Raw genomic sequence first — 115,343 nt, forward strand, 5'->3', positions numbered from 1 at the left:
CGGAAGTTCAGACCGGTGGCGCGCACGGCGATATCCAGCTCGTCCACGGCCGGCACAGCTGGATCGCGTACTTCCCAACGCAGGTTGCGCAACTGACCCGGCAGGTCAAAGCCCAGGCTGATTCGAGTGTCCTTGCCGTCTACTGCCTGGGCCTTTTGCGTCAGAACCCGCAGACGCGGCACATAACGTTGACCGTCAGCCGTGATTGCCATCTCGGTTTCGCCATCGGCATGCAACAGCGCAGGGATCACGCTGAGCAAAGGCGCGTTGAGTGCCAGGTCCAGCAGGCGGATGCGGCAGCTTGCAGACTCATTGGCCAAGGTCCGGCCAAAGCCCCAGAAGGCCGCATCGGCAATGGCGTTCACATCCGATGCGGGTTCGGCACCGTACCAATGACCGGCCGCACCACGGCTGAGCAGCCAGCAAGTCGGGGCCATTGCCAACGACTCGCAAGCCTGAACCAGCGCGGCCGCCTGCATGCAGCGGGCACCTTGTGCGTCCAGACCCTGTGCCGCGTCAAGCCCGGCCAAGTGCACAACATGTTCAGGGGCCTGAGCCAGCGCAAGCAATTGCTGCGCCACGGCCCGGGCATCGCCCGGCACCAGCAGGTTCACCACCTGGCCTTGCTCACGCAAGGCCGCCAGCAGTTGTTCAACGCCCCCATGCTGCTGTTCCGCCAGCAGCGCCCAATGCTGCACAGCCACTTCAGGTACAACCTTGCCCGTGGCTTCGCCTTTGCCGGCGAGCAACAGATAGCTGCCGCAGGCATTGCCCGGCAACGCCTCAAGGGTGTGGCTCAGGGTCAGGCCGTGACGTTGCAGTTCAACTTGCCAGAATGACGGACGCTGCTGTCGCGACAACGCCTGCTCAGGACCTTCCAGCCACCAGTCACTGCGGGCACCGAACACAAAGTCAGCACAGCGCGTCGGGTGCTGCGCCAGCACCACCACTTCGCCATGGGGGTTGAGATGGCTTGCAGCCTGGCGCAGCGCCTCGCCCACGGCATCCAGAGGCGCCAGATCGCTGGGCACCAGCACCCAGTCAAAGTTGCTGGCATCACTGAGTTGAGCAAAGTCAATCAGGTTCAGCGCCGGGCAATCTGCCCGCAGCATCTGCGCCAGCTCAGGCTCTTGCACGCAGTAGCTATAGTCGACGCGATCAAAATCGATCCCGGCGTACAGTGACTCGGCAAACGACGGCCCGCCCAGGCCCAGCTCCAGCACCCGCAGACGCTGCCCGTCAGGCAACGCTGCCAGGCGTTGCGCGAGGGTATCGCGCACACCGGCCAACAAACGTTGTTGGCCAGCCGAACCCAGTACCTGTCGCAGCAGCATGGCACCACTGGTTTCGCGGGGCAGCAACTGCTCAAGGGTCTGTTGCCCGTCAAGCAATGCCCGCAAATGGCGACCGATGCGGCCCACCGAATGAATCAGTTGAAAATGCTCCGGATAGCTCTGGAACAGTTCCTGCCAAATAGCCTGGCTGGCAGGACGCTCACCGCTGTCGACGATGCTCACACCGCCGCCGGCATCGCGGCTCAGGCTGCCGTCTTCCAGGCCCTGACGCAGCAAGGTGCTCAGATAGTGGCTGGAAACGCCATCCTGTTGCGACCACAGGCTGATTTGCTCAGCGCTGAGTTGACCACCCGCCTGTTCGATCAGGTCCTGCACGAAACTGGCGCACAATACATCCAGCAATGGCTCGACTTCGTTCAGGTAGCGCAGCTGCGCTGGCTCATCACCCAGGGTCTGAAAATGCGTCAGTAACGGCGAGCTGTCGATGGCGACCCGCTGCACCGGCGTGACCTGGCCAGGAGCAGCCATGCCCACGTGGGCCATGTGCTTGATATCACCGTTGCGGTCACGCTGCAGACGCACACCGCGAAAGCGCGCGTCCTTTATCGACAACACGGCAGCGCCAGTGGCGTCGAACAGGGTGAAATCCACCAGTAACGAATGCTCAGTGCGTTTGAGCTGGCGCACCTCGGCCAGGCACGGCACGCCGCCCGCCTTGCTGTAGGCAATACGCCCCAGCTTCACTGGAATAAACGCCAACCCCTTGTTCGTGCCGGGCTGGCCCACCAGCAATTCGGTAATCAGCTGGAACGCGCCATCCAGCAATGCCGGGTGCACGAACAGGTCGTCCATTTCAGGACGGATAACCTCAGGCACGCTCAATTGCGCGAGGATGCGGGCCGGCTCGACCCACACTGCCGCGACGGTTTGATAAGCCGGGCCGTAGTTCAGGCCCACGGCACAGGTCAGCGCCAAATGCTGTGCACCGGTAAAGTCCGCCGGGCGTGACGGCAAGGCCGGTGCACGCCCGTCCAGCATCACGCCTCGGGCTTCACCGGGAAGACGCGCCACCACGTGCTGTACCCATTCTTCGTGCTGGGCATGGCCGCGGGAAGCAATGTGCAAGGTGCCATCAGCCGGTTCGATATTGATGCGGATTTTTTTGCTGGCGTCATGGCTGAGTAGCAGCGGGTTATGAATTTCCAGCTCTTCGATGTCGACGAACTCGCCCGGCTGGTGCTGCAAGGCCGCCGCCAGCGCCAACTCGCTAAAGCCTGCACCAGGAAACAATACGGCTTCACCGACCTTGTGATCGCCCAGGCTAGGGAACAACTGGGTATCGAGGCGGTTTTCCCACGTCAGCGCACGATCAGGCAGCAAGTGACCCAACAAAGGGTGCACACGCTTGCGTTGCAGTACCCCGAGCGACTCGGCGCTGACCGGCAGGTAGAAGTGTTCGCGCTGCCAGCTGTAGTTCGGCAGATTCACGTGGCGCCCGGTCACCGGGAAATGCGTTTGCCACTGCGGTTGCGCACCGGCAATCAGCAGTTTGGCAACGCTGCGTTCCAGCAGGAAAACGCTGTGATCCTTGCGCAACAATGTGCCAATCACCTGGCCTGAGCGCTCGGCGCCCGTCAGTGCATCAGCCACATAGGAGCGCAAAATCGGGTGCGGGCCCACCTCGACAAACAGGTTGAAGCCCTGCGCCACCAGTGCATCCATCGCGCCTTGGAACAACACCGGCATACGAATGTTCTGCCACCAGTAGTGGCTGTCCAGACTCTTACCGTCCAGCTCGCCGCCAATCACGGTGGAATAGAATGGAAGAGTGGTACTGCGCGGGCGAATGTGCGCCAGATCAGCAATCACTTGCTGCTCTATAGGGTTCATGCTCGGGGAGTGGAACGCGTAATCCAGATCCAGCAGGCGGATAAACACCTGACGCTCGCTCAGCACTTGCTCAAGCTGAGTCAAGGCTTCCAGCGGACCGGCCACCGTGGCGCCACGGCTGCTGTTTTCGCCCGCGATCACCAGTTGCTGGTCCAGCCCAAGTTCCACCAGCACTGCCGCAGTCGCTTCGGCGCACAGGCCGACAGCGGCCATACGGCCAGTACCACGGGTCAGCCCTTGCAGACGACTGCGATGGAAAATGACTTGAGTAGCGTCTTCCAGGCTCAGGGCACCACTGGCCCATGCGGCCGCTACTTCACCGACGCTGTGACCGATCACGGCGCACGGATGAAAACCTTGCGCCGCCAGCACGCGGGTGACTGCCACTTGCAAGGCAAACAGCGCAGGTTGAGCGATCTCGGTACGCACATAACGGTCGTCGCCGTTTTCACCCAGCAGCTCGGCCCGCAACGAATAACCGGCCAATGGCTGGAACAGTGCATCGACTTCGGCCACGGCCTGTTCAAACACAGGGTCGCCGAGCATCCCCCGGCCCATGCCTTGCCATTGCGAACCGTTACCCGAATAGATAAAGACCGGGCCCTCGGCGTTGTCCAGGGCCTGACCTGCCTCGACCACTGAGCTCAATTCGCTCAGGCTCGGATCCTGGGCGTAGTCGGCCAGAGCTTGCGCAGCCTGGGCACAATCGGAGCCAATCAACAGCAGGCGATGGGTGTGAGCATCACGGCGAAACAGGGTTTGATAGGCGACGTCGTAAAAATCGGCCTCAGGCCTGGACGCCAGATAATCAGCGTAATCCTGAGCCGTAGCACGCAAGCCTTCGGCGTCTTTGGCGCTCAGCATCAACGGCAGGCGGCGCACTGGCGTTGACTCGCGGGAGGCTGCGACAGGCTCGGCACTTTGCAAAATAACGTGAGCGTTGGCGCCGCCAAATCCGAAAGAGTTGATACCGACAGTCAGTTGCCCTGCAGCCTTGAGTGGCTGATTGGCGGTGACTACCTGCAGGTTCAGGTCGGCAAACGGAATCGTCGGGTTGAGTGCGTCGCCGCCGATGGTCGCGGGCACCATCCGCTCATTCAGGCAGTTGAGGGCCTTCATCAATCCCGCCACACCCGATGCTGCCTCCAGGTGCCCAAGATTGCTTTTAACAGACCCTATCGGCAGCGGGTTACCGGCGCCACGGGCCTGGCCCAGTGATTCGCCGATGGCCCGACTCTCAATGGGGTCACCGACTGCGGTTCCCGTGCCATGGGCTTCAAGGTAATCCAGCTGCGAAGGGTCGATGCCGGCCTTGGCGTAAACGCCTTTAAGCAACGCTGCCTGAGCATCGGCGCTGGGCAGCGTCAGACTCGACTTGCGGCCATCGGTATTCACAGCGCTGGCGCATGTGCAGGCTGATACCGCCGGTCACGGCCTGGTCGATATCACCACTGAGAATTGCCTGACACGCCTGGTGGAAGGCAACCAGTGAAGAAGAACATGCGGTGTCGATGGCCATGCTCGGGCCACGCAGGTCATAAAAGAAGGACAGACGATTGGCGGCAATACTCATGGTATTACCAGTGGCCGTTGCCGCGTCGATGGACGCCATGTCATCGACCACACGGTAAGCCTGCTCGACGCTGGCAATACCCAGGTAAACGCCACAATTGCTGCCCCGCAGGCTAGACGGTTTAACCCCTGCGTTTTCGAAGGTTTCCCAGCACATTTCGAGCAACATTCGCTGTTGCGGATCCATCATCATGGCTTCGCGTGGCGAAATGCTGAAAAAGCCCGCATCAAAAGCAGTGATATCGCCCAGAGAGCCCGAGGCGAAGGTATACGTGGAGGCCGGACTGGCTTTGTCAGGATGTAAAAACTCGGCATGTTCCCAGCGGGAAGCATCGACCTGGGTCACCAGATCGCGCCCCTCTATCAGGTTCTGCCAGAAACTGCTGGCCGTGGAACCGGGGAAACGGAAAGAATTACCAACAATTGCTACCTGCCTACGTTTTGTCAAAACCATTCCTTAAAAATACTCATGACCACCATCCCATCCTATCGATGGCTGCATGCCGAGCATGTTCATTGCCGGCAAGTTGTGGAGCGTCGCCTGGAGGTTGTCGATATATTCGCGACTGACTTGCTGCACACACGGGACGAATAAAATCTATTGTCGTACTACTTTTGGGATTATTCCTAGATACATTTTGAATAATACTCGATCCGTGGCATCAGGGAAAACGTCTTGAGCACTGCGCGATGACTTCCCGCCCAGTGACACGCAGCAGGCAGACGAAAGCCCCGGCGGCACTGGACAAGCCGGTGAAGCGTCGAACTCCCTGACTTTCCCGCGCCCATAAAAAACCCCGCAGACTTGAATCTGCAGGGTTTTGAAGGTGCAGGTCGAAGCCGCAATCGAACCGGCACCGGCGATTTTCGATCCACAGATATTATCTTGAAAATCAGCCAGTTATTGAAGAAATCCAGCCCATGAATGGAGCAGATTTACGAGCCGCTACGTCAGACTGATCGCTGCGGCCAGTCCAGAGGCAGGTGTTTGTGGACAGTCGGGGGGGCTTTTGATTGCCGGGGGGATTCACATGCCGGCCATGGCACTGCTGCCATCATTTTGCTCGAGTTTTTCACCGGGCTTGATTTCAGTAAACATGCCAACTCCTTTGAACACCGGTAAGTAAGTCACTTTAAAAAGTAGCATATAGCCATACTGCAAACTTATTTAGCTCAAGACGTTTTGACTTGCCTGCCATTGTAGCGAATGACAGGGATCAGGCATCTCCCGCCTCAACAATGGGGCGTTTTTTCGTAAGCTCGGGTTGTGATGAGTTCAGTGATCACCACAACCACTCAACTTGATCATCCGGGCGCATGGTGCCTCCAACTATTATTCAATACTGGTTTTCCAGTATGACCGCCCTCCCATTCACATCACCAAGGACGACCCATGCCCGCGATTATCCGCCTTGCTGTACCGGAAGATGCACAATGCCTGCCCGCCATTGAAATCTGCGCAGCTCAAGCATTTCGCATGATTGACGAGTTGAGCTGGCTGGCTGATTCGCCCCCGATGTCCATCGAGCGCCATAACCAACTCATAGCGCTATCGACATGCTGGGTTGCACTTGATGCAGAAAGTCGACCGCAAGGATTTCTCAGTGCTGAGCGCCACGGCAATGATCTTCACATCCATGAATTATCAGTGATGCAATCGATGCAAGGACAAGGCACAGGGCGGCATCTGATTGAGGCCGCGAAGGATTATGCACGGTCAAACCGACTGGGTTTCGTGACGCTCACGACGTTCACAAACGTGCCATGGAATGCACCATTTTACGCCCGCACAGGCTTTCGGACTAAAGCTGCCACAGATCTGGACCCGAGGCTGGCGGCGATATTGCGCGAGGAGTACAGGTACGGATTCGCCCCGCACAGCCGCTGCGCCATGGTCTGGCCAGTGACTTGAATACAACCCTTTGAGGCTTCCTGGAGGCGCGGGCAATGTGAACGGCACAGTTTGTTACTGGTAAATCAGCAAGTTATTGCCAATCAAATGCCGCAAAAGCTTTAGCTTGATGCGCCTGAACCCCGAGCCTGTAATGCAGTGATACGGCGATTATGGCGTTGGCGCCCAAAGAACTTGGACAACATCATGCTCCTACCGCAAATCTTGTAACAGTTGCCCAACAACGAGGGCTTCGACAGCGCCTTCACTGGTGCCAGTGCAAAAAACAGCGCAACAAGCCGATGAATCACCTTTGCAGGTACGGTACACAGCAATGACGCTACCAGGGCCGCAACCTGTATGTCCGCTGAGGGTAAAGCCCCCTTCGATCGAACCCAGCATCAACCCCAGGCCGTATCCCGGCGTCATCCATGGACGTCCCGGAATCGGGCCACCCAATGCTTTTGCTATCTGCATGTCCTGGAGCAAGCCCGAAGGGAGCAAATGCCCCGCGAGAAGCCGGTCGAGGAATAGTGCTGCTTGCGAAACAGAGCCGATCAGCAAGCCATGATAAACCCAGCCGGGGTCATAACTTGATGTGCTCCCAAGGCAGGAATCGGGTAAATCTGCCCGGGTTCTAGCGAAGCGAACGTTCGAGAGGCCCAGCGGCTTCAGTGTGTATCGACTCACTGCCTCTTCGAGCGACAGATCAGTCACCTGTTCAATAAGCCTGCCGATGAGCAGGTAGCCAACATTCGAGTAACGCCAACCGGCTCCGGGGCTATATCGAAGCCGGGCACCATCAAGGCGCTGCATCATCTCGTCGACTGTCCAGGCGGCCTCACCGTTGGCGACGGCGGCGTGATAATCCGCAAGCTCGGCATAATCGGCGAGCCCTGCTTCATGTCGAAGCAGTTGGCGCAACGTGAAAGGCTGATCAAGAATCGAAGCGTCCAGTGCGACCCGGCCATCACGCACCAATGACAAGGCGGTAGCGGCCAGGACGGTCTTCGTAAAGCTCCACCAGGGCACCGCCGGCTCTGATCGACCGGACATTGATTGCTGACCATTTGATACACGTGAGCTCAGCATTGACTTCCCTGAATTGTTGAGCAGATTGACAGCCCGACAAGATATCCCATTCACCTCCACGCGGGAGGGTGAAAAGTCAGGCTCCGGCTTTTGCAATGTTCTGAGTGACTGGATTGTTTGGGCCAACCCGACATGGACATCCATCAGGTGATTCAGCGATGACTCCCACGCCCCTCTTGCACCATTTGCCAGCAGACTGAAGACAGTAGACGTCACAGATACAGAGGCGCCAGCGGCGCGTGCCCCAAGACCAGATCGGCGCCCTTGTCGCCAATCACCACGGTCGTGGCATTGGTATTGCCGCAGATCAGATTGGGCATGACCGACGCATCGATTACCCGTAAACCCTGTACCCCGCGCACACGCAGATCAGGCGTGCAGACGGCCATCGGGTCATCGGCATGCCCCATACGGCAGGTGCCCACAGGGTGATAGGCAGTGGTGAGCAAAGGCTCCATCCAGTCCAGCCATTGTTTGTCGGTCTGCACCTGCGGGCCGGGTCGGACCTCAGTGTCGATCAATCCGGCCAGCGCCGGCTGTTTCGCCATGTCCCGTAACCAGCGCAATGACCAGATCAGCGCACGACGGTCACGCGCGTCGTGCAGATAGTTCATGGTGATCGCCGGGTGTTGATCCATGTCGCGGCTTTTGAGTCGTACATGGCCGCGTGAGAACGGCCGCCCCTGAAAGGGCCCCAGCGTCATGCCCTCGAAACGGTCCGGTTGCGCGGCCTTGTCGCTGTCGCCATCGCTCTGGCCGGTCATCGGCAGGCCGAATACCTGAATATCGTTATACGCCAGATCGGGATCGCTCTTGAGGTAGCAGCCGAATTCCGCGGGCGGGCTCGTCATCGGCCCGGTGCGGCTCGCCAGGTAACGCAGTACCGAGCCCGCCAGACCCACGCCACGGAACCGGCTGTTCATCCCGCACACGCCCGGTTTTAACCTCCAGCACAACGGCGCACTCACGTGGTCCTGCAGGTTTTCGCCCACCCCGGGCAAGTCCACCACAACCGGGATACCCAGAGCCTGTAACTGCGAAGCCGGCCCGACGCCCGAGACCATCAGCAACTGAGGCGACTGTACGGCCCCGGCGCACAGCAATATTTCGCGCCGGGCCTTGGCGAGGTGGCGGCTGCCATCAGGCAGGCTGTATTCCACGCCGGTTGCGCAGAGCCCTTCAAAAACAATCCGCTGCACCATCGCCCGCATCACCAGCTTGAAATTGGGTCGGCGCAGGGCCGGCTCGATCGCATTGCTGGCAATCGAGGAGCGCCGACCATCACGGAAATTGACCTGAAAGACTCCCGCACCCTTGGCCTGACCATCATTGAAATCGTCGACCCGTTCCAGGCCCGCCTGTACGGCGGCGTCAACCATCGCGTGCGTCAACGGGTGCACTGCCGGCAGGTCGCTCGCCGAAAGCGGACCGCCCCGGCCATGCCAGGCATTATGAATGCGCTGCTGATCTTCGGTTCGCACAAAGTGCGGCAACAGCTCCGGCCAACTCCAGCCCGTGGCGCCCGCCGCGACCCAATCGGCGTAATCTTGCTGGTGCCCGCGGATATAGATCATGCCGTTGATCGAGGACGAGCCGCCGACGAGCTTGCCCCTGGGCATCTTCATGCGGCGGCCGCCGGCATACTTTTCCGGCTCGGTCTTGTGCATCCAGGAAAATCTGGGGCTGTACGTCATTGCTCCCCAACCTGCGGGCATTCGGACTAAAAAATGCTTGTGACTGCCGCCGGCCTCCAGCACCAGCACCCGGTAGCGGCCGTCTTCGCTGAGACGCGCCGCCAAGGTGCCGCCCGCCGAGCCGGAGCCCACCACGATAAAGTCAAAGGCGTCCGTCAACATTGATCTCCTTGTCATACGTTTAAAAAGCACCCCTGCACTTCGCCGGATCGGCTCCTGCATGAACCCGGAGCCCGGGCCTTTCAATCCTTTCACAACCACCCCTGTCGGTACTTACCTCTTTCGGACTAACCGGGCTCAAGGGCACAGCGTGGGCCACCCTCCAGCGCGTAATGTTGTTCACGGAATATTGCCAACCCTCTGCGAAGGCTGAATAAAAGGCTTTACGCAGCTTGCCGCAAGAAACCGCAGCCGGTGTTCGAGGCCCTGGCTTCGCGGTACTCGACATGGTTAGTCCGGCCGGCGAACTGGATCAGGCCACGCTCACGATGCTTCTGACCGGCGCCATCAGTCCGGGGCGTATTGCCCAAGCGCCTTGCCTGGGAGCCGGTGCTGCGTGGTAATGGCATTGCTTATCTCCAGGCAAAAAAAAGCCTGCACTCGGCAGGCTTGATGTTTATAGACAACACTGGGGGGGCAAGATCACATAAGCAGCACCTACACCCGCACAACGGCCCTTAACTGAGCAGTTTGAACGTCAGCGACTTTAGTGGGATGACACCTTTATGCTGTCGCCCGCCATGAGCAATCTTAATGGCATACCTGAATGAACCAGGTTCATGAGTTATGCTATGAACTCGGTAGACCCCCGGCTCAAGCTTGGAGTACTGGTCGTTGAACACTTTTGTCCTGTCTATACGAACGATCTCTACCCGCCTAACGCAATCAAGCGGGCGTCCGGCAATTTCGCTGGCAGAGATAAAAATACTCCCGGAACCACTGGAGTTAGTATTTTCAAATACGGTTCTCTCGCCAAAATCATTGTTATAGCTTTCTCCGCCGCTCAAATTCTTGACAAGCCCCAACCACTTTTGGCCAACCAAATCTGGCGAATAACGGTTTGAACTTTCAATTCCGCCTTTTGCCAAATAATCAAACAGTGAATTATCCTGCGCCAACTTAACGATTTTTGCAGCACACTCCTGCTCGCTATTCACAAGAAAACCGTTTTCACCGTTTTGAATAATTTCTTTAGGCCCATAATTGGCGTCAAACGAAATAACAGGTGTCCCAACAGACATCGACTCTAGCAAACTGAGTCCAAAGCCCTCTGACAACGAACTTGACAGCGACGCACGAGCCCGCCTGAAAACGGTGTCAGGGTTCCGCGTGTACCCCTTCATGAAAACACTACCTGAAAGGCCCAGTTCCAGAATCAACGCTTTTAGTTCACCCTCTAACGAACCGCGCCCCCAAATCTCCAGCACCAGTTCCGGATCACTCTCGACGGCAAGTTTGAAAGACCGGATAACACGACCAATACTCTTTACTGCGTCAAGTCTTGCAACCACCACAAACAGCTTCGGCTTTCTTTTGACAACAAAATCGTCTTTAAATATAGTTGTAGAATTTGGTATTACCGATATTTTCTGACTGTCCCCAAACTGCCGCCCTATGTCTACTTTCTGGCTCTCCGTCAACAGCACCAGGGAGTCACAGACCTTGGCATTATCAATGATCAGCTGACTTCTAGGGATGCTCCGATCAACTTGTCGTGCAGCCGCGGCAAGTTGCAATTTTCCAGGCACCTACAGCGTCATTGGACGAAAAGTGACCGAAAAATCATGTACGGAGAGCTTTTTCGACCGGTTCTCCGTGTTAAACGCGAACCTCACCCATACCCATGAGCTGTTTTCGAACCCTCCACAGGTTTGCCAGGGCGAACAGCGTGGTCAACTGAGCCGTGTTTTTCATCAGCCCACGAAAACGTACTTTCACGTAACCAAACTGCCGCTTGATCACGCGAAACGGATGCTCGACCTTGGCCCGTGTCTGAGCCTTGCAGAACTCGATCTTGCGCTTGGCTTTGTACAGTACGCTGCGCTGGTTCAGCTTGGAATAGGTGCTGCGACGCGCTGCAATCTGCCAGATCACCCCCCGATTTTCATGCTCTTCGCGCCTTTCGACACCGGTGTAACCGGCATCTGCATACACGGCGTTTTCTTCGCCATGCAGCAGTTCAGCCACCTGCGTGACATCGGCCACATTGGCAGCGGTGCCATGGACGTGATGCACCAGGCCGGACTCGACATCGGCACCGATGTGCGCCTTCATCCCGAAGAAATACTGACCGCCTTTCTTGGTCTGGTGCATCTCGGGATCACGCTTGCCTTCTTTATTTTTGGTCGAGCTGGGGGCATGAATAATGGTGGCATCGACTATGGTGCCTTGGCGCAGCGACAGGCCTTTTTCCTGCAGATAACCATTGATGACCGCAAGGATTGCCGGTGCGAGCTGATGCTTCTCCAGCAAGTGCCGGAAGTTCATGATCGTGGTGTCTTCGGGGATTGGCGCGCTCAGCGTCAGGCGTGCGAACTGGCGCATGGGCGTGATTTCGTAGAGCGCTTCTTCCATGGCCGGGTCGCTCAGGGAGAACCAGTTCTGCAACAGATGGATGCGCAGCATGGTTTCCAGAGGATAGGGTTTTCTACCGCCGCCGGCCTTGGGGTAGAACGGTTCGATCAGCTCCAGCAGGCCTGCCCAGGGCACCACCTGATCCATTTCGGCGAGGAAGCGCTCTCGGCGGGTTTGCTTGCGCTTGCCGGCGTACTCAAAGTCGGAAAAGCTCATCTGGCTCATGGGCGGCTCGGATCAGGTGTTGCGGGGATTCTCGCATAACTGAAGGCTTGTTCGGAGATTCCCTAGGTTTAACAGAGCTGCCATACACATAAGGATCGGAAAAGTGATTGCCATGCAGCGTCAGGACCTTTGAGGCCTTTTTAGACTTAATATTTGTTACCACATCACTGGCTGTGGAGGCATCTGCAATAACTACTGTATGAGAGCCATTCTCAGAAAGTTCTTCGAGCCAGTGTGTACAAGCGTCTTCTCTTGCCTTGAATGTGTATGTCAGGGCAGGCGAAATATTCAATTGAAATGAAACCGAATTTCCGGCTTTGTCCAGTAGTTCACGAGCAAAGATTACCCCTGCACTATTGAAAAACTCAACGGACTGGAGTTCCGTCGCCCCAATGAACCTGGACCGGCGCACTGGAACTGAAAGCGCAGGCGTAACGGAGAGCTTGCTCAGCGGCGGTTTTTTCTTAAGCTTTGCGAGAGACTCAGACAAAGCGCCGTAATAGAAAAACATATTAAATACAAGAACGTCCGGGTCAAGCCTGCCATCTCGTCTCAGCACTTCGACTGAGTTGGCTAACCCCGAATCATAATCAATTGACACAACATATGAATTCAGCCCACTTCTTCCAAGCACCCCAGCTCTATTGAGCGCTGCTCGCGTCACGCCGCCAGCCGTAGCAGACAATCTATTAAGAACCGATATCACTTGAGTGCCAGTAAGATCCGACCCTTTCCTTCCCAGCAATGCACCAAACATCTGCCCGCGCCCCCCCTGATCCATAGGTAATCAATCATTATGCCATCACTCCAGCCTAGGGCACAGCCACCAAAGCTTAATCCCCTCGCCAGGCGTTGATGAGGTTGTCTGCGACTACCCAAAAAATGTCGCCAAAAATAATTTTGAGCAACAACTAATATGGGCAGTCAACCCTGAGACCACTCACTCAACTGCCCCCCATTACCACCACGTGCTTGATGCTCATCTATGCGACCCAAGACCAGTCGACCAACGAAGCTGTGGATCTCAAGAAGATCCTTAACGGCAATTCAAGGCAAGAGTCAGGTCATTTTCCGCTGGCGCCCCCAGATGACCGCCACCTCTTGCGGGGCCTAAGCACTACTAATTCCTCTTTTCCTGCAAATTTTGGCCTACGCCCCGCTCTGCGACTCAAGCTCAATGAAAACGGGCTGAGGGACATGCTGCGGGGCGGCGCCAAAGATAGGCCGGCGAAGGGTAAGTATCAGGATAAAAGCTTGAATTCGACAGAATATCTTGGAACAACACCCTTATATACATTAGCCCCCTGAGCAAACTTCAGCAGTACACGCCCATCGTCTTCAAATTGAAGATGATGAATATTATATACACCCGGCTCAATCAGGCACGCCGCACCGCCTACCTTTTTCGATCGATCAACCCTGACGACCAGAAGCCTCCGGTAAATCGACAACTCCTCCTTGGTATACGACGTAAGTATAATATTTCCACCGACACTTGAAGCGGCATTACGAATACTGACAGAACCACTTGCCGTTTTCGCCCTCCATTCAGGCGCGGTCAACTTATGTATTAAACTGACCCACTTATCCGCCACCTTTGAAGGACTATGTTCATCAGCCGTTTCCACCCCAGCTGAAGACATCGACGCATGATTGACATCGTCTGCAGCCAGGCCAAGAATTTTTTTAGCCATTTCCTGCTCATCGCCTACCAAATAACCATTCACGCCATTTTTAATTAACTCTACCGGGCCATAATTCGAAGACAGCGATATGACGGGACATCCAAATGCCATTGATTCAAGGATACTTAGGCCAAACCCTTCCGAAACCGAAGCGGATAGCGAAGCCCTGGCCTGAACAAAAACTTCAGACACCGGATTTGCATAACCTCGCAGGACGACCTGCTCACTCATGCCACTAGCGTCGATGAGAGCCTGGATATGCCCTCCCCTGCTTCCATGCCCCCATATATCCAGGCAAAGACTGTTATTTTTGGCCAACGCAATCTTGAATGCCCTGATAACCAATTCAATATTTTTAACGGATTCCAAGCGCGAAACAACGACAAATGTGTTGCCAGAGCGCGTCAACGGCGGCGGAGTATCCTTACTCACCGAGTTAGGTATCACTGCCAGATTATTTAGACTTGGGAACTGATTGACCAAATCCACCCTCTGGGCATCAGTTAAAACAACTAATGCGTCACAAAACCTGGCATTACTAATAATTTTCCCACTTAGACCTGTGACTTCACTGCCGAACACAAAGGGCCTGGCAAAATGATTGCCATGTAACGTCAGGACTGTTCTGGCATTGACTGCCGTTACCTTGGACACCGCATCAGATCGACTCGAGGCATCTGCTATAAAAATAGTGAACTCCCCGTAGCTCGATACCTCGTCAAGCCAATAGATATAAGCGTCATCCCTTGTCAAAAAATTGACTAGTTCTCTGCCCGGAATATCTAGCTGAATACTTACCACTTCACCGGTCGCATCCACTATTTCCCGTGCAAACACCCAGCCTTCCGAGTTCAAATACTCATTTGAGCGAAGTCCCGAAATCCCTACATACCTGGAACGCCTTGAAAACTCAGCCCCTTCCGGGTCAGCAAAATAGTCTGAAAGAGCCCCAGCCCCCACACCAGCCCTGGAGAGTTTTGCAAAGTAAATGAAAAAATTTAAAATTCCGACCGTACTACCCAGTCGCTCATCACTGCGCAGCGCTTTGATCGAATCAAGCAAGAGGGGATCATACTCTACCGTGGCTATTATCGAGCGAAAGCCGCGCTCAGCAAGTGATTTTGCCCTGGCCAAGGAAACTCGGGTTACTCCCCCCGACTGTGATGAAAGCTTATTTAAAACAGATATTATTTGAATATTATTTGGACGATCGAACAATAAACCGGACACTTAAGATCTTCCCTGAATGGTGTGATTTAGCATGCATTATGGCTAGATTGGGATCATAGGGGCAATAGCAGGCCGCCCATCATCCTTTTAACTCCTTGCTTTGTGGGGTTAAGCCTGTGGGTACCTGCTGAAGCTGACCACCCCAAAGGCGCAGAGCCGATTCGCCAACCCCGACTAATCGACCTGCTTCGATGAAGCTGTAGTTTTGCTTTAGTACGAGCTCCTCAACCTCGCGTTAAATTTCAGCTATAAAGACACGACGTAAATTGGTCATCTGACACCTCGATAGGGCGAGTATTGTCGTCTAAATGAGCGGCCGGAATCATCAGGCCACTATCCTTAAGCGTCTTCGTCAGACAAATTCAGGCAATAAAAAACCCGACACATGGGTCGGGCCCTTAAGGTAATCAATAGCGATTGGGTCAGGATATAGACGTATTCAAATCAAGGTAGTCATGACCTGACCAAGTCATCTGAATTAACCGAGCACCTTTGAATCCTTTGGACTCGCTGAGGTATCCAGCCTGCTTACACAAAGCCACGAGATAAAGGCACTCAGGCTCCTCCAGGGACTTACCGCTACCGCTAGCGGTCCACTTTTCCGCAAGATGATTAAACTCAATACCCTTATGATCAGCGTAAGCCTGCACCAGGGCCAAAAGATGCTTCACATGTTTCAAATTTCTTCTCATTCCAACTCCACTTACTTTTCCATCCGCAAAAATGCGGAAGCGCAGCATAACAGCACGGTATTAGCATGCACATAAAGTAAAAAATACAGCTTTCAGTTGGACCAAGATAAGTTCATAGCGCATAAATAACACGCATCAGCTAATTTACGAGGCAGTCAAGCGGTATCAATAAAAATTTCTTAGGCGTCAAATATCTCAGTGGCATGGATAACTGGACTACCCCAGTCTGGACACCTGACTTATCTATAGTGAATGGATATGCGCTCCCGCATGACTGGAAAAAGGGATTTTCCGCTTGGGATGATGTGAATCCATCGACCTCCACTTTGTTAAAAGCAACCCTACAAACTCCAACGGTTACCTCAAACCGCTCGCCAGACTACCTTTAACAGCCTTCAAGCCACCCTTGAAATCTAACGGCTGACGGCTAGTTTTTTCCTCAGCATCACCGTCCCACCCATACGTTTATCAACGATGCTCACCATGGAGAGGTTCAATTATGATTGCCCCTAAAAAAATCCCCACCCGCTCAAAAAAGGCTGGCGCGCACTTTGGGCCTGTTTGCCAATGTGTACCGGCACATAACCGGTGGAGCCCGGAAACCCAAAAGCAATTGGGATACCTGTCGAAGATGGGATTTAAAGCCGAGTTCGTAGAGGTGGTGCCAAAAGGCTTCATCATCGAGCCGAACGGCCGTCGTATCACGGGTCAACACGTCGAGGAGTTATGGCAAAACTACCAACAAAGTGAAGAGCATAAAAAAGGTCGGGCTTACATGGCGCCAGACCCTTGGTACATTGCCTCCCCCGCGGCAGTGAGCAACGTCAAAGTGTTTGTTAATGATATTTTCAATGCTGGATGGAAAGATTTTATCCAGGCGGCGCTAAACGAATGGAACAACCCCGACCTGGAGTCTTGTATCAATATTCAGTTTGTCGATACTCCCGATGAAGCCAACTGTCAGGCAAATATGTACTGGACAGAGGACGGCCAATTGGGATGGGCCGAATGGCCATGGGGCTACCAGGTCGGCGTGTCGGTCGATATTAATTACTTCTATTACGAGCAGTTCGGAGCTGAAATTTATTACAACACCATCGTTCATGAAATGGGGCACGCCATGGGCCTGACGCACTCAGGAGGCGAGGATAGCAGCTTCCCTGTTGGTTTCCCTGACCTGTTAGTGCCCGGTACCAGCCCCGAGCCGAACCCCAATGACGTGATGTACACCTCCGGCCACGAGTGGAAAGGCTTTTCTGCTGATGAAAGAAAGGCGATCAAGCATTTGTGGCCAGCCTCCGGTAAACGTTGACGAGTTTGAGGGGCATATCCAAACGTGTGATATGCCCCTCATGTCCACCCCTGACTTGCTGCCGCCTAAAATCTGTTACTTAGCTGTTTGGGCTTGCGGGCCAATATTAGCCTAGGGCTGCGTATTACCAACTACCGCAAGCGGACGCTTGTAGCCTTTGCCGTCGATGCCAGACATACGCCGCCAGCCAATCACTAACAGCCTTATTCATATTCCAGGTTGAACGTGGCAATGCCACTGAACGGCCCACGCTCAATAGTCTTGTTGGCAATTGCATCGGGTTCACCCTGCACATAGGCCTGAACCGTCACAGTGTTATTCCCGTTAACCAACCGGACGCCCTGGCCGGGCTTATTCAGCGGCAACTTCTGACCGGCCGGGGTTTCCATGCCGATGGCAATGCCTTTGGCCTGGCTGGCAGCGTCGATCGCCAGCAATCCGCTCAGATGCGGGTTTTCAGTACCCCTGAAGGTCACCTTGACCGTTCTGCCCAGACTCACATCGCACTTCGCCAGGCGTATATCAACTGGCTGGCCGTGGGTGCGCTGGTTGGTATACAGGTACTTGTCTATCACCGTGCCGAAGTCCAGTGCCACGCTCTCGCCCCCTGGCGCAATGACGCAGGGTTCTGCCACCAGGACGCCGTGTAACCGAACATTGTCAGCCTGCGCCGGCGGGTTTAGCAGCAACACTAGCGCCAGGACATATACATGCCTGGTGCGCCGGCTCATTGGTACACCGCCCGCAGGGTCGCAGTGGCCTCAAACGGCCCTTCTATCAGCGTTGCTCCTGCCCGTTTGATCGGCACGGCCGACAGAACCGGCGGGCTGGCCAGCCTGATGGGGATCGGCTTGTTCAATTCAAAGGGCACGCCGTTTTGCTGGATCTGGATCGCCAGGTCGGTCACGTTGCTGCTCACTGCCGCGGCATCGTAATCCGCGGGGGTACCCATGATTTCCAGGGTCATGTCCCGGGCACTCACACTGGGATCACATTTGATCTGGTAATTCATCACTTGCAGATAGTTAACGCCATCCACTTTTTTCACACCCACCCGGTTACCAAAATCAACATCCACCTGGCCGTCGTTATTGATGGTGCATGGTGGCGGCTCAATCAGAGTACCGGAGAATTTCATATTGTCCGCCGCCATGCCCGGCGCACTCAATGCGCTAATAGCGAGTAACAACAGCATGCCTGCATAAAGCTTCATCACGTCGCACCTGTTCACCGGTACTCCACCTTCATGACTGCCCCCGCTGAGAAAACACCACCACTCAGAGTGGCGCCTGGACGCTTGACCGGTACCGCTTCAATTTGCGGCCAGTCCGGGTAGGTGAAGCCCTTAGAGCTGTTGATCGGCAGGGCTGTCCCGTTACTTGATATCGCAATGCCGAAGTCGGTGATGTTGGTCGTCAATACGTCGTGGTTAAACGCCGCGCCCGTGCCTTCTATGCGGATATTCATCGCACTGGGTGCATCAGGCGGGCACTTCACCGTGTACGGCACCGGCATTTTTTTATAGTTACCGTCTACCAGCGTGGTCAGCACGTCATTGCCGAAGTTGACTTCCATAAGCATGTTGCTGTTGATCTCGCACGGCGCTGCCGTGAGGGTGACCGTGACGTTGATGGTGCTGGATGAGGCCGCCAGAGCCGGGTGAGCTGTCGCCCCCAATGCGAACAGAGCGGCGTACAGGGCAACGTAGAGGACACGCCAGGTATACGGGCATGATTTTTCACTGGCCATAGCGCTCCCGTTACTCATATCGCATGCTCAGTCGGGCTATACCGGCCCTCGCTTGCGCGACCCGGGTGGCGTCCATGCTTTGCGGCTGAACAGCCTGGTTTGCCATGCCCATCTCCAGTGTCCGGGAACTGTCTGTCAACGCACCATACCCACGCAACACGCCGGTACTGCCTTTAGTTTGCTGTTGCATGTCTGGCTCCTTCATCGGGTCATGACACCGTTACGCCGGTTAAAATTCTTTCTTGGCGGGCTCGGCCTTGCATTCAGTTCCGCTACAGGTGAACTGCAGTTGCGGGCGACCGCCGTAGTCATTGACGTAGGTGAGCACCGGGTTCAGGCCCAGCACGGAAACCCCCAGGTTCAGAATCTCTTTTCCCTGTGGCGCCACCATCACCGGCTCAAACCCCACGGCGCCGGCGGGGCCGGGTTTGCTGCCGGCGTCGACTATCGTCACGTAATACGGGGTCGGGTTATTCACCTGGTATTTTTCGCCCTGCTTGCTCAACGTCAGTTGTTCCTGCCAGGGCACCATCCCGATGGTTGCGCCCAGCGCCTTGGGCCGATAAAACAGCTTGATGCGCGTCTGCAGTGCCAGCTGCAGGGTGTTGGGCTTTTCGCTCTTGGGCGGGATTTCACGCAGGTTGAAATAGAACAGCGTCTCGCGGTCCTGCACTAACTGATGGGCGGCCGGTAAGGCCTGAATCTTGACCTGGCTTTGAGCCCCCGGCTCCAGACGCTGCAGCGGAGGGAGTACGGTCAATGGGCTGGTTATCTTGTTGCCTTGTGCATCTTCCACCCAACCTTGCGCCAGGTAAGGCAGGGTTTTGTTATCGTTGCTGATACTGAGGCTGATGGACTTTTCGCCACCGTTAAACACCGCCCGGGTACGGTCCAGCGCCACGGCCGCCTGCACCTGTTGCAGGCCCAGCAGGCCTAACAACAAGCCTCCAGTCACGCGAAAAAAAGAATTACTACACATGTTCATCTTTTATTACTCACTGTTTGTATCTCTGTAAAAACGTCAAAGGCAGGCCACTAAAGAGAAGGTTGCAATGGCCTGCCACAGGGCAACCGGTGTAATTATTGCAAGCAGTCAACCCGCTGCTTTCTCTGGCGAATCGCCAGCGGGTATCCGGGTGCACGGCAACACCAGTTCTGCCATGCTGCCCTCGGCAATCTGCGCAGGCATCTGCAGCGCACACCGCGCCTGGCCATTCCAGTGCACACTCATTTGCTCGCCAGGGTTGATGCCGCTGAGGTAGGCGTTGCCATCGTCACTGACGATGCCCACCTCCTGCTCCTTGTGGTTTTTCACCGTGGCCCCAAAGGGAGCGCTTGAACCATCGCCCAGCTGGATCACCACCATCGCTTTCTCACCGGACACCACCTCGAACCGTCGATAGCCAATAGCCCCTTCGGTCAAGGTGGCTTGCGTCACCGAGCGTCCTACTTCGGCGTTTTCCGGCAACTTGTTAACGTCAATGCTGAGCTGGTTGCGGTGATAACTGTTGACGTCGGTGACCACTGCTTTACCAAACCTGTTGGTACGGATGGCTGAGCCGTAGCCCGAGATCGGGATGTCCGCGACGCCGTCGGTATCGACCAGGATTCGAGTGCCGCCAACCATGTTCGAGCGGTGCAGCGCAGCGCCTTTCAAGGTGGCCGTTGCCCCGCCTTGCAGCGACATACCCACCGAGGCATAACCCCCCTCCTGGTAGCTGGTGTTGGCATTGACCCGCGCCAGGGTTCCGTCATGGGTGTAGAAACCACTGGCGGTGGTGCCGTTACTGTTTCTGCCGCCATTGAGCTGATAGCTGTCGCCATTTGCCAAACGGTCGTAATAGCCCACCTGATGACTGTTGGCATCGCGGTCATAGCTGCCGCTGTAGCTGACGGAACTGCTGCCGCCACCCAGTGGCATTGAGAACGAAACATACATGCCGTCATCATTGGCACCGCTGTACTTGTTGCGGTACGCCGTCATCGACAGGCTTATGCCCCTGAACTGACCGAAGCTGAGGCTCTTGGACAAGGTAAAGGTGTACCGGTCGTTGGCCTGGGTATCCCAATAAGTCTGATGGTCGTAGTTGAGGTAGGTACTCAACCCGCTGTCGCTGAAGTTCTGCCTGAAACTGACGTTGTAGAGCTCTTTGCTATTTTCATTACGGGTGCCGAAGTTACGGGCATCCAGATAATCGCTCATGGACATATAGTCTTTCTCCGAGAAGCGATACCCGGCAAAGGTCACCTGGCTGTCGTACTTGTCGAAGTTTTTCGAATAGCGCAGCCGGTAAGAAGCACCGCTCAGCGTGTCTTGCTCCGTTTGAGGCAGTCGGGCCCGCGATTGGGTAATGTCAAACGACAATGCCCCAAAGGCCATCAGGTCCCGCCCTACCCCCAGAGCCAAGGCTTTGTAATCACCGCCTTCGACACCGCCGCCGTAAATCGACCAGCCGTTGCTCACGCCCCAGGAAGCCTCACCGGTGATAAACATGGGCCCATCGGTACTGTGGCTGAAGTCCGAGGGGCGACCGCTGCTGACCTTGTAACGCACCGCCCCTGGCCGGGTCAGGTAGGGAACGCTGGCAGTATCGACGGTAAATGTCTGCACGCTGCCATCTTGCTCTTCTACCCGTACATCCAGTTGCCCGGAAACGGCATCGTTAATGTCTTGAATACGGAACGGCCCCGAGGCGACCTGGGTTTCATACAGCACCCGGCCCTGCTGGGTGATCACCACTTTGGCGTTGGTTCGTGCCACGCCTGCCACTTCGGGGGCATAACCACGCAGGTTAGGCGGCAGCATGCTGTCATCGGTGATCAGGCTGACGCCGGTAAAGCGAAAGCTGTCAAAGATGTCGGAATACAGGAAGTTTTCACCCAGGGAAAACTGCGCCCCAAGGGTCGGAATAGCCTTGTAGGCGTAGTAACGGCTCCAGTCCCAGCTATTGCCCGGGCCCTGACCATTGCTCCGATGATCCAGCCGCGTTTGCCAGTCGGCACGCAGCCGCCAGGCGCCCATGTTAGCCCCCACGGTGCCGTTACCGCTCAGGTTGTAAGAGGTACCACCGCCCTGCTCCTGGCGCTGGCTTTGGCCATTCATGTAATAGTCAACGAACAGCCCGGGTATGCCTTCGTCCCAACGCGACGGCGGATCCCAAGTGTCTACGGCATATTCGAGATAAGCCTGCGGTATGTTTACCATCAGGCTGGAAGTGCCCAATTCAGCACGGGCTGTTGCACCCGGCAGACTGTCCAGCGACAGGCATTGCCCCTGGTGCCACCACGTGAGTTTTTTGTTGATGTCCGGTTTTAAACCAAACTGCTCCACCAGCGTCGGACTGAGACAGGCCGCACTCTCATTTGCATCCTGTTCTGAGGGATAAAAAAACACAGACTGTTCAGGCAGTTCCTGCCTGTTGATACGTACGAGCATCGTGTAATCGCCCGGCATGATATAAGCGCCACGGGAAAACTGGCCCAAGTCCATATTTTCGCGATCTTTAACATCCAGAACGTCAATATTGAATTGCACTTCCTGTGCGCTGGCTTGATACCCGACGCAACTGAATGCACAGGTTATGGAAATGCCCAATATGCGCGGACGAAAAGGTGCAAGTGCCCAGTTCGGTGCACTCACGATTGAGGAGCCCATATCATTTATATTCACACCAAAAAGTACGCCAGCCACTGACGAGACATGACGCTCACTCAACCACCACCCACGAAAAAGCACAGGACTTGATTAAACGTCTCAGTTCGTGCTTTTTTGTTGATTACCGAGTCAATGCCGAGAGCCGCTCAAATACCGCGACTTGCGCCAAGCCCTGTAGTTGGTAAAGCTCATTATTCAGATCAAAGATGCATGTGGGATGCGCCCACATGCATAGCCAAACCGGGCCCGGGAGCCGGTTAGTTATAGGACAGCATGAAGTTGGCCACACTGCTGAACTCACCCGGAATGATGGTCGTAGCATCACCACCGTTACCTTTGAGGTAGGCACTGAAGGTCAGAGTGGCGTTGGAGGCCCCGATACTTACCAACTGACCAGCAGTGGCTGTACCCAAGGTGATCGCAGTACCGTTACCATCGGTCAACGCAATACCCGCACCACGAGCGTCACCGGTAATACCGAGCAAACCACCTTGGCCTGCTGCACCGTTAAAGGTTGTTTTGACCGTGGCTGCAGTATCCAGACTGCATTTTTCCAGGCGAATTTCAAAAGGCTTCGGGGCTGAGTTGCCACCATCAACCAGTACCACGTTAGAGACCGAACCCAGCTCGACCGTCTGATCAACAGAGTTCGGATCAATAGAGCAAGGCGCATCAATAATAGAACCGGTAAACCGGACTACGCCATTACCTTCGTCTGCAGCCTGTACCGTTGTGATAGTACCGAGTACCAGCGCGGCTGCCAGAGCGATTTTATTAAGTTTCATATTAAGGATTCCTTTATGACAATTATAAGTTTGCGACCAAGCCTCTAGCTACAATCCTTTAATAGAGACAGTGCCCCATCAAAGTGGCGCACAATGGCATGCGGTCAAAGCCCCCGATATATCGATATCGTTGAACTTCGACCAGTATAAGAGTCAGGCCCATCAAGGTAACTGAGACGCTTCTTGAGGCAGACCGGGAAATTTCTCGATCGGTATCGGCGCTTTTTATATAACCCTTTTAAACCAGGGTATCGCGAGGCGAAACAACAACCTGCTTTGATAAACTCATTCGCGCAAATTATAAAACACACCAGAGCCGGAGGCGGCTTGCAGAGCCCCAGAAGTGAAGCCTCACGGACTTTCGCCCTGCACCGTTTATTGAGCGCCCCGGCATGCCCGATAGACAAAGCGGGGACTGTTACAGGCGCAGTCTTAATGCCTCTACCCTTGCGCGCAGCCTGCACCGGGAAAAGATAGCGTCCCGGCACAAATCAGCTAGCGTCTACTGGACAGTTTCTTTTGTTGCGCTGACTCGTGCTGATGCATTCAAGGTGCCTGCGCGCCAGCCAGAAATATCTTGCTTGCAGGCAAGAATGCTCTCGCCGATCAGCAGCACAAAGCTTGGTGACCATCGGGGCGGCTCCTGCAATAATCCCCCATGTAACAAAATGTAATATTTTATATACCCGGAAAATTCGAAAATGCTCAGCCAAGTCTTGTTCAGACTGAGCGGGTTGAGCGGTTGCTGTAGCCAGCCATAGTTGTCCTCCCGATGCATGCCCACAGGTGAGTCAAGATTCATGAGTAAGACAGTATTGATCGTCGATGATCATCCGGTTATTTGCATGGCCATCCGTAACGCTCTCGATGAGATCGGGTTCGAGACCGTTGGCGAGACGGCCGATGGGGTCGATGCCTTGCAAATGATCGATTCCCTTAAGCCAGACCTGGTAATTCTGGATATAAGTCTTGAAAAAATGGACGGGCTTACGGTGTTACAACGAATCGCCCGGGAAAAACTCGATACCCGGGTGCTCGTATTCACCTCACAGATGAAAGAGGCTTATGCCACTCGCTGCTTTCAAGCCGGAGCGAGCGGATTTGTGAGCAAACACGAACCTATTAGCCAACTGATCAAGGCGATCAATACCATCGCCGATGGCTATGTGTTATTTCCAAGGGATGCCATGCCGATCTACTCTGGCGGTGCTCAAACAGTTGCCGCGGGCGACCTGGGCAATCTTACGGATCGCGAGATGCAGATCCTGAAGTTGCTGGCCGAGGGCTACTCCAACCGTGACATCGCAGCCAAACTCAACCTTAGTAGCAAGACGGTCAGCGGCCACAAGGTCAACCTTCTGATGAAACTCAGCGTGACCTCAGTGGTCGAGTTGGCGAACATTGCCAAACAGCACAACCTTATTTGACCTTGACGTGAAATCGACAATATCCCGACTCGGCGCCTTCGTTCTACTCACTATTTTGTCCTGTATGCCGGTCAGGTCCGAAACGGGCGATCTACAGCCCACCGCGCGACAACAACTGGATAACATTAAAGTCCAGCCCGACGATGTTGAGCGGGCCTGGCTCGATCAAAAGCAAGCGCTGATAGTCGGCGTGACCAGTGATTCCTTGCCGCCGTACCGCATCTTTAGTGAACACAATAGCTTTGAAGGACTTACCGCGGATTACCTGGCTGCTTTGCAGAGCGAACTGGCGATCGAGATCAAGGTGCGCCCGTTCACCACGGCCAATGCCGCCTTTGACGCCCTGCGTCAGGGGCAGATAGATCTGGTGGCCACCGCCACCTCGCAGGAGGCCAGCCATTTTGGCGTGCAACTTACGCCACCTTACGGGCAGTCAGAGCTGGCCCTCTTCGCAGACGGGGGGGATCTTCACGAATACAGCATCAGTGACCCCAAATTGCGCATCGCTGTGGCCAACAGCGCTGCGCTCTCGATGTACAGGCGCAACGGCGGCCAGGGGGCTTTCATCATGTATGCCACCCCCCTTGCAGCGATGGCATCGGTACTGACCGGTGATAATGACGTCTACCTCGGTGACACGCTCTCGACCTACTACCTGTCCAGCCAGCTATTCAGTGTGCAGTTTGAAATCAACCAGAGCACGCGCCTGCCCAAGGTGGATCTTTCTTTTGCCCTTGCAGCCAACAATCCGGTACTGGCTGGCCTCCTGAACCGCGGGCTGGGAAGTATCACGCATCGCCAGATGAACAATGCCCAGTATTTCTGGGGCGACTTTGAGAGTGGTGATCTAAGTGATTTTCGCCTGCACCTCAGCAACGCGGAACGCACCTGGATCAGCAATGCCGGGGTAGTCAACATTGCGATCAGTGAAGATCTTGCCCCTTACGCTTTTTTCAACAGCAATGGTCGCTTGAATGGCATTGCTTCAGATTTATTGGGCATCATTCGGCGAAAGACCGATATTCACCTCAAGATTATCCGTGTCAGCTCGTTGAGCGAAGTCAACGCTTTGCTGAACACTGGCAAGGCAAGTCTTGGCATCTTGACAGAGCCCAGTGAGTCTTCACTGTCATATCTGCATACCCGAACTCTGGCTGTCGCGCCCTACCTGTTTGTGATGCGCCGCAATGATCAAGCTCAGCTGGAAGCACAAAGCACTGCACCCGTAGCAGTTGCAAAAGGCTATCTGCAAAATGCGCTGATTGCCCGGCAATATCCCCATGTACGGATAGTCAATACCGAAACCATGGGCGAGGCGTTCAATCTTGTCCGTGACGGTAAAGCTGATTTTGTCCTGGCACCTGCCAACGTAGCGCGCTACTACCTCTCCTACAAATACGAATCAAGCCTGAAAATCGGCGGCATCCTCAATGTTGAGGATGCAAAAATCGTGTTCGCCGCCCCTGGAAACCATCCGGAACTGATCTCGATCATCAACAAGGCCATGATTGAAATCCCTCCGCGCAAGAACCTGCAGATCATCGGACTCTGGCGCGCCAATTCAGCTACCGATGAAAAGTACTGGGAAGGAATCGCCTCTAGTATCTGGAGATCTTTCGAGGTATTGGGCGCCCTGCTGGTGGTAGCCGGCCTGCTGATTGTGGTTCAACGCCGTCGCATTCTGAGAAAACGTCACGACCTTGAGCAGCGACAATTACTGCTGGACGAACTGCAGGTCGCCAAGGAGTCCGCGGAAAAGGCCAGCCGAAGCAAATCAGTCTTCCTGGCCACCATGAGCCACGAAATCCGCACCCCCCTCAACGCTATCATCGGCATGCTGGAACTGGTGCTCACTCGCAAGGACAACGCCGAACTCAACACGCAGTCCGTACACATAGCCTACGAGTCAGCGAATCACCTGTTAGCCCTGATCGGCAGCATTCTGGACATATCGCGCATCGAATCAGGAAAGCTTAGCCTGTCGCCTGAACCCACCCGCATTAAGGAACTACTGGAATCGACAAGCAATGTATTTTCCGGCCTGGCCCGGCAGAAACGCTTGTACTTGCGCCTGGACATCGCCCCGCTGGCCACGGAGCTGGTTTGGGTGGACGCGCTGAAGGTCAAACAAATCATCTCCAACCTCCTGAGCAATGCGATCAAGTTCACCGAACAGGGTGGCATCGAAATTCGTTGCCAGGTCAGCCCCGCGAGCAAAACCTCTCTACAGGTTGTTATAAGCGTGAGCGACACCGGGGTTGGCATCCCGGCGGCGCAAATTGATCAGATATTCAACCCCTTCTTTATTACCCGGGATGCGATCAACGATCCCAATGCTGGCGCTGGCCTGGGCCTGGCAATCTGTAAAGAGCTAAGCAACTTTATGGGGGGGCATCTGGAGGTAGAAAGCGATACGAAGTTCGGCACTCAGATGACATTCAGCATAGTGCTTGAGTGCGTCAGTGCCGAGACCCATGTCACTTCCCCGGTGTCCGGGTCGACTGCGGACAAAAGCCTCGATGTAGCCTTGACCCTATTGATTGTCGAGGACCACCTGCCGAGCCAGTACCTGTTGTACCAGCAACTCTCCTACCTGGGTCATCGTGTGGTAACCGCCAGCAATGGCCTTGAAGGCCTGGCGATGTGGCAAGAAAATGAAATCGACATTGTGCTCACCGATGCCAACATGCCGCAGATGAGCGGTATCGAAATGACCCAAAGCATCCGCCGGCTGGAGCAATCCCGGGGCGTTCGCCCGTGCATCATCATTGGACTGACCGCCGATGCCCAACGCGAAGCGCTTGAGCGCTGCCTGGCCAGCGGTATGGATCATGCGCTGACCAAGCCAATCACCCTGGCCGACCTGAACCGCTGGATCCCCAAGCTCGACACAGACGAGCAACAACTCAAAAATTTGCCGTCGTCGACGAGCACTATCCACGCGGCCTTGGCCGAACAGGTGATCGAAAGCAACAACAGCGAACTCGAAGCCTTGCAACGTGCATTGGACAAGGAAGACCTGAAGGAAATGGAACGCGTTGCGCACAAGCTCAAAGGCACCGCGTACATGCTCAACCACTCAGGACTACTGGAACAATGCATTGAGGTCGAAGAACTGTGCGCTGATGGAATGATGTCCATTAATACACTTGAAGCTGTGACGACCCTGATGCAGTCACTGGAGGCAATCAACCAGGCACTGCGACCGAGCTGATGTTCCGGGCTGGCGCCGAGAGTTATCTGCGCGCAGTTCCAGAAAAATCTCGGCAAAAATACAGATTCGTCTTTCGTGTCGCTAGGGTGAGGTCGCTTAGGCTCAGAGGCATACCCATTCAGGCTGCCCCACCATGCAAAAAACCTCATTGCACGCGCTCGTTGCGAGCCACACCTACCAACCAAAGCAAGCTCTGCAAAACCGGCCGGACAGTTCAAGCGCTCCGAAAAAACCAGCCCGACTGCCCAGTGCCGGGGAGGTAAAACGTGGTCTTCTACGCAGAGAGTTCAATGCGTACCTACAACCCAAATTCGATTTGCACACTGGTCAGGTCGACTCGGTGGAAGTCCTGGCACGCTGGCATCACCCTCTGTATGGCGTACTCAATCCAGCAACCTTCATTGCACTGATGGCCCGTGAAAAATGGCTCGATACACTGCTATTCGAATTGTTGGAGCAGAGCCTGGCCTTTCAGCTAAAGCTACTGGAACAAGGCAGATTCATAGGCATGGCATTCAACCTGTCTCTTGATCAATTGATGAGTGATGCACTCATCGAACGCCTGGAGACCCGCTTGCGCCAGCACGCGCTGCCACTCTCGTCCCTCACCTTCGAAATCACCGAGGACGGGGCCGGCGAAGCTTGCGCTACCAGCGTTAAACAACTGATTCGCCTGCATCATTTAGGTGTACGGCTGTCAATTGATGACTTCGGAACGGGCTATTCGTCACTCTTGCGCCTTTGCCAGGTACCGTTCAGTGAAATCAAACTGGCTGAAGAATTCACCCGATTTATCGATGGTCCCGGCCGGTACATTGCAGCCATTCGCCACACTGTAGCGCTGGCCGCCGAAATGGGCATGCATCTGGTAGTGGAGGGTATTGAAACCGCAGCTCAGCACGATCAGCTGTATGGGATGGGAGTCCAGTTTGGTCAGGGGTTTTTGTGTGCTAAACCGATGCCGATCGCTGTATTCGAAAACTGGATACAAAACCCATACCCATGCTCCCGGTCAACCGCAAGAACCTGATTCAGGACAGCCCTGACTTTCGGGCAGGAGTCAGCAGGCACAGCGAAATTCTGCTGTGACAAGGCGCTATGTTGGTGAGCAGAATTTGGCGAATGATCTACTCGTGAAAGAGTGGCGCTTTCGCGCCTGGTTCTGCAGTGCCAGAACCCGGTTTTTTCAGACAGCCTCTGCAATGCTGATGTTTGAAGCACGATCGGTAGCTCCCTATGTCAATCAAGAAATACCTTGCCCTGTCTAAAGAATTGTCTCGGATCCTTGTGCTCACCTGACTCGTATAATTGGCAGCCGCCCCTTGCCGCTACGGAGCGACATGCAAGGTGAGCCGGACGTGATATCTCGACAACATATTGAGCGCGGTTTGATCAGCGCAGCGCAAACTGCTATTTGAAATTTGAACAACATTCCACTCGAAATTCGATAGGGCACCGAGAACTATTAAACAGGTACGCAACACTGATTATCGATTGCTTAAAAACCAAGGAAGCTCATGTATCTACCAATCCTGAATGCCGTATTAATCATGCTGCTGCTCGCCCCTCTACAGTCAACGGCAGCTATCATTCGGGTGTCTGAAACAGGGCCTGGGTGTGGAAAACCAATGAGAGCAGGTTTATGTACCGGAACCATCTTATCCATCGACATCATGAGTGGTGAGATCAGGGATATTAATAGTAACAATCCCGTGCCGGGTTATCAGTTCTTCAGACTTTCGCGCCCCTACGCTTTTTTTGAATGCAACACGGCTGGCACATCAGGTTGCCCTCGTCTTAATTTCATATGCCGTACTGAAGCAGAGGCAAGAGCCACACTTCAAAGCCTGGTGGGTGCTTCCATAAATCGGGTCAGTGCACCTGTGACAACTCGTGAGTCTCTCGACTTCCGTTGTTTGAAGCCCGGAAGCTATGGTTGGTTCCAGCTCTCATACGATATTGCGACGACCCCTCCCATCCCACCGCCAGTCACATGCTCAGCAACTGCGACCAGCATATATTTAAGGGGTACAACCACTGAAGTTAATGCAGGCGGGGCTTATACTTATATCGAGTGCAGCGAAAACACTACCGTCAGCCTGCAGATCCCCAATCAGGGAGAAGTAGATTTGACAGGCGCGGGTACAGTTGTACTGGGTATCGCCGACGGCGGTTCTTCTGCAACACTCGATGTTCGAGGTTCCAGCCCGGTATGGATAAAGGCTTCTTACAAGGGGCGTAAACCGCCTGGAACATATAGTGGATCGACAATACTTCAACTTAATGTTCTTTGATTCATTTAGTGAATTGGCGGACAAGTTCTTTCTGAGGGTTTTGCACAACGCGACACATAGCCTGCAGGTCGCCATTAATGCCATTAAGTATTTCCATCGAATGCAGTAAATACAGTGCCCGGCCGCCTGCAGGTCTTAGACGTGGTATTCGCAGGGTGGAAAAATGGCGATGTCGGCCTTTGGAAATCTCCAGGCAATAAAAACCCCGCTCGAGGCGGGGTTCAATCAAAGGGTCAGCGCTGGATCTACTGCCGTGCCTGCGAACGATTGCCCACAGGTTCAAGGGTCAGGAAACAGCTTCCAGCGCAGCTTTTTGCGCCTTGGCAATGGAGCGGCTGCGTAGCCAGTTGAAGCAAATAGCGAGAATCAGGGCGAAGCCGACATAGCCCAACAGTGGGTAGACAGTGCCTACCAGCTTGCTGAAGCCACCCAGGCTCAAGGCCAGGCCTATGCATACCGTGACTGCGCTAATCAACTTGAAGCGGCTGGTTTCAGGCTTGGCGAAGCGGGCGCTGAATGCAAAGAACATCCCCACCGCTGTGCTGTAGACCATGCAAACCAGTGCCACCGACATCACCACCGAAAGGATCGGCGAGATACGCCCTGCCAGTGCCAGGGAAGGCATTTCGATGCCTTCCAGCTGGTTGATGTTGGCAAACAGGCCGATGTTCAACAGCAGGATCAACGCACCCAGACCGAGACCACCGAGTACGCCACCCAGTGCGGCAGCCTTGGGTTGCTTGGTCATGCCACCAATGACAGCCAGCATCGGGAAGCCTACGGCGATGTTGAAAGACGCGTACAGCAAGGCGCCCACAAACCAATTGCCAGAAACTGTTTCGTTGTTCTCACGGGCAACCGCGTCGAGGGTCTCGATCGGGGCGTTGTAACTGAAGATCGAGTAAGTGGTGATGATAAGCACCATCGCCAACAGGAAAGGCATTACCGCGCTGATCAGGTCGATGATGCGCTTCACGTTCATGCACAACGTGGCGATCACCAATACCGTCATCAATACGCCACCGAACAAGGGCGGCAGATCGTACTGCTGGGCAAAGATCGAACCGCTGCCGGCCAGCATCACTACACCGACGCCGTACAGGAAGAAGGACAGCACCACATCGACGACCAGGCCGATGCGCGCACCGAACAGAATGTAGAGAACCTCCTTGTGCGAGCTCGCCTGCATCTTCGAGCTCATTCGAGCGATCTGCATGCCGAGGAAGGCAAACATCAGGCCGCTGACCAGAGTGCCGACAATACCTATAAGCCCATAGCCGGTGAAAAACTGGAGTACCTCCTGCCCGGAGGCAAAACCACCACCAATCACGACGGACATGTAAGCAAGGGCAATCTGGATCGATTGTTTATTCATTAAACTATTTCTCATTCTTAGACTTATTAGATGCATGGGAATAGAGATGCAGTGCCGGCCTCTTCTTTCCATGGAACGACTCGCTCTGGGCAGCAGCGCAAATCAGTGCGATTTGTTGTGCTGCCCGGGTGTACGGACGCCGCCCGCAGTATAAGAACTGTCAGGCAGCTTTTTTCACCATATAAGCCGATATATCCAGTGATAAACCTCGGTAAAAATCCGTTTGGCACTACTAATCTCTCAAACATGGCGATAATGACCGCACAACCACCTGAAACATTCAGAAACAAGTAGTGATTTATAAATCAAGGACTTAGCGCACGACCACAGAATGCGCGGCCAGAGACTTGGCGCCCGCAGGCGAAAGGGCCGGTCAGGCACCGCGTGTACCTGTTCTGGATCAGACCTTGAATACCGTTGTCGCAGGCGGGGTTAAGCATGCGATCGCTGCGGCTGCGCGAGTGCAACCCAGTAATGCCGACAAGCCCGGATCCGCTCCCCGCAGAGACGACTCGCCCATGCCGAGTGAGCGACTGGCTTGGGTGAAGCTGTAATTTTGCTTGAGTACGAGGTCAGCGGCAGAGGGCTGAAGATATCCAGGTGCTCTGGGCAGCGTTTCATGATTGGCCAGGGATGGAGGCTTTGGGTCGACTGGCCCTCCGGGACAGGCTGCCACCCAGTTATCGTGAGACACTCTCTATTTGCTCAACACAGGAGAAGGCAGCGTGCTGAACATTGGAATTCTGGGTGTTGGCGAACTGACGGAGAAGATCGTTATTGGTTTGCGCCGAAGCGGGTTTTCCGGGAGGGTTTTGCTTTCACCGCGCAATAATGATCGTGCCCGAGAGCTATGCAGGCTCTGGGCCTGTGAGATTGCGCAGAACAACCAGGGTGTGGTCGATGACAGCGACCTGTTATTTCTGGGCGTGCGACCCGATGCTGTTGAGCAACTTGCCAATGAGGTACGACTCAAGCCCGAACAGACGCTGGTTTCACTCGTAGCGGGTATGAGTATCAGCGAGCTGGAACAAAGCTTTCCCAAAGCTCGGCACGTACGGGCGATGCTGTCCTATGCCGCTCAGATCAACCAATCAACTGTTGTCTTGACCCCAGGCGGCCAGCCTCATGAGAGCTTGCTCGGCGCCCTTGGATCATTGGTCGTGATCGACCAGGAGGACGCATTTGAGCTCGCCACCGTTGCGGCGTGCATGAACGGCTGGTTTTATTTCTTCCTCGGTGATCTTCAGGAGTGGTTTACCGGGAAGGGCCTCTCCCATGAACAGGCAGCACAGTTGGTGATGGGCAATATGCAGGATTGTCTGTCCAGTGCACGGCACCAACCTGACGTCAGCCTGGAAGTTCTGGGCGGTAGTATCGCAACACCTGGTACCTACACTTACGCCGGGTTAGAAAAGCTTCGAAAGAATGGGGCAATGCTGGCTTGGAGGGAGGCATGTGATGAGGTGTTCGCGCGCCTGAAAAAGGACGCTTAGCATCAGCGTTCGCTGATGCCTGCTCATGGCCGATAGTGTTGAAAAAGTTGCACCGCTCAAACTGCCCGGAAATCGACCGGTGACAACTCCGTTTCTGCACGGGGCTACGAGAAATCTGAGGCTGAGAGCCTCAGCCAAAAGTAAGGACTTCAATCTCGGATTGCATACGCCTCTGCCGTGGAACCCAAGGCCGACTTTACAACAGGATCGGCCGAAAGCAGCCTGACCGGACTACAAGACAGGTCGACACCACCCTCCCCTTGTAACAGGACTCCTACTTGTCCAAACATTATGGTTATCCAGGATGACAGCATCGGGGATGACTAAAAGTTATCACTCAATCAGCAAGTGTCATTAGGCAGCAGCCTTTGGAAAAAATACAGTAACGCCCACGCGGTTTCTGAAGAACCGCCTGCAACAATCGGGCAAAGTTCGGTTACTTGGATGGCAAAGTTCGGGTTACTTGGATAGCGCTGCCACCCGAGACCAAATTCACCAGCAGAAAGTTGACGATCAGGCGGTCCGACCCACAACCCTAAGATTTTTTCAGTGGGGGGGTTAAAGGTGGTCGCACGAAGGCAGACAAGGCCGGCGATCGTTCGGAATGTTTCTACAAGGGCACCTGTCGCTTTGCGCGTAAAGGCAGGTGCAGTGGCACTCTCATGCTCTGTGCAACACCTTAAAAACAATAACCAATAGGTGCACCATGACTGCTGAAACCCTCTCGACCGCGCAATCGCGGGTCGAATTGCTGGACGATGTCCTATACCGCAAAGTGAACTGGCGGATCATACCGCTGTTTATTATTTGTTTCCTGTTTGCTTACCTGGATCGCGTCAATATCAGCTTCGCCAAATTACAGATGCAAAGTGATTTGGGATTCAGCGACACCGTTTATGGTCTTGGCGCGAGCCTGTTTTTTGTCGGCTACTTTCTGTTTGAAGTACCGAGCAATATTCTGCTTCACAAGATCGGTGCCCGGGTCTGGATTGCGAGGATCATGGTGAGTTGGGGCATTGCCTCGGCGTGCATGATGTTTGTGAGCGACGAGTTCTGGTTCTATACCCTGCGTTTTCTTATTGGTGTAATGGAAGCAGGGTTTGTGCCGGGCGTACTGTACTACTTTACCCAGTGGTATCCAGGTAATCGCCGGGGTCGGGTCAATGCCTATTTCAAGAGCTCGATCTGCCTGTGCGGAATCGTCGGAGGCCCCTTGGCGGGCTTCATTCTGGGGCATTTCGACGGGATGTATGGCATGGCAGGGTGGAAGTGGCTGTTCCTGCTTGAAGGTTTGCCTTCGATAGTACTGGGCGTTGTGGTGCTGTGGCTGTTGAGTGACAAGATCGAAGATGCGTCGTGGCTAACGGCAGACGAAAAGCGCGTGCTGCTTGCGCGTATGGCGAGCGAGCCCAAACCTGATTCCTCCAGCCGCTTTTCGGATATCTGGAAGCACCCGGTCACCTACGTGATGTCGGCCATTTACCTTTGCCTGGTCATGGCCTTGACCGGCTTATTGTTCTGGATGCCGCAATTGATCAAAAGCGCCGGGGTGGCGGATACCTTCGATATTGGCTTGTTGACTATGATCCCGTATCTGATCGCGGCGGTAGGAAACCTGCTGATTGGCAGCAGCTCGGACAAACGTGGCGAACGTCGCTGGCATATGGCCGGTTGCGCGTCATTGACTGCTGGGGGTTATTTACTCTGCGCTTGGTTTCCTGGTCAGCTGTTGCCCCTGATGGCTGGGATGAGCATGATTCTCACCGGGATCATTGCCTGGATGCCGATTTTCTGGACCATTCCACCGCGTTTTCTCACCGGGCTGGCGGCCGCAGCCGGGATCGCCTTGATCAACTCATTGGGCCAATTGGGCGGAATTATCGCCCCCTTCATGGTAGGGCGGATCAAAGACCTGACGGGTAGTGCAACGCCTGCCCTGTACATGCTCAGTGCCGTCTGTGTACTGGCCACTGTACTGGTGATCTGGGGGATCCCTGCCCGCTACTACCAAGTTAAGCAATGAGCCGTTCAATTGGGTTGGACCTGGAACCCCGCCTGCTGATTTGAGTCTCCAGTTTTCGGACCATGCACACAGAAGCCTTGTGCACTATTCCTGTGCCCCAGGCCGCAAACACAGGAAGGAACTAACCGGCCTCGGACTGACTCAGCACAGTGCCGGTTAGACCTTTTACGTAATTGCATGGACTTGACTCCCAGCTGCTTCTGAAAGGCCGCTGTAAATACATTTGCGGGCCAGCTATTGGCCGCTTGCTGACTACCATAACGCCGCCGGCGCCGGTGGTGGCTTGCACTCCTCCACTACCATTTGAGCCTATGGCGTCGAGCAGGACTGACAGCCGCAGGTCAGCAGTAACAAGGCGATCACGCAGGCGTGCCTGTTGGGTTTGTTCATCGGTCAGGGCTCGGTCAACTTCTTCAGCCCTCACTCGTACTGCGCAGTTTCGTGATATCAGGCCAAAGGCTGCGTCGGGAGTTGCAGATATTTCGGAGGCGAGCGCGCTTCTTGGGAACTCAAAAGAAGGGATTACGGAACGGGTTTACCGGCGTATCGGAGCAGTCGCCAAGCCCGCAAAGTGAAATAGTTATGCAACACTTCACTTTCCTGCGGCCAATAAAAAACCCCGCAGACCAAGATCTGCGAGGCTTTCAAATGTGGAGGCCGAAGCCGGAATCGAACCGGCGTGGGCGGATTTGCAATCCGCTGCATAACCATTTTGCTATTCGGCCAATTGTGCGTGACGCTTCATGAGAAACATCAAATACAAAGGTTGCTGCTGCGATTTTATCGCTACAAGCATTTGATTCTTCAGCGATTCAGGTTGTTGCCCCGAGCTGATGGCGCGCATTATGTACTAGAAGATCGAAGCTGGCAACCCCCTGAATTCTAATAATTTTTAGTTAATTGACCAGCCCTCGCCATGGCTCGCCCGACGCCTGCGCTCATATCACTACGTTACGGATAAAGCGCACAACCACGTCGCCTTCGTTTCTGTAGGAGTGCGGTTTGTTGCTGGCGTACATGTAGAACTCTCCAGCGCTGAAACATAATGCCTGTTCGCTTATGACCAGGGTCAAACACCCTTCGAATACGTACAACTGTTCACTCCAACCCTCGGCATCGGCTTGGGACTGGTATTCCTCGCCCGGTTCCAGCGTCCATTCCCACAGCTCTACTTCTCTTGAAGCTACAGCCTTGGCTAATAACACGGCCTTGCTTCCCGGGGCGGTACCTGTCCAGGCCACTTCATTGATGCGGCTCGGGTCGGCAGAGCCCGGCGCCTGGATCAAGTCGCTGAAAGCAACATTGAGCGCTTCGGCGACCCGGTCCAGGGTGCTGAGGCTGACGTTCTTTTCGCCCGCCTCTATAGCTACCAGCATCCGCCGACTTACTCCCGACAGCTCGGCCAGTGCACTTTGGCTGAGGTGTGCGACCAGCCTCAGGCGCCGGACGTTCTGGCTGACGTGTTGTAACACCGACGCACGTTGTGAATTTTCTTTGGGCACTATATTGCTCACCTTGTGGGACTGCGCAGTATACTGCTCAGCTTTGACGCATTGTGCGTCTCTCTTCCGGCAGCGTGCAAGGCTATGACAACGTTGAAACCTTCAAAATTGATGTCTTTGACCTCCCGTTTCAGCAAGGCCGAATGTGTGCTGGTGCTGATTACCATGGTTTGGGGCGTCACTTTTCTATTAGTGCAGCATGCACTGACGTCCAGCGGACCGATGTTTTTTGTGGGGCTGCGCTTTGCTGCCGCAGCGCTGATTGTTTCTCTGTTTTCAATTCGCAGTCTGCGCGGCATTACCCTGTTTGAACTCAAGGCCGGGGTGTTTATCGGGGTGTCTATCATGCTCGGTTATGGCTTGCAGACCATTGGCCTGCAGACTATTCCCAGTAGTCAGTCGGCTTTTATTACAGCGTTGTATGTACCTTTCGTACCGCTGCTGCAGTGGTTGGTGCTGGGACGCCGACCCGGGCTGATGCCAAGTCTGGGTATTGTCCTGGCGTTCACCGGGCTGATGCTGCTGTCAGGCCCGAGCGGTGCGTCCCTTGACTTCAGCCCTGGCGAGATCGCGACACTGATCAGCGCCATCGCCATAGCGGCAGAAATAATCCTGATCAGCGCCTATGCTGGCAAAGTCGATGTTCGACGGGTCACGGTGGTGCAACTCAGTACTGCGTCGATTCTGGCTTTCCTGATGACTATTCCTACCGGTGAGACCGCTCCCGATTTCTCATGGCTTTTGTTAGCCAGCGCCATAGGCTTGGGCGCTGCAAGTGCGGTAATTCAGGTAGCAATGAACTGGGCCCAGAAGAGCGTTTCCCCCACCCGCGCCACGCTCATTTATGCAGGTGAACCGGTGTGGGCCGGCATCGCCGGACGTCTGGCCGGGGAGCGTTTGCCGGGTATCGCCTTGTTGGGTGCGGTATTGATTGTTGCAGCGGTGATCGTCAGTGAGTTAAAAACAAAGGGTAAAGCGCCCGACCCGTTGGAAGACAAGCAAGGCAATGAAGCATGCGACTGAAGCGCACGCGCTGATACTGAAAGCAAAGACTCACACTCTGGAGTGTTCATACAGGGAAGATGCCGCGCCGCGCCACTTGCGTTTGCACACATTTTGTAGGATTCATCTACAGCTTCTTTGTTGGTGATATACAAGTCGCCACGTATGATCGCTCACAAACTCCTGCAGATTAGAAGCCTATGTCCCTGATAGTTCTACTGCTTCTGCCATTTATCGGCAGCTGTCTGGCGGCTGTTTTGCCGCACAACGCACGTAACAGTGCATCACTGCTGGCCGGTCTGATTGCTCTGATCGGTACCATTCAAGTAGCCCTGCTCTATCCGCAAATTGCCCATGGCGGGGTGATTCGCGAAGAGTTCATGTGGCTGCCCAGTCTCGGCCTGAATTTTGTGCTGCGGCTGGACGGTTTCGCCTGGCTGTTCTCGATTCTGGTGCTGGGCATCGGCACGCTGGTGTCGCTGTACGCCCGTTATTACATGTCACCCGAAGACCCGGTGCCGCGCTTCTTTGCTTTTTTCCTGGCGTTCATGGGCGCCATGCTCGGCCTGGTGGTGTCCGGCAACCTGATCCAGATGGTGTTTTTCTGGGAGCTCACCAGCCTCTTCTCTTTCTTGCTGATTGGATATTGGCACCACCGCTCAGATGCCCGACGCGGCGCCTATATGGCGCTGATGGTTACCGGTGCGGGCGGATTGTGCTTGCTGGCGGGGGTCATGCTGCTTGGCCATGTCGTCGGCAGCTACGATCTGGATGCAGTGCTGGTCGCCGGCGACAAGATTCGCGCCCACAGCCTGTATCCCGTTCTGCTCCCGCTTATCCTGATCGGCGCCCTGAGTAAAAGTGCGCAATTCCCGTTTCACTTCTGGCTGCCCCACGCGATGGCAGCACCCACTCCGGTTTCGGCTTATCTGCACTCGGCAACCATGGTCAAGGCCGGGGTGTTCCTGCTCGCCCGGCTCTGGCCCTCGCTGTCGGGCAGTGAAGAGTGGTTCTGGATTGTCAGCGGCGCCGGGGCCTGCACCCTGGTGCTGGGCGCCTACTGCGCGATGTTTCAAAACGACCTTAAAGGCTTGCTGGCCTATTCAACCATCAGCCACCTTGGCCTGATTACCCTGCTGCTGGGCCTCAACAGCCCACTGGCGGCGGTCGCTGCGGTGTTCCACATTCTCAACCATGCGACCTTCAAGGCGTCGCTGTTCATGGCGGCAGGCATCATCGACCACGAAAGTGGTACTCGGGATATTCGCAAGCTCAGCGGCCTGTTCAGACTCATGCCCTATACCGCGACCCTGGCCATGGTGGCCAGCGCCTCGATGGCAGGTGTACCACTGCTTAACGGGTTTCTGTCCAAAGAGATGTTCTTCGCCGAAACCGTGTTCATCAACTCCACGGCCTGGGTTGAGATTGCCCTGCCCGTAATCGCAACCATCGCCGGTACATTCAGCGTGGCCTATGCCCTGCGCTTTACCGTTGATGTGTTTTTCGGTCCGCCTCCCACCGACCTGCCCCTGACTCCCCACGAGCCGCCACGCTGGATGCGGGCCCCGGTGGAGCTGCTGGTGTTCACCTGTCTGATGGTCGGGATCTTCCCGGCACAAACCGTCGGCCCGTTGCTGGCGGCTGCCGCGCAACCGGTGGTGGGCGGCGAACTGCCTGAATACAGCCTGGCGATCTGGCACGGCCTGAATGCACCGATGATCATGAGCTTGATCGCAATGTCCTGCGGCATCCTGCTGTATGTGGTGCTGCGTAAACAGCTCAAACTCGGCCGTTATCCGCTGCCGCCGCTAATCACGTATTTCAATGGCAAGCGTTTCTTCGAGCGCTGCCTGGTGGTGATCATGCGCTGGGCGCGCCGCATTGAGCGACGCATCAGCACTCAGCGCCTGCAAACCCAGCTGTTCGTGTTGATTCTGGCTGCCGTGATCGCGGGCCTGATTCCGATGCTCTACAGCGGCCTGAGCTGGGGCGACCGGCCGAAAATACCGGGGTCGACTGTATTCGTGACCCTCTGGCTGCTGGCAATAGCCTGCGCCCTGGGCGCCGCCTGGCAAGCCAAATACCACCGTCTGGCAGCCCTGACCATGGTCAGCGTGTGCGGCCTGATGACCTGTGTGACCTTTGTCTGGTTCTCCGCACCTGACCTGGCGCTGACCCAGCTGGTTGTCGAAGTGGTCACCACGGTCCTTATCCTGCTCGGGTTGCGCTGGTTGCCGCGGCGGATAGAAGAAGTCTCGCCACTACCGGGGACATTGCGCAAAGCGCAGATCCGCCGTTTGCGTGACTTGCTGCTATCGGCCGCAGTCGGCGGCGGTATGGCCGTGCTGTCCTACGCCATGCTCACCCGCCAGACCCCGAACGACACGTCGTCTTTCTACCTGAGCCGGGCTTTGCCGGATGGCGGTGGAAGCAATGTGGTGAATGTGATGCTGGTGGATTTCCGGGGCTTCGACACCCTGGGTGAAATCACCGTGCTGGCAGCCGTGGCACTCACTGTTTTTGCCCTGCTGCGTCGCTTCCGCCCGCCCAAAGAGAGCATGCAGCTGCCTTCCCAGCAGCGTCTGCTGGCCAAGGACGTAATGACCGATCTGGTCAACCCGCGCAGTGCCAGCGACACCGCCCTGGGCTTCATGATGGTGCCCGCGGTGCTGGTGCGCCTGCTGTTGCCGATTGCCTTCGTGGTGTCGATGTATCTGTTCATGCGCGGCCACAATCAGCCGGGCGGCGGCTTTGTTGCCGGCCTGGTGATGTCCGTGGCGTTCATCTTGCAATACATGGTGGCTGGCACCCAGTGGGTCGAGGCGCAAATGAGCCTGCGGCCGCTGCGCTGGATGGGCACCGGCCTGTTGTGCGCCACCCTCACCGGGCTCGGCGCAATTCCTCTGGGCTATCCGTTCCTGACCACCCACACGGCACACTTCAGCTTGCCGCTGCTGGGTGACATCCATATCGCCAGCGCCCTGTTCTTTGATATCGGCGTTTATGCCGTCGTGGTCGGCGCCACGCTGCTGATCCTCACGGCACTGGCTCACCAGTCGGTCCGGGCCCATCGCCCGAGCAATCAGCCTGCCTCTCAACCCGCCACTCAACCCAGGACGGGAGCTGCCTGATGGAAGAAGTCATCGCTATCGCAATCGGCGTACTCGCCGCGTCCGGAACCTGGCTGGTGCTGCGCCCGCGGACCTTCCAGGTGGTCATGGGCCTGTGCCTGCTGTCGTACGGGGTCAACCTGTTCATTTTCAGCATGGGCAGCCTGTTTATCGGCAAGGAGCCGGTGATCAAGGACGGTGTGCCCCAGGACCTGCTCAACTACACAGACCCGTTGCCCCAGGCCCTGGTACTCACCGCAATCGTCATCAGCTTTGCCATGACCGCCCTGTTTCTGGTGGTCTTGCTGGCCTCCCGGGGCCTGACCGGTACCGACCACGTCGATGGCCGGGAGCCTAAAGAATGAATTTGATGCCGCATCTGATCGTCGCGCCCATTCTGTTACCGCTGCTCACCGCAGCCTGCATGCTGTTGCTGGGAGAAAAACGCCGCCCGCTCAAAGCCCGGATCAACCTGATCTCGACTTTTATGGGCCTGGGCATCTCCGTGCTGTTGTTGTTATGGACCCAGCAGCAACCGCTGCCGTCAGCGATTGGCGTGTACCTGCCCAGCAACTGGCAAGTACCGTTCGGGATCGCCCTGGTGGTTGATCGCCTGTCGGCGCTGATGCTGGTGTTGACCGGCATCATCGCCAGCTGCGCGCTGCTGTTCGCCATGGCCCGCTGGGACCGCGCCGGGGCCAGCTTTCACGCACTGTTCCAGATCCAGCTGATGGGCCTGTACGGTGCCTTCCTGACCGCCGACATCTTCAACCTGTTCGTGTTTTTCGAAGTATTGCTGGCCGCCTCCTACGGACTGATGCTCCACGGCTCCGGCAAGGCCCGGGTGTCTGCGGGCCTGCACTACATCTCGATCAACCTGCTGGCGTCATCCCTGTTCCTGATCGGTGCGGCATTGATTTATGGCGTCACCGGCACCCTGAACATGGCCGATCTGGCGCTGAAAATCCCGCTGGTGCCCGAGGCAGACCGCGGCTTGCTGCATGCCGGCGCCGCCATTCTGGCCATCGCCTTTCTGGCCAAGGCCGGCATGTGGCCGCTGAACTTCTGGCTGGTTCCGGCCTACTCGGCAGCCAGTGCCCCGGTCGCCGCCCTGTTCGCGATCATGACCAAAGTCGGCATTTACACGGTTCTGCGCTTGTGGACCCTGCTGTTTTCCGGTCAGGCCGGAGCGTCGGCCTACTTTGCCGGTGACTGGCTGATATACGGCGGCATGGCGACCATCGTCTGTGCTGCCATTGCCATACTGGCCGCCCAACGCCTTGAGCGGATGGCCAGCCTGAGCATTCTGGTGTCGGCGGGCATCCTGCTGTCGGCCGTGGGTTTCGCCCAACCCAACCTGACCGCTGCCGCGCTGTTCTATCTGGTCAGCTCCTCCCTTGCCTTGTGCGCCTTGTTCCTGCTGGCCGAGCTGATCGAACGCTCGCGCTCCTCCAACGAGATGCTGCTTGAGGACGATGCCGGGCAACTGCCCGCCCTGATGGAGTCGTTGAATCCGCCGCGGGGCACCAATCTGGATGACGAGCAAAAAGCCGTGGTCGGCCAAATCATTCCCTGGACCATGGCCTTCCTGGGCCTGAGCTTTATCGCCTGTGCCCTGTTGATTATCGGCATGCCGCCGCTGTCCGGGTTCATCGGCAAGCTCGGCCTGCTCAATGCCCTGCTTAACCCGGCGGGCCTGGGCAACACCGCTGACGCTCCAGTCTCGACCGCTGCCTGGGGCCTGTTTGCGCTGCTGATTTTCTCGGGTCTGGCCTCTTTGATTGCCTTCGCGCGCATGGGTATCCAGCGCTTCTGGACACCCATCGAGCGCCCGTCGCCGCTGCTGCGTCGCTTCGAATACCTGCCCATCGTGTTGTTGATCGGACTCTGTGTGGTCCTGACGTTCAAGGCCGAGCCCGTATTGCGTTATACCCATGATGCCGCTGACACCCTGAACAATCCCGAGCGCTATGTGATGGCCGTTATCGGCACCCGCCCGGTACCCGGCCCCGAAGCCAAAGCGGCGCTACAGGAGGTACAACCATGAAGCGCCTGTTTCCGGCTCCCTGGCTGTCACTTGCGCTGTGGCTGCTGTGGCTGGTGCTCAACCTGTCATTGAGCGCCGGCAATCTGCTGCTTGGTGCTGCGCTGGGCTTTCTGGCCCCGTTGATGTTCGCGCCCCTGCGGCCGCTGCCCATCCATATTCGCCGGCCCGGCGTGGTCATCAAGCTGTTCTTTGTGGTGGGCCGCGATGTGGTGGCATCCAATATCGCAGTCGCCCGGGGCGTGCTCATGGCCGGCAAGAAACCGCCCCGCTCACGCTTCATCAAGATCCCCCTGGATCTGCGCGATGCCAACGGCCTGGCCGCCTTGTCGATGATTACCACCGTGGTGCCCGGCACTATCTGGTCGGAGCTGGCGCTGGACCGCAGCGTACTGCTGCTGCATGTGTTCGACCTGGATGACGAAGCGCAGTTTATCCGGCATTTCAAAGACACCTACGAACGCCCCCTGATGGAGATCTTTGAATGAGTGCCCTGCTCTCCAATGCCATCCTCACCAGCCTGTTCCTGTTCAGCCTGGCGATGGTCCTGACCGTGATCCGGCTGTTCAAGGGGCCGTCGGCCCAGGACCGGGTTCTGGCGCTGGACTACCTGTATATCCTCGCCATGCTGGTGATGCTGGTACTGGGTATCCGTTATGCCAGTGACACCTACTTTGAGGGCGCACTGCTGATTGCCCTGTTCGGCTTTGTCGGCTCTTTTGCACTGGCCAAATTCCTGCTGCGTGGCGAGGTGATCGAATGAATTCAGTCAGCGAGTTATCGCTCTGGATCGAAATACCGGTGGCAGTGCTGCTGGTTCTGAGCAGCCTGTTTGCCTTGTGCGGTGCTATCGGGCTGCTGCGCCTGAAAGACTTTTTCCAGCGCATGCACCCGCCGGCACTGGCCTCGACCCTGGGTGCGTGGTGCGTGGCACTGGCGTCGATCCTGTACTTCTCGGCACTCAAATCGACACCAGTGCTGCACGCCTGGCTGATCCCGATTTTGCTGGCGATTACCGTACCGGTGACCACCTTGCTGCTGGCGCGCACCTCGCTGTTCCGCAAGCGCATAGCGGGCGAAGATGTACCGCCCGAAGTCAGCAGCGGCGGACGCAGCGAAGGCGGAAACTAACCCGGGCCTGGGGGAGCGAGCTTGTCTCGCGATGTTTTGGGCGTCGCGAAGAAGAGCTCGCGAGCAAGCTCGCTCCTACAGGTGAGCTCGCTTCTGCTTACATCCAGCCCAGCCAGCTCCAGTAGGTTGCGCCAAACAGCAGCATCAGCAAATAACCCACCGCCGTGACGATCAGCCCGACCTTGGCGAATTGTTTGGCGGTGAAGGTTTGCGTGCCCAGGCACACCATGTTTTGCGGAGCGTTGATCGGCAGGATAAACCCGTAGCTGACCACAAAGCCCAAAAGCATGGTCATGCCCAACCGGTTGAATTCACCCGGCAAGGTTTGCAGCACTGCAATCAGAATCGGCAGCAAGGCCGAGGTCAACGCAGTCGCACTGGCAAACCCCAGGTGAATCAAAATCAGGAACGCCCCCAGAATCGCAAAGATCCCCAGCGGTCCCACTTGATCCAGCCCGGTGTGGTTCACCACCTGCGCCCCCAGCCATTGCCCGGCCTGGGTGGTGAGCAAGGCGGTACCAAGACTGATCCCGACCCCGAATACAATCACCGTGCCCCAGGGGATTCGCGACTGCACGTCTTTCCAGGTCATCACTCCAAAACGCGGCAACAGCAAAAACACCAACCCGGCGTAGGTGGTCGAGGTGGTGTCGAAACTGTGCAGCTTGCCTTCGGTGGCCCAAGCCAGCAGCAAGGCCACAGAGACCGCCATCAGACGTTTCTGTGGCCCGGTCATCGGCCCCAGTTCGGCCAGGGACTTTTCGACCGCTTCTTTGCCGCCGGGAATGCTGTCGCTTTCGGGAGGCAGCAACTTGAGCACCACAAACAGCAACACCCCCGACATGATGATGGCCCAGGGCGCCCCGGCAATCAGCCAGTCGAGCCAGTTCACCCGCGCGCCCAGCATCTTGTCCATAAAACCCACGGTCAGCAGGTTCTGCGCTGCTGCGGTTTGAATCCCGACGTTCCAGATACTGGTGCCCTGGGCCACCACAATCATGATTCCTGCTGCGATATTCGAGCGCTTGTCCACGCCAAACGCCAAGATCACCCCCATCATGATCGGCACCACACAAGCGCTGCGGGCCGTGGCGCTGGGTACCACCAGGCTGAGCAGGATGGTGACCGCAATCGCCCCCAGCAGGATGCGTCGGGTGCTGGTACCGATACGTGACAGGGTGACCAGGGCAATACGCCGGTCCAGCCCGGTATGGGTCATGGCCGCCGCGATAAACAGCGCACCGGCCACCAGCGCCAGCGCGGCATTGGAGAAACCGGTCAGGGCCATGGTGATGCCGGCAGAAGTGCCGTAAAGCTGCGACGGGTCTTGCAGGGTGGGCGCCATGCCAATCAGAAACGCCATCAGCGACGTGATCATGATGGCGCTGGCTTCATAGGACACCGCCTCGGTGATCCACACCACCACGGCAAACGCCAGAATCGCCAGCATGCGGTGGCCGGCAACCGGTAGATCGGCAGGCAATGGCAGCAGCAAAATACCTATCATCACCAGGACCGCAATCACCAGGCCTATGGGCAGTTTTGCTTTCGCCGTTACAGGCTCCGGGGTGGTTGCAGGGGCATTCATGGCCAGTTCCTTATGCTTGAAGTCCTGTGCAGCATAGGCCCGTGGCGCAAGGGAGGTGTTGATGCTTGTCAGCTGTATCTATATGCAGGATGCAGGAGCGAGCTTTTGGGTCGTAACGACCAAGAGCTCGCTCCTACGGGGTTTGGGGGTGCGGGGTATTACTGCGCCAGTGCGCGCAATCTGGCCAGTTCTTCGGCAGCCATCGGGATCCCTTCGCCCACCGATTTGGCGCGCTCGATAAAGCGCCGGTCACCCGGCATACGCTCAAGACCCACGGCATGCATCTGGCGCACCAGTTCTGCGCTGCGCTGGGCGAAGCTGTTACCGCCGGACTTGGTCGGGTCGATGACGATCAACAGTTGTCCGGTCCAGGGGGTTTGCGCACCGGGGTGTTGCTTCCAGTCGAACTCGAACGAGAAGTTGCCACCGGTCAACGCTGCCGCCAGCAGTTCGACCATCATCGACAGCGCCGAACCTTTATGCCCGCCGAAGGGCAGCAAGGCACCTCCGTCCAGAATCTCTTTCGGGTTTTGCGTCGGCTCGCCATGCTTGTCCACCCCCATGCCGGCCGGCAGGCTGTGGTCCTTGCGCGCGGCAATTTGTACATCGCCGTGGGCAATGGCACTGGTGGCCAGGTCAAAGACGATCGGGTGGCCGCCGGCACAGGGGGCGGCGAAGGCAATGGGGTTGGTACCGAACAGCGGCTTTTGCGCACCATGGGGCACCACGCAGGTCATGCTGTTGACCACGCTCAATGCCACCAGGCCTTCTTCGGCAAACGGCTCGACATCGGGCCAGAGCGCCGCAAAGTGATGGGAGTTGCGGATCGCCAGCACTGCAATCCCGGCACTGCGGGCCTTTTCCACCAACAATTCACGCGCCGCTGCCAACGCCGGCTGGGCAAAGCCGTTGGCCGCATCGACGCGGATAAAGCCCGAGGCCACGTCTTCAACCTGCGGCACGGCCTGGCCGTCGACCCAGTTACTTGCCAGGGAAGCCAGGTAACCCGGGATACGGAACACCCCGTGGCTGTAGGAACCATCGCGCTGAGCCCGGGCGCAGTTGTCTGCCAATACCTGCGCCACGGCCCGGGAGGTGCCGTGACGCTCAAAGATCTGTTGCAGCAAGGCGGTCAGTTCACTGAGGTTCAGCGACTCCATAGCCTGGGACGAGGTAACGGGCTGGGACATTCTGGCGCTCCAATCTAGTTATTTTTATGCTCGGCCAACTATCCTGCGATGACAGTTATCTGTCAATTCTTGACTTAATGACAGAAAACATTCACTTTCTGCAACGCGCTGAAACAACAACAGGAAAGCAGCCGTGAGCCAGTCGATTAAACAACGCCTAGAAAGCAGTCTGTCAACCGCCGCCCCTTCGGGCCGGGCGATTGCCAGTTATATGCTGGCCAATCTTTACGAGCTGCCGTTTCAGACCGCTGCCGACATTGCCGCCAGGCTGGGTGTCAGCGAGTCCAGTGTCGGGCGCTTTTGCCGCGCGCTGGGCTACAGCCATTTCAAAGACCTGAAGAACGATCTCAAGGACGACCTGGGCGACGGCCCGTGGCTGGTGGGTGATCGTCTGCAGGAATTCCGCCAGCAATCGAGCCAGGGGCCCCAAGGGTTACCGCGCAGCTTTGAGCTGGAAGTCGGCGCCCTGGTCAAGGTTTACGAATACAGCCTCACCCCGCAATGGCAAGCCGTAAGCCAGCGCCTGGCCACCCGGCGCAAGGTGTTCGTGGCCGGGTTCCAGACCGAACGCGGGATCGCCGCGTCCATGGTGCATTTGCTGCAATACCTGCGCGATGGCGTGCAACTGGTGGACGGCGCCGCCGGGCATTACGCCGACGTGCTGCTGTGCCCACCCGAGGACTGCGCCCTGGTGGTATTCGAGGCCCGGCGCTATTCGCGCCACGCCCAACTGTTATGCCGCAAGGCGCGCGAGGCTGGCATTGCCGTCACCCTGGTGACCGACACTTTTTGCGACTGGGCCGAGCAGAACGCCGACGAAGTGTTTCGTGTACCGACCGAATTCAATCTGTTCTGGGAATCCACCGCAGCCATGCTGTCGCTGGTGCACCTGCTGATCAACGAAGTGTGCAAACAACTGGGGCCGGACGTGGAGAAGCGTCTTGAGGCTACCGCGGCCTTACACAATGAGTTCGTGGGCTACACATCCTCACCCGGATCAAAACAATAAAACGAGGTGCTAGATGAAACACGTCATTCGCTTTGCCAGTGCATGTGCAATGGTTGTCGCCTTCGCGTCCAACGCCCAGGCCGACAAACTGACAATCGCCACGGAAGGCGCCTACCCTCCGTTTAACTACGTTGACTCCGACAACAAGCTGCACGGCTTTGACGTCGATATCACCGAAGAAGTGTGCAAGCGCATGGGCGCCGAGTGCACCATCGTGGCCCAGGACTGGGACGGGATCATCGCCGGCCTGATGGCGAAGAAATACGACGCCATTGTCGCGTCCATGATCGTCAACGAAGAGCGCAAAAAGAAGATCGCGTTCACCAATCACTACTACCGCACTCCGCTGTCCATTGCCGTGCCCAAGGACTCTGACATCACCGATGCCCAGTCCGACTTCGCCGGTAAAACCGTAGGTGCCCAGAGCGCCGCCACCCAAAGCATCTATGCCGAAGAGCACTACAAAAAGGCTGATCTGAAGCTGTATCCAACCCTGGATGAAGCCAACAGCGAGCTGGAAAACGAACGGGTCGATGTGGTGATTGCCGACAAATTCCCGCTGCTGGAGTGGGTCAATAAAACCGGCAAGGACTGCTGCAAAATCATTGGTGACGTCAACGGCACCATGGCCGATGCCTCGATTGCGGTACGCAAGGAAGACAACGCCCTGCGTGAGCGCTTCAACAAGGCGCTGGACGAGATCGTTGCCGACGGCACCTATAAAAAGATCTCCAGCAAGTACTTCGACTTCGACATTTACTGAGTCGCCCGCCCTCGGTTGAGGGCCTCCCTGCCAATGACCCGGCCCTGCGCACCTGGCGTGCGCGGCGGCTGAATTTCGGCCCTTTTTTTGCCCGGGGATTCGAGCATGCTCGATCAACTCTCACTTCTTTCCTTCGCCAGTGGCGGCTGGGGCTCGGCGCTGCTTGCCGGCTCGCTGGTCACCATTGCCCTGGCCCTGAGCTGCCTGCCCATCGGTTTACCGCTGGGCCTGATCGTGGCCGTGGCGGCCCGTTCCAAAAATCGCTGGATGCGGGCCTGGGCAACAACCTTCTCTACGGTATTCCGTGGCCTGCCGGAACTGCTGACGCTGCTGATCATTTATTACGGCTGCCAGATCGCCGCGCAAAAGATCCTCGCCCTGATGGGCTACGACGCACAGTTCACGATCAATACCTTCGTCGCGGCGATGATTGCGTTCAGCCTGGTATTTGCCGCGTTTTCCAGCGAGATCTGGCTAGGGGCATTCAAGACCATTCCCAAGGGCCAATTCGAAGCGGCCTCGGCGCTGGGCCTGTCGAAGTTCACCACCTTTCGCAAAGTGGTGCTGCCACAACTGGCGCGCATCGCCCTGCCCGGCCTGTCGAACAACTGGCTGTCGCTGCTTAAGGACACGTCCCTGGTGTCGACCATCGCCCTGGTGGACCTGATGCGCCAGACCAACCTGGCGGTCAGCGTCACCAAGGACCCGATGCTGTTTTACACCGTGGCCTGCTTCATCTACCTGTTTTTCTCGGCGATTTCCGGGCGTCTGTTTGCCTTTCTTGAGCGCCACTTCAACCGCCATATACGGAGCGTGCAGCCATGAGCCTGGCGGAACTGCAAAACATGTTTCTCAGCCCCGAGCTGCTGGAACGCTACGGCCCGCGCTTTATCGACGGGCTGCTGGTGACCACCAAGCTTGTGGCGATTTCCTTCACCCTGGGCGCGGTGCTCGGCCTGCTGATTGCCCTGGGCCGCTTGTCCGGCAACCGCTTCCTGCGCAGTTTTACCGGCGCCTATGTGTACTTCTTTCGCGGTTCACCGCTGCTGGCACAGCTGTTCCTGCTGTATTACGGCCTGGGATCGTTCAAGGGTTTCTGGCAAGACGTCGGCCTGTGGTGGTTTTTCCGCGATGCCTGGTTCTGCACCCTGCTGGCCTTCACCCTGAACACAGCGGCCTATCAGGCCGAGATTCTGCGCGGCAGCATTCTGTCGGTAGCCCAGGGCCAGCGTGAAGCCAGCAAGGCATTGAACCTGTCGCGCTGGACCACCTTTCGCAAAATCATCCTGCCGCAATCGCTGCTGGTGGCCATCGGCCCGCTGGGCAATGAATTGATCCTGATGATCAAGGCCAGTGCCATCGCCTCGCTGGTCACCATTTACGACTTGATGGGGGTCACCAAGATGGTGTTCTCCCGCAGTTTCGACTTCCAGGTCTATCTCTGGGCCGCCGTGCTGTACCTGGTGATCGTGGAAATCGTGCGCCGCAGCCTGAAATTCATCGAAGGCCGTCTCGGACGGCATTTGCAGTAAACCCATTTTTCGGGCTGCAAATACGGCCCTCGTCTCAAGGATTTGTTTATGCATTGCGACACTATCGTTCTGGGGGCCGGCATCGTCGGCGTCAGTACCGCGTTGCAACTCCAGGCACGCGGGCGCAGCGTGGTGCTGCTCGACCGCGCCCAACCGGGTAGCGGCACCAGTCATGGCAACGCCGGGCTGATCGAGCGCGCCAGTGTTATCCCTTACTCGTTCCCGCGGGAAATCACCCGCCTGCTGCGCTATGGCCTCAATCAGCAATCGGACGTGCGCTACAGCCTCAGACACCTGCCCAAAGCCGGGCCGTGGCTGATGAAATACTGGCAGCAGTCGGGCAGCAAGGGGCTGGCCCATGCCACCCGGGCCATGCTGCCGCTGATTGAACAATGTGTCAGCGAACATGATCTGCTGGCCGAGCCGGCGGGCATGGGTCATCTGATCCAGGACAGCGGCTGGATCGAGGTTTACCGCACCGCGGACGACTTCGCCAAGGCCCAGCGTGATGCCGCCGATTTGAGCGAGTTCAAGCTCAACTATCGGGTACTGGACCAGCAACAGGTGCACGCGCTGGAACCCGGCCTGCATACCGATGTGATCGGTGGCATTCACTGGCTCGACCCCAAGACCGTCAGCGATCCGGGCGGCCTGACCCGGGGCTATGCCGAACTCTTTATCAAGCGCGGCGGCACCTTTGTGACCGGCGATGCCACCAGCCTGCGGCAAACGGCCGGGCAATGGCAGGTTGAGAGCCACAAAGGCCTGATCATCGGCAATGAAGTGGTGATTGCACTCGGACCGCAAGCCCGGGAAATTTTCCAGCCGTTGGGCTACCGGATTCCCCTGGCGATCAAGCGCGGCTACCACATGCATTACGCCGCCAAGGACGGTCATACCATGCAGCATCCGATTCTCGACTCGGTGGGCGGTTATGTCCTGGCCCCCATGGTGGGTGGTATTCGCCTGACCACAGGGATCGAATTTGCAGACAGTGATGACCCGATCAACGAAATCCAGCTACGCCGTTGCGAAGAGCGTGCCCAACGCCTGTATCCGCTGGGTCAGCGGGTGGACGCCGAACCCTGGCTCGGCCGCCGCCCCTGCCTGCCGGACATGTGCCCGGTGATTGGTCCCGGCAGCCGGCATAAAGGTTTGTGGTTCAACTTTGGCCATGCCCACCACGGCCTGACACTGGGCCCGGTCAGCGGCCGCCTGCTGGCAGAGATGATGACCGGCCAGACCCCGTTCACCGACCCGACGCCCTACAGCGCCGAGCGCTTTAACTGATCACTGGAGAGGCACCATGCACGCTCAACCTGCTTACGTTCATAATCCTGTGTCGCCAGTCACTGACACCCGCAAGGTGGTGGTGGATATCGCCGGTCTGAACAAGTACTACAGCGCCTTTCATGTACTCAAAGGCATCGACCTTAAAGTGCACGAAGGCGAGCGGATCGTACTGTGCGGGCCATCGGGTTCGGGCAAGTCGACCCTGATCCGCTGCATCAACCGTCTGGAGATCGCCGAGCAAGGGCGGATTCTGGTGAACAGCACCGACCTGTCCCAGGCCACGCGCGAAGCCGCCCAGGTGCGCAGCGAAATCGGCATGGTGTTCCAGCACTTCAACCTGTTCCCGCACATGAGTGTGCTGGACAACTGCATTCTGGCGCCGATGTCGGTGCGCGGCCTGTCGCGCAAGAAGGCGGTTGAACTGGCGCAGCACTTTCTGGAGAAGGTGGGCATTGCCATTCAGGCCAACAAATACCCGAGCCAGCTGTCGGGCGGCCAGCAGCAGCGCGTGGCGATTGCCCGGGCACTGTGCATGGAGCCGAAAATCATGTTGTTTGATGAACCGACTTCGGCGCTGGACCCGGAAATGGTCAGCGAAGTGCTGGATGTGATGGTCAAACTGGCGGGCAGCGGCATGACCATGCTCTGTGTCACCCACGAAATGGGCTTTGCCCGCCAGGTGGCCGAGCGGGTGCTGTTTCTGGATGGCGGCATGATCATCGAAGATTCACCGCCCGAAGACTTCTTCAACGCCCCGAAAAGCCCGCGGGCCAAAGCCTTTCTTGCACAGATAGTGCACTGACAGACAATTGCCTGTTCTTCTGTGGGAGCGAGCCCTGTGCGTTGCAACGCTCGCGAGCAAGCCAGCTGACAGCACATAAAGTGGGCCCGCTCCCGCTGTAGGAGCGAGCTTGCCTCGCGATACCGACGACCCGCTCATTCAGATGCACCGCAGCGATGTCATCGCGAGGCAAGCTCGCTCCTACCCTACAGCTGTGCGGCCAGACGCGAGCCCTGTGCGTTGCAACGCTCGCGAGCAAGCCAGCTGACAGCACATAAAGTGAACCCGCTCCTACCCTACAGCTGTGCGGCCAGACGCGAGCCCTGGTTGATGGCGCGCTTGGCATCCAGCTCGGCCGCGACGTCGGCACCACCAATCAAATGCACGTTCTGCCCGGCGGCAATCAGGCCGTCCTGCAGCTCGCGTAACGGGTCCTGACCGGCGCAGATGACGATGTTGTCCACCGGCAGCACTTGGGGCTCGCCTTCGCCAATCCGGATATGCAAACCGTCGTTGTCGATGCTCAGGTATTCAACGCTGTTGAGCATTTGCACCTGTTTGTTCTTCAGACCGGTGCGATGAATCCAGCCGGTGGTCTTGCCCAGACCATCGCCCACTTTGCTCGCCTTGCGTTGCAGCAGGAACACCTGACGCGCCGGGGCATGCACCTCGGGCTTGATCCCCGCAACGCCGCCCCGGGCCTCCAGCCGGGTATCGATGCCCCACTCTTTCCAGAACGCTTCGCGATCCAGACTGGTGGCAACCCCTTGTTGCACCAGGAACTCGGACACGTCAAAACCAATGCCACCGGCACCGATCACGGCAACCCTGGCGCCCACCGGCTTGCGCTGAAGAATCACATCCAGGTAGCTCAGTACCTTGGGGTTGTCGATGCCCGGTATGGCCGGGGTGCGCGGAGCAATCCCGGTAGCCAGTATGATTTCGTCAAAACCGCCTGCCAGTAATTGCGCTACGTCGACACGGGTGTTCAGGCAAACCTCAACCCCGGTGGTTTGCAGCTTGCGACCGAAGTAGCGCAGGGTTTCGAAGAATTCTTCCTTGCCCGGTACACGCTTGGCCACGTTGAACTGGCCACCAATCTCGCTGGCCGAATCGAACAGTGTCACTTGATGCCCGCGCTCGGCAGCCACGGTCGCTGCCGAAAGCCCCGCAGGCCCGGCACCGACCACGGCGATTTTCTTCACCGCAATGGTTGGCAGGTAGTTGAGCTCGGTTTCGTGACAGGCTCGGGGGTTGACCAGGCAGCTGGTGAGCTTGCCGCCAAAGGTGTGGTCCAGGCACGCCTGGTTGCAGCCGATGCAGGTGTTGATTTCATCGCTGCGGCCAGCAGCAGCCTTGTTGACGAACTCGGGGTCGGCGAGGAACGGTCGCGCCATGGACACGATGTCGGCGTCGCCGTCAGCCAGAATCTGTTCGGCAATTTCCGGCGTGTTGATGCGGTTGGTGGTAATCAGCGGCACGTTGACCGAGCCACGCAATTTGGCGGTCACTTTGCTGAAGGCACCACGGGGCACTTTGGTGGCAATGGTCGGAATGCGCGCTTCGTGCCAGCCAATTCCGGTGTTGATCAGGGTCGCACCGGCCTGTTCGACGGCCTTGGCCAGTTGCACGATCTCGGACCAGACACTGCCTTCAGCAACCAGATCGAGCATCGACAGGCGATAGATAATGATGAAGTTCGGCCCCACCGCTTCGCGCACCCGGCGCACGATTTCCACCGCCAAACGCATGCGGTTTTCATAGCAACCGCCCCAGCGGTCGGTGCGATGGTTGGTGTGCGCGGCGAGGAACTGGTTGATGAAGTAGCCTTCGGAACCCATGATTTCAACGCCGTCATAGTTGGCGCTTTGAGCCAGCCTGGCGCAGGTCACGAAGTCGCTGATCTGCTTCTCGATGCCTTGTTCATCCAGTTCTTTGGGGGTGAACGGGTTGATCGGCGCCTTGATTGCGCTCGGAGCCACCTGACGGGGGCTGTAGGCATAACGCCCGGCATGGAGGATCTGCAGGCAGATCTTGCCGCCCGCATCGTGCACCGCCCGGGTCACCACCAAATGCTTTTCTGCCTCTTCGGCGGTACTCAGCTTGGCCGCGCCACTGTACACGCCGCCTTCGTCGTTGGGGGCAATGCCGCCCGTGACCATCAAGCCGACCCCGCCTTTGGCACGCTCGGCAAAATAGGCCGCCATGCGCTCAAAGCCACCGGGTTTTTCTTCAAGACCAGTGTGCATGGAGCCCATCAGGCTGCGGTTGCGCAAGGTGGTAAACCCCAGATCCAGCGGGGCCATCAAATGCGGGTAGTGAGAGGCAGTCATCGGCGAGCTCCACAACAGGATAAATCACGGAACGCGGGATGCTCTGTGGCTCCCGTCGTTTATGCCAGCCACAGTAAAGATACCTGCGGGGTCACTCAATGACTCAAAGTGACAAATTGCTAACCTAAATGCGCAGCCCCCCTTGGCAAGCCGGGACCAGCACCCTACCCTAGTTGCCGAATCCCGCCCAAGGCTGTTGCTCTATTTCCAATGCGTAAATTATTTGCCTGCACCTTAATCGTCACCCTCATCGCCGCTACCGCCGGCTACTGGTTCTGGGCCCAGCAACGCGAGGTGGGCCACTACCTCTCGGACCTGCGCATCGAGCTGACCCTCAACGACGGCGTCAACCACGACCGTGGCAATCTGCTGGGTATCGAGCCGGACCTGTCACCCCGGGACTACCAAAGCCTGGATCTGGTGCGCCTCAAGCTTGCGGCGTATCTGGACAAAGCCCGGGATGCCGGACTGCTCAACGACAAGACCATCGTCGTGCTGCCGGAACACATCGGCACCTGGCTGGTGTTTCGCGGCGAAAAGAATGAGCTGTATCAGGCGGCCAATCTTGCGCAGGCCATGGACTGGCTGGTACGGAGCAACCCGCTGGCCTTCGCGAGTGCCTGGCTTCGCGCCGAGGGCGACAGCCGGGCCAACGATGCTCATCTGCGAATGAAAGCCAGGAGCATGGCCCGCGATTACCAGACCCTGTTTGGCGGGCTGGCCAAAGAATACGGGGTGACCCTGGTGGCCGGCAGCATCGCCTTGCCCGAGCCACGCATCGAGAACGGCAAACTGCTGCCCGGCTCAGGCCCGCTATACAACAGCAGCATTGTGTTTGGCCGGGACGGTATGCCTCTGGGTACGCCGCAACGCCAGTTACTCCCCACTTACGAAGAACAAAGCTATATCCAGCCAAGCCCTGAACACCAATTGAACGTGATCGACACACCGGCCGGTCGCCTGGGCATTCTGGTCGGCAGCGACAGCTGGTATCCCGAGAACTACCGCACATTGAACGAGCAAGGGGCGCAACTGATCGCTGTCCCCGCGTTCATGATTGGTAAAAACACCTGGGATCAACCCTGGGGCGGCTTTAAAAGTGTCACGAGCCCCAGTGAAATCAGCCTCAAGCCCGGAGAAGTCAGCGAAGGCGAAGCCTGGCACCGGCTGACGCTGATCAGCAGCGTCCCCAGCAGTACAGCCGAAGCCGGCATCACGGTGTTCTCCCGTGGCAAATTCTGGGACAAGCACAGCGTCGGCTGGGGGTTTGTCAGCCGTAACGGGCAAACCAGCCCGGACCAGCCCGGCAGCGGTGCCCGCTTGCTGAACCTGTGGCTGTAAACCTGTGAAACCGCTGCCGATGCGTCTGGGGGATCTTTCAGTCGGGTTTGTTGAATGCCTGGCCGACGCGGTGCGCAGTTATGGCCACGACCCTCTGCCTTTACTCGCTCAATACGGACTCGATCCGGCCCGCCTCGGGCAACCGCTGGCGCGACTGTCGATCCCGCGCTACATGCGCCTGGGGCACGCCGCGATTGCCTTGACCGGCGACCCGGCCCTGGGTTTGCGCATGGGTCAGATGAGCAGGCTGCCCCAGACCGGTCTGGCCGGTGTAACCGCAGCCCAGGCACCCACGGTACGGGAAGCGGCACGCACGCTGATTCGCTTTGAAGCCCTGTATGCCTCCAACTATCGCGGCCAGTCGAGCCTGCACGAAGACGCTCAGGGCGCCTGGCTGCGCTTTTATTCCATCAGCCCGTATAACGCCTACAACCGGTTTGTGGTGGACTCGATCATTGCTGGCTGGCTGCAGCAGCTGTCATCTGTTGCGGCCCGGCCTTTGCTGGGTGAGCACATCGATATCGAGTTCAGCGAGCCGGAGTATGCCGAGCGCTACGCCATCCTGAGCCATACCTCGGTGAGCTTTCGGGCCGAGACCAACCAGCTGCGGCTGAACCACGCCAGTCTGGATCTGCGTAACCCGCAGCACTGCCCCACGACCTGGGCATTCTTGCTGCAACTGTGCGAGCGCGAACTGGAGCAATTGACCCGAACCCGCAGCCTGCGCGAGCGGATTACGCAAATGCTGGGGCCTTTGCTCAATGGCGGGCGCGAACCCGACCTGGAGGAAGTGGCGGTACGTCTCAAGCTGCCAACCTGGACCTTACGCCGCAAGCTGGCAGAAGAAGGCACGCAGTTCCGGGCGATTCTCAACGATACGCGGCGTGACCTCGCCATGACCTATATCCGCGATACGGAACTGGCCTTTGGCGAGATTGCCTACTTGTTGGGGTTTGCCTCGGCAGAGGCCTTTCAGAGGGCGTTCAAGCGCTGGAACGCGCAGACTCCGGGAGAGTTCCGTCGTCGCCAGCGCAACACTGCATGAGGCGGTTCAGAGCCTAAAGCTCGGTTGCGTCGTCCGCAGGTTCCAGCGGGTCCAGCTCAAAAGCCTGATACTCAAGCAACTCTTCCTGATAGTCGTCCATTGCCACATCCCTTTTCGTTCTATTGGTTCAAGTCATGCCTGAGGGGCGCTGAAAGTGAGTTTAAAGCGCTCCCATGAAGGAAAAATGACACCTTGCGAGCACTCGACTTCACTGACTTTTTAAACGTAGCAGAGTTCATGGAAATTACTGCACGCTTATTGTGCCGGCAGCGCCTCTGGCACAACGGGTAGAGGGGTGATCGCCGGTTCCGGCGCAGGCACTGCGGGTGCGGCGGCTTTTTCAGGCGCCGAAGGTGTGGCCGGCGGTGTGGCTGGCGGTTCGACCGGCGCCGGAGCAGGCACGACTTCTGCCGGCAGCACCGGGGCGCTCTCCACTGGCGGTTGCAAGCTGGCAGGCTCGGCAGCCGCAGGCACCTCGACTGGCGCAGCCGGCTTGGGGGCCGCCTCGACCTTGGCCGGGACAACTTCAGGTACACCCAGATCGGTCTTGGGCTTTTCCGGAATATGCGCAGCCTTTTTCACTTCCTTGGGCAGGAACACTTCCACCAGCGCGAAAAAGCGATCATAGAACTGGGGCGAAGACACGGTTTCGCTGGCCACTTTCACCATCGAGTCATCGGAGGAGCCAATCGGCATCGACACCGAACCCAGCACCCCCACCCCGAGGCTGGCCGAGTTGTTGACCTTCTTCAGTGCGTAACGATCCTGCAGGGCGTTGGCAAACATGGTGGCGTGATGCTCCGAGCCGCCGTCGTCTGCGCAGACCACGTTAAAGCTGATCTCCAGATGGCTCTCGCCGGTTTGCTGGAAGCTCTTGTGGCCACTGATCATTTTTGCATCGTTACTGGTGATGATGTAGCCCTGGCTGAGCAAGGCGCGTCGTGCAGCTTCGCACGAGGCTTTATCGGTCACCGGATAATTACGCGAAAACGTTCCCGAATCATCGAAGTTCTCATGCTCGTAGATGGCTGTTTTCTTCGACGAGCAACCTGCGAGTCCGGCCAGCAAAAGGACGGCAACCAAAGCGCGCAAGGGGAATGACTTAAGCATTAAAGATCCTGAAGAGAACGGTGACGGGGCGTATTGTGCATCAGTTGGCATTTTTTGCGCGCAGTTTGATTCGATCACATTTGCGCAGCAAGGCTGAAACCGCCCAAACCTGTAGTCGCTGCCAAAGGCTGCGCCCAGAGCCGCAGGGCCTTCCCTTGTCATTCAGACATGCAAGGGGTCGCTTCACCGCCCTTCGCAGCCTTCGGCAGCGACTGCGGAGCACGCAAGGTCATGAAGAAATCCGGGCACAAAAAAAGCGACCCTAAGGTCGCTTTCTTTGTAGCTCCAGAGAGTTCAAGGGCTCTGGAGCAAATATGGCGCAGCGGACGGGACTCGAACCCGCGACCCCCGGCGTGACAGGCCGGTATTCTAACCGACTGAACTACCGCTGCGTATCGCTCGGACTTGCGTCCGTTTGAAACTTTTAAAACCTGTGACTGAAAAGCTTCGGTGCTTTTCAAGCCCAAGCCAGGAAAACCTGACCTGTACAAATATGGCGCAGCGGACGGGACTCGAACCCGCGACCCCCGGCGTGACAGGCCGGTATTCTAACCGACTGAACTACCGCTGCGCGTCGGTTGGTTGTTCTTTTCAGAACCACCTTTCTCTTTCGAGAAACTCAAGAAGTGGTGGGTGATGACGGGATCGAACCGCCGACCCTCTGCTTGTAAGGCAGATGCTCTCCCAGCTGAGCTAATCACCCTTTGCTTCGTTGAGGCCGCGAAATTTACGCAGGTATTGAACCTAAGTCAAGGACAAGGTTGAGTTTTTTTCAAAATAAGCAAAAAACCCGAACCTCGCTCCCGCGGACTGCTTTATTCCCCGTAAACCATTTTCTTGCTCATGCCGCCGTCGACCACAAACTCCTGCCCCGTCACAAATCCGGCATTGCGCGACAGCAGCCACGCAACCATGGACGCAACGTCTTCCACGGTGCCTGCACGCCCTGCCGGGTGCTGGGCGTGATCCGTATCGGTGAGCGGCTGCGCACGCCTCACAGAGGGGTCCCGGGCGTCAATCCAGCCCGGGCTGACCGCGTTGACCCTGATCTCCGGCCCGAGGCTGATGGCCAGCGCATGGGTCAATGCCAGCAAACCGCCCTTGCTCGCCACGTAAGCCTCGGTATCGGGCTCGGATTGACGGGCACGGGTGGAAGCCAGATTAACGATCGAGCCACAATGCGCACGCAAGTAAGGCGCGCAGTGTTTGGCCAGGAGCATGGGACCGGTGAGGTTGACCGCCAGTACACGGTTCCAGTGCTCCAGATCGAGGCTTTCCAGGGTCATGTTGTGCGGGTCGGCAATTGCCGCGTTGCTCACCAGCGCGTCCAGACGTCCAAACTGCCCCAATACCTGGGCCACGCAACCGATGACATCGGCCTCGACCGACACATCCATGGTCACGAACCAGGCATTTTCACCCAGCACCCGGGCCACTTTAGAGCCCCGTGCACGGTCGATGTCGGTCAGCACTACCTGCCAGCCTTCACTGACCAGCCACGCGGCGATCCCCAGGCCAATGCCCCGCGCAGCGCCGGTTACCAGCGCCACACGCCCATTACCGGCAACAGGTACCTCAAGGATCATATCGTTCACAGTGCGGCCAGGCCTCGCGCCAGATCTGCTTGCAGGTCGGTGACATCTTCCAGGCCCACGGCGATGCGGATCAGACTGTCCTGAATGCCGGCAGCTGCACGTTCCTGCGGCGCCAACCGGCCATGGGAGGTGGTGGACGGATGGGTGATGGTGGTCTTGCTGTCCCCCAGGTTGGCGGTGATTGAAATCAGGCGCGTGGCATCGATAAAGCGCCATGCGCCCTCTTTGCCGCCCCGGACTTCAAAACTCACCACCGCGCCAAAACCGCGCTGCTGACGCTGGGCCAAGGCATGCTGCGGGTGGCTTTTGAGACCGGCATAGTGGACCTTCTCAATCCCGTCCTGCTGCTCCAGCCACTCAGCCAGGGCCTGGGCACTGGCACAGTGGGCACGCATGCGCAGATTCAAGGTTTCCAGCCCCTTGAGGAAAATCCAGGCGTTGAACGGGCTCAGGGTCGGCCCTGCAGTACGCAGGAAGCCTACGACTTCTTTCATCTGCTCACTGCGACCGGCAACCACCCCGCCCATGCAACGACCCTGGCCGTCGATGAATTTGGTGGCCGAATGCACAACAATGTCGGCACCCAGCTTGAGCGGCTGCTGCAAGGCAGGCGTGCAGAAGCAGTTGTCGACCACCAGCATCGCGCCCTTGGCGTGGGCAATCTCTGCCAGAGCCGCAATATCCACCAGCTCGGCCAGCGGATTGGAAGGCGACTCAACAAACAGCAATCGGGTGTTGGGCTTGATCGCCGCGTCCCAGCCAGCCAGTTCAGCCAGCGGTACATAGTCGACCTGCACGCCGAAGCGTTTGAAGTATTTCTCGAACAGGCTGATGGTTGAGCCGAACACGCTGCGCGAGACCAGAATATGATCGCCGGCACTGCACAGACTCATGACCACTGACAGAATTGCCGCCATGCCGGTCGCTGTCGCCACGGCCTGCTCCGCCCCTTCGAGGGCCGCCATGCGCTCTTCGAATGCTCGCACCGTGGGGTTGGTGTAACGCGAATAGACGTTGCCCGCCACCTCGCCCGAGAACCTGGCTGCTGCATCTGCGGCGGTGCGGAACACGTAGCTGGAAGTCAGGAACATCGCATCACCGTGCTCGCCTTCCGGCGTACGGTGCTGGCCAGCACGCACAGCCAAGGTATCGAACGCTACGCCCTCGAGGTCGCTATCCAGCCGTCCCGCATCCCAATCCTGACTCATGCTGCCCACTCCTTGCTGTGTATTTGCTTTGTATTGGAGAAACGCAAACCGGCCCATCAGGGCCGGTTTGGTGAACACTTAGTTGTTGTACAAGCCTATCGTTGCACCGACACCTTGAGCAACCACCTTGGAAGCATCGTTGCGCGCACGCTCGATTCTTTCCAGATAGTTGTCATCGATATCGCCAGTGACGTACTTGCCGTCGAACACTGCGCAATCAAACTTGTCGATCTTGATTTTGCCACCACCCACCGCTTCGATCAGGTCAGGCAGGTCCTGATAGATCAGCCAGTCGGCGCCGATCAGCTCGGCCACTTCCTGGGTGCTGCGATTGTGCGCGATCAGTTCGTGAGCGCTTGGCATGTCGATGCCATACACGTTCGGGTAGCGCACAGCCGGAGCTGCCGAGCAGAAGTAAACATTTTTCGCGCCGGCTTCGCGGGCCATCTGAATGATCTGCTTGCAGGTGGTACCGCGCACGATCGAGTCATCCACCAGCATCACGTTCTTGCCGCGGAACTCAAGTTCGATGGCGTTGAGCTTCTGGCGCACGGACTTTTTACGCGCAGCCTGGCCCGGCATGATGAAGGTACGGCCGATGTAACGGTTCTTGACGAAACCTTCGCGGAACTTGACGCCCAGGTGGTTAGCCAGTTCCAGCGCAGCGCAGCGGCTGGTGTCCGGAATCGGGATGACCACATCGATATCGTGATCCGGGCGCTCGCGCAGGATCTTCTCGGCGAGCTTCTCGCCCATGCGCAGACGGGCCTTGTATACCGAAATGCCATCGATGATCGAATCGGGACGCGCCAGGTACACGTGCTCGAAGATGCACGGAGTCAGTTGCGGGTTAACAGCACACTGACGGGTGTGCAGCTGGCCGTCATTGGTGATGTAAACCGCTTCGCCCGGCGCCAGGTCACGGATCAGGGTGAAGCCCAGCACGTCCAGGGACACGCTTTCGGAAGCGATCATGTACTCGACGCCTTCGTCGGTATGACGCTGACCGAAGACGATAGGACGAATGGCATTCGGATCACGGAAACCGACGATACCGTAGCCGGTAATCATCGCAACCACGGCGTAACCACCGCGGCAGCGGTTGTGTACGTCTGTGACCGCTGCAAACACGTCTTCTTCGGTTGGCTGCAATTTGCCACGCTGAGCCAGCTCATGGGCAAATACGTTAAGCAGCACTTCCGAATCGGAATTGGTGTTGACGTGGCGCAGGTCAGATTCGTAAATCTCCTTGGCCAGTTGTTCAACGTTGGTCAGGTTGCCGTTATGCGCCAGGGTAATGCCGTATGGCGAGTTGACATAAAACGGCTGGGCTTCAGCTGAAGTCGAGCTGCCTGCAGTTGGATAGCGCACATGGCCAATGCCCATGTGCCCGACCAGACGCTGCATGTGTCGCTGATGAAATACATCGCGAACCAGCCCGTTGTCCTTGCGCAGGAATAACCGGCCTTCATGACTGGTCACAATACCGGCAGCATCCTGGCCGCGGTGCTGGAGGACGGTTAGCGCGTCATACAGCGCCTGATTGACGTTCGACTTACCGACGATACCGACGATGCCACACATGCGACGCAACCCCTACTTAATGGATCTGAACTGAACACCGCTTACCTGGCCAGATTGGCCGGCAAGAGATGCTCCTTGAACGGAATATCAGCAGGAACGCTGATACCGCTGGCCAACCACTGGCTACTCCACCCCAAAATGAGATTTTTCGACCAATCGGCAACCAATAGAAATTGTGGCACGAGCCTTGACCCCTGCCACCATGAGTCTTGCTGTACCGGCCCCAGGCTTAACAGCCCGACCGCCACAACCACCAGCAACGCGCCACGCGCAGCGCCGAAGGCCATGCCAAGAAAACGATCGGTCCCGGACAGTCCGGTGACGCGAATCAGTTCGCCGATAAGAAAATTGATCATTGCGCCTACCAGCAAGGTGGCGACAAACATGATGGTGCACCCAACGATAACGCGGGCGGAAGGTGTTTCGATATAACCGGTGAGGTATTGAGACAGTGAACCGCCGAACATCCAGGCGACGACCCCGGCAATGATCCAGGTGCACAGCGACAGGGCCTCTTTAACGAAGCCGCGCTTCAAGCTGATCAAAGCGGAGATGGCGATAATTGCAACGATCGCCCAGTCAACCCAGGTAAATGGCACAGTTCAGCCTACGGACAGATAAGGCGGCGCATTTTAGCAGAGCGCCGCCGCTCAGGTAAGGCGATTTATCAGTGCTTTGGCAATCAGGTGACACCTTTTTACCGACTCAGCCACGCTCAGGCTGAAAGCGCACCACAAAACCCTTGAGATTTTGCTGCTTGCCGAGCAGATCGCGCAGGCGATCGGCCTCTGCACGCTCAAGCAATGGACCGACAAAAACCCGATTCATCCCGCCCGAAGATCGGACATAAGCGTTATAACCTTGATTTCTAAGGGTTTTCTGTAGGTTATCAGCGCTTGCACGATTGGACAGACTGACCAGTTGCACCGACCAGCTAATGGGCAAGCCGTTAGGATCGAGACGTTTTTGCGTGGTATCGAGCTTGGCAGGTGCCTGCGCAACCGTTTGAGCCGGCGTGACAGCCGGTGGTTTTGGCGCCGCAACCACAGGTTTTGCCACCGCAGCTGCCGGTGCCTGCTGCGTGACGACTTCCTGCTTAGGCGGTGCAGGCTCTTCAGCGATTACCTGCGGCTCGGGCACCGCAACCGGCTCTACCTTGACCTCGGGCATGACCGGCATCTGGGGTGCAGTCGGTGCATCGACCTGAATCTGGCGCTGCTCATCTTCGCGCGAGAACAGCATCGGCAAGAAGATCACGGCCAGCGCCACCAGTACCAGGGCGCCCACCATCCGCTGCTTGTATACCTTATCCAGCAAAGCCATTTGCAGCCTCCTCCGTGGCACGCCGCTGCAACCACTCGAGCGCTTCAGCGACGCAATAAAATGATCCGAACAACAGAATTTCGTCTTGCCCGGTGGCCTGCTCGCACTGTGCCTCAAGTGCCGCCTCGACACTGGCGAAAACCGAGACCCGAGCCCCCAGATCCTGCAGCGAGCCCTGAAGCTCAGCCGCCGGCCGGGTCCGCCCGGTATTCAACGGTGCTACCGCCCAATGTGCGACCACTGGCGCGAGCTGTGACACTACGCCATCCAGGTCCTTGTCGGCCAGCAGGCCGAATACCGCCAGACGCCTGCCCGCTATCGGACGCTGCTGCAGACGCTTGACCAGATACTCCGCTGCATGGGGGTTATGGCCCACATCAAGCAGCATATTCAAGGTTTTTCCGTGCCAGTTGAACTGCCGACGATCCAGCCGACCGGTCACTTGCGTACCCTGTAACGCTTCAATAATTCGTTCAGGCTGCCACGGCAGACCTGTCAATGCATAAGCCTGCAACGCCAGTGCCGCGTTTTCCATCGGCAAATCCAGCAGCGGCAAGTCGCGCAACTCCACCACCTGCCCTGCCGCATCCCGGCCCTGCCAGTGCCAGACGCTGTCAGCAGTGCCCAGGTCAAAGTCACGACCACGTACAAACAGCGGGCAACCCAACTCTGCAGCCTTGTCGAGCAAGGGTTGAGGCGGGTTCAAGTCGCCACAAAGAGCAGGCCTGCCCGGGCGAAAAATGCCGGCTTTTTCGTAAGCCACGGATTCACGGGTATTACCAAGGTATTCCACGTGATCCACACCGATACTGGTGACCAGTGCCAGGTCGGCATCTACCAGATTGACCGCATCCAGTCGCCCGCCCAGACCGACTTCCAGCACCACGGCGTCAAGTTGCGCACGCTCGAACAGCCAGAAAGCCGCCAGCGTGCCCATCTCGAAATAGGTCAGTGAAGTCTGGCCCCGGCCAGCTTCCAAAGCGCTGAAGGCTTCGCAAAGCTGCTCGTCCGAGACCTCGGCGCCGTCGATCTGTACACGCTCGTTGTAGCGCAGCAGATGCGGAGAGTTATAAACCCCCACTTTCAGACCTTGCGCCCGCAGCAAGGACGCTACAAACGCACAGGTCGAACCCTTGCCGTTGGTGCCAGTAACCGTCACCACCCGAGGCGCGGGCTTTTGCAGGCCCATGCGGTTCGTTACCTCGCGCGCGCGATCCAGGCCCATGTCGATGGCAGATGGATGCAGCTGTTCAAGATAGGCGAGCCACTCGCCAAGGGTGCGCTCAGTCATATGTTTGCAGGTACCGGCGGAACAACGATTGCTTCAACAGGCGGCGCCACGAACACAGGCGTAGGCAGGCCCATCATTTGTGCCAGCAGGTTACCCAGACGCGGGCGCAGTTCCTGGCGGGCAATGATCAAGTCGATTGCACCGTGCTCCAGCAGGAACTCGCTGCGCTGGAAGCCTTCTGGAAGTTTTTCACGAACGGTCTGCTCGATTACACGCGGGCCGGCAAAGCCGATAAGGGCTTTAGGCTCAGCCACGATTACATCGCCGAGCATCGCCAGGCTGGCCGAAACGCCGCCATAGACCGGATCGGTCAAGACCGAGATAAACGGAATGCCTTCTTCGCGCAGACGCGCCAGTACCGCAGAGGTCTTGGCCATTTGCATCAGGGAGATCAGGGCTTCCTGCATCCGCGCACCACCGGAGGCTGCGAAGCAGACCATCGGGCAGCGGTTTTCCAGCGCATAGTTGGCGGCACGTACAAAACGCTCGCCAACGATGGCGCCCATCGAGCCGCCCATGAAGGAGAACTCAAACGCAGACACTACCACCGGCATGCCCAGCAAGGTGCCACTCACGGAGATCAGGGCATCTTTTTCGCCGGTCTGCTTTTGCGCACCGACCAGACGGTCCTTGTACTTCTTGCTGTCACGGAATTTCAGACGGTCTACAGGCTCCAGATCGGCGCCCAGTTCGTTACGACCATCGACATCCAGGAAGATATTGATGCGGGCACGTGCGCCGATGCGCATGTGGTGATTACATTTGGGGCAAACGTCCAGGGTCTTTTCCAGCTCCGGACGATAAAGCACAGCGTCGCAAGACGGGCATTTGTGCCACAGGCCTTCAGGTACCGAGCTCTTTTTGACCTCGGAACGCATGATCGAAGGAATCAGCTTGTCTACCAACCAGTTGCTCATGCTTTCTTTCTCCAGTACCGGTGGCCAGAACGCTTGGGTTCAGGCCCCGTGTATGCCCTTGAGCTAAATTCATTAGGTATGCGGCGATGATTACCGGGGAGAAGCGGTCAGCACATGGCAAACCAGCGTAACCCCCGGACCCTCAGCCTTCCCGACAACACGCCCCATAGCGGCCGCCAGTTTAATTTCTGCCCGTCGAACCACCGGGCCCGCCTGCTTTATACAGCGGTAATGATGGACGGTGGCAGACTGCCAACCGTCACATCGGGCATCAGTTTGTTGCCCGTACTGCCTGCATGAAGGCCCGAATCCTGTCGTGATCCTTGATGCCCTTGCTCTTTTCCACCCCGCCACTCACATCAACGGCATACGGCCGCACCTGAGTAATGGCCCGGGCCACGTTCTCGGCAGACAAGCCGCCTGCGAGGATAATCGGTTTGCTCAAATCCTGCGGTATCAATGACCAGTCAAAGGCCTGGCCGGTTCCCCCGGGCACCCCTTCAACGTAGGCATCCAGCAAAATACCGCTGGCACCGGCATACGCCTTGCAGGCGCCAGCGATGTCATCACCCGCCTTTACCCGCAACGCCTTGATATAGGGACGGTGGTAGCCCTCGCACTGCTCAGGGGTTTCATCGCCGTGAAACTGCAGCAAGTCCAGCGGTACGGCATCAAGTGTTTCGTTCAGCTCACAGGCCGTGGCATTGACGAACAACCCGACCGTGGTCACAAAAGGCGGCAAGGCGGCAATGATCGCGCGCGCCTGCTGCGCCGTTACTGACCGCGGACTTTTTGCGTAGAACACAAAGCCGATGGCGTCAGCCCCGGCACTAACAGCTGCCAGTGCATCATCTATGCAGGTAATACCGCAGATCTTGCTGCGAACGGCTGACATGTCGAATACACCTCAAGAAACGCGAAAGCCCCGGATGGTAACAAATGCTCATCCGGGCGTCAGCCGTCCAGTTCGGTAAAACCGGTCAAGAAATGTGGACCGATGTAACGTTGCGGCAATTGGAACTCATCGTGATATTCAACTTGCACCAGATACAGGCCATAGGGATGCGCTGTTACGCCACCGGAACGACGGACCCGGCTCTCCAGCACTTCCTTCATCCATTCCACCGGCCGCTCGCCAGTGCCGATAGTCATTAGCACCCCGGCGATGTTGCGCACCATGTGATGCAAAAAAGCACTGGCGCGAATATCCAGCACAATCATCTGTCCATGACGTGTCACGCGCAGGTGATGCATTTCCTTGACCGGCGATTTGGCCTGGCACTGACCCGCACGAAAAGCGCTGAAGTCGTGCACGCCCAACAGGTAGCGCGCGGCCTCGGCCATCCGCTCGACATCCAGCGGGCGATGGTTCCAGGTAATTTCCTGATTCAGGTGCGCAGGGCGAATCTGATCGTTGTAGATCACGTAGCGGTAACGCCGGGCGATGGCTTTGAAGCGTGCATGAAAATGCGCCGGCATGACCTTGGCCCAACTGACGCTGATGTCATGGGGCAAGTTGATGTTGGCGCCCATGACCCAGGCTTTCAGGGAGCGCTCGGCCATGGTGTCAAAGTGCACCACTTGCCCGCAGGCGTGTACACCCGCATCAGTGCGGCCCGCACAAAGCAATGAAACCGGAGATGCGGCGACTTTCGACAAGGCATTTTCCAGGGTTTCCTGGACCGTCAGCACACCACTGGCCTGACGTTGCCAGCCGCTATAGCGCGAGCCTTTGTATTCAACGCCCAGCGCGATTCGGGAAAAGCCTTCGGCGGCCATTTCGGCTGCCGGGTTATCTATATTTGCCAAGGTGCTACAGCCTGCTCGTAAACGCAAAGTCGGCCATTATAAGGCGCACCCGCAAAGACGCCACGAAACAAATCATGGCGGAGATAAATCAGCATCGGGTTAACAGATCAAGGGCCGGCAAGCCGGCCCCCACAGGTGACAGCAGATCAAGGCAAGCGCGACAACAGCTCCAGGGCTTCAGCCTGCTGCTCCGGGTTACCCTCCTCGACAACTTCGGTCAGGATATCCCGCGCACCCTCGTCATCACCCATATCGATATACGCCTGGGCCAGATCAAGCTTGGTCGCCGTTTCATCGGCGCCCGACAAGAAGTCAAACTCGGGTTCGTCGGCAAAGGACGGGACTATCGATGGCTGCTCAAGGCTTTCGGACAAGCGCTGCAACTCCGCATTGACCTTGTCCAGCTCAAGCGCAAAGCTGTCCGGCTCAGCGGCCGGCGCAACCGGTTCGTCAGCCAGGGACAAATCGAAATCAGGCGGCAGGTCCAGATCGAAGTCGGACATGTCGCTACCCGACGTCTCAGCCTGCTGCTTGAGCACATCTTCAAAGCTCTGCTCGTCACCGGATTTCTTCTCGGGCGGCAACTCGGCAGGCGACGCCGCTTCAAGGTCATCCAGACTCAGATCAAAGTCCTGATCGAACTCGTCAACGGCCGGCCTGGCCTGTGGCTCAGGCTCCACTTCGCGATCATCGCGCATCATCTCTGTGACAAACTGCGCCTGTAATTGCGCAGCAACCGCAGCCGTGGCGATACCGGCTGCCAGTGCCATAGCCGGATAGCGATGCTTGAGCTGTTCAACCTCAGAATGATTCTTGCCGTTGGCAATCAGCTGCCGCTCCTGGGCAATAAAGGCATCACGCTCGCCCAGTTCACCATAGACCTGCATCAACTTGAGTCGCAGATCACTGCGTTGCGGCTCTTGCTCGATTGCACCTGCCAGCAGTTGCTCGGCCTCTTTGAGCTGACGCTGCTCAATCAACTGTTCAGCCTGGACCAATGCATCGGCCTGCGGGCTGACCAGCGCCTGGGCAACCACCACTGGCGCAACCGGAGGTACCACCAGTGCTGCCGCAGCTGGTGCCGCAGCTGGCGCCGCTTCGAGCTTGACGCTCGGCGGTGGAACTTCAAGCCCTTCGAAGCTGCTTTGCGGCATGTCCAGATCAGATGGGAACTCGGCCTCTTCCTCAAGCTCACGGGCCATCCGCGCATGCCTTTGCGCCGCCTGCAGGGCTTTACGGCGACGCACCAGCAGCAGCGCAAGCAGCAACAACAAGACCGCCGCGCCACCGACCAGACCCAGCAGCCAAGGGCTGTGCAACAAGTCCTGGATGCTGCGCTCTGCACGCGGAGTGGCACTATCGTCCTGCGCCGGAGCTGGCGGCACCGCCGTCGCCGGCGCACCTTCATCTGCCGGCGCGATGTCAGCTTCCGGAGCGTCCACAGCCTGCCCCGGCAGCGGGACCGCTATCGCCGCTGCCGGATCGACTGGCGCCGAACTGTCAGCCTGCAGCTTGGCCAATTGATTGTTTTTCAACTCGATCAAGCGTTGCAGCTTGTCCAGCTGGCTTTGCAAATCCTGCATCCGGCTTTGCAGCTCGGCATTTTCACGCCGGGCCGAATCCAGACCTTCCTGAGTCGTCGCCAGCTTGTCGCTGATATTTTTGGCATCGCCAACTGCACCCTTGCCATCGGCAGCGCTCGCCGCAACCAGGCTCAGGCTGTCACTACCGCCAGCCTTGGCAGGACTGGTAGCCGCAACCGGCTGCCGACCGGTCGCATCCAGCTGCTGGGCCAATGGCGTGGTACGACGCCCATTACGCCAGTCGGCATTCTGGGAAGCGACTTCATTGATGGCCTTGCCTTGGGACAGCTGGACACTTTGCGCGGCATCCGGCATGCGCAATACCTGACCGGTCTTGAGCCGATTGATGTTGCCGTTGATAAAAGCATCAGGGTTGAGCGCCTGAATCGCCAGCATGGTCTGCTGGACCGAGCCGCCATTGCGCGCCTTGGCCGCGATTTCCCACAGGGTGTCACGGGACGTGGTGGTGTATTGACCTGCATTTGCAGGCGCGCCAGAGGCAGCCGCAGCGGTTTGAGGAGAGAACTTGGCCGGGTCCAGCAATACGCTGTAGTCCCGCAGCAAGCGGCCGCTTGGCCACATCACCTGCACCAGAAACTTTACGAAGGGCTCGGACAAAGGCTGGCTGGAAGTGACGCGCAGCACGCTTTTGCCGTTGGCATTGATTACCGGCGTAAAACGCAGATCATCCAGGAATGCCGGACGCGGCACCCCGGCCTTGGTGAATTCGTCAGGCGGTGCCAGGCTCGGCACCACTTCAGCAGCGGTCAGATCCTTGACGTCCAACAACTCGATTTCAGCCAGCAGAGGCTGGTTCTGAGTCGACTTCAGGGTCAGCTCTCCGAGCCCGAGCGCCTGCGCCATACCGGATGACAGCGCCGAAGCGGCGGCGATTGCTAACACTAATTTGCGAACCTGAAGCATAGCCTCTTCCTTATTGGTACAGGCCTCGTCCCCCGAGGCCTGTATAGCTTCTGGAACCCTGCTGGAAATTGACGCCAAGTATCTTTTACAGAATATCTTTAATCAACAACTCAGCCAGTTGCACGGCATTCAAAGCGGCGCCTTTTCTTACGTTATCTGACGTCATCCAGAAATTAAGTTCAGAAGTGTCGTCTACAGCATGGCGCACCCGGCCGACATAAACCACGTCTTGTCCTACCGCATCGCCCACCGCCGTAGGATAGTCGCCCGCCTCTACCAGCTCGATACTTTCAGCGGCTTCAAGCGCCGCATTCACCGCATCCAGATCCACCGGCCCGGCAAGTTGCACGGCAACACTGAAGCTATCGCCAAAAAATACCGGAGCTTGAATGCAGGTCACCGAAACTTTCAGCGCGGGCATAGCCAACACTTCACGCAATTCCGTTACCAGGCGTTTTTCCAGTGGTACATGACCTTGTGCATCAGGCTTGCCCACTTGCGCCAAGAGGTTAAACGCCATCTGGCGATCAAAAAAACTGGTCTCCAGCGGATGCAGATTCAGTAGTGCGGTGGTCTGACGCGCCAGCTCGGAAACCGCTTCACGACCTTGGGCAGAAACTGCCAGACATGCCGTCACGTTGACCCGCTGAATATCCAGCAAGCCGCGCAGGGGCGCCAACACTACGGCAAGAGCGGTTGCCGACGGGCTCGGGCTGCTGATTTGCAGCGGCTTTGGCAACCCGGCCAATACTTGGGCATTGGCCTCGGGCACCACTTGCGGGGCCTGGGCCGCGGGCAATGCGCCCGACAAATCAATAATCGCGCACCCGCCAGCGCGGGCCTTGGCAGCAAAGCTCAGGGTCACGGCGGGGCCGGCAGCGAAAAACACCAGCTGCACTTTGCTGAAGTCAAACTCATCGACTTCACGCACTCGGACGTTTTTGCCCCGAAAAGGCACCGAATGCCCGGCTGACTCGCTGCTGGCCAGCAAATGCAAATCAGCGACCGGAAAATTGCGCTCTTCGAGAATTTGCACAATGGTTTCGCCGACAGTGCCGGTGGCGCCGACGACGGCGATATCAAAGGACTGGTTCATGCATCTACCTCAGGCGAAACGTGGGGAGCGGCACTGTACCGGGCGCAACCTTTGCAGGCAACGGACAGTGCCCGCCAGCGCGGCAGTAAAAAGCGCCACTCATTAAAAAGCCCGCCTCTCTTGCGAGAGGCGGGCCTGGCTGCAACCAGGGCGGATTAACGCTCCAGCAGAATCCGCAGCATGCGGCGCAACGGCTCGGCCGCACCCCACAACAACTGGTCGCCCACGGTGAACGCACCGAGGAACTGCGAACCCATGTTCAGCTTGCGCAGACGGCCAACCGGCACATTCAGGGTACCGGTTACCCGGGTAGGGCTCAGTTCCTGGATGCTGTCTTCACGATGATTGGGCACCAGCTTGACCCAAGGGTTGTGCTGGCTGATCAGACCTTCGATGTCGGCAATTGGCATATCCTTGTTCAGCTTGATGGTCAAAGCCTGGCTGTGACAGCGCATTGCACCGATACGCACGCAGATACCATCCACCGGAACCGGGTTCTTGAAGCGACCCAGGATCTTGTTGGTTTCGGCCTGGGCCTTCCACTCTTCGCGGCTTTGACCGTTTGGCAGCTCTTTGTCGATCCACGGGATCAAGCTACCGGCCAATGGCACGCCGAAGTTCTCGGTCGGGTACGCGTCGCTGCGCATCGCTTCAGCGACACGACGGTCGATATCGAGGATGGCGCTGGCCGGATCGGCCAGTTGATCGGCCACAGCAGCGTGGGTCGAACCCATTTGCTTGATCAGCTCGCGCATGTTCTGCGCGCCGGCACCGGATGCCGCCTGATAAGTCATGGCGCTCATCCACTCCACCAGACCGGCCTCGAACAGGCCGCCCAGGCCCATCAGCATCAGGCTGACAGTGCAGTTGCCGCCGATGTAGTTCTTGGTGCCCGCATCCAGCTGCTGGTCAATCACCCGGCGGTTGACCGGGTCCAGAACGATCACTGCGTCATCCTGCATCCGCAGGCTCGACGCTGCATCGATCCAGTAACCTTGCCAGCCTGCCTCACGCAGCTTGGGGAACACCTCAGTGGTGTAGTCGCCGCCCTGGCAGGTCAGGATTACATCGAGGGTTTTCAACTCTTCAATGTTGTAAGCATCCTTGAGCGGGGCGATATCCTTGCCCACAGACGGACCCTGTCCACCGACATTGGAAGTAGTAAAAAACACCGGCTCAATAAGATCGAAATCCTGCTCTTCCAGCATCCGCTGCATGAGCACAGAACCAACCATACCGCGCCAACCGACCAGACCTACACGCTTCATCACAACGACACCTTTAACAAAAAGTGGGGTCGTTACTTCCACCAACAGGAAGTAACGGGCCAGAGAGATTACAGATTCTGTAGCGCCGCGACTACTGCATCGCCCATTTCCTGCGTTCCGACCCTGGTGCAACCCGCCGACCAGATGTCGCCGGTACGCAAGCCCTGGTCCAGAACCAGGCTCACGGCCTGTTCAATGGCATCGGCAGCGGCGGTCTGATTGAAGCTGTAACGCAGCATCATCGAAACCGACAAAATGGTTGCCAGCGGGTTGGCAATGCCCTGCCCCGCGATGTCCGGCGCCGAACCGTGGCATGGCTCGTACATGCCCTTGTTGTTGGCATCCAGGGAGGCCGACGGCAGCATGCCGATGGAACCGGTCAGCATCGACGCTTCGTCCGACAGGATATCGCCGAACAGGTTGTCGGTTACGATCACATCGAACTGCTTGGGCGCACGCACCAGCTGCATCGCGGCGTTGTCGACGTACATGTGGCTCAGCTCGACGTCCGGGTAGTCCTTGGCCACTTCCTCGACCACTTCGCGCCACAACTGGCTGGAAGCCAGCACGTTGGCCTTGTCCACCGAGCACAGCTTTTTACCGCGCACACGGGCCATGTCGAAGCCGACCCGGGCGATACGGCGAATTTCGCTTTCGCTGTAGGGCAGCGTGTCATAAGCCTGACGCTCGCCGTTTTCCAGCTCACGGGTGCCACGGGGGGCGCCGAAGTAAATGCCGCCGGTCAATTCACGAACGATCAGAATATCCAGCCCGGCAACGATTTCCGGCTTGAGGCTCGAGGCATCTGCCAGTTGCGGGTAAAGAATGGCCGGACGCAGGTTGCCGAACAGACCCAGTTGCGCACGGATTTTCAGCAGGCCGCGCTCAGGACGGATATCACGCTCGATCTTGTCCCATTTAGGGCCACCCACGGCACCCAGCAACACCGCGTCGGCGGCACGGGCGCGCTCCAGGGTCTCATCTGCCAGGGGTACGCCGTGCTTGTCGATGGCTGCGCCGCCGAGCACGTCATGGGTCAGTTCGAAGTCGAGCTGGAACTTGTCATTGGCCAGCTCCAGTACTTTTACTGCCTGGGCCATGATTTCCGGACCAATACCGTCACCTGGAAGAATCAGAATCTGCTTGCTCATGGGTCTCTCGCTACCTGTCAGTTGATCCCCCCTGAGGGGTATCCATAATTTTTATTGTCTGGTGCTTTTATTTTTCACACCAAAGAACCAATACGTCGGTACTAAACGAACCATCAGGTTCGATTTCAAAATAATCACGCACTTCAGTGCCCATGGATTGCTGCAACTCGCGAATGGCCACGCTCATGCTCACCGGTGTACGCATGCGCTCAATCCAGGAGCCGAACTCTAAACGCAAACGCTGACGCTGTGTGCTGCGGGTATGCAAACCGGCCTCACTGACCTGGCGCAGCCACTCGCCTGCAGAATAATCACGCACATGACTGGTATCGCGCAGCACCTCGACACTTTGCAGATAAGTATCGAACAGCGGGCTACCGGGCGACATCACGTCGATAAAAGCCGCCACGCCACCGGGTTTGAGCACCCGCCGCACTTCGCGCAAAGCCTGGCCCAGGTCGCTCCAGTGGTGAGCGGAATAACGGCTGAGCACGTAATCAAACTCGCCATCGGCAAACGGCAGACGCTCCGCCGCACCGCGCTGGGTGCTGATATTGCCCAGACCGCGATCCTGGGCGGCGGCGCTGACGACATCGAGCATTGGCTGCGACAGGTCGTAGGCCACCACCTCGTTAACCAGCGCCGCCACATGAAAGCTGACATGACCGGCACCGCAGCCCAGATCCAGTACCCGGGCATCCTGCTTGCCGGACAGCTCGGCCTGTAGCAGGCCGAACTCGGTGCCTTGCGCATGCACGGCACTGCTCAGATAGGCCGAGGCCTGTTCACCGAACTGCTTTTGTACAACCTGACTGTGACGGGCGCTGCTGCTCATGTTGAAGTCCCTTGTTTGATGGGCTGCCCTGATCGCTGCAGCAGCGATCAGGGCCGGCATTACGCGATTCCTGTAGGAGCGAGCTTGCTCGCGAGCTGATTCAAGCGTCGCGAAACAACCAGGGCTGGCTCGCACGGTGCTTGCTTTCAAAGGCGGCGATGGCCACATCGTCCTGCAAGGTCAGGCCGATATCGTCCAGGCCGTTAAGCAGGCAATGCTTGCGGAAGGCATCGATCTCGAATTTCAGCACCTTGCCATCCGGACGCGTCACGGTTTGCGCCTCAAGGTCGATACTGAGCTGATAACCCGGCTCGGCCTCGACCTGGGCAAACAGTTCATCGACCTCGGCGTCGCTCAAAATGATCGGCAACAGGCCATTTTTGAAGCTGTTATTGAAGAAGATATCGGCATAGCTCGGCGCGATGATGCTGCGAAAGCCGTATTCTTCCAGCGCCCAGGGCGCGTGCTCACGGCTGGAGCCGCAGCCGAAGTTCTCACGGGCCAGCAACACACTGGCACCCTGATAACGCTCGGCGTTGAGCACAAAGTCCTTGTTCAACGGGCGCCGGGAGTTGTCCTGGTACGGTTGCCCGACATCCAGGTAGCGCCACTCGTCAAACAGGTTCGGACCAAAGCCGGTGCGCTTGATGGATTTCAGAAACTGCTTGGGAATGATCTGGTCGGTATCCACGTTGGCCCGATCCAAGGGAGCGACAAGCCCGGTGTGCTGAGTAAAAGCTTTCATGCGCAGCTCCTTAAACCAATTCGCGGACGTCGATGAAACGACCGTTTACAGCGGCGGCGGCGGCCATCGCCGGGCTCACCAGGTGAGTACGACCACCGGCGCCCTGACGGCCTTCAAAGTTACGGTTGGAGGTCGAAGCGCAGTGCTCGCCCGACTCCAGGCGGTCCGGGTTCATGGCCAGGCACATCGAACAGCCCGGTTCGCGCCATTCAAAACCGGCCTCCAGGAAAATCTTGTCCAGACCTTCGGACTCGGCCTGGGCTTTAACCAGACCCGAGCCCGGCACCACGATCGCCTGCTTGATGGTGGAGGCCACTTTGCGGCCCTTGGCGACCACTGCCGCAGCGCGCAAGTCTTCGATCCGCGAGTTGGTGCACGAACCAATGAACACGCGATCCAGCTGGATATCGGTGATCGCCTGATTGGCGTTCAGGCCCATGTACTTCAAGGCACGTTCGATCGAACCACGCTTGACCAGGTCAGCTTCCTGCGCCGGATCGGGAACGTTCTGATCCACCGCCAGAACCATTTCAGGGGAGGTACCCCAGCTGACTTGCGGCTTGATCTGCGCCGCATCGAACTTGATCACGCTGTCGAAATGCGCGTCGGCATCGGAAACCAGATCCTTCCAGGCTTCCACGGCCAGATCCCACTCGGCGCCCTTCGGTGCAAACGGGCGACCCTTGACATAGGCCACGGTCTTTTCGTCCGCTGCAACCAGACCCACGCGGGCACCGGCTTCGATGGACATGTTGCAAATGGTCATGCGCCCTTCAACCGACAAATCGCGAATCGCACTGCCGGCAAACTCAATGGCATGACCATTGCCGCCTGCGGTACCGATTTTCCCGATCACTGCCAGCACGATGTCCTTGGCGGTCACGCCGAACGGCAATTGACCTTCAACCGAGACCAGCATGTTTTTCATTTTCTTGGCCACCAGACACTGGGTGGCGAGCACGTGCTCCACCTCGGAAGTGCCGATACCGTGGGCCAATGCGCCAAATGCACCATGGGTCGAGGTGTGCGAATCACCGCAAACCACGGTCATGCCCGGCAAGGTCGCGCCCTGCTCGGGGCCGATCACGTGAACGATGCCCTGGCGGATGTCGTTCATTTTGAATTCGGTGATGCCGTACTCGTCGCAATTGTCGTCGAGGGTTTGCACCTGCAAACGGGAAACCTGGTCGGTAATGGCCTCAATCCCGCCCTTGCGCTCCGGCGTGGTCGGTACGTTATGGTCCGGGGTCGCGATGTTGGCATCGATGCGCCAAGGCTTGCGCCCGGCCAGACGCAGACCTTCAAAGGCCTGCGGCGACGTCACTTCATGAATGATGTGACGATCGATGTAGATCAGCGCCGAGCCATCGTCGCGCTGCTTGACCAAATGCGAATCCCAGAGCTTGTCGTAGAGCGTTTTGCCGGCCATCAGACGGTTTCCTCATCAGCTACTTTTCTGTGCCAATAACCACTTGGCTTGTGAGGTCGATCCTATGGCGTTACAGTTAATAACTCAAATTCATAATTTTCATGCTTTGGATAACCAACAGGAATTCGAATAGATGGATCTCGCGAATCTCAATGCTTTTATCGCTATTGCTGAAACCGGGAGCTTCTCCGGGGCTGCCGAACGCCTGTTCCTGACCCAGCCGGCGATCAGCAAACGCATCGCCAGTATCGAGCAGCAACTCAAGCTCAGGCTGTTCGACCGGCTGGGCCGCGAAGTCAGCCTGACCGAGGCCGGGCGGGCCTTGCTGCCGCGGGCCTACCAGATCCTCAACGTCCTGGACGACACCCGCCGGGCGCTGAACAACCTCAACGGTGAGGTCAGTGGCCGCCTGACTCTGGCCACCAGCCATCATATTGGCCTGCACCGCCTGCCGCCCCTGCTGCGCGAGTTCACCCGCACCTACCCGAAGGTCGCGCTGGATATTCAGTTCCTGGATTCAGAAGTGGCCTACGAAGAAATTCTCCACGGCCGCGCCGAACTGGCGGTCATCACCCTGGCCCCGGAGCCCCATTCGCTGATTCGCGCCGTGCCGGTGTGGGATGATCCGCTGGACTTCGTAGTCGCCCCCGAACATACCCTCACCCGCCGTTCGAAGGTCAGTCTGGCCGACATTGCCCACCATCCGGCAGTGTTTCCGGGCGGTAATACCTTCACCCACCATATTGTCCAGCGCCTGTTTGAAGCCCAGGGCCTGACGCCCAATATCGCCATGAGCACCAACTACCTGGAAACCATCAAGATGATGGTCTCCATCGGCCTGGCGTGGAGCGTCCTGCCGCGCACCATGCTCGATGAGCAAGTGGCATCGATCGAGTTACCCGGCATTCAACTGACGCGCCAGCTAGGCTACATCGTGCACACAGAAAGAACCCTGTCCAATGCCGCACATGCCTTCATGAAACTACTGGATGCCCAGGTCGACAGGGGTCACAGTGAGCAACCCTGAGATCGCTCCAGCGGTTCAGAAGCAAAACCGTCTCAATGGATCGAGATCCAAGGATCGCAGTCAATGCCATACCAGAGATATACCAGCCTCCCCCTAGACGGTTTGACTGAGGTTGACCCGATATCGCTGGAACACGGCAGGCAAAACAACGGGTCAGCGCAGCCCTGGTACTGGGACATTGAAACGGGGCTCATCAACAATGCAAGCCATCGGCGCACACGCCAGCAAGCGCTCAACAACTCAGAACAGCGCTTCGCCACACTCTTTCATTTATCGCCCCACATGGTGCTGCTGGTGCGCATCGAAGACGGGTTGATCAGTGAGGCCAACCATTGGTTCGAGAGCCTGCTGGGCTGGCCGTTAAACCAGGCAATCGGGCGTACGACCATCGAACTGGGGATCTGGCCAGATCCCCGGCAGCGCAAACAATTCATCAAGAACATACGCAGCAAAAATGCCTCGGTGAGTATGGAAGTCTGCCTGCAGGGCCGTGATGGACAACTGCACGACGGCATCCTCAGCGCACAAAAAGTCGAACTGGAGGGCGAGGCCTATCTGGTCAGTAGCTTCATGGACACCCGCAAAAGCAAAGAAGTCGAGCAAGCCTTGATCGACAGTCAGGAGCGCCTGGACCTGGCGCTGGACTCGGCACAACTGGGTACCTGGGACTGGCATATCCCCAGCGACAGACTCTACGGCTCGGCCCGTGCCGCCCAACTGCACGGCCTGCCGGCAGAACCGTTCAACGAGTCATTCGAAGCGTTCTTCGACGGTGTGCCCGAAGCCGAGCGTGACAATATGCGCGACACCTATCGCACACTGCGCGAAGGCCCCGCCGGGAGTTATCAACTGACCTATCGGGTGCCCGGCGAGAACGACACTTCACGCTACATAGAAAGTCGTGCCCGGCTCTATCGCGACGCTGAAGGTCTGCCCCTGCGCATGGCCGGGACCTTGCTCGACATCACCGAGCAAGTGGAGCGCGAACAACGCCTGAGCGCCTCCGAAGACAAATTTGCCAAGGCATTCCACTCCAGCCCCGATGCCATCACCATCAGCGAACTTGCCACTGGCAACTATCTGGAAGTGAATGACGGCTTCAGCCGGCTGACCGGATACAGCAGCGCCGAGGTGATTGGCCGCAGCCCTTACGAACTGGGGATCTGGGGGCATAGCTCACAGCGTCAGGCATTACTCGACGAGATCAAGGAAAAGGGCCGTATCCGCAACCGGGAAATACTCGGGCGCTCCAGACGCGGCGCCCTGCTCAACCTTGAGATATCCATCGAACCGATCACCCTTAATGACACCCCCTGCCTGTTGCTTACTGCCCGCGACATCAGCCAGCTCAAAGCGGCCCAGGCCCAGGCCAGCCACCTGGCCTACCACGACCCGCTGACCAACCTGGCGAACCGCTCGTTGCTGCTGGAGCGCCTGAACCATCAGACCGAGCTGCTTGAACACCATGATCTGCGCGGGGCGCTGTTGTTTCTGGATCTGGATCACTTCAAACACATCAACGACTCGCTCGGGCATCCGGTGGGCGACTCGGTGCTGAAAATCATCACCGCCCGGCTCGAAGCCAGTGTCCGCAGCGAAGACACCGTGGCACGCCTGGGCGGTGACGAGTTTGTAGTACTGCTGACCGGTCTCAAGGGTTCGCTGCAAGCAGTCACGCTTAATGTTCTGCGTACTGCCGACACCTTGCGCGAGCTGCTGGCCGAACCCATGTTTCTCGATGGCCAGCGCCTGCAAGTAACCCCCAGCATCGGCATTGCCTTGCTGCCCGACCATGGGATCACCGCGACAGACCTGCTGAAACGGGCCGACATTGCCCTGTATCGGGCCAAGGATTGCGGGCGTAATACCAGCCAGCTATTCGATTTTTCCATGCAGGCTGCGGCCAGCGAACGCATGAACATGGAAAGCGCCCTGCGCACAGCGTTGGCACGCAACGAGTTCAGCCTGCACTTTCAGCCCCAGGTCGACGCCCGGGAAAACCGCATCGTCGGCGCTGAAGCACTGCTGCGCTGGCAGCACCCGCAACTGGGCGCACAATCCCCGGCCGATTTCATCAAGATCCTCGAAGACAGCGGCCTGATTCTGGAAGTGGGCGCCTGGATTCTCGATGAAGCCTGCCATTCGTTCGGCAAATTGTTGCGCGAAGGCCTTATCGACCCCCAGGCATTCAGCCTGTGCGTCAACATCAGCCCCCGGCAGTTTCGCCAAAGCGACTTCGTAGAACAGGTCAAGCGCAGCCTGTTGCACCATGACCTGCCCTGCTCGATGCTCAAGCTGGAAGTCACCGAAGGCATCGTGATTCAGAATCTGGAAGACACCATCGCCAAAATGCAGGCGCTCATCGCGTTGGGAGTGAGCTTTGCGATGGACGACTTCGGCACGGGCTACTCCTCGCTGACCCATCTCAAACGCCTGCCTGTGGACACCCTGAAAATCGACCAGTCGTTTGTGCGCGACGCCATTAACGCCCCCAACGATGCGGAAATCATCCGCGCCATTGTTGCCATGGCCCGCAGCCTGAAAATCAAGGTGGTGGCCGAAGGCGTCGAACAAGCGGCCCAGCTCCAGTTTCTGCAGAGTATTGGTTGCCATCTGTACCAGGGCTACCTGCACAGCCGGCCGGTGCCTCTGGCCCAGTTCCGCAAACTGCTGCAACACTGACCCCACCTGAAAACCCCGAAACCCCTGTAGGAGCGAGCTTGCTCGCGAGCTGTTCCAACCCGGCACGAAGGGCTATCGGGCACGTTCGCTCCTGCATCTCATGGCCCACATCCCATGAAGAGCGGATTTACCCTGCAAACGGACTACTCTGTGCCCCCTGGCCCCATGAAATAATCCAGTCTGTTACGAGTCAGAAAAATAATAAGGACCTACCATGCAAACCTCCGAGATTTTCATCCTGGGCGCCCGGCGCACCGCCATCGGCACCTTTGGCGGTGCACTCAAGGACGTTGCCCTGTGCGACCTGGCCACCACGGCAGTCAAGGCCGCCCTTATCGCTAGCCAGGTCGACCCGCAACGCATCGGCCACGTGGTGATGGGCAACGTGATTCCAACCGCCCCCCAGGACGCCTATCTGGCACGAGTGGCTGCAATCAACGCCGGCATCCCCAAGCAAACCCCCGCGTACAACGTTAATCGCCTCTGCGGCTCGGGCCTGCAGGCGATCATTTCTGCCGCCCATACCCTGATGCTCGGCGATGCTGATTTCGCCATCGGCGCCGGGGCCGAGTCCATGAGCCGCGGCCCGTACTTGCTGCCATCCGCCCGCTGGGGCGCGCGTATGGGCGATGCCCAGGTGCAGGATTATATGCTGGGCATTCTCCACGACCCGTTCCACGGTATTCACATGGGGATCACTGCCGAGAATATTGCGCAGCGCAACCATATCAGTCGCGAGGTACAGGACGCCCTGGCGCTGACAGACCAGCAGCGTGCCGCCCACGCCATCGCCCAGGGTTATTTCGACAGCCAGATCGCTGCCGTCGAGGTTAAAAGCCGCAAAGGCAGCGTCTTGTTCGACGTTGACGAACACCCGCGGGCTACCACCCTGGAACAGCTTGGGCAAATGAAGCCGGCGTTCAAAAAAGACGGCAGCGTGACGGCCGGTAACGCCTCGGGGCTCAACGACGGCGCCGCTGCGCTGGTGTTGGCCAGTGGTGCCGCGGTCAAGGCTGACAACCTCGCGCCTGTCGCACGCCTGGTGGCCTATGCCCACGCCGGGGTAGAACCTGAACTGATGGGGCTGGGCCCCATTCCGGCGACTCGTCTGGCGCTCAAGCGCGCAGGCTTGAAGATCGGCGACATGGACGTGATTGAAGCCAATATCGCCTTTGCGGCCCAGGCCTGTGCGGTGATGCAAGAACTGGAAATGGACCCGGCCCGGGTCAACCCCAATGGCTCCGGTATCGCTTTGGGCCATCCAGTGGGTGCCACCGGCGCGATTATCGCCACCAAGGCCATCCACGAACTGCACCGGATAAAAGGCCGCTATGCGCTGGCCACCATGTGTATCGGTGGCGGTCAGGGCATAGCGGTTATTTTCGAGCGAGTCTGAACCCGTAAATGACCGTAGTCGCTGCCGAAGGCTGCGATGGACTGCGTAAGACCTGCTGGTAACAGCGAAGGTCCTGCGGCCCTTGTCGCAGCCTGCGCCAGCGACTACGGCTGGCTTGTTACACCGGCATCCGGCCAAATTTCCCCGACTGGAAGTCGATGAAGGCCTGATGGATTTCAGCTTCGGTGTTCATCACAAACGGACCGTGCCCCACAATCGGTTCGTCGATGGGCTCACCGCTCAAGATCAACAGCACCGCATCGTTATTGGCCTCAAGACGAACCTGAGACCCGTCGCGGGCAAACAGCGCCATTTGTCCTTCGCGCACCACTTCCTGGCCATTGACCTCAACCGCACCGTGCAGCACCACCAACATGGTGTTGCGGCCCTGATGCAGATCGAGGGTGGTCGACTTGCCCGCGTTCAAGCGGATATCCCACACGTCGATCGGGGTGAAGGTACGGGCCGGGCCGCGCTGGCCGTCGAACTCGCCGGCGATCAAGCGCAGCCGGCCGGCACCGTCCTTGAGCGCCAGTTCAGGAATGTCCCGGTCGACGATACCCTGATAGCCAGCCTCGGCCATCTTGTCTTTGGCCGGCAGGTTGACCCACAGCTGCACCATTTCCAGGGTGCCGCCACTGCGGGCAAACGCCTCGGAATGGAACTCTTCATGCAGGATCCCCGACGCAGCGGTCATCCATTGCACATCACCGGGGCCGATAACCCCGCCGTTGCCGGTGGAGTCCCGATGCTCGACTTCACCTTTGTAGACGATGGTCACCGTCTCAAACCCACGATGGGGATGCTGGCCTACACCACGACGCTCGGTAGTGGGCGTGAATTCCGCAGGCCCGGCGTAATCAAGTAACAAGAACGGGCTGACGTGTTCACCCATGCTGTCGTAGGAAAATAACGTACGAACCGGAAAGCCATCACCGACCCAATGCGCACGTGGAGCCGTATAGACACCCAGAATGTTTTTCATGTTGCACCTCCTGTAAATCATGGCAACAAGGATAGATTCGTATCACCCATAAGACTAGACAGCATAAATAGCACTCAGCGTTCCATACATAGAACGACCCTGCCACCCATATCCCTGTATGGCTCCGACACAAATCCGGGCCCGCATCGCTGGCAAGCCAGCTCCCACAGAAGCTGTCCCCACGTAACCCTGCAGGAGCGAGCTTGCCTCGCGATGGCTCCGACACAAACCTGGAGCCCGCATCGCTGGCAAGCCAGCTCCCACAGAAGCTGTCCCCACATACCCCTGCAGGAGCGAGCGTGCCTCGCGATGGCTCCGATACAAATCCGGGGCCCGCATCGCTGGCAAGCCAGCTCCCACAGAAGCTGTCCCCACATAGCCCTGCAGGAGCGAGCTTGCCTCGCGATGGCTCCGATACAAATCCGGGCCCGCATCGCTGGCAAGCCAGCTCCCACAGAAGCTGTCCCCACATACCCCTGCAGGAGCGAGCTTGCCTCGCGATGGCTCCGACACAAACCCGGGGCCCGCATCGCTGGCAAGCCAGCTCCCACAGAAGCTGCCCCAACATAACCCTGTAGGAGCGAGCTTGCCTCGCGAGCTTTATATCGAGCCCGGATTGATTGCCGAGCGAATGCGGGAATCTTGAAAAGCTCGCGAGGCTAGCTCGCTCCTACAGGGTTTGGGGATTGCTCTGCAAAATCAAATCCAGCCAATTCAGTGGCTTGTTTCCGGTTTAACCCGCGTGCTGCGTCTTATAACTATTCGCATCAATCATTCCCCTCCCGGAGCCTCGGCACGCAATGCAACGATCCAATTTGAACCGTACCCTGTTAAGCAGCGCACTGCTGGCCTCGGCACTGCTGGGCACACCCATGGCTCTGGCCGCGCCGGTCGTGCTGAATATCCCGGCACAACCGCTGGCCAGCGCCCTGAACGAGTTCGGCAAGCAGACCAGTCTGCAAGTGCTCTACAGCCCGGATCAGGTACAGGGGATCAGTTCGCACTCCGTCTCGGGCTCACTGGAGCCGATCAAGGCTCTGGAAGCCCTGCTGCAGGGTAGCGGCATTTCATACCAGCTCAATGGCGACACGCTGATTCTCAATGTCGCCCAAGGCCAGGGCCTGGAGTTGGGTGCCACCACCATTTCCGGCCAGGGCCAGGGGGCGTTGCTGACCACAGAGGACACTGGGTCCTACACCACTGCCGCCAGCAACAGCTCGACCAAACTGCCGTTGTCGATCCGCGAAACCCCGCAGACCGTGACCGTAATTACCCGCCAGCTCATGGACGATCAGGCGGTCCAGAGCATCGGCGATGTGCTGCGTAACGCGCCGGGCATTTCGACCCAGGCCTACGACAGCGACCGCATGGAATATTCGGCCCGCGGCTACGCCATCACCAACTTCCAGTACGACGGCGTGAACGCCCGCTATGACGGGGTGTTCGATGAGGGCGCGACCAAGGTCGACATGGCCCTGTATGACCGGGTTGATATCGTCAAAGGCGCCACCGGCCTGCTGTCCGGCTCCGGCGAACCCTCGGCTACGGTCAACCTGATCCGCAAAAAACCGACCCGCGAATTCAAGGCGTCGGTGACTGCCAGCGCAGGCTCCTGGGACAACTACCGAACCGAAGGCGATATCTCCGGCCCGTTGAATGAAGACGCCAGCGTGCGCGGGCGCCTAGTCGGGGTGTATCAGGATGCCGATTCGTATCTGGATCACTACTCGAAAAAGAATGATGTGTTCTACGGCATCCTCGAAGCCGATATCACTCCCGATACCCTGCTGACCTTCGGCATGGACTATCAGAACATCAAGCCCCGCGGCTCGTCCTGGACCGGCAACCCCTACTACTTCTCCAACTACAGCAAGACCGACTTCAGTCGCTCGTTCAACCCGGCCACCGACTGGAGCCGTCGCGATGTAGTCGCGCAGACCACCTTCGCCTCCCTGGAACACCGCTTTGCCAATGAATGGAAAGTCAAAGGCAGCCTGACCCAGCAAACCAACGACCACGACACCCAACTGGGATCGGCCGGTGGCGGCATGCCGGACCCGGTCACCGGCGACGGCATGTTCTTCTACTGGGGCAAGTGGGAAGGTCACCGGGTGCAAAATACCTTCGACCTCAATGCCAGCGGCCCCTTCAGCCTGTTTGGCCGCGAACATGAACTGGTGGTCGGTGTTACTTCGCAGACCTCCCGCCAAACCGGGGCAACCTTTGATGCCAGTGAAATCGGCAAGGTCCCCGGCAGCATCTTTGACTGGAAGGGTGATTACCCGAAACCCTACTTCCCGAAAAACGGCAAATACCAGACCAACGAAAACCAGAACAGTGCTTACCTCGCTGCGCGCTTCAGGCCGACCGACGACCTGTCGCTGATTCTCGGCAGCCGCGTGAGCGACTTCCAGTACAACGACACGCGCACGTACTACGTGCAAACCCCCACCTTCAGCGACAACAAGACCACCTCCAAACAGCACGGCAAAGTCACGCCCTACGCTGGCGTGGTGTATGACCTGAACGACACCTACTCGGCGTACGCCAGCTACACCTCGATTTACAAACCGGTCACCGAGCGCAGCAAGTCCGGCACAACCCTGGCGCCCACCGAAGGCAACAGTTATGAAATCGGTTTGAAGGGTGAATACTTCGACGGCCGCCTGAATGCCAGTGCCGCGGTGTTCCGCACCGAGCAGAAAAACCTGGCCGTCTATGCAGGCATCGACGCTGCCAACCAGACTTACTATGAGTCCGTCGACGGAGCGACCACCAAAGGCATCGAATTCGAGCTGGCCGGTGAACTGATGCCGGACTGGAACCTGATGGCCGGTTACACCTACGCCCAGACCAAAACCGCAGATGGCGGTCGTCTGTACGGCTACCCGCTGGAAACCACCAAGCCTGAAAACGTGGCGCGGGTATTTACCACCTACCGCCTGCCGGGGGTGTTGAACAAAGTTATCGTGGGCGGTGGTGTCAACTGGCAGAGCCCGTTCTACGGCAAGATCTACAACGATGCCAAGGGTGACTACGACATCATCGAGCAGCACAGTTACGCGCTGGTCAACCTGATGACCCGCTACGAGTACAGCGATCACCTGAGCTTCAACCTCAACGCCAACAACCTGTTCGACAAGAAATACCTGTCGGGCCTGGGCAACTTCAGCACCACCTACTACGGCGAGCCGCGCAGCCTGATGCTGACCAGCAAATACATCTTCTAAAAGCCGGCCCCGCATCGCTGGCAAGCCAGCTCCCACAGGTATTGGGTGCAGCGCGGGCCGTAACCCTGTAGGAGCGAGCTTTTCAAGACAGGGTCAGGGCTGCCACTGGGGCTTTTGGTGGTCGAGCTTTCGGTCCAGAAAGCTCGCCGCGCTGATCAACGCCAAATGGGTCAAGGCTTGCGGGGTATTGCCCAAATGCCTGGCATAAAGGTCGAACTCTTCGGCATACAGCCCCAGCGGGTTGGCGTAACGCAATAACTGTTCAAATTCCAGATGCGCCTTTTCCACCTGTCCGGCCCTGGCCAGGCATTCCACGTACCAGAAGGAACAGGCGGCAAACGCACCTTCTGTGCCTTGCAGGCCATCCAGGCCACTGTCGTCATTGCGATAGCGATAAACCATGCCATCACGCACCAGACTCTTTTCAATGGCCGCAAGGGTCGCCAGCCAGGCCGGATCTTTCGCTGCGACAAAACGCACCAGCGGCATCAACAACATCGAACCATCCAGCGCCGTGCCGCCCTTGTACTGGACAAAATGGCCGAGCTCGGCATTCCAGAAGTTCTGCCAGATGTCAGTGTGAATCTCTTGCCGGGTCTCGTTCCAGCGGGAGAACGGCGCAGGCAACGAGCGCTTGGAGGCCAGGCGAATGGCACGGTCCAGCGCCACCCAGCACATCAGCCGGGAGTGCAAAAAGTGATGCTTCTCGCCGCGCATCTCCCAAATCCCCACATCCTCCTCCTGCCAGGTCACGCACACGTGATCGACAATCTGGGTCACATGCTGCCAACCCTCATGGCTGATGGCCTCGCCGTATTTGTTGGTCAGATACACCGCGTCCAGCAGCTCACCAAAAATATCCAGCTGCACCTGATCAAATGCGCCGTTGCCAATCCGCACCGGCCTGGCGCCGCCGTATCCGGACAAGTGGCTCAGCTCTACCTCGGGCAAATCATTGCGGCCGTCAATGCTGTACATGATGTTCAGCTTCAGGGGCTGGTCGCAGCACTCCCCTACCCGGCCACGCAGCCAGCGCATAAAGCCATTGGCCTCATCGACAAAGCCCAGGCGCATAAAGGCATAAACCGTGAAGGACGCATCGCGAATCCAGGTATAGCGGTAATCCCAGTTACGCTCGCCCCCCGGGGTTTCCGGCAAGCCAAAGGTGGCGGCCGCAATGATCGCGCCCTCCTTGCGCGAGGTCAGCAGCTTGAGGGTCAGGGCCGAGCGGTTGATCATTTCCCGCCAGCGTCCGCGATAGATCGACTGTGCGATCCACTGCCGCCAGAATTGCAGGGTGCGCTGTAATGCCAGGTCGCTGGCGTCCACTTTCACCCGCTCATCGTCAACTGCACCCAGTACAAACTCGGCCGTTTCACCCTCCGCCAGGGTGAACGTGCTACAGGCCGCTTGATCCGCAACCTTCAAGGGAACACTGGAGGCCAGTCGAAGACCGGGCTGCCCCTCGGCGTCGAAGCACACATCCTCACCATCGGCACGGGCTTTGGTGGCCGCGCGGGCGTAGTCATGGCGAACCGCGCAGCGCAGCAAAAAGGTGGCGCTGCCGCTGACCACGCGCACGCGGCGCATCAGGAGCGGCAGTTGATCATCGTGGTCACTGACCGGCAGCAAATCGGTAATTTCCACCACCGCTTGCGGCGCCAGCCAGCGGGTCTGCAAAACGTTGGTGTCGGGGAGGTAAATTTGCTCGCGGCGGGCATCGGCTATCTGCGGGGCCAGTTGAAAAATCCCTGCCTGGGGGGTGTCCAGCAGTGAGCAGAAGATGGCAGGACTGTCGAACTCGGGCCAACAGAAAAAATCCACACTGCCCTGGTCATTGACCAATGCCGCAGTGCGCATGTCGCCAATAATGCCGTGTGCCTCGATCGAGCTTTGCAATTCGTCCTGGATGTTAACCATTGTCACGGAACTCCGGATAAAGGCTCATGCCGCCATCGATAAACAAGGTAGTCCCTACTACATAATCCGAGGCATCGCTGGCCAGCCACACCACCGCGCTGGCCACATCCCCGGGCTCACCGACGCGACCATAGGGGATCAGTTTCAGCAGTTGCTTCTCGGCCGCGCCCTGGGTCACGTCGCGATTGATTGCCGTGCGAATGGCCCCGGGGGCAATGCCGTTGACCCGGATCTTTTGCTCGCTGACTTCCTGCGCGAGGCTGCGCATCAGCATTTCAACGCCGCCCTTGGAGGCTGCATAGTTCACATGCCCGGCCCAGGGAATCAGTTGGTGCACAGAGCTCATATGAATGATTTTGCCTGCTGCACAGGACACGCCTTCACGAACGCCCTGACGGTTGAAGATCTTCAGGGCTGAGCGCGCGCACAGGAACTGGCCGGTGAGATTGACACCGATGACGGTGTTCCATTGTTCCAGGGTCATGTCGGTGATTGCGGCGTCTCTCTGCAGCCCTGAATTAGCGACCAGAATGTCGAGATAGCCGAAAGCATCCAGGGTTTGTGCAAACAGGCGTTCAACTTCAGCCTCTTTCGATACATCGGCCCCCAGGGCAATGGCTTTGCCGCCTGCGGCGTTGATTTCGTCTGCCAGTGCCTGGGCGGGAGCTGCCTGGGAGTTGTAGTTGAGGACCACCGAGGCACCGGCAGCCGCCAGGGCCCGGGCGCTGGCAGCCCCCAGCCCGGAACTGGCCCCGGTGACCAGGGCGACCTGATGCGCGAGAGAAATCTGCATGGTTGTCTGCGCCTGCTTTATGAATGGGCATAACGGCTGACCCATGCAGGGCTACAGGAGTTCAAAGCGCAATATTGGCGTTACCTGCACAACCCGCAATCACCGCAGTCGCTGCCGAAGGCTGCGATCCACGGCGCAGCCTTGGCAGATCGGGGATCGCAGCCTCGTTTTTCGTCAGCGACTACAAGCCCTGACGCCCTTCAGGCGCCTATCACTTTTTTTAGCCCCACCGGTTGCAGGTTAAACCTGTCCGCCAGAAACGGCGTGACATCCAGCGGCAACGGTTGATCACGCACCAGCGCATCCAGCATGACCCCGGTGATCGCCGAGGTCAGGATGCCGGTACGGAAATGCCCGCAGGCGTTCAAGTACCCTTCAACCCCTGCCATCGGCCCCAAAATCGGCAGTTCATCCGGCGACCCCGGGCGCAACCCGGCCCAGGTGCGCTTGAGGTTGACGTCTTTGAGCTCTGGAATGCAACGCATCGCCCCCTGCACCAAACCGGCAATCTCCGGGAAGGTGGTGCTCACGTCGAACCCCTTGTCTTCGGTGGTACTGCCAATCAGGATTTCTCCATTGTCCTTTTGCGCCAGGTAACAGTCGCTGGTGGTCAGGCAGCCGTTAAGCAGCTTGGGCATGCGCTCGGTCAAGACGATCTGGCCCTTGACCGGCGCCACGGGGATGCTCAGGTCCGTGGCCATCACGCTGAGTTCTGCGGCCCAGGCGCCGGCAGCATTGATCAGGGTCTTGCAGTGAAATGCACCCTGGTTGTCAGTGCGTACCCCCACCACCTTGCTGCCCTGACGCAGCACCTCGGTGACGTTGCTGTTGAAGTACAGGTCGACGCCATTTTGCCGCGCACCTTCGGTGTAGGCATCGGTCAGCCGGAACGGGCTCACCTGGTGGTCACAGAGAAACTCCAGCGCCCCCAGGGCGTCATGGCTGACGCTCGGCTCGGACTCGCGCAAGGCAGCCTGGTCAAGCCAGCGCACCTCGTCGCTCAGGTGCGGGATGTTGGCAACGATATGCTCGGCGTAGAGACGGTCTTCATCGTCGTAAATCACGTACTTGAGCCCGGTACGCTCGAACTTGAAGTCCATGCCGTGCTTTTCGATCATTTCCTGATGCAGGCCCGGGTACAGCGCATTGGACTGCAGGGCGAAGTCAAAGAAACACTCCGGCAGGATATGCGGGGTGCTGGAGTCGACGATCACCGCCGTACCCTGGGCTTCACGCTTGCGCTCGGCAGACATCATGCGAAAAAAGATCACTCCGCAGCCAAGCCCGACAGACTCGCCGATGGCCCAAAGACCACCCGCCGACGCGCGGCTGGCATTGCCCGGGCGCTTGCAGTCGATCATCGCCACTTTCAGGTCTTTGCGACGGGACAGGTGGTAGGCACAGGAAGCACCGATAACGCCACCACCGGCGATTACAACGTCATATGTCTTGATCATGTCAGGCATCCTTGCAGGCATTGGTAAAAGCCGAAAACGGCACCGGTTCCAGCGGAAAACGCGGGCGCAACCAACCCACATCCTGGCGGCCGGTGGACTCGCGCAGGCGATCACTGCAGTAGCCGACGCACATCCGGCCCTGACAGTCGCCCATGCTGACCCGCGTGCGCATTTTCAGGCTGGCCATGTCCTGCACCCCCTGGCTAAGGGCCAGGTCGATGTCGGCTCGGGTGACGTTCTCGCAGCGGCAAACCACTGTGTCCGCCTGGGGCAATTCGATCTGGCGCGTACCCCGTTGGGTATAGCGATCGATGGCGCCACGAAAGCGCACGATGGTGTTGAGCCGTGAAAGATAAACCCGCCGCTGGGCCCGGGCCTGTTTCTCGCTCAGAACCCCGCGCTGGAGCAAAATCGATAACGCCGCGATCCGTCCGGTGAGCATCGCCGCTTCACCGCCGCGCATGCCGGTGACATCACCGGCCAGGTGGATGTGCGGCTGATTGCTGCGCTGCCAGGTATCGGCTTTGACAGCCAGGTAGCCGTCGACGTTGTAGGCGTGATCAAGACCCATTTGCTGAGTCAGTTGCGTACGGGGGATAAAGCCGTAGCCCACCGCCAGCGTACGGGCCATGACCGGTTGCGCCTTGCTCAGGTCCGGTTGCCAGGTGTCGGAGTACGGCGCCACTATGACTTCGCTCAGCTCGCCGTCACCCCGCGCCTGCACTACGCCCCAACCGTAACGCACGGTCACGCCGTGGCGCTTGAGGTACATCAGCATGCTCAAGCCGTCGAGAAACAGCTGGGGCTGGTTCAGCAGCGCCAGGCTTTCCTTGGCAATCCGGGTAAATTCACAGGCCTCATACACACCGGCCACTTCAACACCCGCCGCGTGCAACTGGCACGCCACCAGCATCAACAGCGGCCCGGTGCCGACGATCAGCGTCGGCCCACGGGGTTTGACCACGCCACTTTTGATCTGCAGTTGCAGACCGCCAAGCATGATCACCCCGGGAATGGTCCAGCCAGGAAACGGCACGCTGCGTTCATGGCACCCGGCGCCCAGCAACAGCTGGCCGAAGCCGACTTCCTGCAGACGTTCATCCGGGTCCAGCACTTGCAGGCTGTGTTCGCCCTGCCCGCCGACTACGCGGTGGTTGAGGCGCACATCTACCGAGTGGGCAATGTCGGCAAACTCTGCGTGCAGTTTGTGCAGTGCATCCTTGTAGCGCTCCCCCAGATAGTCGAGCTCGACACCTTCACGCAATGGCCCGCGATAAACCACGCCACCCAGTCTGGAGGCTTCTTCCAGCAAGGTGCTGCGCACTCCATGCTGCGCCAGCTCGATAGCTGCCGAAATAGCCGCCGGACCACCGCCGACAATCACCGGATCCGGGCTCATAACACAGCCTCTTGTGCAGTGACCCGGTTGGTCCCGGTTTCCACGCTCATCCCCGGCTGCACCAGGGTCTGGCAGGCCCGGCGTTTGTGCCGGCCATCGATCTTGACCAGGCAGCAATAGCACACCCCCATGCCGCAATAAGCACCATTCATTTCACCGTGATCGTTCGGTGACAACTGGCGCACCCCCACTGCATTCAACACGCTGAGCACGGTCTCTCCTTTAGCTGCATTTACCGCCTGCCCATTGATCAGGATCGACATGTCAGCCTTTATCAAAGGTTGAATGTCGTACTGGCGGTTCAAGTCATCCATGTCTGGTATCCCTTTTTTGTGTGTGTTGCAGTTCGGCAAACCACTGGCACCCTGTGCCAGGGCAGGTGACGTTAGCTGAATATAAAAATCAGACATTGATGCAGGCCACTATAAGGTCGGTATTTATGTTTTTTGACCCGTTAGCCTTACACTGACGGCCCCTTGCAGACTGGCGCGATCATGGACCTCGACCTGGCCCGGACCTTTCTCGAAATTGTTCGCTGCGGCAGCCTCGCGAGTGCCGCCGAGAAACTTCATGTCACCCAGACAGCCGTCACGGCCCGGGTGCAAAAACTCGAAAGCCTGCTCGGCGTGACGCTGTTCATTCGCAACCGCGCAGGCGCCAGACTGACCTGCGACGGGGAAGCCTTCGTGGTCTACGCCAATCAGCTGCTGCAGACCTGGGAAGCCGCACGACGGGATCTGCCGCGCCCCGAAGGCTTGCACCAGATGCTGCATATCGGCGGTGAAGTCAGCCTGTGCAACCCGCTGATTCTGAGCTGGGCCAAAGCCCTGCGCGAACACCTGGACACCCACGCCTTGCGGGTGCAGATTCGTGACGGCGAGCAATTGTTGGAGCAGGTTGAAATGGGCCTGCTGGACGCGGCACTGGTCTATCAGCCGGTGTATTGGCCCGGGGTGCAGGTGGAGCAATTGCTGGAGGAAAAACTGATTCAGATCCGCCGCCCCGCCATGCCCGAACCCTATGTGTATGTGGACTGGGGCGAGGACTTCCGCCGCCAGCATGACGCAGCACTGCCGGACCGGGCGCGGGCCGCCATCAGCTTCAACCTGGGGCCGGTGGCATTGCACTACATTCTGGAAAACGGCGGCAGCGGCTACTTTCGCACCCGGGTGGTTCAGAGTTATCTGGACAGCGGCGCGCTGGAGCGCGTTCCCAAGGCCCCCGAGTTCAGTTACCCGACCTATCTGGTGTATTCCCGCGAACGCGACGGTAGCGCCTTGCAACAGGCTATCGAACTGCTGCGGGAGGTGGTCAAGCGCGACAGCGACTGGTCCCAGCGCTGGATCCCGGAGATTTGACCGGCCGTTGCCACGGCCTGTGGCAGCGGGCTTGTCCTTGCCGTAATGAAAGGTTTCAGCTTTCTACTTTGCAGCCAATCCCTTAGGCTGCGAGCGCCAGATAATCACAAGAACCGAACAGGTGGCCCATGACCGATCTCACCCGGACCAGCGACAGCTGGCTGACCTCCGCCCCCCATCAACAGTGGCTGCACGCCCAGGGCCAGACCCTGCTGGATTTCGCCAAGGCCGCCCGTGTTCCCTCCGGTTTCGCCGGCCTTGACCGCTTTGGCCAGCGCGCAGACGATGCCCCGGCAGACACGGTAACCACCGCCCGTATGGTTCACAGTTTCGCCCTGGCCCATATCCAGGGCCTGCCGGGTTGCGCACCATTGATCGACCACGGCCTGAAGGCACTGGCCGGGGCCTTGCGCGATGGCGTGCACGGCGGCTGGTTCGCCGCCCCCGACGCGCAGGATGGCAACACCCGCAAAGCCGCGTACCTGCATGCATTTGTCGCCCTGGCCGCCAGCTCCGCAGTGGTGGCCGGGCGCCCGGGCGCCAGTGCATTACTGGATGAAGCGGTAGCGGTGCTGGAAACACGGTTCTGGTGCGAAGACGAAGGTGCCCTGCTGGAGTCCTTCGCTAGTGACTGGAGCGACTGCGAAGCGTATCGCGGGGCCAACAGCAATATGCACGGCACCGAAACCTTTCTCGCCCTGGCCGACGTGCTCGACCAGGACCTGTGGCTGGAGCGCGCCCTGCGCATCAGCGAGCGGGTGATCCACCAGCACGCCGCGCAGTCCGCCTACCTGCCCGTCGAACACTTCGATGCCCGGTGGCAGCCGTTGCCGGAGTACAACCGGGACCATCCGTGCGATCCATTCCGCCCCTTCGGTAAAACCCCGGGTCACGCCTTTGAATGGGCGCGCCTGCTGCTGCACCTGGAAGCTGCGCGCAAGCAGCGCGGCCTGCCCGCGCCCGCCTGGTTGCTCGAAGACGCCCGCCAGCTGTTCCACAGTGCCAGCCTGCATGGCTGGAATGTCGATGGTGACACCGGCATTGTTTACACCCTGGACTGGGACAACCGGCCCGTGGTGCGCGAACGCCTGCACTGGACCCTGGCCGAAGCCTCGGCGGCAGCGGCGGCCTTGTTGCAACGCACCGGCGAGCAGGAATATGAAGTCTGGTATCAGTGCTTCTGGGACTACATCGACCTGCACCTGATCGATCGCCAGCACGGTAGCTGGCACCACGAACTGGGGCCTGACAATCAGCCTTCGGAAAAAATATGGCCCGGCAAGGGCGATCTGTACCACGCCTACCAGGCTACCTTGTTACCGCGCCTGCCGCTGGCCATCAGCCTGGCCAGCGCACTCAAACTGCGCCGTTGAAAGCCCATAAAGTCTGCGATTAGCGGTGCGCAAAACCGGGGGGCAGATCAATCCTGCCCACCAAACAAACCCGTAAAGCCCCGGTATCACCAGTCGTATTTAACTTCCAGCGCCGCAGTCCGTTGCTGGCCGTAGTAACAGCCAAAGCTGTAATTACACGACGAGACGTACTCGCGGTCGAACAGGTTTTGCACATTGAGGCTGGTACTCACCCCTTTGAACCCCGGGTCCAGCGCCGCCAGGTCATAGCTGAGGGTGGCGTCGTAGATCACGAATGACGGGGTTTTGAAGGTGTTGTCCGAGTCACCGTAATTCTTCCCGGTGTAACGCGCACCGCCGCCCAGGGTCACCCCCTGCAGCAGGTTGCCGGTGAAGTGGTAATCGGTCCACACACTCGCCGCCCATGGCGCCTGGGCTTCGCTGCGGTTGCCCTGGTTGCCATAGTTGGACTTGCTGTAGAACACATCCAGGTAGGACAACGAGGCAATCAGGTCAATATTGTTGAAGCTGCTTTTGCCTTCCAGTTCGATCCCCCGCGAGCTGACTTCACCTTCCTGAATCTGATACTCCTGGTACTGCAAGTCACCGGTCAGCACGTTCTGCTGCTTGATCTGAAACACCGACGCCGTGAGCAAGGTGCTGTCGTCAGGCTGATACTTGACCCCCACTTCATACTGCTTGCCCAATTGCGGGATGAACGCCTTGCCCCCACGCTCCGGAGCTGCGGTCCCCACTGACGGCAGGAACGATTCGGTGTAGCTGATATAGGGTGCCAGCCCGAATGAGGTGACGTAGGTCAGCCCCACGCGCCCGGTAAACTTGTTATCGTTTTGCATCTCCCGGGAATCGGCCAGCAGGTCATTGTTATCGACTTTGGCCCAGTCATGGCGCCCGCCAATGGTCAGGATGAAGTTGTCGAACTTGATCTGATCCTGCACATAGAAGCCGGTTTGCTTGACCCTGTTATCCCACTTGGTGGTCAGGGTCGGCACCCCCGTGGTGCGGTAGTTGGTGGGGTTGTAGAGGTCGATGATTTCACTGCCCGACAGGTTGTAACCCTGATACTTGCGGGTGAAATCCCGGTAGTCCAGGCCCACCAGCAGGGTGTGCTGCAGGGGGCCGGTGGTGAAGTCGCTTTGCAGGTGGTTGTCGAAACTGTAGGAACTGTTTTGCTGGCGCCAGTCGAGCTTGGTGCGACTGGCGTGGGTGTCACTGATGCCCTCGGGGGTGGTGACAAAACGGTTGAGGTAAAAGCCTTTGTAGCGGTCGTTGACGTCTATATAGCTCAGGCTCTGGCGATAGGTCATGGCCTCATTGAAAGCGTGGGAAAACTGATAGCCAAGCACGTATTGATCACGCTTGTAGTCGTTCCATTTCGAGTCGCCCAGAAACGTATCACGATCAATCCTGTTGCCCTGGGAGTTGCGATACAGGCTGCCCACCGCCGGCAAGGCCTGATAGTCGGCCAGGGCGTCATCGCGCTGGATTTGCGCATACAGCGTCAGCTCGGTGTCGTCGTCGGGCATCCAGCTGAAGCTGGGCGCCAGCAACTGGCGTGAATCCTCGGTGTGGTCCACCTGTTCGCTGCCGGTATTGCCGACCCCGATCAACCGGTAACTGAGGGTTTTGGCCTCGTCCAGTGGCCCCGTGAAGTCAAACGCCAGGTTGTAGCGATCGAAACTGCCGGTGCCGACCTTGATCTGGTGCGCGGCTTCGGTACTCGGCCGCTTGGACACCATATTGATCATGCCTCCGGGCTGATTCTGCCCGTAGAGCACCGAGGACGGCCCTTTAAGAACTTCGATGCGCTCCAGGGTATAGGGGTCGATCTGTGGCGCGCCGCCCAGACTCCCGGCCGAAGGCAAATAAGCGCCATCGAGATAAAGCAGGGTCGGGGCAAAGCCGCGGCTGGTGATTTCATCGGCGATGGTGTTGCGGTCGGTGTAGCCATTGGTGCTCAGGCCCGGGGTGTAACGCAGGGCCTGGGTCAGATCGCGGGCGCCCTGGACCTGCACCTGATCCGCCGTCACCACGTTGATGGTCTGCGGGATCTCCAGAATCGGTGTATCGGTTTTAGTGGCCGTGGCCGATCGGGTGGCAACAAAACCGTCAACCGCTCCGCGAGCGTCCTCGGCGGTACGCCCCGATACTGTGGTTGCTCCAAGATTCAAGGTGCCCGTTGCCGCCAGCGGGTAAACGCTCAGGGCACCGCTCTGGGTCACGTTCAAACCCAGACCGCTGCCTGCCAGGGCACGCTCGGCGGCCTGCTGCGGGGTGAACATGCCCCGTACCGGGGCCGAGGTTTTCCCCTGCAACAAGGCAGGAGCTACCGACAGGGTCAGCTGGCTGTCACGGGCAATCCGGCTCAGTGTCACACCCAGCGGCGCCGCCGGCAGGTCAAAGGCACGCAGGGCGCTCTGTTCATTGGCCAGCGGCCCGGCCACCGCAGCCAAAGGGCAGGCAATGCTCAGGGTAATGGTCAGCGCCAGCAGGCAGGGTCTCAACGGGGCGTACGACATGGGGCATCCTTTCTCGTTGCAAGGTAGGCAGTTGTAACCTTGACCAACGAGCAGAGTTTTCCCCTCAGCTTATTTGTAAATAATTCCCATTCGGTGGAATTTTTACCCGCGCACATCAATCAGGGTCAACCAGGGCCCATAGCGCGTGACCTTGATCGGCAAGGTTTGCGCCAGAGTGCTCAAGGTCTGCGGTGTGTCGTCCAACGAGAAAACCCCGAACACCCGGACCCTGGCGGCTTCGGGACTGATACGCAGAACTCCGGCCTGATAAGGCCGCAGCGCCTCTACCAGAGTCGACAACGGCTCGTCATGCAGCTCGACCCGGCCTTCGAGCCAATCGGCCTGACTGCGTGCGGTCGAGGTTTGCGGGTCAATCTGGCTGGCGCTGAACGACACCGCCTGACCGGCATTGATGCGTCGCTGCAGACCATTGAGCGTATCCAGCTGCACGCTGTGCTGCTGGACACTGGCCAGGCTTTCGTCCGGCCCCTGGCGCACCATGAACCGCGTGCCCAGGGCCTGGACCTGGCCTTGGGCGGTCGCAACCACAAAGGGCCGCAGCGGGTCGGCGGCAACATCGACCTGCAACTCGCCTGCGCGTAATTGCACCCGCCGCTGCCCGGCGCTGAACTGGATATCCACGGCGCTGCGGGCGTTGAGTGTCAGGCGGCTGCCATCCGCCAGCTGTATGGTTTTACGCTCGCCGGTGGCGGTATGTTGATCGGCCATCAAGCCCCTCAGCGGGGTGACCCGGTCGACCACACTCGCGGCGCCCAACCCCAGCAGTAACAGCAACAGGCCGCCTTGCAGGGCTTTTTTGCCTGGGACCGTTGAACTGGCCAGCAGCGCCTTGCTCGCGGCATGCAACTGCCCGGGGTTACGCCGTTCAACAGACTGCAAATCCGCCAGCGGGTTTTTCAAGACCCCGGCCACCCGCTGCCAGGCAGCCATGTGCTCGGGTTTTTCCGCCAGCCAGGCTTTGAACACCTGACGTTCCGAAGGGCAGGCCTGCCCGGACTCAAGCCGCAGCATCCAGTCCACGGCGGCACGGGTGGCGGGATCAACTCTGACCTGGCTCATGGGCACTCCCGGGTTTGCGCCAGGCAATGGAAAAAGGCCCGGCGCAAATCGCGCTCAACGGTGGCCAGTGAAACCCCCAGCAGAGTGGCGATGGCCTGCTGCGGCATGGCTTCGAGGCGATTGAGCAAAAACGCCCGCCGCACCCGCGACGGCAAGCCTTCCAGCGCCTGATCAATCGCTTCGATCGCCTCGCGTACCAGCGCAATGTCTTCGGCTGAAGGGGCATAATTCTGGGGCAGGTCTGCAAGCTGCTCGAGATAGGATTGCTCCAGCTTGCGTCGACGCCATAGCGAGCACAGCAGCCGCCGGGCAACGGTACTCAGATAGGCTCTGGGCTGTTCAATGCGCTCGAGTTGCTGCGCATCGAAAGCCCGCACGAAGGTGTCCTGAGTCAGATCGGCAGCATCCTGCGGGCAGCGCACCTGTCGCGACAGCCAGCCGCGCAGCCACGCATGATTGTCGTGATAAAGACTCGCCAGCAGGGCTTTGGGATCCACAGGACTAGACACGATAGATAACCAGACTCAAATAGCAATAAGTCGCATTATCGATAGATCCCAGGGAAAAGCAACATGCATATCCAGGTAATACCGCCAGCCTTGCCAGCGATGCCATCGCGGGCAAGCCCGGCGCCCACAGAGGCCGGGCCTGTTGTTGGGTATCTAACGGGCCTGGATCAACGCCCGCCGCACAAATCGATAAAGGTACCGGTGGCGTAGGAAGCCTTGTCGCTGAGCAGCCAGATAATGGCTTCGGCGACTTCCTCGGGGCGTCCGCCACGGCCCATCGGGATGCTCGACTCCAGCTTGCTGACCCGCCCCGGGTCGCCGCTCAAGGCGTGGAACTCGGTAAAGATCAGGCCCGGGCGCACCGCGTTGACCCGGATCCCCTCGCCCGCCAGTTCTTTGGACAAGCCCAGCGTAAAGGTGTCCAGTGCGCCTTTTGAAGCGGCATAGTCCACGTACTCATTGGGCGAGCCCAGGCGTGCAGCCCCCGACGACACGTTGACGATATTGCCGCCCTGGCCGCCGTAACGCGGAGACATGCGCAGTACCGCATACCTGGAACACAGGATCGGCCCCAGCACATTGGTTCTCAGGGTGTGCAAAATACGCGATTCGGACATTTCGTCGACCCGGGACTTGAGGCCCACGGTGCCGGCATTGTTGACCAGCGCGGTGATCGGCCCGAGCTCTTCGTCAACCCGGGTAAACAGGCTGATGATCTCTTCTTCATTGCTGACATCGGCTTGCACCGCAATCGCCTTTGCCCCCAGCGCATGCACCCGGGCCAGCACTTCATGGGCGGCGGCGGCATCCGTCAGGTAGTTGATGCAAATCCGGTAGCCCTGCTGTGCTGCCAGGATCGCAGTTGCAGCGCCAATGCCGCGACTGCCGCCGGTGATCAAGATGACTTTGTCCATAAAAACGCTCTCCAGTTCGACGGTGCAAATGTGACCGGCAGAATAACCGCGAAAGCTTTGGTTTGTCAGGACGCTGGCGATTGGCCTTAACGCGACAGTTCGGCGCGATGGATATCCAGCATGAATTGCTCGGCCGGTAGCGGTTGCCCCAGCAGAAAACCTTGCAGGGCATCACAGCCCAGAGTGGTCAGGAAGCTTTGCTGGGTGTCGGTTTCAACCCCTTCAGCCACAATCCGCAACCCCAGTGCCTGGCCCAGAGCCACAATCGCCGAGACAATCGCGGCATCGTCGCTGTCATGCTCCAGGTCGCGGACAAACCCGCGGTCGATTTTCAGTTCATTGGCCGGCAGGCGCTTGAGATACATCAGGCTCGAATAGCCGGTGCCGAAGTCATCGATGGACAAATCCACCCCCATCTGCGACAGCTTTTGCAGCACGGTCATGCTCGCGTCCGCATCGCTCATGGCCGTGGTTTCGGTGATTTCCAGGGTCAGGCTGTTGGCCGGCAACCCGTGCTGCTCCAGCGACGCAACCACACTGTCGACCAGCCCCGAATAGCAAAACTGCAACGCCGACAGATTGACTGCAATGCGCCAGTGGCTATACCCCTGATCGAACCACATACGCATCTGGCGGCAGGCTTCATTGAGCACCCACTCGCCGATGGGAATGATCAACCCGGTTTTTTCCGCCAGTTCGATAAAGTGCTCGGGCAGCAACAGCCCCTGCTGCGGATGCTCCCAGCGCAACAAGGCTTCGGCCCCCACCGGCTGGCCGCTGGTGGCGTCAAACTTGGGCTGGTAGTGCAAGCGGAACTGGTTTTGCTCCACCGCCTGGCGCAAGTCCTGGAGCAGTTGCAGTTGTTTGCGGGCATTGGTGTTCATCGAGACATCGAAGAAGCTGTAACCGTTTTTGCCGGCGCCCTTGGCGTGGTACATCGCCGCGTCGGCGTTCATCAGCAGCTCTTCGGCGGTCTGCCCGTTGCCTGGATACAGGGCAATGCCGACACTCGCGGAGATCTGCAAATCATGCTCATCAACCCGGAACCCCTTTGACAGCAGGCTGACCTGCCGCGCGGCGACCTGGGGCGCATCGTCCGGTTCGCTCAAGCGCACCAGCAACACAAATTCATCGCCACCGATGCGCGCCAGGGTGTCCTGGCTGCGCAACTGTTCACGCAAGCGCAACGCCACTTCGCGCAGCAAACGGTCACCCAAATGGTGACCAAAAGCATCGTTAACCGGTTTGAAGCCGTCCAGATCGATAAACATCAACGAGAAGCATCCGCCCTGCTCCGCCACTTTGGCCATGGCCTGGCTGATGCGGTCGGCCAGCAGGGTGCGATTGGGCAGGCCGGTCAGGGTGTCATGCAGGGCCAGTTGGGTCAGTTCTTCATTGGCCAGGGTCAGGGAGTTCGCCAGGGCCGCAGTACTTGCATCCAGCCGGGCGTCAAAAACTGAAGTCAACAAGGCAATGACCAACACCGCCAGGCTGGTCACCAGCACCAGATTATCCAGGCCCTTGCCACTCAAACCGTCCACGGCCGCGCCGCAAAAACTGCCGACCGGGAAATTCGCCGCAGCCATGCCGGTGTAGTGCATGCCGACAATTGCCACGCCCATGATGATCGAAGCCCCGGCCCGCACCAGATGCACATAGGGGGTGTGCTTGCGCAGGCGGAACGCTATGGACAAGGCAGCGGCCGAGGCCCCTACCGCAATCACCAGGGACAGTCCCACCAGCGCCGGGTCGTAATCGATTCCCGGCTGCATGCGCAACGCCGCCATACCGCTGTAGTGCATGGCGCTGATGCCTGCCCCCATGACCAATGCGCCGAACAATAATTGCAGGGCCGGCAAGCGCGGCTGGCTGACCAGCCACAATGCAAAACCTGACGACAGAATGGCCACCAGCAACGACCACACCGTCAGCCCCAGGTCATAACCCAGCTCCAGCGGCAACTGCAGGGCGAGCATCCCGATAAAATGCATCGACCACACGCCAAAGCCCATTGCCAGCGCCCCGCCGCTCATCCACAGATACACGGTTCGGCCACGGGCCGTGGCGATTCGTCCGGCCAGATCCAGGGCGGTATACGACGCGAGTATTGCGACGCACAGGGAAATAAAAACCAGCGAAGGGGAGTAACTAGCAGAAACCATGGGCTTTCTCGTAAGCAGGTGCCGAACAGCATCCATGCCTGGTAAAAAGTGCGCGATTGTACTGGGTCTACAGGTAAACGCACCTATACCAAGCAGATATTCAGAAAGACCGGGTTGTTAGTTGGCAGCCGGCGTGAAGGTACGAAAATCATGTTTCACTTTGGCGATATAACGGGCCACCACCGGGGACTTTTCAAACCGGCGGTGAATCAGGGACAACCATGACGTTGCCGCGCAGCCCTCGATCGGCCGGTAAATCACATTGGGCAAACTGATATGCCCGACCACCGACTCCGGCACCACCGCCACCCCTTGCCCCAGCGACACCAGAGCAATCACCGCCACCAGGCCACCGGGCTGGGCGCCGAGCCTGGGGGCGTAGCCACCCTGGGCCGCAACCTGCAAAGTGCCGCTGATTTGTTCGGGCAGGATAAAGGTCTCGTTTTGCAGGTGTTGCGCGCTGATGCCTTTAAGACGCGTGAGCCATGAATCATCCGTCAGGGCCAGTACAAAACCCTCGGCATTCAGGCCAATCGCCTCCAGCTCCGGAGGCAAGGCCATGGGTGAACGCACGTAACCCAGGTCGAAGCGGCCTTCCACCACACTCAGCGGCAGGTCGGCCATCGGCGCTTCTTGCACATTGAGACTGACTTCGCTGCAGTCCCGGGAAAAAGCCTGCACCTGGCGTTGCAACACGCCGGAGTAAACCGCCGACGCAACGTAGCCCAATTCGATATGCCCCACTTCACCGCGCCCGGCCCGCCGGGCATTGCGCTGCGCCAGTTCGAACTGGCGCACTGTGGCGTCAGCCTCGGGCAGCAAGGCCTGGCCTGCTTCGGTCAGGCTGACCTGACGTTGCTGGCGAATAAACAGACGCACCCCCAGTGCATGCTCGAGGTCCTGGATTTGCCGGCTTAGGGTAGGCGGCGCAATCCCCAGCACTTGCGCGGCGCGGGTGAAGTTGCGCTGTCGGGCGACAGCCAGAAAATAGCGGAAATGACGTATATCCATACCAGCATTAGCTCAAAGGTAATGAAGTCAGGGTTAGCAGCTAACAGACTCTGCCATGCAGCGCGATAGTCTGTGGCCATCCCACACTAGAGAGAAGGGAACCTGCCCGTCAAACCAATTACCTGCAAAGCAATGTTGAGACCCATCATCCAGGAACTGCGCCATGAAAACTGTCAGCCCACGCCTGACCCTGCTGACTGCCAGCGGGGTGTGTTCGTTAATCGTGCTCGATACCAATATCGTCGCGGTCACCCTGCCCAGCATCGCCCGCGACCTTGGGGCCAACTTTGTCGATATCGAATGGGTGGTCAGCGCCTACATGTTGGCATTTGCGGCCCTGCTGCTGCCTGCCGGGAGCATTGCCGACCGCTTTGGCCGCAAGAAAACCCTGCTCTGGGGTTTAAGCATTTTCATCCTTGCCTCCATCGGTTGCGGCGCTGCCCCCAACAGCCTGTTGCTGGAGATCGCCAGGGCCGTCAAAGGGGTCGGCGCGGCTCTGTTGCTGACTTCAGCATTGGCCTCCATTGGCCACGCCTTTCATGACGAGGTCGAACGTGCCAAGGCCTGGGCGTTCTGGGGGGCGTGCATGGGCGTGGCGATGACGGCTGCACCGACCCTTGGCGGCCTGATCACCGAATCCCTGGGCTGGCGCTGGATTTTCTACCTCAACCTGCCCGTGGGCTTGCTGCTGATGCTGCTGGTCAGGCATGCCATTGCCGAGTCCCGGGATCCCCAGGCAGCCCGTCTCGACCCCTGGGGCAGCCTGGCCTTCAGCGCCAGTCTGCTGTGCCTGATCTGGGGCCTGATCGAAGCCAACCGCATTGGCTGGGACAGCCCGATGACCTATGCCCGCCTGAGTGCCGGAGCGTTATTGCTGGGCTTGTTCGTATGGGTCGAGGCGGTGCAACGGCGGCCCATGATTGACTTGAAACTGTTCCGTCACCCGCGCTTTATCGGTGCCCTGCTCGGGATGTTTGCCTACGCCGGTTGCGCACAAGTGATGATGACGCTGCTGCCGTTCTACCTGCAAAACGGCTTGGGCTTCAGCGCCGTCGCGTCGGGCCTGGGCATGTTGCCGTTTGCCCTGGCCATGCTGATCTGCCCGCGTATTGGTGCCCGCCTGGCCTCGCACGTCAGCCCGGCCAGCCTGATGGCGGCAGGCCTGACCCTGGTTGGCTGTGGCAACCTGCTCAGTGCCTGGGCGGTGGACCATGGTGGCTACTTGAGCTTTGCCCTGACCACTGCAGTGACCGGTGCCGGAGCCGGTTTGCTCAATGGCGACACACAGAAAAACATCATGGCCTGCGTACCCCGGGACCGGGTGGGCATGGCGTCCGGCATGAGTACCACCATGCGCTTCAGCGCCATCGTGCTGGCCATCGGTGTATTCGGTGCCTTGCTTGGCAGTCACACCGAGCAAAACCTGCAGGCCAGCCTCAGGCAGCAAGCGCGGCCGTGGCTTGAACAGAGCCACTTTATTGCCACAAGGGTGGTGGCGGGAGACATGCCGGGGGCCCTGAGCCAACTGCCAGAGGCAGCCCGCACACGCATTGAACCGCTGGCAACCCGGGCTTTTGTTTCCGGCTTCGGGGTGGTGCTATGGGTGGCCGGGATCCTGGCCTTGCTGGGCGCACTGCTGGTGGGGACGCTGATGCGCAAACCGATACCGCAGATGGCAACCGCGCGGCCGGCCCTGCAGGAATGACCCGGTCTGCAGGCGCGAGCTTTTTCAAGATCAAAAGATCGCGGGCATGCTCGCCCCTGCGGGGCTAACCTTTCGAACATGAAGAAATATTCAGAAACGTTTCAGCTTTTTGTGGGCAAAATGTGCTCACTGCACAAAAGGCCCATCAGGTGACGGTATGACCCGGATTTTGACCATCGAAGACGATGCCGTAACGGCAAAAGAGATCGTGGCTGAGTTGAGCAGCCACGGCCTGGAAGTAGACTGGGTAGCCAATGGCCGCGAAGGTCTGGTGCGCGCCGTGAGCGGCGACTACGACCTGATCACCCTCGACCGCATGCTGCCCGAGCTCGACGGGCTGGCGATTGTCACCACCCTGCGCACCATTGGCGTCAGCACCCCGATCCTGATGATCAGCGCCCTCTCCGACGTCGACGAGCGGGTTCGCGGCCTGCGCGCAGGTGGCGATGACTACCTCACCAAACCCTTTGCCAGTGACGAAATGGCCGCCAGGGTTGAAGTCTTGCTGCGCCGCAAAAGCCCGGCCGACAAACACGAAACTTCGCTGCGGGTCGCCGACCTCGAACTCAACCTGATCACCCGCGAAGCCAGCCGCGCCGAGCAACAACTGAGCCTGCTGCCCACCGAATACAAGCTGCTGGAATTCCTGATGCGCAACACCGGGCAAATCCTCTCGCGCATGATGATCTTCGAGGAAGTCTGGGGTTATCACTTCGACCCGGGCACCAACCTGATCGACGTCCATATCGGGCGCCTGCGCAAAAAAATCGACCCCCAGGGCCAGGTGCCTCTTATCCGCACCGTTCGAGGCTCGGGTTATGTCATTGCCGAACCCCTCTAAGGGCTGGCGTTCTTCCAGTAGCCGTCTGCTGGCGCTGTACAGTTTTCTGTTCGTGGCCTGGAGCTGCATCCTCATGGGGGTGCTGTACTACGAGGTTTCGGATTACCTGGGCAACCTGGCCAAACACTCGTTGATGCAGCGCCAGCACCTGTTTGCCCGTTTTCAGGGCGAGCAACTGGACGAAGCGCTCGCCACCAGCATGACGTTCGATATGCGTGCAGTTGATGCTTATGGACTGTTCAATGCGCAGCACCAGCCCCTCAGCGGTCCGATACAAAGCATCCCCGAAGGTCTGCCACTGGATGGTCGGATCCATGAACTGAGTACCTGCATCGACTCCGATGATCCGAACCTGCCGCAAGACAGCTGTGATGCCGTAGCCACGCAGACCCGCGACGGCCGCTGGCTGATACTGGTGCGCGATAACGGTTCGCTGTTTGCCGTGACCCGGATCATTTTGCATGCCCTGCTCTGGGGGCTGTCGCTGACCATCATTCCGGGCATTGCCGGCTGGCACTTGCTGCGCCGACGCCCGCTGCAACGCATCAGGGCGATTCAGGCCAGTGCCGAAGCGATTGTCGCCGGCGATCTGACCTGCCGCTTGCCGCTGTCCAACCGCCGCGATGAGCTGGACATGCTGGCCGCCATTGTCAACGCCATGCTCGACCGCCTCGAGCGGCTGATGCATGAGGTCAAAGGGGTATGCGACAACATCGCCCACGACCTGCGCACCCCGCTCACCCGTTTGCGGGCGCAGCTGTACCGGATCCGGCAGCAAGCCGTCGAAGGCTCTGCCCAGGCCTTGCAAATGGATGAAGTGATTGGCGAAACCGACACCCTGATGGCGCGTTTTCGCGGGTTGTTGCGCATCTCCGAACTGGAAGACCACCAGCGTCGTTCGGGCTTTGTGCAACTCGACCCGCGGCCTTTACTCCAGGAGGTGTACGACTTTTACCTGCCCCTGGCGGAGGAAGGCCAGGTCACCCTGACCCTGGATATGCCCGAAACCCTGCCCGGGCTGACGGGCGACCGGGCGTTGCTGTTTGAGGCGCTGGCCAATCTGTTGAGTAACTCGATCAAATTCACCCCGCCCGGCGGTGAAGTGATCCTGCGGGCGGTGAACGATGAAGGCAGTCCGCGCATCGAAGTGCTCGATACCGGGCCCGGCATACCGCAAGCGGAACGGGTGGCGGTGTTCCAGCGTTTTTACCGCAGCGATGACAAACACGGCGGGTTTGGCCTGGGTCTGTCCATCGTCGCGGCCATCGTCAACCTGCACGGTTTCAGCCTCGATGTCGGCGACCGCGAGGGCGGCGGTGCGAAACTGACGCTGCACTGCCGGCAAAGCCTGATCAAAGTGGGCTGAGCCGCCCACCACCACCCCCTGTAGGAGCGAGCTTGCCTCGCGAGCTTTTAGCGATCCGCAATACAACGCAAAAAGCTCGCGAGGCAAGCTCGCTCCTACAAGGGCGCATATACCCAAAGAGAATAACCAAATAGTTTTATATTCTTTTTTAAACTCTAAATTTCCTGCAAGACTCTCGTCATAAGCATTCCAACTCATGATGAGAACGAAATGAAAAAACTCACTGCCCTCACCGCTCTGACCCTGGCTGTTTTGTCGGGGCTGGCCCACGCCGATCGTCTGGATGACATCAAAAAGTCTGGCGTGCTGCGCGTAGCTTCCTTTGACAGCAACCCGCCATTTGGTTTTGTCGATGCCAAAAGCAAGCAGATCGAAGGCCTGGACGTGGACTACGCCAAGGCCATCGCCGACAAACTCGGGGTAAAACTGCAGTTGCAGCCAACCAACCCGGCCAACCGCGTACCGCTGCTGGTCGCCAACAAGGTCGACCTGGTACTGGCCAACTTCACCATTACCCCGGAGCGCGCCGAACAGGTGAACTTCAGCATTCCCTACTTCGCCTCAGGCCAGCAGTTCATCGTCAAGAAAGGCACGCTCACATCCCCACAGGAGCTGAACCAGTGGCGCGTGGGCGTGGACAAGGGCACGGTCAACGAAGGTGTACTGCGCGAGAAATTCCCCGGCGCCAAGGTGGTGGCCTATGACGATACGCCGTTTGCCTTCACTGCCCTGCGCAACGGCAACGTGCAGGCCATTACCCAGGACGGTCCGAAGCTGATCGGGCTGCTGGCCAATGTGCCGGACAAAGACAAGTACGAAGTGCCGCCGTTCACCATATCCAATGACTTGATCGGTGTCGGTATTCCAAAAGGCGAAGAGCGCCTGACCGAAGTGGTCAACCAGACCCTCACCGACCTCGAAGCCCAGGGCAAGGCCCAGGGCATCTATGACACCTGGTTCGGTCCGACCACCAAGACTCCGCTGACCCGTCTGTACAAGATTGGCGACAAGAGCTGATCAGACTTCGCAGCGCCTTCAAGCCCGTCACGGTCAACCGGACGGGTTTTGTTCGTTTCTGGATGGACCCTGTTTATGTTTGGTGAACTGCTTGGCCCGAAATACCTGCACTGGTTGTTCGATGGTTTTGTACTGACCCTGATCCTCTCGCTCCTGACCTGCCTGGTCGCCACCGGGCTGGGTTTTCTGCTGTGCCTGGCACGCATCTCGCCGTCCCGTCTGTGGTCGTGGCCGGCACGGGCCTACCTGGCCCTGTTTCGCAATACACCGCTGCTGGTGCAGCTGTTTTTCTGGTACTTCGGGGTCACTGCGATGCTCCCCGAGGGGCTGGTGATATGGCTCAATCAGCCGCGCAGCCTGGCATTGGGCCTGTTTGACATTGAATGGCCGTCCTTTGAATTCATTGCCGGGTTCTGGGGCCTGATGCTCTACACCGCCGCCTTTATTGCAGAAGAGTTCCGCGCTGGCGTCAGCTCGGTGCGGCTCGAACAGCGGGCGGCCGGTCTGGCCCTGGGCTTCACCCCGGCCCAGGTGTGGCGCTATATCGTGTTTCCCCAGGCAGTACGCACGGCCTTGGGACCGCTGCTGGGGCAATACATGAATGCGCTGAAAAACTCTTCGCTGACCATGGCCATCGGCCTGGCCGAACTGTCCTACGCCTCACGCCAGGTCGAGACTGAGACCTTCAAGACGTTCCAGGCCTTTGGTTTCGCGACCCTGCTGTATGTGGCCAGCATTGCGCTGATCGAGGTGATCGGCCAAGGGCTGGCCCGCAGCAAGTGGTACAAACAGGGAGTGTTGTAGGCCATGGACTTTTCGGTAATTGGCGACAATCTGTCGTACTTTCTGCTCGGCGCCTACCCCGACGGCCCACTGGGCGGCGCGGCACTCACACTGCTATTGAGCCTGCTGTCGGGGCTGATCTCGGCGGTGCTGGGGCTGGTGTTGGGTATCGCCCTGGTATTGATTGACGGCAAGGTGCGCTGGCTGCTGCTCGGTGTGCTCGGGTTTTTGCGGGCGATCCCGGTGGTCATGCTGATTTTCTGGAGCTACTTCCTGCTGCCCATCCTGTTCAAGGTTGACGTGCCAGCCCTGGCCACCGTGGTGTGTGCCCTGTCGTTGATCGGCGGCGCTTATCTGGCGCATTCGGTACATGCCGGCATCAGCAGCCTGCCCCCCGGGCAATGGGCGGCGGGCAAAGCGCTGGGGCTGAGCACCTGGCAAGTCCTGCGCCTGATCATCCTGCCCCAGGCCTTGCCGATGATGCTGCCCTCTTTCCTCAACCAGTGGATCACCCTGATCAAGGACACGTCGCTGGCGTATGTAATCGGCGTGGGCGAGTTGTCGTTCGTCGCCACCCAGGTGAGCAATCGGGTGATGGTGCATCCCACAGAAATCTTCCTGTTTGTGGGGCTGCTGTACTTCGTGTTTTGCAGCAGTCTGGACCTGATTGCCAACCGCTGGGTCAAGCCCGGAGCCAAGACCCGCTAACCCTGTAGGAGCGAGCTTGCCTCGCGAGCTCTTCGTTGGCCGCTCAAAGGCTCGCGAGGCAAGCTCGCTCCTACCAGGGTCAGGTCAGGGTGCTGATCACTGCCCACACCGGGGCAAATCCCAGGGGTAACCACACCGCCAGCCGCGGCCGGTATGGCAACAGCATCAGCAACCCGAAACCACTCAACGAGAGCATGCCGAACCAGCCGACAGGCCCCATGGCCCAGCCCCAGGCTTGCGCGCAAAAGTACAGGCTCAGCCCCAGGCTCAACCAGCCGGCCCCACGCAAGCCATGGCGCAATCCGGCCGGGGGCAGTTTGTGCCACAGCTGCTTGTAGTGGCGTTCAAGGCCCTGACAGAGCGCGAGCATGCCCAGGTAGGCGAATGCCCATCCAGCAAAAAAATCAGCCAGCATTTCAATTCACCTCGGCCATGACTGCAGTCTTTTTACGCGGCACCCGCTCCACCACCGGTTGCGAAACTTTCCAGCACGCCCACAACAGCATCGCCCCCAGCGCCATGGCCGTCAGTTCGACCCCCATGCGGCTGGGCAACGCCCATGGCCGGTCTACCGTCAAGACACTCAATAACGGCAAGCCCAGGCACATCAACCCGGCCAGCCCCAACTGCTCGCGCCAGGCCTGCATGCGCGGTCTGAGCAAGGCATGCACCAGACTCAAGGCCCATACCCCGAAGAACACGTTCAGCTCTGCATCTGCCCGCTCCTTGAGCCCCACCGGCAACAGGTGATTACCCCACAGCAAGCTGACGCAGGCCAGGCTCAAACCGGCCATGACCGTGACGTTGATGGCCTCCACCAGGCGATAGAACACCTGCCCGGCCCGGCTTTCACTGGCGTATTTACGTCGCCGTTTGACGGTGAACAACACCAGGCCGCTGGCGATCATGGCGCTGCTGATGAGCCCGCAAATGAAGTACAGCCAGCGCATCGGGTAGCCGCCAAACTGGGCGAAATGCAGGCCGGAAATCACCCGATGGGTAAGCACCGTCGCACGCATTTCGGTCGGCCCGGACAGTTGCTCACCGGTGACGCCATCAAAGCGCATGCCCTGGCCCTTGGTCAGGGCAATCCGGTTACCCAGAATCGGCCGGATCTGGATCTGGGCATTGCTCTGCCCGGGGTTGCTGATGTTTACCCCGCTCAATGGGCCCATTACCTCACGGGCCTTGGCCAGCAATGGCCCGATTGCCACCAGCGGCGCTGGCCCGGCCACTTGTGGGCGCTGGATCTCAAGGGCCGCTGGCGCAGAGTCCTGAGCCTTGAAAAAAGCTTCACGGTTGCCATCGAACAGCGCGTCCATGGCCGCAGGCATGTAAATCACCAGGAAAATCGCCAGTCCGCTGTAGGTGATCATCAAGTGGAACGGCAACAGCAGTACGGCGCTGGCGTTGTGGGCGTCGAGCCACGAACGCTGGCCCTTGGCCGGGCGGAAGGTGAAGAACTCCTTGAAGAATTTTTTATGAATCACGATCCCGCTGACCAGCGCCGCCAGCATGCCCATCGCCAGAGCGCCCACCAGGTAGATGCCGAGCATGCGCGGCATATGCAACGTGAAGTGGAACAGGAAGAAAAAACGACCACCCACCGTTTCGCGCACCGGCAAGACCTCGCCGGTCACCGGATCAAGGGTCACCGAAACTCCGTCCCGGCGCCCGCCCGTGGAGGCCTGCAACTGTGCAGAACGTTCGTAGGGCAAGCTGATGCCCCACTGTTTGGCGTCGGGCTTGTGGGCGCGCAAGTAATTCAGTGCGGTGTCCACCGCCTGCTCATTGCTCAGGTGGTGGGCGGGTAATTCGGGGTGCATCCAGTTGTCGATTTCCTGATCGAACACCGCGAGGCTGCCGGTCAGGAAGATTACGAACAATAACCAGCCGACCACCAGGCCGCCCCAGGTGTGCAGCCAGGCCATGGATTGGGTCAGAGTCTGCTTCATCCCAGGCGCTCCAGCAGTTGTGGCCAGAAACCGATAGCGCCCAGAGGGACCGCCAGTACGGCGCCCATCCAGGCCGACCATTGCTGGCGGGCAGCAAACGCCCAGAGGATGGCAAAGGTGTAAATCACAAACGACAGCAGGCTGGCGACGACCATCGAGTCCACGTTATCCAGCGGCAACAGGCGCGCCAGTGCCGCAGTAAAGGCATAGGTAAAGACGTAGCCGCCGACCAGTGCCGCCAGCGTACGAGACAGGATCGGCACCCAGGCCGACGTTGTGATGTTCATGTTTTAATCCTTGATCGAACCCCGGGTTTTCACCGGCACCAGATGCGACAACGGCGCGGCACCCGCGTGGGTGTCGCGCCTGTTAATGCCTGCTCGTGCCGAACAGGCCCGGGTTGTTATCAGAACGAACTGGTCACCGAGGCGAAGTAGGCACGGCCTGCCTCGTTGTAGGTTTGTGCGCCGGCTTCGTCAGCGTTGCCCTTGCGGTACAACTGCTTGTCGAACAGGTTGTTGATGCCCACCCGCACGCTGAAGTTTTTGTTGAATTCATAGCCGCTGCTCAACCCCACCAGACCATAGGGATCAACCGGTTGCTGGACCGACTTGTCCAGTTGTTCGTTGGCCCGGTTGTTGCGCTTGGGCGCTTCCTGTTTGCCGTAGTAAGTACCGCTGACCTGGAACGACAGTGCTTCGGTGGCGTACCAGTCCAGTGTGGTGTTGAGCGTGTACTTGGGGATGATGCTCAGCGGGTCGCCGGTTTCCTTGTCCTTGCTTTCGATCATGTAGGTCAGGTTGGTGTTCCAGTCCAGATCCTCGCGCAAGTTGACGAACAGATTGCCTTCGACCCCCTGAACGATGGCCTTGCCACTGTTTTCCCATTGCAGCACGCGACGCCCGTTGGGCAGGCGGAACGCCGACTCGTTGCTGGCGTTGATCTTGTTCTGGTAGTCGTTACGGAAATAGGTCGCGCTGGTACGCCAGGTACCTTTGTCGAACGCCAGGCCGATTTCTTTGTTGATGCTGATTTCCGGCTTCAGGTCCGGGTTGCCCACCAGGTAGCAGCCACCGATGTTGGCCTCGACCACGCTGCAACCGTTACCCCGGCTGTACAGCAGGTAGTTGGGGTTGGACTGGTACAGGTTCGGGGTTTTGTAAGCCCGGGCGATACCGCCCTTGATGCTCAGCTCGTCAGTGATCTGGTGCGAGGCGTTCAGGCTCGGGCTCCAGTTGCCGCCAAACTCATTGTGGTGATCGAAACGTACGCCCGGGGTGACGATGGTTTTGGCGCCGACTTCAATGTTGTCCTCGACGTAGAACGCGTAGCTGTTGGCGGTGGTTTTGGTCTGGCTACGGTCCTGGCCGGGAATCGCAGCATCGCCGTTGGCACCCGGGTCCCAGCTTTGCGGACGCAACGAGCCCGGATCATTCAGTGACTCGTACAGGTATTCGCCACCCACCGTCAGGACCTGGGCGGTGCCCATGGTCAGCGGCAAGTTCACTTCGCCGGTGGCGCGGGTATTGCGCAGGCGCGATTCGAACCGGCCGGCGCTCTCTGAAGGAGCGCCTTCACCATAACCGGCCAGGCCTTCGTTAAGGCGCGCGTTACGGGTCAGGTCGTGGCTCAGCGAAGCGGTGGTTGAGCCCCAGTCAAACGAGCCATTGTGGGTCGCCGAAAAGGTACTGCGCTGCAGCACGCTGGTTTCTTTGCCGGTGAGGCTGTTAACGAAGTCGCCACCGCTGTTGAGCATGGTGTCACCGGCAAAAATATTGCCCTGACGGCTGTAGCTGGCTTCCAGGTCCAGGCTTTGTTCCGGAGTGAACTGCCAGCTGAGCAAGCCGTTGACGTCCTTGTTGCGCACACCTTCGCGCCCCGCTACCACGCTGTCAGGCGAGGCCTGCGCGGCCGTATTGATGCCCGGATCATCGGCGTCGGTCTTGTTCACGCCGCCGTATACGCGGAACACCAGATCATCGGTGATCGGGCCGCTGAGGTTGAAGTTGGTACGCTTGCTGATGCCTTCGGAGTCGTCTTCAGGTGACAGGTAGTAGGCCGTGAGTGAGCCGCTGAGCTTATCGGACGGGCGCTTGGTAATGATGTTGACCACCCCGCCCATGGCCCCGGAACCGTAGCGGGCAGCTGCCGGGCCACGCAGGATTTCAATGCGTTCGACTTCTTCGGCCGGTACCCAGTTGGTTTCGCCCCGGGTGTCACGGTCGCCGCTCCAGCCGTAGCGCTGGGCGTTGCGCGAAGAAGACGGCTTGCCGTCAATCAGGATCAGGGTGTTCTCCGGGCCCATGCCGCGCAGGTCGATCTGGCGGTTGTTGCCGCGACTGCCGCTGGAGCTGTTACCGGTGAGGTTGACCCCGGGCTCTCGGCGGATGATGTCGGAGAGGTCGTTGGCCGGAGGACGCTTTTTGATGTCCTCTGCGGTAATGATCGAGACGCCTGGCGCCTGCTTCAGCTCTTGTGCAGCGGTACCCAGTACCCGGGTTTCCTCCAGTTGCACTGCTTGCCGGGTGCCATCGACCGGCAGGTCGCTGGCTTGCACCGGGACCTCATCGCGATCACGCTCCAGCGCGTCGGCGAGCAAGGTTGGCGAAGCAAGTGCGGCGACTATAGCCAGAGAAAATTGACTGCGTTTGAATCGAGACGACATGTCCAGTTGATCCCTTAACAATGGAGTGTGCTCAGCAGGCCAAAGGCTGGGATCGCGTGTGAACGGTCCGGATGGACCCGTGCTCGATTAGCGCTCCCCGGCACTGCCAGGATCGCAATGATAAACAATCTCATTTAAGAGTAAAGCGCATTTGATAGTGATACTCGTTATAAAGTTCCCTTGGGCCTTTGTTTTAGAGCCTTTGGCGGACAAAAAATATTAAATCGATTGCCGGATCCGTACCCTCTACAGGGCCAACAGTGCTCATTGCAGCGCCAAGAACATCACGGGCAAGCTCGCTTGGGCAGGGTAAACTGTTGCCCCTCTTCACTTTTTGAGTCCCGCATCATGGCTGACGAACTAAAGATCAATGACCTGGTACTGGGCGATGGCAAAGCCGTGGTCAAGGGCGCCTTGATCACCACCCAGTACACTGGCTGGCTCGAAAATGGCACAGTGTTCGACTCATCGTTCGAACGCGGCAAACCGTTCCAGTGCGTGATTGGCACTGGACGGGTAATCAAAGGCTGGGACATCGGTCTGATGGGCATGCAGGTCGGCGGTACGCGTACCCTGCAGGTTCCGGCACACCTGGCCTATGGTGAAAGAAGCATGGGCGCACACATCACGCCGAACTCGAACCTCAGGTTCGAGATCCAGTTGCTGGAAGTTCTGACCCGGGACGATTAAGTACTTTGCGCCGGGCCATTTTTTGAGGAGTCAAACCCTGTTGAACCGAGTCTTCCTGCAGTTTTTGCTGCTTGCTCCATTAGCCGTGCTTGCCGGTTGCAGCAGCCAGGGCACTCAATCATTACCCGACCGGTCCCCGGAGCAGGTGCGGGCCAGGGTCGTGCAGTTGCTGCCGGCCAGCATTGCCGATCGCCAGGGCTGGGCCACTGATATCCAGGCCGCCTTTGCTGCGCAGGGCCTGGCCCCCAGTGATGAAAACCTGTGTTCGGTACTGGCCGTGGCCGAGCAGGAATCCAACTTCCAGGCCGACCCGCCGGTGCCGGGGCTGGCGAAAATCGCCCGCACTGAAATCAATCGCCGCGCCAGCAAATTGCATATCCCCGAATTTGTGGTGCGCAGCGCGCTGAACATCAGCTCGGCAAATGGCAAAACCTACAACCAGCGCCTCGACGCAGCCCGGACCGAGGGTCAACTGAGCGCCATTTTTGACGACTTCATCGGCATGGTGCCGCTGGGTAAAAGCCTGTTCGGCAATCTGAACCCGGTGCATACCGGCGGCCCGATGCAGGTCAGTATCGCCTTCGCACAAAAACAGGCGCGGGATTATCCGTACCCGGTTGCAGGCTCAATCCGCCAGGAAGTCTTCACCCGCCGCGGCGGTATGTATTTCGGTATTGCCCACTTGCTGGGTTATCCGGTGGACTACACGCAATCGCTGTACCGCTTTGCCGACTTTAATGCCGGCTGGTACGCCAGCCGCAATGCAGCCTTTCAAAATGCCGTGAGCCAGCTCTCCGGCATACCTCTGGCCCTGGACGGTGACCTGACCGTTCCCGGGTCCTATGCCCTGGGTTCTACCGAGCGGGCGGCGCGCGCACTGGGCAAGCAGCTCGACCTCAGTGACAACGCCATCAGAAACCAGCTGTTAAAAGGCGACCGCCTTGAATTTGACCAGACCGATCTGTACCGCAAGGTGTTCGCCATGGCCGACCGCCAACAGGGCAAACCCCTGCCCCGCGCCGTACTGCCGGGCATTACCCTGCAAAGTCCGAAAATTACCCGCACCCTGACGACTGCCTGGTTTGCCAAACGGGTGGAC

General features: G+C 58.5%; 90 protein-coding genes, 4 tRNA genes and 2 pseudogenes (2 of these 96 running past the window's edge). 38 read left to right on the forward strand and 58 right to left on the reverse strand.

Annotated elements, in window-relative coordinates:
* Positions 1-5,205: pseudogene (locus JQ848_RS13000) on the reverse strand (SDR family NAD(P)-dependent oxidoreductase); it reaches 2,131 nt to the left of the window's first position.
* 945 nt (positions 5,206-6,150) lie between these two features.
* Between JQ848_RS13000 and JQ848_RS13005 the strand changes: the two are divergent.
* Positions 6,151-6,669, forward strand: a complete 519-nt coding sequence (locus JQ848_RS13005; RefSeq protein WP_003446052.1) for a GNAT family N-acetyltransferase — start codon at positions 6,151-6,153, stop codon at positions 6,667-6,669.
* Positions 6,670-6,861: 192 nt separating this feature from the next.
* Here JQ848_RS13005 and JQ848_RS13010 read toward each other — a convergent pair whose 3' ends face one another.
* From JQ848_RS13010 to JQ848_RS13040, 7 genes are all read right to left on the reverse strand, one after another.
* Positions 6,862-7,740 carry a serine hydrolase domain-containing protein gene (locus tag JQ848_RS13010; protein WP_202210809.1) on the reverse strand — a complete coding sequence of 293 codons (879 nt, stop codon included), beginning with the start codon at positions 7,738-7,740 and terminating at the stop codon, positions 6,862-6,864.
* A gap of 212 nt (positions 7,741-7,952) precedes the next feature.
* Positions 7,953-9,596, reverse strand: coding sequence for a GMC family oxidoreductase (locus JQ848_RS13015; protein WP_161719429.1), 1,644 nt, complete (start codon positions 9,594-9,596; stop codon positions 7,953-7,955).
* A 221-nt stretch (positions 9,597-9,817) separates the two neighbouring features.
* Positions 9,818-10,003, reverse strand: a complete 186-nt coding sequence (locus JQ848_RS22985; RefSeq protein WP_161719431.1) for a hypothetical protein — start codon at positions 10,001-10,003, stop codon at positions 9,818-9,820.
* Between the two features lie 108 nt (positions 10,004-10,111).
* Positions 10,112-11,182, reverse strand: a complete 1,071-nt coding sequence (locus JQ848_RS13025; RefSeq protein WP_202210810.1) for a glycosyltransferase — start codon at positions 11,180-11,182, stop codon at positions 10,112-10,114.
* A gap of 70 nt (positions 11,183-11,252) precedes the next feature.
* Complete coding sequence (locus tag JQ848_RS13030) at positions 11,253-12,233, reverse strand: IS5-like element ISPa41 family transposase (protein ID WP_014003920.1); 981 nt, start codon at positions 12,231-12,233, stop codon at positions 11,253-11,255.
* On the reverse strand, positions 12,205-12,990 hold the full coding sequence (locus JQ848_RS13035; protein WP_202210811.1) for a hypothetical protein: 786 nt from the start codon (positions 12,988-12,990) through the stop codon (positions 12,205-12,207). Before JQ848_RS13035 ends, JQ848_RS13030 begins: the two co-directional genes overlap by 29 nt.
* A gap of 484 nt (positions 12,991-13,474) precedes the next feature.
* Entirely contained in the window at positions 13,475-15,148 is a 1,674-nt protein-coding gene (locus JQ848_RS13040) for a glycosyltransferase (RefSeq protein ID WP_235972474.1), read from the reverse strand.
* 1,191 nt (positions 15,149-16,339) lie between these two features.
* On the opposite strand from JQ848_RS13040, the gene JQ848_RS13045 reads away from it, so the two are divergent.
* The gene (locus tag JQ848_RS13045) at positions 16,340-17,152 is read left to right on the forward strand and encodes a zinc metalloprotease (protein ID WP_202210812.1); all 813 of its coding nucleotides are present in this window, start codon (positions 16,340-16,342) and stop codon (positions 17,150-17,152) included.
* 203 nt (positions 17,153-17,355) lie between these two features.
* Here the strand turns inward: JQ848_RS13045 and JQ848_RS13050 are convergent, their stop codons facing one another.
* The 8 genes from JQ848_RS13050 to JQ848_RS13085 all read right to left on the reverse strand — a co-directional run bounded on the left by JQ848_RS13050 (position 17,356) and on the right by JQ848_RS13085 (position 24,143).
* Positions 17,356-17,883 (reverse strand): fimbrial protein, encoded by a 528-nt coding sequence (locus JQ848_RS13050; RefSeq protein ID WP_003446063.1) that lies wholly within the window; start codon positions 17,881-17,883, stop codon positions 17,356-17,358.
* Positions 17,880-18,365, reverse strand: coding sequence for a fimbrial protein (locus JQ848_RS13055; RefSeq protein WP_003446065.1), 486 nt, complete (start codon positions 18,363-18,365; stop codon positions 17,880-17,882). The genes JQ848_RS13050 and JQ848_RS13055 overlap by 4 nt, the downstream gene beginning before the upstream one ends.
* Positions 18,366-18,379: 14 nt before the next feature.
* Positions 18,380-18,901, reverse strand: coding sequence for a fimbrial protein (locus JQ848_RS13060; protein WP_003446066.1), 522 nt, complete (start codon positions 18,899-18,901; stop codon positions 18,380-18,382).
* A gap of 10 nt (positions 18,902-18,911) precedes the next feature.
* Positions 18,912-19,091, reverse strand: coding sequence for a hypothetical protein (locus JQ848_RS13065; RefSeq protein ID WP_029612784.1), 180 nt, complete (start codon positions 19,089-19,091; stop codon positions 18,912-18,914).
* A 39-nt stretch (positions 19,092-19,130) separates the two neighbouring features.
* The gene (locus JQ848_RS13070) at positions 19,131-19,880 is read right to left on the reverse strand and encodes a fimbria/pilus periplasmic chaperone (protein ID WP_202210813.1); all 750 of its coding nucleotides are present in this window, start codon (positions 19,878-19,880) and stop codon (positions 19,131-19,133) included.
* A 114-nt stretch (positions 19,881-19,994) separates the two neighbouring features.
* The gene (locus JQ848_RS13075) at positions 19,995-22,556 is read right to left on the reverse strand and encodes an outer membrane usher protein (RefSeq protein WP_202211297.1); all 2,562 of its coding nucleotides are present in this window, start codon (positions 22,554-22,556) and stop codon (positions 19,995-19,997) included.
* A gap of 257 nt (positions 22,557-22,813) precedes the next feature.
* Complete coding sequence (locus JQ848_RS13080) at positions 22,814-23,341, reverse strand: fimbrial protein (protein ID WP_003446072.1); 528 nt, start codon at positions 23,339-23,341, stop codon at positions 22,814-22,816.
* Between the two features lie 502 nt (positions 23,342-23,843).
* On the reverse strand, positions 23,844-24,143 hold the full coding sequence (locus JQ848_RS13085) for a hypothetical protein (RefSeq protein WP_161719439.1): 300 nt from the start codon (positions 24,141-24,143) through the stop codon (positions 23,844-23,846).
* Here JQ848_RS13085 and JQ848_RS13090 point away from each other — a divergent pair.
* The 4 genes from JQ848_RS13090 (at position 24,142) to JQ848_RS13105 (ending at position 30,276) form a co-directional block, all read left to right on the forward strand.
* Positions 24,142-24,768 (forward strand): response regulator, encoded by a 627-nt coding sequence (locus JQ848_RS13090; RefSeq protein WP_127196457.1) that lies wholly within the window; start codon positions 24,142-24,144, stop codon positions 24,766-24,768. The genes JQ848_RS13085 and JQ848_RS13090 overlap by 2 nt on opposite strands.
* Before the next feature lie 64 nt (positions 24,769-24,832).
* On the forward strand, positions 24,833-27,982 hold the full coding sequence (locus tag JQ848_RS13095; protein WP_003446075.1) for an ATP-binding protein: 3,150 nt from the start codon (positions 24,833-24,835) through the stop codon (positions 27,980-27,982).
* A gap of 133 nt (positions 27,983-28,115) precedes the next feature.
* Positions 28,116-29,012: an EAL domain-containing protein gene (locus tag JQ848_RS13100; RefSeq protein WP_003446084.1), complete on the forward strand. Its 897-nt coding sequence runs from the start codon at positions 28,116-28,118 to the stop codon at positions 29,010-29,012.
* 487 nt (positions 29,013-29,499) lie between these two features.
* Positions 29,500-30,276, forward strand: a complete 777-nt coding sequence (locus JQ848_RS13105; RefSeq protein WP_156428476.1) for a hypothetical protein — start codon at positions 29,500-29,502, stop codon at positions 30,274-30,276.
* A 286-nt stretch (positions 30,277-30,562) separates the two neighbouring features.
* Here the strand turns inward: JQ848_RS13105 and JQ848_RS13110 are convergent, their stop codons facing one another.
* Positions 30,563-31,651 (reverse strand): YkvI family membrane protein, encoded by a 1,089-nt coding sequence (locus JQ848_RS13110; RefSeq protein ID WP_003446085.1) that lies wholly within the window; start codon positions 31,649-31,651, stop codon positions 30,563-30,565.
* A gap of 725 nt (positions 31,652-32,376) precedes the next feature.
* On the opposite strand from JQ848_RS13110, the gene JQ848_RS13115 reads away from it, so the two are divergent.
* The 3 genes and pseudogenes from JQ848_RS13115 to JQ848_RS22775 form a co-directional block, all read left to right on the forward strand.
* Positions 32,377-33,144, forward strand: coding sequence for an NAD(P)-binding domain-containing protein (locus tag JQ848_RS13115; protein WP_161719443.1), 768 nt, complete (start codon positions 32,377-32,379; stop codon positions 33,142-33,144).
* 706 nt (positions 33,145-33,850) lie between these two features.
* Positions 33,851-35,167: an MFS transporter gene (locus JQ848_RS13120; protein ID WP_010656901.1), complete on the forward strand. Its 1,317-nt coding sequence runs from the start codon at positions 33,851-33,853 to the stop codon at positions 35,165-35,167.
* Between the two features lie 434 nt (positions 35,168-35,601).
* Positions 35,602-35,742 (forward strand): annotated as a pseudogene (locus JQ848_RS22775) (integrase); the annotation flags it as partial.
* A gap of 76 nt (positions 35,743-35,818) precedes the next feature.
* Here the strand turns inward: JQ848_RS22775 and JQ848_RS13125 are convergent.
* Together JQ848_RS13125 and JQ848_RS13130 are read right to left on the reverse strand one after the other, a co-directional pair.
* Positions 35,819-35,892: transfer RNA gene (locus tag JQ848_RS13125), tRNA-Cys, on the reverse strand.
* A 213-nt stretch (positions 35,893-36,105) separates the two neighbouring features.
* Entirely contained in the window at positions 36,106-36,669 is a 564-nt protein-coding gene (locus JQ848_RS13130) for a helix-turn-helix domain-containing protein (RefSeq protein WP_127196452.1), read from the reverse strand.
* Positions 36,670-36,780: 111 nt separating this feature from the next.
* Between JQ848_RS13130 and JQ848_RS13135 the strand changes: the two genes are divergently transcribed.
* The 7 genes from JQ848_RS13135 (at position 36,781) to JQ848_RS13165 (ending at position 43,956) form a co-directional block, all read left to right on the forward strand.
* Positions 36,781-37,692, forward strand: a complete 912-nt coding sequence (locus tag JQ848_RS13135) for a DMT family transporter (RefSeq protein WP_235972475.1) — start codon at positions 36,781-36,783, stop codon at positions 37,690-37,692.
* Positions 37,693-37,871: 179 nt separating this feature from the next.
* Positions 37,872-40,802, forward strand: a complete 2,931-nt coding sequence (locus JQ848_RS13140; RefSeq protein ID WP_127196450.1) for a monovalent cation/H+ antiporter subunit A — start codon at positions 37,872-37,874, stop codon at positions 40,800-40,802.
* Positions 40,802-41,146 carry a Na+/H+ antiporter subunit C gene (locus JQ848_RS13145; RefSeq protein WP_003446102.1) on the forward strand — a complete coding sequence of 115 codons (345 nt, stop codon included), beginning with the start codon at positions 40,802-40,804 and terminating at the stop codon, positions 41,144-41,146. Before JQ848_RS13140 ends, JQ848_RS13145 begins: the two co-directional genes overlap by 1 nt.
* Positions 41,143-42,828, forward strand: coding sequence for a monovalent cation/H+ antiporter subunit D (locus JQ848_RS13150; RefSeq protein WP_003446105.1), 1,686 nt, complete (start codon positions 41,143-41,145; stop codon positions 42,826-42,828). The genes JQ848_RS13145 and JQ848_RS13150 overlap by 4 nt, the downstream gene beginning before the upstream one ends.
* Positions 42,825-43,313, forward strand: coding sequence for a Na+/H+ antiporter subunit E (locus JQ848_RS13155; RefSeq protein WP_003446107.1), 489 nt, complete (start codon positions 42,825-42,827; stop codon positions 43,311-43,313). The genes JQ848_RS13150 and JQ848_RS13155 overlap by 4 nt, the downstream gene beginning before the upstream one ends.
* Positions 43,310-43,588, forward strand: a complete 279-nt coding sequence (locus JQ848_RS13160) for a K+/H+ antiporter subunit F (RefSeq protein ID WP_003446108.1) — start codon at positions 43,310-43,312, stop codon at positions 43,586-43,588. The genes JQ848_RS13155 and JQ848_RS13160 overlap by 4 nt, the downstream gene beginning before the upstream one ends.
* Positions 43,585-43,956 carry a Na+/H+ antiporter subunit G gene (locus tag JQ848_RS13165; protein WP_003446109.1) on the forward strand — a complete coding sequence of 124 codons (372 nt, stop codon included), beginning with the start codon at positions 43,585-43,587 and terminating at the stop codon, positions 43,954-43,956. Before JQ848_RS13160 ends, JQ848_RS13165 begins: the two co-directional genes overlap by 4 nt.
* A gap of 97 nt (positions 43,957-44,053) precedes the next feature.
* Here JQ848_RS13165 and JQ848_RS13170 read toward each other — a convergent pair whose 3' ends face one another.
* Positions 44,054-45,544: a DASS family sodium-coupled anion symporter gene (locus JQ848_RS13170; protein WP_127196449.1), complete on the reverse strand. Its 1,491-nt coding sequence runs from the start codon at positions 45,542-45,544 to the stop codon at positions 44,054-44,056.
* Positions 45,545-45,702: 158 nt separating this feature from the next.
* A complete protein-coding gene (locus JQ848_RS13175; protein WP_202210814.1) occupies positions 45,703-46,734 on the reverse strand; it encodes an Ldh family oxidoreductase in 1,032 nt (343 codons plus the stop codon).
* A gap of 133 nt (positions 46,735-46,867) precedes the next feature.
* Between JQ848_RS13175 and JQ848_RS13180 the strand changes: the two genes are divergently transcribed.
* The 6 genes from JQ848_RS13180 to JQ848_RS13205 all read left to right on the forward strand — a co-directional run bounded on the left by JQ848_RS13180 (position 46,868) and on the right by JQ848_RS13205 (position 52,133).
* Positions 46,868-47,743 (forward strand): MurR/RpiR family transcriptional regulator, encoded by an 876-nt coding sequence (locus JQ848_RS13180; RefSeq protein ID WP_010656909.1) that lies wholly within the window; start codon positions 46,868-46,870, stop codon positions 47,741-47,743.
* A gap of 13 nt (positions 47,744-47,756) precedes the next feature.
* The gene (locus JQ848_RS13185; protein ID WP_003446117.1) at positions 47,757-48,506 is read left to right on the forward strand and encodes a transporter substrate-binding domain-containing protein; all 750 of its coding nucleotides are present in this window, start codon (positions 47,757-47,759) and stop codon (positions 48,504-48,506) included.
* A gap of 105 nt (positions 48,507-48,611) precedes the next feature.
* Positions 48,612-49,331, forward strand: coding sequence for an ABC transporter permease (locus JQ848_RS13190; protein WP_010656910.1), 720 nt, complete (start codon positions 48,612-48,614; stop codon positions 49,329-49,331).
* Complete coding sequence (locus tag JQ848_RS13195; RefSeq protein ID WP_003446120.1) at positions 49,328-50,038, forward strand: ABC transporter permease; 711 nt, start codon at positions 49,328-49,330, stop codon at positions 50,036-50,038. The genes JQ848_RS13190 and JQ848_RS13195 overlap by 4 nt, the downstream gene beginning before the upstream one ends.
* Before the next feature lie 48 nt (positions 50,039-50,086).
* On the forward strand, positions 50,087-51,328 hold the full coding sequence (locus JQ848_RS13200) for an NAD(P)/FAD-dependent oxidoreductase (protein ID WP_160627839.1): 1,242 nt from the start codon (positions 50,087-50,089) through the stop codon (positions 51,326-51,328).
* A 79-nt stretch (positions 51,329-51,407) separates the two neighbouring features.
* On the forward strand, positions 51,408-52,133 hold the full coding sequence (locus tag JQ848_RS13205; RefSeq protein ID WP_127196492.1) for an amino acid ABC transporter ATP-binding protein: 726 nt from the start codon (positions 51,408-51,410) through the stop codon (positions 52,131-52,133).
* 275 nt (positions 52,134-52,408) lie between these two features.
* Here the strand turns inward: JQ848_RS13205 and JQ848_RS13210 are convergent, their stop codons facing one another.
* Complete coding sequence (locus tag JQ848_RS13210) at positions 52,409-54,445, reverse strand: NADPH-dependent 2,4-dienoyl-CoA reductase (protein ID WP_202210815.1); 2,037 nt, start codon at positions 54,443-54,445, stop codon at positions 52,409-52,411.
* 210 nt (positions 54,446-54,655) lie between these two features.
* Between JQ848_RS13210 and JQ848_RS13215 the strand changes: the two genes are divergently transcribed.
* Entirely contained in the window at positions 54,656-55,786 is a 1,131-nt protein-coding gene (locus tag JQ848_RS13215; protein WP_003446126.1) for a carbon-nitrogen hydrolase family protein, read from the forward strand.
* Positions 55,787-55,790: 4 nt separating this feature from the next.
* Positions 55,791-56,831, forward strand: coding sequence for an AraC family transcriptional regulator (locus JQ848_RS13220; protein ID WP_003446128.1), 1,041 nt, complete (start codon positions 55,791-55,793; stop codon positions 56,829-56,831).
* A 255-nt stretch (positions 56,832-57,086) separates the two neighbouring features.
* Here JQ848_RS13220 and JQ848_RS13225 read toward each other — a convergent pair whose 3' ends face one another.
* From JQ848_RS13225 to leuC, 20 genes are all read right to left on the reverse strand, one after another.
* On the reverse strand, positions 57,087-57,941 hold the full coding sequence (locus JQ848_RS13225) for a DUF2242 domain-containing protein (RefSeq protein ID WP_003446132.1): 855 nt from the start codon (positions 57,939-57,941) through the stop codon (positions 57,087-57,089).
* A gap of 315 nt (positions 57,942-58,256) precedes the next feature.
* Positions 58,257-58,333, reverse strand: a tRNA-Asp gene (locus tag JQ848_RS13230).
* Positions 58,334-58,435: 102 nt separating this feature from the next.
* A tRNA-Asp gene (locus JQ848_RS13235) sits at positions 58,436-58,512 on the reverse strand.
* Between the two features lie 56 nt (positions 58,513-58,568).
* Positions 58,569-58,644: transfer RNA gene (locus JQ848_RS13240), tRNA-Val, on the reverse strand.
* Between the two features lie 112 nt (positions 58,645-58,756).
* Positions 58,757-59,527 carry an SDR family oxidoreductase gene (locus JQ848_RS13245; protein WP_165439751.1) on the reverse strand — a complete coding sequence of 257 codons (771 nt, stop codon included), beginning with the start codon at positions 59,525-59,527 and terminating at the stop codon, positions 58,757-58,759.
* A gap of 5 nt (positions 59,528-59,532) precedes the next feature.
* Positions 59,533-60,744, reverse strand: a complete 1,212-nt coding sequence (locus tag JQ848_RS13250) for an O-succinylhomoserine sulfhydrylase (RefSeq protein ID WP_003446136.1) — start codon at positions 60,742-60,744, stop codon at positions 59,533-59,535.
* 78 nt (positions 60,745-60,822) lie between these two features.
* On the reverse strand, positions 60,823-62,328 hold the full coding sequence (gene purF / locus JQ848_RS13255) for an amidophosphoribosyltransferase (protein ID WP_003446138.1): 1,506 nt from the start codon (positions 62,326-62,328) through the stop codon (positions 60,823-60,825).
* Between the two features lie 41 nt (positions 62,329-62,369).
* A complete protein-coding gene (locus JQ848_RS13260; protein ID WP_003446140.1) occupies positions 62,370-62,927 on the reverse strand; it encodes a CvpA family protein in 558 nt (185 codons plus the stop codon).
* A 106-nt stretch (positions 62,928-63,033) separates the two neighbouring features.
* Positions 63,034-63,651 (reverse strand): SPOR domain-containing protein, encoded by a 618-nt coding sequence (locus JQ848_RS13265; RefSeq protein WP_202210816.1) that lies wholly within the window; start codon positions 63,649-63,651, stop codon positions 63,034-63,036.
* Positions 63,635-64,942, reverse strand: coding sequence for a bifunctional tetrahydrofolate synthase/dihydrofolate synthase (gene folC / locus JQ848_RS13270; RefSeq protein ID WP_202210817.1), 1,308 nt, complete (start codon positions 64,940-64,942; stop codon positions 63,635-63,637). Before folC ends, JQ848_RS13265 begins: the two co-directional genes overlap by 17 nt.
* On the reverse strand, positions 64,939-65,859 hold the full coding sequence (gene accD / locus JQ848_RS13275) for an acetyl-CoA carboxylase, carboxyltransferase subunit beta (protein WP_003446146.1): 921 nt from the start codon (positions 65,857-65,859) through the stop codon (positions 64,939-64,941). Before accD ends, folC begins: the two co-directional genes overlap by 4 nt.
* A gap of 271 nt (positions 65,860-66,130) precedes the next feature.
* A complete protein-coding gene (locus tag JQ848_RS13280) occupies positions 66,131-66,754 on the reverse strand; it encodes a phosphoribosylanthranilate isomerase (protein WP_003446148.1) in 624 nt (207 codons plus the stop codon).
* A 59-nt stretch (positions 66,755-66,813) separates the two neighbouring features.
* A complete protein-coding gene (truA, locus tag JQ848_RS13285; protein WP_003446150.1) occupies positions 66,814-67,638 on the reverse strand; it encodes a tRNA pseudouridine(38-40) synthase TruA in 825 nt (274 codons plus the stop codon).
* A 176-nt stretch (positions 67,639-67,814) separates the two neighbouring features.
* The gene (locus JQ848_RS13290) at positions 67,815-70,175 is read right to left on the reverse strand and encodes a FimV/HubP family polar landmark protein (protein WP_127196446.1); all 2,361 of its coding nucleotides are present in this window, start codon (positions 70,173-70,175) and stop codon (positions 67,815-67,817) included.
* Between the two features lie 85 nt (positions 70,176-70,260).
* On the reverse strand, positions 70,261-71,271 hold the full coding sequence (locus tag JQ848_RS13295; RefSeq protein ID WP_161720115.1) for an aspartate-semialdehyde dehydrogenase: 1,011 nt from the start codon (positions 71,269-71,271) through the stop codon (positions 70,261-70,263).
* Between the two features lie 155 nt (positions 71,272-71,426).
* Complete coding sequence (gene asd / locus JQ848_RS13300; protein ID WP_202210818.1) at positions 71,427-72,539, reverse strand: aspartate-semialdehyde dehydrogenase; 1,113 nt, start codon at positions 72,537-72,539, stop codon at positions 71,427-71,429.
* 68 nt (positions 72,540-72,607) lie between these two features.
* Positions 72,608-73,690: a 3-isopropylmalate dehydrogenase gene (gene leuB, locus JQ848_RS13305; protein WP_003446163.1), complete on the reverse strand. Its 1,083-nt coding sequence runs from the start codon at positions 73,688-73,690 to the stop codon at positions 72,608-72,610.
* Positions 73,691-73,757: 67 nt separating this feature from the next.
* Positions 73,758-74,525, reverse strand: coding sequence for a class I SAM-dependent methyltransferase (locus JQ848_RS13310; protein ID WP_202210819.1), 768 nt, complete (start codon positions 74,523-74,525; stop codon positions 73,758-73,760).
* A 100-nt stretch (positions 74,526-74,625) separates the two neighbouring features.
* Entirely contained in the window at positions 74,626-75,270 is a 645-nt protein-coding gene (gene leuD / locus JQ848_RS13315) for a 3-isopropylmalate dehydratase small subunit (RefSeq protein ID WP_003446167.1), read from the reverse strand.
* Positions 75,271-75,280: 10 nt separating this feature from the next.
* The gene (gene leuC / locus JQ848_RS13320) at positions 75,281-76,699 is read right to left on the reverse strand and encodes a 3-isopropylmalate dehydratase large subunit (protein WP_003446169.1); all 1,419 of its coding nucleotides are present in this window, start codon (positions 76,697-76,699) and stop codon (positions 75,281-75,283) included.
* Positions 76,700-76,832: 133 nt separating this feature from the next.
* Between leuC and JQ848_RS13325 the strand changes: the two genes are divergently transcribed.
* The 3 genes from JQ848_RS13325 to JQ848_RS13335 all read left to right on the forward strand — a co-directional run bounded on the left by JQ848_RS13325 (position 76,833) and on the right by JQ848_RS13335 (position 81,804).
* The gene (locus tag JQ848_RS13325) at positions 76,833-77,726 is read left to right on the forward strand and encodes a LysR family transcriptional regulator (RefSeq protein WP_003446171.1); all 894 of its coding nucleotides are present in this window, start codon (positions 76,833-76,835) and stop codon (positions 77,724-77,726) included.
* A 63-nt stretch (positions 77,727-77,789) separates the two neighbouring features.
* Positions 77,790-80,408: a sensor domain-containing protein gene (locus tag JQ848_RS13330; protein ID WP_202210820.1), complete on the forward strand. Its 2,619-nt coding sequence runs from the start codon at positions 77,790-77,792 to the stop codon at positions 80,406-80,408.
* Between the two features lie 214 nt (positions 80,409-80,622).
* Positions 80,623-81,804: an acetyl-CoA C-acyltransferase family protein gene (locus tag JQ848_RS13335; protein WP_010656920.1), complete on the forward strand. Its 1,182-nt coding sequence runs from the start codon at positions 80,623-80,625 to the stop codon at positions 81,802-81,804.
* A 118-nt stretch (positions 81,805-81,922) separates the two neighbouring features.
* Here JQ848_RS13335 and JQ848_RS13340 read toward each other — a convergent pair whose 3' ends face one another.
* Complete coding sequence (locus tag JQ848_RS13340; RefSeq protein ID WP_003446176.1) at positions 81,923-82,789, reverse strand: pirin family protein; 867 nt, start codon at positions 82,787-82,789, stop codon at positions 81,923-81,925.
* Between the two features lie 800 nt (positions 82,790-83,589).
* Between JQ848_RS13340 and JQ848_RS13345 the strand changes: the two genes are divergently transcribed.
* On the forward strand, positions 83,590-86,019 hold the full coding sequence (locus JQ848_RS13345) for a TonB-dependent siderophore receptor (protein ID WP_202210821.1): 2,430 nt from the start codon (positions 83,590-83,592) through the stop codon (positions 86,017-86,019).
* Positions 86,020-86,112: 93 nt separating this feature from the next.
* Here the strand turns inward: JQ848_RS13345 and JQ848_RS13350 are convergent, their stop codons facing one another.
* The 5 genes from JQ848_RS13350 to JQ848_RS13370 form a co-directional block, all read right to left on the reverse strand.
* Complete coding sequence (locus JQ848_RS13350) at positions 86,113-87,939, reverse strand: glycoside hydrolase family 15 protein (protein ID WP_202211299.1); 1,827 nt, start codon at positions 87,937-87,939, stop codon at positions 86,113-86,115.
* Positions 87,932-88,732 carry a glucose 1-dehydrogenase gene (locus tag JQ848_RS13355; protein WP_003446188.1) on the reverse strand — a complete coding sequence of 267 codons (801 nt, stop codon included), beginning with the start codon at positions 88,730-88,732 and terminating at the stop codon, positions 87,932-87,934. Before JQ848_RS13355 ends, JQ848_RS13350 begins: the two co-directional genes overlap by 8 nt.
* Positions 88,733-88,932: 200 nt before the next feature.
* Positions 88,933-90,189 carry a cyanide-forming glycine dehydrogenase subunit HcnC gene (hcnC, locus tag JQ848_RS13360; protein ID WP_003446189.1) on the reverse strand — a complete coding sequence of 419 codons (1,257 nt, stop codon included), beginning with the start codon at positions 90,187-90,189 and terminating at the stop codon, positions 88,933-88,935.
* 1 nt (position 90,190) lies between these two features.
* The gene (gene hcnB, locus JQ848_RS13365; RefSeq protein ID WP_202210822.1) at positions 90,191-91,588 is read right to left on the reverse strand and encodes a cyanide-forming glycine dehydrogenase subunit HcnB; all 1,398 of its coding nucleotides are present in this window, start codon (positions 91,586-91,588) and stop codon (positions 90,191-90,193) included.
* Positions 91,585-91,902, reverse strand: coding sequence for a (2Fe-2S)-binding protein (locus JQ848_RS13370; RefSeq protein ID WP_003446191.1), 318 nt, complete (start codon positions 91,900-91,902; stop codon positions 91,585-91,587). Before JQ848_RS13370 ends, hcnB begins: the two co-directional genes overlap by 4 nt.
* Before the next feature lie 180 nt (positions 91,903-92,082).
* On the opposite strand from JQ848_RS13370, the gene JQ848_RS13375 reads away from it, so the two are divergent.
* Together JQ848_RS13375 and JQ848_RS13380 are read left to right on the forward strand one after the other, a co-directional pair.
* Positions 92,083-92,946 (forward strand): LysR family transcriptional regulator, encoded by an 864-nt coding sequence (locus JQ848_RS13375; protein WP_003446192.1) that lies wholly within the window; start codon positions 92,083-92,085, stop codon positions 92,944-92,946.
* 128 nt (positions 92,947-93,074) lie between these two features.
* Entirely contained in the window at positions 93,075-94,319 is a 1,245-nt protein-coding gene (locus JQ848_RS13380) for a D-mannose isomerase (protein ID WP_003446193.1), read from the forward strand.
* Positions 94,320-94,405: 86 nt separating this feature from the next.
* On the opposite strand, the gene JQ848_RS13385 is transcribed toward JQ848_RS13380, so the two are convergent.
* The 6 genes from JQ848_RS13385 to JQ848_RS13410 form a co-directional block, all read right to left on the reverse strand.
* Positions 94,406-96,838 (reverse strand): TonB-dependent siderophore receptor, encoded by a 2,433-nt coding sequence (locus JQ848_RS13385; protein ID WP_202210823.1) that lies wholly within the window; start codon positions 96,836-96,838, stop codon positions 94,406-94,408.
* A gap of 102 nt (positions 96,839-96,940) precedes the next feature.
* Positions 96,941-97,918: a FecR family protein gene (locus tag JQ848_RS13390; RefSeq protein WP_003446197.1), complete on the reverse strand. Its 978-nt coding sequence runs from the start codon at positions 97,916-97,918 to the stop codon at positions 96,941-96,943.
* Entirely contained in the window at positions 97,915-98,427 is a 513-nt protein-coding gene (locus JQ848_RS13395) for a sigma-70 family RNA polymerase sigma factor (RefSeq protein ID WP_037001887.1), read from the reverse strand. Before JQ848_RS13395 ends, JQ848_RS13390 begins: the two co-directional genes overlap by 4 nt.
* 167 nt (positions 98,428-98,594) lie before the next feature.
* A complete protein-coding gene (locus tag JQ848_RS13400) occupies positions 98,595-99,341 on the reverse strand; it encodes an SDR family oxidoreductase (protein ID WP_003446200.1) in 747 nt (248 codons plus the stop codon).
* Between the two features lie 86 nt (positions 99,342-99,427).
* The gene (locus tag JQ848_RS13405; RefSeq protein ID WP_003446202.1) at positions 99,428-101,503 is read right to left on the reverse strand and encodes a putative bifunctional diguanylate cyclase/phosphodiesterase; all 2,076 of its coding nucleotides are present in this window, start codon (positions 101,501-101,503) and stop codon (positions 99,428-99,430) included.
* A 117-nt stretch (positions 101,504-101,620) separates the two neighbouring features.
* Positions 101,621-102,514 (reverse strand): LysR family transcriptional regulator, encoded by an 894-nt coding sequence (locus JQ848_RS13410; RefSeq protein ID WP_003446211.1) that lies wholly within the window; start codon positions 102,512-102,514, stop codon positions 101,621-101,623.
* A 163-nt stretch (positions 102,515-102,677) separates the two neighbouring features.
* Here JQ848_RS13410 and JQ848_RS13415 point away from each other — a divergent pair, with 163 nt between their 5' ends.
* From JQ848_RS13415 to JQ848_RS13440, 6 genes are all read left to right on the forward strand, one after another.
* A complete protein-coding gene (locus tag JQ848_RS13415; RefSeq protein ID WP_202210824.1) occupies positions 102,678-104,219 on the forward strand; it encodes an MFS transporter in 1,542 nt (513 codons plus the stop codon).
* A 157-nt stretch (positions 104,220-104,376) separates the two neighbouring features.
* On the forward strand, positions 104,377-105,060 hold the full coding sequence (locus tag JQ848_RS13420; protein WP_003446214.1) for a response regulator transcription factor: 684 nt from the start codon (positions 104,377-104,379) through the stop codon (positions 105,058-105,060).
* The gene (locus JQ848_RS13425; RefSeq protein WP_010656928.1) at positions 105,038-106,426 is read left to right on the forward strand and encodes a sensor histidine kinase; all 1,389 of its coding nucleotides are present in this window, start codon (positions 105,038-105,040) and stop codon (positions 106,424-106,426) included. The genes JQ848_RS13420 and JQ848_RS13425 overlap by 23 nt, the downstream gene beginning before the upstream one ends.
* A 210-nt stretch (positions 106,427-106,636) precedes the next feature.
* Complete coding sequence (locus JQ848_RS13430; RefSeq protein WP_003446218.1) at positions 106,637-107,443, forward strand: ABC transporter substrate-binding protein; 807 nt, start codon at positions 106,637-106,639, stop codon at positions 107,441-107,443.
* Positions 107,444-107,518: 75 nt separating this feature from the next.
* The gene (locus JQ848_RS13435; RefSeq protein ID WP_003446219.1) at positions 107,519-108,247 is read left to right on the forward strand and encodes an amino acid ABC transporter permease; all 729 of its coding nucleotides are present in this window, start codon (positions 107,519-107,521) and stop codon (positions 108,245-108,247) included.
* Positions 108,248-108,250: 3 nt separating this feature from the next.
* Positions 108,251-108,934: an amino acid ABC transporter permease gene (locus JQ848_RS13440; protein ID WP_003446221.1), complete on the forward strand. Its 684-nt coding sequence runs from the start codon at positions 108,251-108,253 to the stop codon at positions 108,932-108,934.
* A gap of 79 nt (positions 108,935-109,013) precedes the next feature.
* Here the strand turns inward: JQ848_RS13440 and JQ848_RS13445 are convergent, their stop codons facing one another.
* The 4 genes from JQ848_RS13445 to JQ848_RS13460 form a co-directional block, all read right to left on the reverse strand.
* A complete protein-coding gene (locus tag JQ848_RS13445; protein WP_003446223.1) occupies positions 109,014-109,349 on the reverse strand; it encodes a DUF3325 domain-containing protein in 336 nt (111 codons plus the stop codon).
* A 1-nt stretch (position 109,350) separates the two neighbouring features.
* Entirely contained in the window at positions 109,351-110,889 is a 1,539-nt protein-coding gene (locus tag JQ848_RS13450) for a PepSY-associated TM helix domain-containing protein (RefSeq protein WP_003446224.1), read from the reverse strand.
* On the reverse strand, positions 110,886-111,176 hold the full coding sequence (locus JQ848_RS13455) for a hypothetical protein (protein WP_003446231.1): 291 nt from the start codon (positions 111,174-111,176) through the stop codon (positions 110,886-110,888). The genes JQ848_RS13450 and JQ848_RS13455 overlap by 4 nt, the downstream gene beginning before the upstream one ends.
* 119 nt (positions 111,177-111,295) lie before the next feature.
* A complete protein-coding gene (locus JQ848_RS13460; RefSeq protein WP_003446233.1) occupies positions 111,296-113,554 on the reverse strand; it encodes a FepA family TonB-dependent siderophore receptor in 2,259 nt (752 codons plus the stop codon).
* Positions 113,555-113,902: 348 nt separating this feature from the next.
* Here JQ848_RS13460 and JQ848_RS13465 point away from each other — a divergent pair, with 348 nt between their 5' ends.
* Complete coding sequence (locus JQ848_RS13465; RefSeq protein ID WP_003446235.1) at positions 113,903-114,244, forward strand: FKBP-type peptidyl-prolyl cis-trans isomerase; 342 nt, start codon at positions 113,903-113,905, stop codon at positions 114,242-114,244.
* Positions 114,245-114,284: 40 nt separating this feature from the next.
* Positions 114,285-115,343 carry the 5' portion of a DUF1615 domain-containing protein gene (locus JQ848_RS13470; protein ID WP_160627856.1) on the forward strand. Its footprint extends 48 nt past the window's final position, so only the first 1,059 of its 1,107 coding nucleotides appear in the window; it begins with the start codon at positions 114,285-114,287; the stop codon falls past the right edge of the window.

It is taken from the genome of Pseudomonas paraversuta, from assembly GCF_904067025.1.
In the GTDB taxonomy this organism is placed as follows: Bacteria; Pseudomonadota; Gammaproteobacteria; order Pseudomonadales; family Pseudomonadaceae; genus Aquipseudomonas; species Aquipseudomonas paraversuta.

Bases quoted from the DNA above. Each gene is read 5' to 3' on its own strand.
- JQ848_RS13005 (WP_003446052.1), top strand. From the start codon at position 6,151: ATGCCCGCGATTATCCGCCTTGCTGTACCGGAAGATGCACAATGCCTG.
- JQ848_RS13010 (WP_202210809.1), bottom strand. From the start codon at position 7,740: ATGCTGAGCTCACGTGTATCAAATGGTCAGCAATCAATGTCCGGTCGA.
- JQ848_RS13015 (WP_161719429.1), bottom strand. From the start codon at position 9,596: ATGTTGACGGACGCCTTTGACTTTATCGTGGTGGGCTCCGGCTCGGCG.
- JQ848_RS22985 (WP_161719431.1), bottom strand. From the start codon at position 10,003: ATGCCATTACCACGCAGCACCGGCTCCCAGGCAAGGCGCTTGGGCAAT.
- JQ848_RS13030 (WP_014003920.1), bottom strand. From the start codon at position 12,233: ATGAGCCAGATGAGCTTTTCCGACTTTGAGTACGCCGGCAAGCGCAAG.
- JQ848_RS13035 (WP_202210811.1), bottom strand. From the start codon at position 12,990: ATGTTTGGTGCATTGCTGGGAAGGAAAGGGTCGGATCTTACTGGCACT.
- JQ848_RS13045 (WP_202210812.1), top strand. From the start codon at position 16,340: ATGATTGCCCCTAAAAAAATCCCCACCCGCTCAAAAAAGGCTGGCGCG.
- JQ848_RS13050 (WP_003446063.1), bottom strand. From the start codon at position 17,883: ATGAGCCGGCGCACCAGGCATGTATATGTCCTGGCGCTAGTGTTGCTG.
- JQ848_RS13055 (WP_003446065.1), bottom strand. From the start codon at position 18,365: ATGAAGCTTTATGCAGGCATGCTGTTGTTACTCGCTATTAGCGCATTG.
- JQ848_RS13060 (WP_003446066.1), bottom strand. From the start codon at position 18,901: ATGGCCAGTGAAAAATCATGCCCGTATACCTGGCGTGTCCTCTACGTT.
- JQ848_RS13065 (WP_029612784.1), bottom strand. From the start codon at position 19,091: ATGCAACAGCAAACTAAAGGCAGTACCGGCGTGTTGCGTGGGTATGGT.
- JQ848_RS13070 (WP_202210813.1), bottom strand. From the start codon at position 19,880: ATGTGTAGTAATTCTTTTTTTCGCGTGACTGGAGGCTTGTTGTTAGGC.
- JQ848_RS13075 (WP_202211297.1), bottom strand. From the start codon at position 22,556: ATGGGCTCCTCAATCGTGAGTGCACCGAACTGGGCACTTGCACCTTTT.
- JQ848_RS13080 (WP_003446072.1), bottom strand. From the start codon at position 23,341: ATGAAACTTAATAAAATCGCTCTGGCAGCCGCGCTGGTACTCGGTACT.
- JQ848_RS13090 (WP_127196457.1), top strand. From the start codon at position 24,142: ATGAGTAAGACAGTATTGATCGTCGATGATCATCCGGTTATTTGCATG.
- JQ848_RS13085 (WP_161719439.1), bottom strand. From the start codon at position 24,143: ATGAATCTTGACTCACCTGTGGGCATGCATCGGGAGGACAACTATGGC.
- JQ848_RS13095 (WP_003446075.1), top strand. From the start codon at position 24,833: ATGCCGGTCAGGTCCGAAACGGGCGATCTACAGCCCACCGCGCGACAA.
- JQ848_RS13100 (WP_003446084.1), top strand. From the start codon at position 28,116: ATGCAAAAAACCTCATTGCACGCGCTCGTTGCGAGCCACACCTACCAA.
- JQ848_RS13105 (WP_156428476.1), top strand. From the start codon at position 29,500: ATGTATCTACCAATCCTGAATGCCGTATTAATCATGCTGCTGCTCGCC.
- JQ848_RS13110 (WP_003446085.1), bottom strand. From the start codon at position 31,651: ATGAATAAACAATCGATCCAGATTGCCCTTGCTTACATGTCCGTCGTG.
- JQ848_RS13120 (WP_010656901.1), top strand. From the start codon at position 33,851: ATGACTGCTGAAACCCTCTCGACCGCGCAATCGCGGGTCGAATTGCTG.
- JQ848_RS13135 (WP_235972475.1), top strand. From the start codon at position 36,781: ATGTCTTTGACCTCCCGTTTCAGCAAGGCCGAATGTGTGCTGGTGCTG.
- JQ848_RS13140 (WP_127196450.1), top strand. From the start codon at position 37,872: ATGTCCCTGATAGTTCTACTGCTTCTGCCATTTATCGGCAGCTGTCTG.
- JQ848_RS13145 (WP_003446102.1), top strand. From the start codon at position 40,802: ATGGAAGAAGTCATCGCTATCGCAATCGGCGTACTCGCCGCGTCCGGA.
- JQ848_RS13150 (WP_003446105.1), top strand. From the start codon at position 41,143: ATGAATTTGATGCCGCATCTGATCGTCGCGCCCATTCTGTTACCGCTG.
- JQ848_RS13155 (WP_003446107.1), top strand. From the start codon at position 42,825: ATGAAGCGCCTGTTTCCGGCTCCCTGGCTGTCACTTGCGCTGTGGCTG.
- JQ848_RS13160 (WP_003446108.1), top strand. From the start codon at position 43,310: ATGAGTGCCCTGCTCTCCAATGCCATCCTCACCAGCCTGTTCCTGTTC.
- JQ848_RS13165 (WP_003446109.1), top strand. From the start codon at position 43,585: ATGAATTCAGTCAGCGAGTTATCGCTCTGGATCGAAATACCGGTGGCA.
- JQ848_RS13170 (WP_127196449.1), bottom strand. From the start codon at position 45,544: ATGAATGCCCCTGCAACCACCCCGGAGCCTGTAACGGCGAAAGCAAAA.
- JQ848_RS13175 (WP_202210814.1), bottom strand. From the start codon at position 46,734: ATGTCCCAGCCCGTTACCTCGTCCCAGGCTATGGAGTCGCTGAACCTC.
- JQ848_RS13185 (WP_003446117.1), top strand. From the start codon at position 47,757: ATGAAACACGTCATTCGCTTTGCCAGTGCATGTGCAATGGTTGTCGCC.
- JQ848_RS13190 (WP_010656910.1), top strand. From the start codon at position 48,612: ATGCTCGATCAACTCTCACTTCTTTCCTTCGCCAGTGGCGGCTGGGGC.
- JQ848_RS13195 (WP_003446120.1), top strand. From the start codon at position 49,328: ATGAGCCTGGCGGAACTGCAAAACATGTTTCTCAGCCCCGAGCTGCTG.
- JQ848_RS13200 (WP_160627839.1), top strand. From the start codon at position 50,087: ATGCATTGCGACACTATCGTTCTGGGGGCCGGCATCGTCGGCGTCAGT.
- JQ848_RS13210 (WP_202210815.1), bottom strand. From the start codon at position 54,445: ATGACTGCCTCTCACTACCCGCATTTGATGGCCCCGCTGGATCTGGGG.
- JQ848_RS13215 (WP_003446126.1), top strand. From the start codon at position 54,656: ATGCGTAAATTATTTGCCTGCACCTTAATCGTCACCCTCATCGCCGCT.
- JQ848_RS13225 (WP_003446132.1), bottom strand. From the start codon at position 57,941: ATGCTTAAGTCATTCCCCTTGCGCGCTTTGGTTGCCGTCCTTTTGCTG.
- JQ848_RS13245 (WP_165439751.1), bottom strand. From the start codon at position 59,527: ATGATCCTTGAGGTACCTGTTGCCGGTAATGGGCGTGTGGCGCTGGTA.
- JQ848_RS13250 (WP_003446136.1), bottom strand. From the start codon at position 60,744: ATGAGTCAGGATTGGGATGCGGGACGGCTGGATAGCGACCTCGAGGGC.
- purF (WP_003446138.1), bottom strand. From the start codon at position 62,328: ATGTGTGGCATCGTCGGTATCGTCGGTAAGTCGAACGTCAATCAGGCG.
- JQ848_RS13265 (WP_202210816.1), bottom strand. From the start codon at position 63,651: ATGGCTTTGCTGGATAAGGTATACAAGCAGCGGATGGTGGGCGCCCTG.
- folC (WP_202210817.1), bottom strand. From the start codon at position 64,942: ATGACTGAGCGCACCCTTGGCGAGTGGCTCGCCTATCTTGAACAGCTG.
- accD (WP_003446146.1), bottom strand. From the start codon at position 65,859: ATGAGCAACTGGTTGGTAGACAAGCTGATTCCTTCGATCATGCGTTCC.
- JQ848_RS13280 (WP_003446148.1), bottom strand. From the start codon at position 66,754: ATGTCAGCCGTTCGCAGCAAGATCTGCGGTATTACCTGCATAGATGAT.
- truA (WP_003446150.1), bottom strand. From the start codon at position 67,638: ATGGCCGCCGAAGGCTTTTCCCGAATCGCGCTGGGCGTTGAATACAAA.
- JQ848_RS13290 (WP_127196446.1), bottom strand. From the start codon at position 70,175: ATGCTTCAGGTTCGCAAATTAGTGTTAGCAATCGCCGCCGCTTCGGCG.
- JQ848_RS13295 (WP_161720115.1), bottom strand. From the start codon at position 71,271: ATGAACCAGTCCTTTGATATCGCCGTCGTCGGCGCCACCGGCACTGTC.
- asd (WP_202210818.1), bottom strand. From the start codon at position 72,539: ATGAAGCGTGTAGGTCTGGTCGGTTGGCGCGGTATGGTTGGTTCTGTG.
- leuB (WP_003446163.1), bottom strand. From the start codon at position 73,690: ATGAGCAAGCAGATTCTGATTCTTCCAGGTGACGGTATTGGTCCGGAA.
- JQ848_RS13310 (WP_202210819.1), bottom strand. From the start codon at position 74,525: ATGAGCAGCAGCGCCCGTCACAGTCAGGTTGTACAAAAGCAGTTCGGT.
- leuD (WP_003446167.1), bottom strand. From the start codon at position 75,270: ATGAAAGCTTTTACTCAGCACACCGGGCTTGTCGCTCCCTTGGATCGG.
- leuC (WP_003446169.1), bottom strand. From the start codon at position 76,699: ATGGCCGGCAAAACGCTCTACGACAAGCTCTGGGATTCGCATTTGGTC.
- JQ848_RS13325 (WP_003446171.1), top strand. From the start codon at position 76,833: ATGGATCTCGCGAATCTCAATGCTTTTATCGCTATTGCTGAAACCGGG.
- JQ848_RS13330 (WP_202210820.1), top strand. From the start codon at position 77,790: ATGCCATACCAGAGATATACCAGCCTCCCCCTAGACGGTTTGACTGAG.
- JQ848_RS13335 (WP_010656920.1), top strand. From the start codon at position 80,623: ATGCAAACCTCCGAGATTTTCATCCTGGGCGCCCGGCGCACCGCCATC.
- JQ848_RS13340 (WP_003446176.1), bottom strand. From the start codon at position 82,789: ATGAAAAACATTCTGGGTGTCTATACGGCTCCACGTGCGCATTGGGTC.
- JQ848_RS13345 (WP_202210821.1), top strand. From the start codon at position 83,590: ATGCAACGATCCAATTTGAACCGTACCCTGTTAAGCAGCGCACTGCTG.
- JQ848_RS13350 (WP_202211299.1), bottom strand. From the start codon at position 87,939: ATGGTTAACATCCAGGACGAATTGCAAAGCTCGATCGAGGCACACGGC.
- JQ848_RS13355 (WP_003446188.1), bottom strand. From the start codon at position 88,732: ATGCAGATTTCTCTCGCGCATCAGGTCGCCCTGGTCACCGGGGCCAGT.
- hcnC (WP_003446189.1), bottom strand. From the start codon at position 90,189: ATGATCAAGACATATGACGTTGTAATCGCCGGTGGTGGCGTTATCGGT.
- hcnB (WP_202210822.1), bottom strand. From the start codon at position 91,588: ATGAGCCCGGATCCGGTGATTGTCGGCGGTGGTCCGGCGGCTATTTCG.
- JQ848_RS13370 (WP_003446191.1), bottom strand. From the start codon at position 91,902: ATGGATGACTTGAACCGCCAGTACGACATTCAACCTTTGATAAAGGCT.
- JQ848_RS13375 (WP_003446192.1), top strand. From the start codon at position 92,083: ATGGACCTCGACCTGGCCCGGACCTTTCTCGAAATTGTTCGCTGCGGC.
- JQ848_RS13380 (WP_003446193.1), top strand. From the start codon at position 93,075: ATGACCGATCTCACCCGGACCAGCGACAGCTGGCTGACCTCCGCCCCC.
- JQ848_RS13385 (WP_202210823.1), bottom strand. From the start codon at position 96,838: ATGTCGTACGCCCCGTTGAGACCCTGCCTGCTGGCGCTGACCATTACC.
- JQ848_RS13390 (WP_003446197.1), bottom strand. From the start codon at position 97,918: ATGAGCCAGGTCAGAGTTGATCCCGCCACCCGTGCCGCCGTGGACTGG.
- JQ848_RS13400 (WP_003446200.1), bottom strand. From the start codon at position 99,341: ATGGACAAAGTCATCTTGATCACCGGCGGCAGTCGCGGCATTGGCGCT.
- JQ848_RS13405 (WP_003446202.1), bottom strand. From the start codon at position 101,503: ATGGTTTCTGCTAGTTACTCCCCTTCGCTGGTTTTTATTTCCCTGTGC.
- JQ848_RS13410 (WP_003446211.1), bottom strand. From the start codon at position 102,514: ATGGATATACGTCATTTCCGCTATTTTCTGGCTGTCGCCCGACAGCGC.
- JQ848_RS13415 (WP_202210824.1), top strand. From the start codon at position 102,678: ATGAAAACTGTCAGCCCACGCCTGACCCTGCTGACTGCCAGCGGGGTG.
- JQ848_RS13420 (WP_003446214.1), top strand. From the start codon at position 104,377: ATGACCCGGATTTTGACCATCGAAGACGATGCCGTAACGGCAAAAGAG.
- JQ848_RS13425 (WP_010656928.1), top strand. From the start codon at position 105,038: ATGTCATTGCCGAACCCCTCTAAGGGCTGGCGTTCTTCCAGTAGCCGT.
- JQ848_RS13430 (WP_003446218.1), top strand. From the start codon at position 106,637: ATGAAAAAACTCACTGCCCTCACCGCTCTGACCCTGGCTGTTTTGTCG.
- JQ848_RS13435 (WP_003446219.1), top strand. From the start codon at position 107,519: ATGTTTGGTGAACTGCTTGGCCCGAAATACCTGCACTGGTTGTTCGAT.
- JQ848_RS13440 (WP_003446221.1), top strand. From the start codon at position 108,251: ATGGACTTTTCGGTAATTGGCGACAATCTGTCGTACTTTCTGCTCGGC.
- JQ848_RS13445 (WP_003446223.1), bottom strand. From the start codon at position 109,349: ATGCTGGCTGATTTTTTTGCTGGATGGGCATTCGCCTACCTGGGCATG.
- JQ848_RS13450 (WP_003446224.1), bottom strand. From the start codon at position 110,889: ATGAAGCAGACTCTGACCCAATCCATGGCCTGGCTGCACACCTGGGGC.
- JQ848_RS13455 (WP_003446231.1), bottom strand. From the start codon at position 111,176: ATGAACATCACAACGTCGGCCTGGGTGCCGATCCTGTCTCGTACGCTG.
- JQ848_RS13460 (WP_003446233.1), bottom strand. From the start codon at position 113,554: ATGTCGTCTCGATTCAAACGCAGTCAATTTTCTCTGGCTATAGTCGCC.
- JQ848_RS13465 (WP_003446235.1), top strand. From the start codon at position 113,903: ATGGCTGACGAACTAAAGATCAATGACCTGGTACTGGGCGATGGCAAA.